Source organism: Rhizobium sp. FKL33 (genome assembly GCF_005222915.1).
Taxonomy (GTDB): Bacteria; Pseudomonadota; Alphaproteobacteria; order Rhizobiales; family Rhizobiaceae; genus Rhizobium_E.
In genome coordinates, this window is sequence record NZ_STFX01000024.1 from 1 (window position 1) to 110665 (window position 110665).

Consider the following 110665-nt stretch of genomic DNA (forward strand, 5'->3'; position numbering starts at 1 on the left):
GAATCCGGCCAATTTCCTCGCCGCCGTCAAACTCATTGCTACTCGCATCTGGATAAAGGCGTTATGAGTCTACTGCCTAGTTCGGCGGCGGATGCGCCCTGAAAGGTGATGACGTCGCGCAGATTGGCGACTTCGCCATGGAAGATCTCGGCCTCCTCGTCGTAATCGACGGCAGCTTCATAGCCTTTGTATCGCATGATCGTCATGGTGTGATCTTCGCTTCCAGGAACAGGCGGAATTCCACCTTATGCGCCATCCCCTTCCGCCTTCATCAGCGCCGCGCGACCGGCGCGGAGATCTTCGAAGACCTGCCGCACCGGTATGCTCGGGCGCGGATCGTCCAGCGACTGGCGGATCATCTTTCTCCAGGTGTTTTCAACCTCACGGCACTCGCCCGCAGCCGCCAGCATCCGTCGCGCCAACGCATAAGCGCGGGCGTCGCCGCGCTCCATCAGCGCCTCAGCGACGACGCGCGCTTTATCGGAGAGGTTGGTCAGTCTGCTCGGATCGACATTATCGAAGACTCTGAGGGCGTAGGTTTTCGCCGCGACGGCGAGAAGCTCGATGAGGTCGGCGTCGCGTTTTGAAGTTTGCAAGATCGCGGATTCTGAAGGCATCGGAAGTGAAGATGCAGCTACGCCCACGTCGCCGCCGCCCGGCGCGATGCCGCTTTGGCTCAAGATAGAATTTACGCTCTTTGCAGACATGATCGACTGCTCCCTGAGCTTGAAAGATAAGCTCGAATGCCGTGCAGCGCAACATCAGGCCAACCTGTTGCAGACAACGCCCGCATGACCATGCGGGCAACCGTCTTCCCCGTCGAAACGCCGGATTGCACCTGACCTTGCCCACCTCGATCCCGTTCCAGTTTTTCATCACATTGCTCGCCCGCGTTTTCAGTTTAGTGGCGACGTCCTGGTCGTGGTCGAAGAGATCGGCGCGCATGCGGGCGCATATGGCCTCGGCTGCACAACTCTCATGGCAGCGTCCGCCTCCATTGTCCCTCTCCCCCAAATGCGCTATATAGAAACACTCTATTTCTAGAGGAACGCGCGATGTCATCCACGATTTCAGCCAATGTCGACAGCGGGACCGCGACGAAACTGAAGGGGGTGGCGTCGATGGAGAACCGGTCGGTGTCGAACACGGTCGCCAGCGCCATCACCGTATTCGTCGGGCTTCCCAAGGATGTTCGGGATTTCATTCTCGAATTGAATGCTGAGGGCGACCAGGAGACGATCGACAAGCTCGGGCGGGCGATGATGGCGGCAGCGGCGCGGGTTCGGCTGGAGAAGGCGACATCGGACATTGCGGCAGAGCATGGTTTCGGCGGGCCGGAGGCCATCGGCGGAGAAATCGACATATTGGAAGAGGCGACCGCCCTCAGCCGCTCTGCTCGACGGGGATAACGCGTGAACCGCGCCCTTCGCATCGTTCTCGACGTCAATATCCTGGTCGGCAATCTCATTGCTTATGATCGAGGTCACAAAGGGACCGCCATGCAGACGCTGGTCTCCATGGTCAGCGGTCAGACCTGGGGTTTCGCCGACAGGGCGCAACTGGTGATCTCTTTCGAGATGATTGAAACGCTGGAGACGGTTCTCCGCCGCATGCAGGTGACGGAAGCGCGCATCAAGGCCTATTCGAACGCTCTTGTCGACGTGATGCGATACGGCCCGGATGGGCTCGATCCCTATTTGATCTTGGGAGGAGAAGAGCGGTTTGCCATGTCGGACGTCGAGGACGCCGGCGTTCTGGCCACGGCTGTCGGCGCGAAGGCCGATCTTCTCGTCACCGACAATCTACGTGATTTCGTGACGAAGGACGCCGCCGTCATCGACACGCAGATCGTGCAAACGGCCTCAGGATCAAGGCCTCTTCAGGCGCTCCGCTATCAGATCGGTGCAGCAGACGTCATCATCGGCCATCCCTTCGACGTGATGCGCTGGCTTCGCCTGGGTTATGACTTCACGCCCGGCATATTGTGGAGCGCGATCAGCGGACCTTTGATCGAGCCGGATCCCGCTCAATAGATCGTTTTGCTTCAAAACGCCGGATTATACCTGACCTTGCCCACCTCGATGCCGTTCCAGTTCTTCATCACATAGCTCGCCCGCGCTTTCAGTTTGGCGGCCACGTCCTGGTCGTGGTCGAAGAGTTTGGCGAGCACGCCGGCGATCATGGCCTCGGCTGCGCGGGTGGCGCCGTCTTCGCATTTCAGCGCCACGGCGAGGCCTTTCTCCGGAACGACGGCGCAGAAGACGCCTTCGGCGCCGGTTTTCGCGAAGATGCGGCCGGGCGCGAGCGCCATCAGGTCGGTGCAGGCGCGCTTGGTGCCGGCGACATAGAAGGGTTCCGCCATGCAGGCGTCGATGATGCGGCGGGCGGATCTTGCGCGGATGGGCTCAAGATCCTCGCCGGTCAGCATTTTGGCGAAGCCATGGGCGAGGCTCTTCAGCGGCACGGCGTAAGTGGGAATCGAGCAGCCGTCGACGCCGCAATTGTCATGCGCGAGCGCCGCCCCGGTCAGGCCTTCCATCACGCCGCGGATTTCGCCCTGCAGCGGATGCTCATAGGTCACGTAATCTCTGACCTCCATGCCGGTGTGGCAGGCGGCGCAGATGAAGCCGGCATGTTTGCCGGAGCAATTGTTGTGCAGCTGATTGGGCCGCTCCATGGCGCGGGCCTGAGCGATGGCGACCGGCTGGTCGAAGGCCCAGTGCGAGCCGCATTCGAGATCGGCTTCCGAGCGGCCGGCGGCGGCGAGCATGGAGGCTGCGAGCGCCGCATGTTCCGGTTCGCCGGAATGAGAAGACGCCGACAGCGCCAGCTCCTTGTTTCCGAAGCCGTAAGCGTCGGCGGCGCCGCTTTCCACCAAAGGCAGCGCCTGCATGGCCTTGCAGGCCGAGCGCGGAAACACCGGCCGATCGATTTCACCCAGCGAGAACACCACCTTGCCCTCGCCATCGACGACGGCGACCATGCCGCGATGCCGGCTTTCGACGAGATTGCCGCGCGTGACTTCCACCAGCACCGGATTGGTCATGATTCCACCCTCAGAAAGCCGAAATTCGTCTGGAAAACTAAACTCGCGTGAGGGCATGGCAAAATTTGAAGGGGAAATCAACGCACGTGAGACGTCTCAGGCATCTGTCGATCGCCATTGCCGCGCTTTATCTGCTGCCGAGCCTGGCGTCAGCCGGCTATTGGGCGGCGCAGGACCGGCCCGCCAACTGGCGTGCGGCCGATTGGAGCGCGAGCGGCGTTCTCCCCTCGCCCGCCAAGGACGCGCGAGCGCGCGTGGCGGTGCTCGCCGCCCGCACCGGCGGGCTCAAAGGCGCTTTCGCCGTGCATAGCTGGATCGTGATCAAGCGCGAGGGCGCGGACGCCTATGATCGCTACGACGTCGTCGGCTGGGGCAATCCGGTCCGCAAGAACGGCTACCCCGCCGATGGCCGCTGGTATTCGAATGCGCCCGACATCGTCTGGCAGGCCGAAGGCGATCGCGCCGAAACGCTGATCCCGAAGATCGAAGCGGCGATCGCCGCCTATCCGCATGCGGAAGCGGGAAGCTATCGGCTGTGGCCGGGGCCGAACTCCAACACTTTCGTGGCGGGGATCCTGCGCTCTGTGCCCGAGATCGACGCGGTGCTGCCGCCGAATGCCGTGGGCCGGGATTATCTGCCCGGCGGCGGCTTCCTCGCCTATGACCCCGCCGGCGACCTGCATCTGACGCTCTATGGGCTCGCGGGACTATCGGTTGGCGTCAAAAGCGGGCTGGAAGTCCATCTCCTCGGGCTGGTAGCCGGGATCGACGTGACGAGGCCGGGCGTGAAAATTCCGGCGCTGGGGCGAATTGGGGTTTGACGAGCTACCTGAAATTGCGCTTGATCAGCAATTATACCAGACACAAAATAATGCACATCGTGCACTAATTCTTGTCGGACGCGTCAAGTTCTGATAGGGTGCTCCATGCCGACGCTGATAAAACTTGGAGCGATTGCCATCCGCATGTTTGCGGATGATCACCATCCGCCCCATTTCCATATCGTGTCTCCGGATGGGCAGGCTCTGGTCGATCTCAAGACATTGTCCGTTCTGCGCGGCGACATCAGTCGGGGTGATCTCGAAACAGTTCTGCGCTGGGCCCGAGGAAACCGTGAGGCGTTGGAGAGAGAATGGAAGCGGCTTAATGAGCGATGACAGGGTCCGGAGAGGCGCGCCGTTGCCGCGCATCATCAAGGCGCATCCCATCGAAGGGCGTGAGGTTGAAATCACCTTCGACGGAGGCCGGTCCAAGCGCGTCGACCTCCGGCCAGTCCTGGAGAGCCGGAAGTCCTTCATTCCGCTCCGCAACGACGACGACGCCTTTCGACGTTTCAACGTTTCCGACTATGGCGATGCCCTGGAATGGCCCGATGGCGTCGAGCTCAGCGCGCTTTGGCTCGAGCGCCTGCCGGACATCGACTTCAGCAACGCCGATTTCCGCAACGCCATGCAGCGGCTCGGGCTAAGCCTCGACGGCATGGCGGCTGCCCTCGGTCTGTCTCGCCGTCAGATCGCCCATTATCGCGACGACAAGCCTATTCCGCGCCATGTCGCACTCGCGACACGCTATCTTGTCGACCGAGCCGGAGCCGACGCAGCGGAATGAACCGATTGCGAGCGGTCACGCCGCCGCAGCGTCGCCGATCTGGACGCGCCCTGTCGCGGCGCGGGCGCGGCTGGTGAGCGTCTTCAGCACCACGGCGCGCTCCAGGCCCTTGATCTCGTATTCGCCGCAATGGGCGGCTTCGGCGTGATCGGGCAAGGCCGCGAGCGCCAGGGCGTCCTCGGTGACGAAGATGCCCGGGCCGAGCGGCTTGATCTCGCCTTCGAGCTTGCCGACCATGTTGATCGTGTCGCCGAAATAGGAAATCTTGTGATGGTCGACGCCGATTTCGGCGCGGACCACGGCGCCGGCATGGATGAGAATGCGGACTTCCGGCGCCTGGCCGAAACGCCTGATCGTGTCGGGCGTGTGCTTGTCGAGCTTGCGGATCACATCGAAGGCGCATTGCAGGCAGCGTGCGCCGTTGAGCGGGTCGCGCAGCGGCCAGGACACCAGCGCGGCGTCGCCGATATAATCGTCGATCGCGCCGCCCCAATCCTGCACGGGCTCCGACATGATCTTGAAGATGCGGCCGATATAGCTCGCCGCCGCAGTCGGGCCGTTGCGCTGGGCGTAACTCGTCGACCCGGTGACGTCGAGATAGAGGAAGATGCGGTTTTCCTCCACCGGGCGGCGATAGCGGCCGAGCACGATGTCGGTGAAGATGCTGCGCCCCAGAAGTTCGCGCACGCGGAGCGCGGCCGACAGCAGAAGCGCCACCGCCATGCTGTAGAGCCAGGCCGTCCATGGCGGCGCATGCTGGCGGATGGTGATGCGCGGATCGGCGCCCTCGATCCACCAATGCAGGAGCGAGGCGAAACGCGAGCCGATGATGAACAAAGCGGTGAAAATCAGCACCTTGGCGAGAACATAGGCCGGCGTCGACAGGGACGCCGTCCATTGCCGGAGGCGATTGAGGAACATGCCGCGTTCAAAAAGTATGGTGGGCATGATGCTGAAGGGCGCATAAAGGGCGCCGAGCATGGCGGAATTGAACGCCACATAACTATAGAGCATGCCGGCGGCTGCGGTGCTCACCAGTCCGATCAGCCAGATCAGGGCTTCCCTGCGAAGTCGCTTCGGCGGCGTAATATCCATGTTCCCATGCGCCGGCCCCCACAGGCGGCGCTCTCCTTTCCATCGCGTCCCGCTCTCTACGCAGGAGCAGGCGTCCTCGGTGCATGAACGCCTCATGAAGCTTGTACGGAAAACAGAAACCGCGTCAACTCGGCGACTTGATCAGAACCGCTCGGCCCGATCGCTTTACGGCATCAATTGACCGCCATTGACGTCGATCGTCTGGCCCGTGACATAGCCCGACAACGCGGCCGAGGCGAGGAAGAGATAGGCGCCGACGCAATCCTCCGGCGCGCCCGGGCGGCCCAGCGGGATCGCGGCGGCGACTTTTTCCGCCTGTCCCGGCAGCGCGTATTTCTCCTGGAACGGCGTTTCGATGAAGCCGGGCGCCACCGCGTTGACGCGGACGCCGTATTTGCCGAATTCCAGCGCCAATCCCTTGGTGACGGCGCCGACAAAGGCTTTGGAGGAGCCGTAGACGCCGGACCCCGCGGTGCCGCCGGTGCGCGCCGCCACCGACGTGGTGTTGACGATGAAGCCGCCCTGCTTCTTGAGATGGGCGATGGCCGCACGGGAAGCGACGACCACGGAGCGGGCGTTGAGATCCATCACCGCATCGTAATAGTCGTCGGTCATGTCTTCATAGAGCGTGCGGGCGACCATGGCGCCGGCATTGTTGATCAAACCATCCAGACGGCCGAAGGCGTTTGCGGCCTCGTCCACGACGCGGGCGATTTCCGCTGATTTCGAGGCGTCCCCGCGCGCCAGCGCCGCCTCGCCGCCTGCCGCCCTGATATCGGCGGCCACGCGTTCGGCGGCCTCGGCGCTCGAATTGTAATGCACGATGACCTTTGCGCCCTGCGCGCCGAAAGCGCGGGCGAGCGCAGCGCCGATGCCGGTCGACGCGCCGGTGATCAAGACCGCCTTGCCGGCGAGATCGGGTATTGCGAGCATCACGTCCTCCCTGAGCGGCATGTGCCGCAGAACTGAAATGCATAGGTAGGCGAGGCGCCGGGGACTGTCCAGACTGGATGAGGAGCGTTCCTCACCGGGTAATACCAGGTGTCGATGATAGGGACCTATAGGACCGGCTCGATCGGATGTTCTGGCTAGGAGAGGTCCGCAGCGCAATGCTCACGCATCGGGCAAGGACATCGACAACGCCAGAACGCCCGAGAAGCCGGCCGAAGGTGACCTCAGGCTGGTCTCCGGCGTCGTTGCGCCGCTTGCCCGATGCGTAAGCATCGCGCTGCGCGACGCGCCTAGCCGGCGACCAGCCTGAGGTCATCCTATAGGTCCCTATCATCGACACTTGGTATAAGCATGCGCGCAAGAGCGCCCGCCACCCAAGCCAGCCCCGAGACGAGAAAAGCGATGGCGATGATCGGCCAGATCGCAGCGAGCCCCGCCATGTAGATGAGCCTGTCGTCGTGCGATTTCGGGTCGTCGTAGAGGGTCATCAGCAGCGCGAGCGCGAAAGCCGCCACCATGACCCATGTGAATAGCAAATACAGAATCATCACCCGCCCCGCGCTGCAATCGGAAAACGCGGGATCTTCCCGCAAGTTCCGCCAAGGGGAACCCCACAAATGGGGGATGGCGAGGCTGAGGGGAACCTCTGCCGCCGCCAGGCGTTGGTCGCCATGGCCCCGCGCGGGATGTTCAAGCGACGGCTCGCGCGAGCCATGAAAGGAGAACCCGATGACCCTGTTTCTTGCAAGCCTCTATCTGGCCGGACTGATGATGATGCTGGTCGGGCTGGTCGCCTCTCCGGCGTCGGAACGGAATGAGGCGAAGCGCCTGCCCACCGTGCTCGCTTATCTGTTCTGGCCGCTGTCGCTGGCGGCTGTCGTCGCCGCCGTCGCCTATGCGCACTGGCTCGACGGCGCCGAAGCGCCGTCGGAACATGTCTACGGCTGAGCCGGCTTTGCGGGCTGCGCTTCGGATGTCTTGAGCAGCGGCTCGTAGCGCTTGTCGGTCAGTGTTTTCAGGAAGGCGACGAGCGCGTCGATGCGCTTGTCGTCGAGGCCGGGGCCGGTCTCCAGTTCCTTCGTCGCGAGATTGTCGGCGATTTCGGGAGCTGCCCAGCGCTGACCGGTCTCGGGATTGATCTGCCGGCTCTTCTTCTTGGAATTGTACTTGTTGTAGAACAGGATGACCGTGCGGAGATCCTTGAAGACGCCGTTGTGCATATAGGGGCCGGTGACCGCGATGTTGCGCAGCGTCGGAACCTTGAACTTGCCCTTCTCGGCCGGATCGCCGGCGACTTCAGGATTGGCGGCGAGGCCGATATCGACATAACCAGGCTTCACGCCATTTTTGGCGCGGGCCGTCTCATTGGCGGGCACGCCGATGTTGAAATATTTATGGCTCGAAAAGGTCGAGCTTTCATAGCGGCCATCGGCGCCCTTGATGTCGTGGCAGAGGCTGCAATTGGCGAATTGGGTGGAGAAGAACAGCGTGCGGCCGAGCTCTTCCTGCTCGGTGAACTTCTCTTCGCCGCGCAGATACCGGTCATAACGGGAATCGAAGGGCGACACCTCCTTGGTGCGCTCGAAGGCGGCGATGGCGCTGGTGACCGAGGCGAAGGCCTTGTCGTCGGTCGACAGCGCGTCCTTGCCGTACAAGCGCTGGAACGCGTCGACATAGCCTGAATTTTCCTGGATGCGCGCGGCGACCGTCTTCTTGTCGGGCATGCCCATTTCGATCGGGTTGAGCGGCGGCCCGCCGGCCTGATCCTCGAGCTTGCCGGCGCGGCCATCCCAGAATTGGCCGCCCTGCCAAACGCCGGTCGCCTTGTCCTTGTGGAAGGCGGGGCTGAAGGCGGCATAGGCCACCGAAGGCGCATTGCGATCGCCGAAGGACTTGCTGTCGTCGCCGCGGGAAACGGCGGCGCCGCCCGGCTCGTTGTGATCTGTGAAGCCCATATCGGGCATATGACAGGTCGAACAGGCCTGCGTCCGATTGAACGACAGGTTCTTGTCGTGAAACAGCGCCGCGCCCAGGCTTTCCGGCGTCGGATAAGCATTGGCGCCGGCCATGCGCAACGCGACGCCGCCGACGGGCAGCGACAGCAGGAGAGCGACGGAAAGGATTTTGAGTTTACGCATGATGATCGAGCCGCAATGAGAAAGCGCCCGTCGTTACCGCCGACGGACGTCCCTGTCCCTGACATCGGTCAAAAAACAGAGAAGATGAGCGTCTTTCTCACATTTTTGCGGCGGCGCGAAGACCTCAGAGCGGATGATAGCAGAAAAACCGGTGCGACGCCTCGCCACTTTCGGCCGGGAAGGCTTGGCGGCATTCATCGGTGGCGCGCGGGCAGCGGGGATTGAACGGACAGCCCGGCGGCGGATTGAGGGGCGACGGCAATTCGCCGGTCAGCTGGATGCGGGTCTTCTTGCGGGTGGGATCGGCGATCGGCGTGGCCGACAGCAGCGCCGCCGTATAGGGATGGCGCGGATGAGCGAAGACATCCTCGACCTTGCCCATCTCCACCGGCTTGCCGAGATACATGACCATGACGTCGTCGGCGATGTGACGCACAACCGACAGGCCGTGCGAGATAAAGAGATAGGCGAGCCCCATCTCCTTCTGCAGGTCCATCAGCAGATTGAGCACCTGCGCCTGGATCGACAGATCGAGCGCCGAGACCGGCTCGTCGAGCACCAGCACCTTGGGCCTGAGCATCAGCGCCCGGGCGATGGCGATGCGCTGGCGCTGGCCGCCCGAGAACATATGCGGATAGCGGTCGTAATGCTCAGGGCGGAGACCAACGCGGGTCATCATGTCCACGGCCTTGGCCTTGCGGGTCGCCGCGTCGTCCGACGTGTTGATCTTGAGCGGCTCCTCGAGGATCGTTCCGATCTTCTGGCGCGGATTGAGCGAGGCGTAGGGGTTCTGGAAGACGATCTGCACCATGGCGCGCAATTCGCGATCGGCGGCGTTGGCCGGGCGGCCGGCGATGGTGAGTTCGCCTTCGGTCGGCGTCTCGATCATGGTCACGAGACGGGCGAGCGTGGACTTTCCGCAGCCGGATTCGCCGACGACGGCGAGCGTCTTGCCTTCCTCGAGCGAGAAGCTCAGGCCGTTCAGCGCCTTGACGGTGGCCGGCTTTCTGAATGCGCCGCCGCCGACTTCATAATAGCGCTTGAGATGGGTACCCTGGATGATGGTCATGCGAAGGCCTCCTCCTTGCTCGGATGGCCCTGGGGCATGCCGTGGATGAGCGGATAGTTGCACAGCGCCGAGCCGAGATCCGGCCCCTGGCGCTTTGCGGTCTGGCGACAGAGGTCAGTGGCAAACTTGCAGCGCGGCGAGAACAGACAGCCCGTGGGCCGATCATGCGCGCCGGGCACGACGCCCGCGATCGACGGCAGGCGGCCGCCGGCGACGGCGCGTTCCGGCAGCGCCGACAAAAGCGCCGCCGTATAGGGGTGATGCGGATCGGCGAAGAGATCGATCACCGGCTGCTCCTCGACCTTCTGGCCGGCATATTGCACCTGGACGCGATGGGCGGTTTCGGCGACCACGCCCATGTCATGGGTGATCAGCACCAGCGCCATGCCCTCTTCCTCCTGCAGGCGCACGAGAAGATCGAGGATCTGCGCCTGGATGGTGACGTCGAGCGCGGTGGTCGGCTCGTCGGCGATCAGCAGTTTCGGATTGCAGGCCAGCGCCATGGCGATCATCACGCGCTGGCTCATGCCGCCCGACATCTGATGCGGGAAATTGCCGAGCCGGCTTTCGGGCGCGGGAATGCCGACCTTCTTCAGGAGCTCGATCGAGCGGGCGCGGCGTTCGGACTTGGACAGGCCGAGATGCGTCTTCAGCGCCTCGTCGAGCTGGAAGCCGACGGTGAAGCAGGGGTTGAGCGAGGTCATCGGCTCCTGGAAGATCATGGCGATGTCCTTGCCGATGATCTTGCGGCGGTCCGCAGGCGTGAGCGAGCGCAGGTCCTTGCCGTCGAACAGCATGGCGTCGGCGGTGATCTTCGCCGTCCAGGGCAGAAGCCCCATCACCGCGAGCATGGCCACCGACTTGCCCGATCCGGACTCGCCGACCACCGCGAGGATCTCGCCGCGATCACAGGCGAGCGACACGCCGTCGACGGCGCGAAACAGGCCCGACGTCGTCTCAAACTCGACAGTGAGATTTCGTATGTCTAGCAAAGGCATTGTTTTCGCCTCTTTCTCAGAGAATAGTTCGGCCGAGCCGTGACGATGCGCGTTCCGCGCCGTCTCCGCCGGCGTCGCGCTCTGGGCGAGCCGGCGACGACAGCGTCGACGGCTCTCGCCCTTCAGACCGTCACGATCTCTTCAGCTTGGGATCCAGCGCATCGCGCAGGCCGTCGCCCATAAGGTTGATCGCCAGCACGGTGATCAGGATCGCCAGGCCCGGAAAGGTGACGACCCATGGGGCGCGCAGGATGAATTCACGGGCGGACGCCAGCATCGTGCCCCATTCCGGCGTCGGCGGCTGGGCGCCCAGGCCGAGAAAGCCAAGCGCCGCCGCCTCCAGAATGGCGTTGGAGAAGGACAGCGTGCCCTGCACGATCAGCGGCGCCAGACAGTTTGGCAGAATGGTGAGGAACATCAGCCGGAGCTTGCCGGCGCCCGCAACCCGCGAGGCGGTGACATAGTCGCGCGACTTTTCCACCATCACGGCCGCCCGCACCAGACGGGCGAAATGCGGCACCAGAACCAGTGCGATCGCCAGCATGGCGTTGAACAGGCTGGGACCGAGAATGGTCACCAGAACCAGCGCTAGAAGCAGCGAGGGAAAAGCCAGGATGATATCCATCACCCGCGAAGTCGCCACATCGACCCAGCCCCGGAAGAAGCCGGCGAGAAGGCCGAGCGCAATGCCGGCCACCAGCGAGATCGAGACGACGACGGCGCCGATCAGCAGCGAGAACTGCGCGCCATACATCAGGCGGGACAGCATGTCGCGGCCGACAGGATCGGTGCCCAGGATGAAACGCCAACTGCCGCCCTCATGCCAGACAGGCGGCGCGAGGAAAGCGTCTCGATATTGCATGTCGGGGGCGTGCGGCGCGAGCACGGGCGCAAGCACCGCCGAGGCGACCATCATCAGGAAGACGACGAGGCCGATGACGGCGCCGCGGTTCTTGGAAAAATAGAACCAGAATTCGGCAAGACGCGGATAGCGAGGCGTCTTGACGCTGGTTGCTGCGATGGGATCAAGTTCGGTCGACGCCATGGATCAGCCTCCCCGCATGCGTGGATTGACGAAGGCGTAGAGCAGATCGACGACGAGATTGACGACCATCACGATCAGCGCGATCAGCAGGAGACCACTCTGAACCACGACATAATCGCGCTTGAAGATGGAATCGACCATCCATTTGCCGATGCCGGGCCAGGAGAAGATCGTCTCGGTGAGGATGGCGCCGGCCAGCATGACGCCGACCTGCAGGCCGATGGTGGTGATAACAGGGATCAGCGCATTGCGCAGCGCATGCACGCCGATGACGCGCAGCGGCTCGAGTCCCTTGGCGCGGGCGGTGCGGATATAGTCTTCGCCCAGTACTTCGAGCATGGCCGAGCGCGTCTGGCGGGCGATCACCGCAAGCGGAATCGTGCCCAGAACCACAGCCGGCAGGATCAGATGCTGCAGCGCCGACACGAACGCCTTGTATTGGCCGAGGATCAGCGTGTCGATCAGCATGAAGCCGGTGATCGGGCGGAAGAAGAATTGCAAGCCGATGCGGCCCGAGACGGGCGTCCAGCCGAGATAGCCGGAGAAGAAGATGATCAGCAGCAGGCCCCACCAGAAGATCGGCATGGAATAGCCCACCAGAGCCGTGCCGGTGATCAGCTGATCGATCCAGGAGCCGCGACGCGATGCGGCGATAACGCCGGCGGGAATACCGAGCAGAACGGCGAGCACGATGGCGACGAAGGACAGCTCAAGCGTCGCCGGAAACAGCACCGAGAATTCCTGGATGACCGGCTTCTTCGTGGCGATCGAAACGCCGAAATCGCCCGAGAGCACGCCGCCGACATAATGGAGATATTGCTGCCAGATGGGCAGGTTGTAGCCAAACTGCTCCCTGAGGATCGCATAACGCTCAGGCGTGACGCCATGTTCGCCGGCCATGGCCAGAATGGGATCGCCCGGAAGCAGGCGCACGAAGGCGAAGGCGCAAATGGTTATGCCGACCAAAGTCGGCACGAACAGGAGCAGCTTGTGGAGGATGAAACGCAACATGGCAAAAACCGAAAACGGGCAGCGGCGTTTTGCGCCGCCGCCCGGGATCCCTGATTACTCCGCCTTGTCCACACCGTCGAAACGGTGGATACCGAGCGGGTCCATCGCGAAGCCGGTCACGCCCTTGCGCGCAACGGCATAGACCTGGGAATGGGCCAGCGTGAAGGCCGGAGCCTCGCGCTTGAACACAACCTGCGCCTCTTCATAGAGCTTCGTGCGCTCTGCCTGGTCGGAGGTGACCTTGGCCTTCTGGATCAGATCCTCGAATTCCTTGTTGCACCAGCTAGAGTAATTGGACACGCCAATCGCCGAGCAGGAGAACAGGGTGGCGAAGAAGTTGTCCGGATCGCCGTTGTCGCCGGTCCAGCCGATCTGGAAGGCGCCAGCGCGGTCCTTCTTCTTGCCTTCCTCGCGATACTTCGTCCATTCGAGCGTCTTGATGGTCGCCTTGACGCCGACAGCGGCCCAATCCTGCTGGATCAGTTCTGCGGCGCGCGAGAAGCTCGGATTGTAGGGACGGAAGCGGTCGGACGCCCAGAGGTCGATTTCCTTGACGCCATTGGCTTCCAGCACCTTCTTTGCGGCTTCCGGATCATACGGATCGTCCTTGACGTCCTTGTTATAGGACCACATCGTCGGCGGGATCAGGTTGGTTGCGGGCGTTGCGCCGGCATCGCCGAACAGCGACTTGATCAGGGCTTCCTTGTTGATCGCCATGTTGAGGGCCTTGCGGACCTCGACCTTGTCGAACGGAGCCTGGGTGGTGTTGTAGGACATGTAGCCGATGTTCAGGCCTGCCTGTTCCAGAAGCTCGAGATCGCCATTCGCCTTGATCGTGGCGAGGTCGGCCGGGTTCGGATAGGGCATGATATCGCATTCGCCGGCGGCGACCTTCTGCAGGCGCGCAGAGGCGTCCGGCGTGATCGCGAAGATCAGGTCGTCGATCTTTTCCTTGCCCTTGAAGTAGTCGGGAAAGGCGGCGTAGCGGATGACGGAGTCCAGCTGATAATCGACGAACTGGAACGGACCGGTGCCGATCGGCTCGCTGGCGAGCTTCTCAGGCGTGCCGGCTTCCATCAGCTTGTCGGCGTATTCCTTGGAGAGGATCGAGGCGAAGTCCATGCCCAGGTTGGCGAGCATCGGCGCATTCGGCTCGGTGAGCGTGATCTTGACGGTCAGGTCGTCAACCTTCTCTATCGACTTCAGATATTTCGGCATGTCCATGCCCTGGAAATAATCCCAGGTGATGTTGGGCATGTAGGCGTGCCACTTGTCGCCTTCCTTCCACTGACGCTCGAACGAGAAGATCACGTCGTCGGCGTTCAGCTCGCGGGTCGGGGTGAAATAGGAAGTGGTCTGGAACTTAACGCCCTTGCGCAGCTTGAAGGTGTAGACGAGGCCATCCGGAGAGATGGTCCAGCTTTCGGCGAGACCCGGTTCGATCTCGGTGGAGCCATGCTTGAACTCGACGAGGCGGCTGTAAATGGTGCGCGAAGAGGCGTCGAAATCATTGCCGCCGGTTGTGATGCCCGGATCGAAATTGGCCGGAGACGCTTCGGAGCAGTAGACGAGCGTCTTGGCCTGAGCCGCGAGAGCAAAAGTGGATACGAGAGCGGTCGCTGCAAGCAGCGTGGCGAGCTTCTTCATCTTGGTTTTCCCCTATGGTTTATCCACACCGACATCAACCGGCGTGGTTGCGGCAAAAATGAGCGTATCCTTTTCTAAAATGCAAGCGGTGGCCGGAAATAAATTTTCCAAAAGGTCAAAAAGCATACAAATTCGGCGCTGCTCGTGAAATTTCCAGAGACAAAGTCAAAAATCCCGTTCCGTTTTGCACAGGCTCGCGCTAGAGCGAAACCGCAGCAAAACAGCGCGCGCCGCGGGCTCCTCCCGATGCTTTTCCGCCCGCGCCGCCCAGTTCAAGGACATCGACCTCAATGACCCTCCGCCTCGCGTTTGCCGCCGTCGTCACGGCGCTTCTCGCATCCTGCACCACGACCGGCGTCGTCTCCTCCGATCCGCTTTCCCAACGGTGGGTCGGCAAGGAAGCCGGCAAATTCTTCGCCGCTTACGGCCCGCCCGCAGGCGACGAGGACAGCGGCTCGTCCTCGACCTATGTGTGGAAGGGCGGCTACAAGACCGTGCGCGTCGCGGCTCAGGGCCAGGGCAAAGGCAAGAAGAAGACCACCACCCGCTACCTGTCCTGCACGGTGAAGCTGACGGTCAACGACAGCTACAGGATCACCTCGATCAAGACGATCTCCGACCGCGCCGGTCTCGACGGCGAGCCGAGCTGGTGCGCGCAGTTCCTCGACGCCGCGCCCAAGAAGGCCTGATCGACATCGCGTCAATTTCCCTGCGAGCGCCCGCCCACCGGCGGGCGTTCCTGTTTTGGAACGAAATCGCCGCCCGCTGATTCTCCCTTCCGGAAACATCCGGGGCGCGCAGTGTCGCCATATTTCCCGGCTATTTTGCGCAAATCACAGCCAGGCCGCCTGCGGCGGCGCCGATATGGAGGGGCGGACATGCGGTATAGACTCGACGCGCAGGACATCGGCATGTTCGGACCCGAGGATCTCGACCGGCTGGCCACCGCTTATGCCAGCCTGTGCGGTGAACACGCGATCTCGGACAATGAAGAGGCCTGCCGCCGGCTGGCCCGCGCCTTGATCCAGCTTTACCGCCATGGCGTGCGCGAGCCGCAGCAGCTCGTCAGCGCGCTGCGCATGAGCCCGGCCGCCTGAGAGGCCGATCCCCTTTCCTTCTTCCTGCGTAGGAAGGAGAAAAGGAGACTGGCATGGCGCGATTTCTCATCATCGCCGCATCGAGCGGCATCGGACAGGCGACGGCGCGGCTGCTCAAGACAGCGGGGCATGAGGTTGTGACGACCGCCCGCGATGCGGCCAAGATCACCCCCGACATCACGCTGGACGCAACGGATTTCGACGCCGTCGACCGCGCCTTCCAGCAGGCGGGCGACATACAGGGCGTCGTCAATTTCTCGGGTTCGCTGCTTCTGAAGCCCGCGCATCTGACCACCCGCGAACAGTATGACGCGGTGATCTCCGCCTCGCTGACCACCGCTTTCGCCACCGTGCGGGCCGCCGGCAAGCATATGAAACAGGGCGGATCCGTGGTGCTGGTGTCCTCGGCGGCGGCCATGGAGGGGCTCGCCAATCACGAAGCGATCGCCGCCGCCAAGGCCGGCGTGATCGGGCTGACGCTCGCCGCCGCCGCAAGCTATGCCGGGCAGAAATTGCGGGTCAACGCGGTGGCCCCCGGCCTCACGGAAACGCCGCTGACGGCGGCCGTGACCGGCAACGAGCTGTCGCGCAAGGTGTCGGAAGCCATGCATGCGCTGGGTCGGATCGGGACACCCGACGACGTGGCGCGGGCAGCAGCCTTCCTGCTCGACCCCGCCAACGACTGGATCACCGGCCAGACGCTCGCCGTCGACGGCGGCCTTTCCCGCGTCCGGCCGAAGATGAAGGCATGAGCGCGCTGCGCCTGATCCTGGGCGACCAGCTCAGCCGTTCGATTTCCAGCCTCGTCGGCGCCGACAAGAGCGACGATGTGGTGCTGATGGCCGAGGTGATGGAGGAAGCCAGCTATGTGAAGCATCACAAGAAGAAGATCGCATTCCTCTTTTCCGCGATGCGCCATTTCGCCGAAAGCCTGAAAGCCGAGGGTTTTACGGTCCGCTATGTCAAGCTCGACGCCGCCGGCAACACGGGCAGCCTCGGCGGAGAGGTGGCGCGGGCGCTGGAGGAGACCGGGGCCGATCGGATCGTCGTCACCGAGCCCGGCGAATTGCGGCTGGGCCGCGAGATGCGGGGATGGAAGGATCGCTTCAACACCGCTCTCGAGATCCGCAGCGACGACCGCTTTCTCTGCGGGCATCGCGAATTCCGCGACTGGGCCGAGGGGCGCAAGCAATTGCGCATGGAATTCTTCTACCGCGACATCAGGCGCAAGACCGGCCTGTTGATGGAGGATGACGGGGAGCCGGCGGGCGGCCAGTGGAATTACGACAAGGACAACCGCAAACCGCCGAAGGAGGGTCTTCGCTTTCCCAAACGCATCGCGCATCAGACATCTCCGATCACCCGTGAGGTGCTGGATCTCGTGTCGGAGCGTTTTGCCGATCACTTCGGCGATCTCGAACCGTTTCACTACGCGGTCACGCACAATGAGGCGATGATCGAGCTCGATCATTTCATCGAGACCTGCCTGCCGCGCTTCGGCGACTATCAGGACGCGATGGTGGCGGGCGAGCCCTATCTCTATCACTCGCTGATCTCCTCCTATCTGAACGCCGGCCTCCTGACGCCGATGGAGATCTGCGAGAAGGCCGAAGCCGCCTATCGCAGGGGGCATGCGCCCTTGAATGCTGTGGAAGGCTTCATCCGCCAGATCATCGGCTGGCGGGAATATGTGCGCGGCATCTACTGGCTTCACATGCCCGATTATGCGACGCGCAACCATCTGGAGGCCCGCGAGCCGCTGCCGTGGTTCTACTGGTCGGGCAAGACGCGCATGCGCTGCATGGCCGAGGCGATCGGGCATACCCGCAAACACGCTTATTCGCACCATATCCAGCGGCTGATGATCACCGGCAATTTCGCCTTGCTGGCCGGACTTTTGCCGAGCGAGGTCTGCGACTGGTATCTCGCCGTCTATTCCGACGCCTATGAATGGGTGGAATTGCCCAACACGCTGGGCATGGCGCTTTATGGCGATGGCGGGCTTATGGCGAGCAAGCCCTATGCGGCCAGCGGCGCCTATATCAACCGGATGAGCGACTATTGCAGCGGCTGCGCTTACGATCCCAAGGAAGCGCTGGGCGACAAGGCCTGTCCCTTCAATGCCCTGTACTGGGATTTCCTCGCCCGCAACCAGGATCGTCTGAAAAACAATCCCCGCATGGCCATGCCCTACAAGAACTGGGAGCGCTTTGCCGACGACAAGCGCAAGGCGTTGCGCGGCAAGGCCAGGGAAACGCTGGACGCGATGCGCGAGGGGCGGCTCTGATGGCGAAGATGAAAAAGAAACAGGACCTGCCCACCAAGACCTGCCCTCGATGCCAGAAGCCTTTCACCTGGCGCAAGAAGTGGGAAAAGGTCTGGGACGAGGTCAAATATTGCTCGGAGCGCTGCCGGCGGGGGTAACGGGGTCGAGACTTGCTCCGATTGGTCTGACGCGTTACGCTGAATGCAACACTTGGAGGATGCCCGATGGCGGAGACGTCAACAGCTGACATGATCAGCGTAAACATTCCCGAGGATATGGCGGCATCGCTCGAGCGGATCGCTGCGGGCATGAATGTCGGGCGAGACGTGTTGGTCACAACCCTGCTCAAATCTTATCTCGAAACCGAAGGGCAAGAGGTACTTGATATTCTGGACGCCCAGCAGGATGTCGAGGACGGTAACACTGTTGATTTCGACGAGGTTCTCGAGAAAATGGACGCCATCGTCAAAGGGGCGGCGGCGTGAAAGTCGTCATGTCTCCGCGAGCGCAGTCCTATGTGCTCGCCGAGACGATATATTTGCGAGCCCGCAGCCTTCGCGCGGCTGAAGCCTTCACCGCAAGACTGAGACAATTGCGCCGTGACCTCCTCTCTTTTCCCGAGATGGGTGGCCTCACGGTTGCAACGGCCCCGTCCAACGTCCGGCGTTTTGTCCTGGGGGATTATCTTGTCGATTACCAAGTCGAAGCAGACCGGATCGTCATCCTCGTCATTCGCCACGGACGACAGAAACCACCGGAATTAGAGCGTGTCTCAGCTTATCCGCCTCATTCTGTTGGTCCAAACCGGGATGATCCGCAAGGAGAAGGGCGCAGGTCGTAGCTGATGCTACGGCCAAGCTCTTCAACGACGCGGGCGCCCGGTTTCGACCAACCCTTCGGGCCGGATGAATTTCGGCCACTATCTTCGGCTTTTGGCTCTGCCGTACATCTGGGTACGCCCTCGCCAAAAGCCTTGATCCTGACCGAAATTGATCCGGCAGAATGAGGCGGATAAGCTGAGACACGCTCTAGATATTCAGAAACCTGATGGTTGATGCGTCATCGGCATACCGAGCGCAATCACTCGGTCTCCTCCCCTCCGTCTCTTTTTGCTCGTTCTACGTTGAGAAGGCGTCGGGGAAGCGCCTGACACTGCCCTCTCTTCAACGCCGCGCCCCCTCCCCCAAAGCCGGCGCGACGCCCCGCATCAGGTCCCGGGCCATGGCGAGAACGGTGCGGCCGGTCCTGGTCATGGAAAAGGAATCGCGACGCCAGACGCCGGCGCTGAAGCTTGCGAGCGGCTCGACGCCATCCATGAAAGCGAGGCCGATCGACGGTATGAAATCGTGGATATGGGTAGGCAACGGCAAAAGCCCGTCTGTGCGCGAGGCGATCAGCAAGGCGTTCAGCCAGGAAGACGTTTTGACGATCTTGCCGCGCACGCGGCCACGGATATCGCCGCCGCCCCACGCCGCCTGATCGAGCGCATTGTGATAATCGATCCAGTCGCAGGCAAAACAATCCTCTATGTCGCAGGACGGCGGAGCCGCCAGGGGATGCTTTGTCCGGCCGGCCACGCGCACCTCGACCCGGACCAGCGGTTCACCCGACACACGGGGATGGCCGGGATCGATATCGGTGTTGCACAGGGCGATATCGATATCGCCATCCGCCAGAAGGCGCACGAGTTGCGCTTCCAGATCGACATGGATGGATACGGCGAGATCCATATCCGAGGCGGAAAGCTGCTTCACCAGTTCCGGAACGCAACCGACGCTCCAGGACGGGCTGGCTCCGATCCGGAGCGATCGTCGGCGGTTAAGAGCAACCCCGCGCGCATCCAGTTCGAGATGGCGCATTTCCACGTCGACGCGCCTGGCGTGGTTGAAAATGCTCCGCCCCTCCTCAGTCAGTTCGACGCCGCGCGGGCCGCGCTCGACGAGTTCGAAGCCGAGGTGATCCTCAAGACGCCGGAGGCTCTTGGTCAGGGCCGGCTGGGTTAAGCCCAGTCTTGTTGCCGCCTTCGTGACGCTGCCTTCCTCGATGAGGGCAATGAAGTGCTGAAGCTCGCGATACATCCGACTTTTCTCCGCGCGATATTCCTACGAGGAATGCCAAGTAAACCAGATGAATTTGTAGTTATGTTATCCGCTCATTACAACGATGCCCGACACCAATCGACGATCGGGAGGAACGACGTGGAGAACAGGGCTGACGTGGATGTGGCGATCATAGCCGCCGGAGCAGCGGGGCTGGCAGCGGCAATTGCCGCCGCGCAACTGGGGCTGACGGTCGCCGTTTTCGAAAAGAACGCGGTAACGGGCGGTACGGCCAATCGCGGCATGGGGCCATTGGGCATCGAAAGCCGGCACACGCGCGCCCGGCTTTTCCGGCCCACCAAAGATGAGGCGTTCGAAGCCTTCATGAACTACACGCATTGGCGCGTCGACGCCAATCTGGTCAGGGCCTTCCTCAACAAATCCGGCGACACGATCCATTGGCTGGAAAGTCTGGGCGTCACCTTCGCCGAACCCGCGACCTATTTCTCCGGCTCCTATCCCACCTGGCATCTGGTGCAGCCCGAGAACGGGCCTCCGGGGCCCGGGGGCGCCGCCACGATGATGAAAATCCTGACGCAGCGCGCATTGGAGTTGGGCGTCAAGATCCACCTGAACGCACCGGTTTCGCGCCTGATCACCGACAACGGCGCCGTCACAGGTGTTTTGACGGCAAGGGACGGCGGAACGACGGAAACCATTCGCGCCCGATCGGTGGTCATCGCCACCGGCGGCTTCGGCAATAGCGCAGAGATGATCCGCGACCATGCCGGCTTCGAACTCGACAAGGACATCTTTCCCTTCAAGATCCCCGGGGTCACGGGCGATGGAATCCGCATGGCCTGGGAGGCCGGCGCGCTGAAGACCGACATGGGCATGGAGCTGGTCTATGGCATGCCGGACCCGCTCACTGTGCCGCCCGCCCTTCACGAGGCCTGCCGGCAACCGCATGTGATGGTCAATCTGCTCGGCAAACGCTTCATGGACGAATCCGTGATGCCCAACGTCACCTTCACCGCCAACGCCATCGCCCAGCAGAAGGACAAAACGGCCTTTCTGCTGTTCGACAGCGGCATTCTGGAAGACATGAAGCGGGATTTCGATACGCGCAATCGTGTTTTCCCGAAGGAGCGCTTCGACGACGCCGAGGCGACGATCGAGACTTACCTCGCCAGCGGCAAGGGCAATTTCTATCGCGCCCCTACCCTCGCGGCGCTCTCGGCGCAAACCGGCATCGACGGCGAGACGCTGAGCAATGTCATTGAGACCTATAACGGCTATTGCGCCCAAGGTTATGACGCGCAGTTCAACAAGCCGCAGCGCTATCTCCGCCCACTGACCGGCGGCGTCTGGTATGCGGCGCGGCATTTCCCGAGCGCCTATGGCAGCGCCGGAGGCATCAAGATCAACGAGCATGCGGAAGTGCTCGGTCAGGACTGGCGTCCGATCCCCGGCCTCTATGCCGCAGGCACCGACGCCTGCTCCATCTATGGCGACAGCTATCCGTTCATTTTTCCCGGCACTTCGATGGGGTTTGCGCTCAACACCGGGCGCATCGCGGCGGAAACGATTTACGCCGCACTCAAAACATACGGCTGAAAAACGGCGCGTCGCGTGCACAGCGCGGCGCGCCTTCAAAGTCGGATCCTGCCGGAGGGCTTACTTCTTGCCCTTCTTCGCCGGCTTGTCGTCCTCCTCCTCATGCTCGTCATTCGCCTGGACCGGATCCAGCCGGTGCTTGATGGCGAGCGCGTAGATGGCTTCGAGGATGGCGGCGTCCTTGAGGTCGGGGTCGGAGAGAGCGAGCAGCGAGGCGCGGACGATTTTCTTGCTGGAGGCCTTGGAGCACTGGTCGACGACATAGGCGTATAGCGCCTGATCCTTGAGCCCGTCGCGCGCGCCCTCGAGCAGGGCCTCGTAGATTTTCTTGCGTCCGCTCATGCGTCCAATTTCCTTGCTTTACAGATTTTACACCACCCAAGGATTTGAGGTCGCTGGCGTTTTCCGCCGCGTTCACAGAGCCTCGGGTTCACGCAAGGGGAAGCGGAGCCTGATGTCACAATCAAGCGTCATATTATGACAATAAAAAAGCGCGGTTTGTGACAGGTCAGACGGGCATGTCGAGTTTCAAAGTGACGCGATCCGCCGCAAAACAGGTCACGGCGTATTGGATCGGCGCGCCGTCCGGCAAAGCGTTGACGGCGCGGGCCTCCATGACCACGGCGCCGGGCTTCAAGTCCAGCATCAGACGCTCGCGTTCATCGGCGAGGCGGGCGGTGAGATCGGTGGTCAGGCGGATATAGTCGGTGACCCCGAGCATGGCGTAGGCGCGGGTGATGGAGCCGGTTTCGCGCACCGCCGCCGCCATGCCGGAGAAACGCGCCGCGTCGAAATAATTGATCGAGGTGGAGACGGGCACGCCATCGGCGCGCGACACCAGCGTGAGCTTCAAAAGCTCTGCGCCCGGCTCCAGCGTGAGCGCCGCGGCGATGGCAGGATCGGCGGCTATCCGCTCCTCGGCGACCAGACGGATGTCGCGGTCGCGCGACTGGCCAGCCAAGCCTTCGGAAAAGCGCGTGCGGCGGGTGATCGGGAAGGTGAAACGGGTCTGGCGGCGGATCAGCGTGCCACGGCCCTGGACGCTTTCGAGAAGCCCCTCCTCGACCAGCGCGGCGATAGCGGCGCGCACCGTATGCCGGTTGACGCCGAAGCGGGCGGCGAGCGCGATCTCGCCCGGCATCATGCCCTCGAATTCGCCATCGGCGATGGATTGCCTGATGGCGTCGGCGATCTGCCGCCAGAGAGCGACGCCCGAGCGGCGCTCGACCGCGCCCGATGATTTTTCCCCGCTCACCCGTTCCCCCGTCACAAGCTTGTCATGCTGCAAGGATACACAGCGCTCATCGGACTTGTCTAGTTAAATAGACAAATGGAGAGCGATCCATGACACAATCCCCAGCCTCACCGGCCCATGAAGCCCAGACGGCGTCGCCGCGCAAGCGGCGAATGGAGGCGCTTGCCCGCGCCCGCCGCGACGAGCTCGAACAGTTTCTGGCGACGCATGCCGGCGATGTCACGGTCTCGCCGGTGCGCGGCCCTGAAACCGGGCTGGTGATGGTGCGCGGCAAGATCGGCGGCGGCGGCTCGCCGTTCAATCTCGGCGAAGTCAGCGTCAGCAGGGCGAGCGTCCGGCTGTCGACCGGCGAGATCGGCCATGGGCAACTGCTCGGCGGCGACAAGGCGCATGCGCGGCTGGCGGCTATTCTCGATGCGCTCGGACAGCGCGACGAGTTTTCCGCTGCGGTGGATGGGCTGGTCGCCACGATCGAGGCGCGAATTGCTGAAGAGGATGCGGCGCTTGCGGCCGAGACGGCGGCGACGAGAGTGGATTTCTTCACGTTGGTGCGCGGGGAGGATTGAGATGGGCCCGCGTTTCGATTTGCAGGTTGCGGGCTGGGGTGGCCGCACGCTCCCCGCATCACATTTTCAGGGAGCATGCGCATGACCGCCACAGACACCTATACCGGCGCCTTCACCGACCCCGTGCTCGACGCGCAATCGGCGTTTCGCGTGGTGATGGATTGCATGGCGCGGCCCGGAACGATCGGCTGGATCGAGGGCGAGGCCCGGGGGCCGAAGCCACTGGGGCGGGCCCAGAGCGCGATTGCGCTGACGCTTACGGATCAAGACACGCCCGTCTATCTCTCGCCCGCTCTCGTGAAAGCTGGCGCCGCAGCCTGGCTGGGCTTCCAGACCGGCGCCCCCGTGACCGACATCAAGAGCGAGGCGCGGTTTGCGCTGATCGAGGCCGGCGCGCCCTTCCCGGCGCTCGCCTCCTTCGCCCGCGGGAGCCAGGATTATCCCGACCGCTCGACCACGGTGATCGTGGAGCTGGAAAAGCTCGAAGGCGGCGAGGAGCTGACGCTGGTCGGCCCCGGCATCCGCGACCGCATCGCCATTTCGCCCAAGGGCTTGCCGGGACTGTTTCCGGCGCTCTGGGCCGAGAACCACGCGCTTTATCCGCGCGGCGTCGACCTGATTCTGACGGCGGGGCGCGCCTGCCTGTGCCTGCCGCGCTCCGCGCGCATCGTCGCCGCCACGCCCTTTACGAATGGGGAGAAAGCCTGATGTATGTCGCCGTCAAGGGCGGGGAAGCCGCCATCGCCAATGCCCATCGCCTGCTTGCCGACCGCCGCCGCGGCGACCGCGGCCTGCCGGGCGTGACGCTCGACCAGATCATCGCCCAGCTCGGCCTCGCCGTCGACCGGGTGATGGCCGAGGCCTCGCTGTATGACCGGACGCTCGCCGCGCTCGCCATCCGCCAATCGCGCGGCGACATGATCGAGGCGATCTTCCTGTTGCGCGCCTATCGCACCACGCTGCCGCGCTTCGCCTCCTCCGTTCCGGTCGACACCGGCGCGATGAAGATCGAACGGCGGGTGTCGGCGACTTACAAGGATCTGCCGGGCGGCCAGCTGCTCGGACCAACCTTCGACTACACTCACCGTCTGCTCGATCCCTCGCTCGCTGAGGACGGCGCGGTCGAGGCGCCGGCGCGGCGGGAAGCGTCGCCCGAACGGGTGATGCGCGTTTCCGACATTCTCGACGGCGAAGGGTTGATCGAGGGCGACGGCGATCTCGGCCCCGACCACGTTGCGGGCGACATCACCCGCGAGCCGCTGGAATTTCCGATGGCGCGCGATATCCGCCTGCAGGCGCTGGCGCGCGGCGACGAGGGCTTTCTGCTGGCGCTCGCTTATTCCACCCAGCGCGGCTACGCCCGCACCCATCCCTTCGTCGGCGAGATCCGCATCGGCTTGGTGGAGGTCGAGATCGACATGCCGGAACTGGGTTTTGCCGTCTCGCTCGGCCGCATCCGCGTCACCGAATGCCAGATGGTCAACCAGTTCAAGGGTTCGGCCAAGCAGCCGCCGCAATTCACCCGCGGCTACGGCCTCGTCTTCGGCCAGTCCGAGCGCAAGGCCATGGCCATGTCGTTGGTCGACCGGGCGCTTAGGGCCCAGGAATTCGGCGAGGACGTGGTCGCCCCCGCCCAGGATGAGGAATTCGTGATTTCCCATTCCGACAATGTCCAGGCGACCGGCTTCGTCGAGCATCTGAAACTGCCGCATTACGTGGATTTCCAGGCCGAACTCGGCCTCGTGCGCCAGATGCGCGCCGAATACGAGGCCCGCTCTGAGGACCAGACCGAGATGATGGAGGCCGCGCAATGATCGAGGGCCTGTCCCACATCACGCTGATCGTGCGCGATCCCGACGACATGGCGGAGATCCTCAAGACGGTGTTCGACGCCGAGGAAATCTACGACAGCGGGGCGCAGCAATTCTCGCTGTCGCGGGAAAAGTTCTTCCTCATCGGCGGCGTCTGGGTGGCGGTGATGCAGGGCGAGGCGCTCGGCGAGCGCAGCTACAATCACATCGCCTTCAATATCCCCGACGCAGAGTTCGACGCCTATGTCGAGCGCATCGCCTCGCTCGGTCTCGATATGCGCCCGCCGCGGCCGCGCATTCCGGGCGAAGGCCGGTCGATCTATTTCCACGACCGGGACAATCACCTGTTCGAACTCCATACCGGCACGCTCCAAGAGCGGCTCGCGCAGTACGCCCAGCACGGAAAGGCCGCGCCATGACGCCCGATATCGCCACGTATAATTTCGCCTATCTCGACGAGCAGACCAAGCGGATGATCCGCCGGGCGATCCTCAAGGCCATCGCCATTCCCGGCTATCAGGTTCCCTTCGCATCCCGCGAAATGCCGATGCCTTACGGCTGGGGCACCGGCGGCGTGCAGGTGACGGCGGCGATCATCGGGCCGGAGGACCGGCTCAAGGTCATCGACCAGGGCGCCGACGACACGACCAACGCCGTTTCCATCCGCGCCTTCTTCGAGAAGGTGGCGCGCGTGGCGGTGACCACCAGGACGCGCGAGGCGACGATCATCCAGACGCGGCATCGCATTCCCGAGGAGACGCTGCAAGCCGGCCAAATCCTCGTCTATCAGGTGCCGATCCCGGAACCCCTGCGCTTTCTCGAACCGCGCGAGACCGAGACGCGGATGATGCATGCGCTGGAAGAATACGGCCTCATGCATGTGAAGCTCTATGAGGACATCGCCAGGAACGGCCATATCGCCACGACCTACGCCTATCCGGTGAAAGTGGCAGGCCGCTATGTGATGGACCCCTCGCCCATTCCGAAATTCGACAATCCGAAAATCGACAATTCCGAAGCGTTGCAGTTGTTCGGCGCCGGGCGTGAGAAACGCATCTATGCGGTGCCGCCCTATACGCAGGCGACCAGCCTCGATTTCGAGGATCATCCCTTCGAGATCCAGCGGTTTGAAAGGCCCTGCGCGCTGTGCGGCTGCACCACGTCCTATCTCGACGAGGTGATCCTGGATGATCGCGGCGGCCGGATGTTCGTCTGCTCCGACACCGATTTCTGCGAGGAGCGCCGTGCAGCGGGTCATGTGGGGGATCAGAGTGAGTTGGAGGCGGCGGAATGAACTGGATGTCTTGCGGCAAGCGTGGTGCGCAGCCCCTCATCCCCCTGCCGGGACCTTCTCCCCGCATTGCGGGGAGAAGGAGGATGGAGCGCCGACGGGACCATATGGCCCTTCTCCCCGTTTTACGGGGAGAAGGTGGCGGCAGCCGGATGAGGGGCGACACGCAGGCGTTGCGGATGAAAAACACCCCCCTCTGCCCTGCCGGGCATCTCCCCCTCAAGGGGGGAGATTGGATGGGGTTTAGGCTTTCCGCCGCATTGAATGGCGTCGTTGCCGCGATGTCGCGCATCGAGAGAGGGCGGGGCCTTGCCGCCCGCCAATCTCCCCCCTTGAGGGGGAGATGTCCGGCAGGACAGAGGGGGGCAGCGGCACGCTCCAACCTAACCACCACACATTCAGGAGCCCTGGCATGACCGACCTCCCTCTCCTCAAAGTCCATGGCCTGTCGAAATTCTATGGCGGCCGTATCGGCTGTTTCGACGTCAATTTCGATCTCTGGCCGGGCGAAGTGCTCGCCATCGTCGGTGAATCCGGGTCGGGCAAGACCACGTTGCTCAATTGCGTCTCGACACGGCTGTCGGCGCAGGCCGGATCGGTGGAATACCGGATGCGCGACGGGCAGTTCCGCAATCTCGCCGATATGGGCGAGGCCGAGCGGCGGTTCCTGATGCGGACGGACTGGGGTTTCGTGCATCAGAACCCGGCCGATGGCTTGCGCATGACGGTGTCGGCCGGCGCCAATGTCGGCGAGCGGTTGATGGCGATCGGCAACCGGCATTACGGCAATATTCGCGAGACGGCGTTTGACTGGCTCTCCCGGGTGGAAATCGGCGCCGACCGCATCGACGATCAACCGCGCGCCTTCTCAGGCGGCATGCGGCAGCGGCTGCAGATCGCCCGCAATCTGGTGACGGCGCCGCGGCTCGTCTTCATGGACGAGCCGACCGGCGGGCTGGATGTGTCGGTGCAGGCGCGGCTGCTCGATCTCATTCGCGGCCTCGTCTCCGATCTCGGTCTGGCCGTCATCATCGTCACCCATGACCTAGCCGTGGCGCGCCTTCTGTCGCACCGGATGATGGTGATGAAGGATGGCCGCGTCATCGAACATGGGCTGACCGACCGGGTGCTGGATGATCCGCGCCAGCCCTATACCCAGCTTCTCGTCTCCTCGATCCTGCAGGTGTGACATGACCACTCCCCTCATCGTCCACGAGGTTCGCAAGAGCTTCACGATGCATCTGCGCGGCGGCATCGAGCTGCCCGTCGTCAACGATGTGCATTTCTCGCTGAAATCGGGGCAATGCGCCGTGCTGGGCGGCCCCTCGGGCGTCGGCAAGTCGTCGATCCTGAAGATGCTCTATGGCAATTACGGCGTCGATTTCGGCCAGATCCTGATCACCCATAAGGGCCGCACCGTCGATCTCGCCACGGCCAGCCCCCGCGAGATCCTCGACATCCGCCGCCATACGCTGGGCTATGTCAGCCAGTTCCTGCGCGCGGTGCCGCGCGTGGCGGCGATCGATGTGGTCGCCGAGCCGCTCGTCTCGCTCGGCGAAAGCCATGCGGCGGCGCGCGACAAGGCCGCCGGATTGCTGGCGAAACTCAACCTGCCCGAAGCATTGTGGAGCCTGCCGCCCGCCACCTTCTCCGGCGGCGAACAGCAGCGCGTCAACATCGCCCGCGGCTTCATCACCGATCATCCGGTGCTCTTGCTCGACGAGCCGACGGCGTCGCTCGACGCCACGAACCGCGCCGTGGTGGTGGGCATGATCCGCAGCAAAAAGGCCGAGGGCGTCGCTCTGCTCGGCATTTTCCACGATGAGGACGTGCGCGCCGAGGTGGCCGACGAGATCATCGACGTGTCGCATTTCTCCGCCCGAAAGGCCGCATGATGACCAAGCTTTCCGTTGAACCGCTGATCCATCCGACCGCGCGCGTGAGCGACTCCAGGCTCGGCCGCTACACTGAGATCGCCGAGGACTGCCGCATCTCCGAGCTCGAGATGGACGACTATTCCTATATCGAGCGCGGCGGCCAGGTGTGGTGCGCCACGATCGGCAAATTCGCCAATATCGCCGCCTCCGTGCGCATCAACGCCACCAACCACCCAACCTGGCGGCCAACGCTGCATCATTTCACCTATCGCGCCGGCGACTACTGGCCGGACGCCGAGGACGAGACCGAATTTTTCGAATGGCGGCGCGGCAACCGCGTGGTCATCGGCCATGACGTGTGGCTCGGCCATGGCGTCACTGTGCTTCCGGGCGTGACGATCGGCAATGGCGCGGTGGTCGGCGCGGGCGCGGTGGTCAGCCGCGACGTCGCGCCCTACACGATCGTCGGCGGGGTGCCGGCGCGACTGATCCGCGAACGCTTCGATAAAACGCTCGCCGAACGCTATGAAAAGCTGGCCTGGTGGGACTGGGACCACGACCGGTTGCGCGATGCGCTCGATGATTTCAGATCCATGACAGCCGAAGAATTCGTCGCCCGCCACGCGGGCGTCTGATCGACCCCAAACGCCTGAAACTCTCGGGCTCGCAGATGTCAGAAAACTGTCATCCGACTGACATTCAGCAGTCAAGCAGCGGGCCTAGAGAAGGGGAAGATCTTAAAAAATCATAAAATGGGAAAGGCTGGCCGCATGTTCGAATTCAGGCATGTCACCAAGCAGTTTGGCGCAAAGACGGCGGTGCGTGACGTGACGCTCGATATACCGAGCGGGCAGATGGTGGGGATCATCGGCCGCTCCGGCGCCGGCAAATCGACCTTTCTCCGGATGATCAACCGGCTCGGACCGGTGAGCTCGGGCGAGATCCGCTTCGGCGGCCAGGAAGTTTCCAGCCTCAGAGGCGAGGCGCTGCGGCGCTGGCAGCGCGATTGCGCTATGATCTTCCAGCAGTTCAACCTGGTGCCCCGGCTCGACGTGCTGACCAATGTGCTGCTCGGCCGGCTGAACCATCGCTCGACGGTGATGTCGGTGCTCGGCCTGTTCTCCCGCGAGGAGCGGATCATGGCGATCGCCGCGCTCGAACGTCTCGGCATCGAGCAGACGGCGCTGCAGCCCGCCGGCACGCTGTCGGGCGGCCAGCAGCAACGCGTCGCCATCGCCCGCGCCCTGATGCAGGAGCCGAAAGTGCTGCTCGCCGACGAGCCGATCGCCTCGCTCGATCCGTTGAACGCCAAGATCGTCATGGACGCGCTGCGCGACATCAACGAGCAGGACGGCATCACGGTGATCACCAATCTGCACACGCTGGATACGGCGCGGCACTATTGCGAACGCATCATCGGCATGGCCGACGGCGCGGTCGTGTTCGACGGTCCGCCGGACGCGCTGACGCCGGAAGCCGTGAAGCTGATCTACAACACCGAGGACGGCATCGACGAGACGATGACCTCGACCGCCATTTCCAGACCCGCCCGTCACGAGCGCCCGCTCGAGCCCATCGCGCTCGCCGGCGTCTGAGGCGTCAACAGTTCGCCCGCCCGCGTCAAAGGCAAAAACCGCATCAACATGGCCGGATGATCCGGCTCAGGGAGACCATCAATGTTCAAGAAAGTCCTGTTCGCGTCCGTCGCGCTTCTGACTGTCGCCACCGGCGCCATGGCCGAAGATCTCAAGGAATTCCGCATCGGCATCCTCGGCGGCGAAAACGAAGCCGACCGCCTGAAGAGCTACCAGTGCATGGTCGACAAGCTGCCGGCCGCGCTCGGCGTCGAAAAGGTCTCGCTGTTCCCGGCGTCGGACTATGACGGCGTCGTGCAGGGCCTGCTCGGCGGCACGCTCGATTACGCCGAACTCGGCGCTTCGGCCTATGCCAAGGTCTATCTCGCCAACGCCAAGGCCGTCGAGCCGATCCTGACCACCGTGCAGACCGACGGTTCGATGGGCTATCATTCCGTGCTCGTCGCCCGCAAGGACAAGGGTTACAAGACCCTCCAGGACCTCAAGGGCAAGAAGCTCGGCTTCGCCGATCCGGACTCCACCTCGGGCTATCTCGTCCCGAACGTGACGCTGCCGGAAGCCATCGGCATGCCGGTCAAGGAATTCTTCGCCTCCACCGGCTTCGGCGGCGGTCATGAAAACCTCGTTCTCGAAGTGCTCAAGGGCAATTTTGACGCCGGCACGACCTGGGCTTCGGGCGTGGGCGAATTCAAGGACGGCTACACCTCGGGCAATCTGCGCAAGATGGTCGACAAGGGCATCCTGAACATGGACGACCTGGTGCAGCTGTGGGAATCCCCGCTGATCCCGAACGGCCCGATCGTCGTCCGCACCTCGATGAACCAGGACATGAAGGCCAAGTTCAAGGACTTCATGATGAACCTGCCGAAGTCCGACCCCGCCTGCTTCTCGGCCATCCAGGGCGGCGACTTCAAGAGCTACACCGAAGTCAATGTCGACTTCTACAAGCCGATCATCGACGCCCGCAAGGCCGTCATCGGCGGCTGATTGAAGCCTGATCCGCGCCGGTGGAGCTAGAGCGCGTTCGATGAACACGGTATCACCGAACGCGCTCTAGCCTTTTTTCTCGACGCATTTCCGGACGGAAAACCGCGATTGCACTTTTCCTGGAAATGCGTTGCGTCCGCCGGCGCATTCTTTTCTGACGACGGCTGCGGATGATCCGCGGACGCGATACGACATGCGGGAACAGGCGGACATGGCCCTCAGCAACACCCATCCGGTTCTGTCCGAAAACGGACGACTCGTCGAACAGCATTGGCGCGATCTCGCCGCCCGCCGCCGCCTCTATACGTTCATCGGGCTTGCCGCCTTTCTGATCGCCATGAGCGGCTCGCTGTGGTTCGCCAACGAGACCAATTCCGGCAAATTCTTCGACCGCCTGCCCTATTTCTTCGATTTTTTGCATGAGCTGCAGCCGCGCGATCCCTTCGAGATCCTCCGCGCACTGTTCGACCTGCCCTCGCCCTATGACGACGGAAGCCTGAAATACAATTATCCCGAAGGCCGCTATTACCTGACAGACAGCCTGTATCTGCCGGAATATATCTACAAGATGATCGAGACGATCAATATCGCGCTGATCTCGACCGTCATCGGCGTGGTGTTCGGCTTCATGCTGGCCTTTCTCGCCGCCAGAAACATGATGCCCAATCCGTGGATCCGGGCGTTCGCGCGGCGTTACATGGAAATCCTGCGCGCCTTTCCCGAAGTGGTGATCGCCGGCTTCTTCCTCGCCATCCTGTCGCTCGGTCCGGTGCCCGCCATCATCGCCGTCAGCCTGCACACGATCGGCGCGCTCGGCAAACTGTTCTACGAGGTGATCGAGAACGCCGACATGAAGCCCGACGAAGGCCTGCGGGCAGTGGGCGCCAACTGGTTCGAGCGGGTGCGCTTCGGCATGGTCCCGCAGGTGCTGCCGAATTTCATCAGCTACTTCTTGCTCAGGCTGGAAATCAATGTTCGCGCCTCGACCATCATCGGCGCCGTCGGCGGCGGCGGCATCGGCGAACTCCTGCGCCTGTCGATCAGCCAGAGCCATGCGGCGAAGACGATCGCCATCGTCGGCCTGCTGCTGGTGACGATCATCGCCGTCGACCAGTTCTCCGCCTGGCTGCGCAAGCGGCTGGTGGGCGAACAGGCTTTCACCCCGATCGGCTGAGGAGACAGACCATGACCCGCATCGCCCGCCCCGACATGGACGCCATCGTCGCCCGCCATCCGGAGATCTTCGAGCGCAGCGCCTGGCGTCGCCTGCGCGGCCCCGTCTTCACCGGCCTGTTCCTGCTCTATCTCGTGTTCTGCGCCTGGTTCTTCCATATCGGCGCGGTGCTTTCCAACGCCAATTGGGGCATCGCCGGCGCCTATCTCGCCGACTGGGTGTCCTATGAAAGCCGACCCGACATCGAGATCGGCAAGGACGGCAAATTGCGGGTGGTGTTCAACCGCGCCGACCCGGCCGGATTGAACGATCCCCGACCCGACTGGCTGGTCGCCGATTTCACCACCCAGGCGAAGGCTGCGCCGGAAACACCAGCCGCAACCGACGCCTCCGTCGCGCCGCAGAAAAAATCGACGATCAGCTTCATGGCGCCGCCGAAGGCGACCGAACCCGCGCCCGCGGCAACGCCCGATGTCGCAGCGGCGCCGGGCGAGACCGAACAGGTCGCCACGAAAGTCACCGTCAATTTCTCCTCCTCGACCTCGATCGAAACCACGCCCGGTCGCGTGCTGGTTAAACGCGGCTCCGAGACGCTGACCGTACTTCTCGACGGTTCCGGCGAAACGCGGCTGACCGAGCCCCTGCCCGCCTGGGCGGAGCAGCGGTCGCCGGGCGGCAAGATCACCGTGTCGCTGGGGTTATCAGGCTGGGCGGATATAGAGGACGACCGGGTGCGCATCCGCAACCGCTTCTTCGGCTGGCCGAATTTCTTCTTCGACACCAATTCCGCCTTTTTCGGCAAGAGCGTCCGTGAGGTCATCAGTCTGATCGCCTCAGGCCCCGAGCTGAAGCCGGGAACCAGCAATCTGTCGCTGGCGCTTGACGATTTCCTCTACAATCCGTCCTGGCAGCATCTCGATGTCTGGATCAAGCTGATGCAGACCATCGTAATGGCCTTTGTCGGCACGGTTCTGGCGACGCTGATCGCCTTTCCCCTGTCCTTCCTCGCCGCGCGCAACATCACCGGCAGCCGTCTCGCCAATCAGGGGATCAAGCGTTTCTTCGACTTCCTGCGCTCGGTGGACATGCTGATCTGGGCGCTGTTCTTCACCCGCGCCTTCGGCCCCGGACCGCTGGCCGGCATGTCGGCGATCTTCTTCACCGACACCGGCACGCTCGGCAAGCTCTATGCCGAGGCGCTGGAAAATGTCGACCAGAAGCAGCCTGAAGGCGTGCGCTCGGTGGGCGCCTCCCCCATCGCCGTCAACCGCTATGGCGTGCTGCCGCAGGTGATGCCGGTCTTCCTGTCGCAAGCCCTCTATTTCTGGGAATCCAACACGCGCTCGGCCACCATTCTCGGCGCGGTCGGCGCTGGCGGCATCGGGCTGAAACTCTGGGAAGCCATGCGCACCAACAGCGACTGGGAAAATGTCGCCTATATGGTGATCCTCATCCTTATTGTCGTCTTTGTCTTCGACCACATATCCAATGCGCTGCGCTCGCGCTTGATCGGTTCGGCCGGATCGACCATCATCCTGCCGCGCGCCGGCGCGCCCGCCTCTCCAAAGAAAGCAGTCTCCGCATGACCGAAGAGCTCATCCTCCGCAACGCCCGCATCGTCCTCGAAGACGAAATCGTCACCGGCTCGCTTGTCGCGCGCGACGGGATCATCGTCGACATCGACACCGGGCCGACGACGACAGGCGAGGATTTCGAGGGCGACTTCCTGATCCCCGGGCTGGTGGAACTGCATACCGACCATCTCGAAAGCCATTATTCGCCGCGGCCCGGCGTGCGCTGGCAGATGGTCTCGGCCATTCAGGCGCATGACGCGCAGGTGGCTTCGTCCGGCATCACCACCGTGTTCGACTGCCTGCGCATGGGCTCGGACGAAGACGGCGGCTTTGCGCCGGGCGAGATGCGCGAGATGGCGGATGCGCTGAAGCGCGCCCAGGAAGAAGGCCGGCTGCGCGCCGACCACCTCATCCATCTGCGCTGCGAAGTCTCTGCCGCCGACGTGCTCGATCATTTCGACGCCTTCACCGACGTCGCCGAAGTGCGGCTGGCGTCGCTGATGGACCATGCGCCGGGACAACGGCAGTTCCAGACGATGGATCAGTACACACTCTACTACAAGACCAAGCGCGGCCTCTCCGACGAGGCCTTCGCCCAGTTCGTGGCGCGCCGTCAGGAAGCCTCGGCGCTCTACGCCGACAAGCATCGCCGGGCGATCGTGGATCATTGCCACCAGCGCGGCGTGACGGTGGCCTCGCATGACGACGCCACGCTCGACCATGTCGAGGAAGCCAAGGGGTTCGGCGTCAGGCTGGCGGAGTTCCCGACCAGCCTCGAAGCCGCCCAGGCCTCGCATGAAGCCGGCATGAGCGTGCTGATGGGCGCGCCGAACATCGTGCGCGGCAAGTCGCATTCCGGCAATATCGCCGCCCGCGATCTCGCCGGCCATGGTGTGCTCGACGTGCTCTCCTCCGACTATGTGCCGCTCAGCCTGATCCATGCGCCTTTCGTGCTGGCCGATGAGGAGAATGGTATCGATCTGCCGCAAGCGATCCGCATGGTGACGGCGACGCCGGCGAAGACCGTGAGCCTCGACGATCGCGGCCGCATCGCCTCGGGCCTGCGCGCCGACCTCGTGCGCATCCGCCGCGACCATGGCGTTCCAGTGGTGCGTTCGGTCTGGCGGCAGGGACGACGGGTGGCGTGATGGATCTGGCGATCAAGCCTGCGCTTTCGACGCGCGGCCGGCTGGTGGTGATCGTCGGCCCCTCGGGCGCCGGCAAGGACACGCTGATCGACTATGCCCGCCGCGCGCTCGCCAACCGGGCCGATTTCGGCGTGGTGCAACGGGTGATCACCCGGCCCGAGGAGGCCGGCGGCGAAGCCCATTCCGCCTGCGGCCTCGACGATTTCGCCCGCTTGAAAGCTGAAGGCGCTTTCTGCGTCGACTGGGGCGCGCATGGCCTGTGCTACGGCGTGCCGGCGGAACTGCGGCAGGACCTCGCCTCGGGCGCGGTGCGACTGGTCAACGGCTCGCGCCGGGCGCTGCCCTTGTTTCGCGCAGCCTTTGGCCATGTCGAAACGGTGCTGGTGACGGCGGCGCCCGAGGTGCTGGCCCGGCGGTTGGCGGCGCGCGGCCGCGAAAGCCTCGAGGAGATCAAGGCGCGGCTGGCGCGGCAAGTCGAGGACCGCCCGGAGGATTACGACCTGGTGATTTCCAATGACGGAGCGGTGGAAGAGGCCGGGGAGCGGCTGGCGGCGTTTCTGAGGGGGTGTGAATAGCGTGGCAGCACGCATAGCCCTTGTAAGTTTATACAAAATTTTGTATACAGCCCCTCATGAAGATGCTGATCTTCCGCGGCAGCGCCTTGAACGATTTGCGCACCTTTCCAGAGACTGCGCGAAGAGATGCTGGCTATCAGCTCGATAGGGTGCAGAACGGGCTATCGCCACATGACTGGAAGCCAATGCCTGAAATCGGATCGGGCGGTCAGGAAATCAGGATTCGTGACGAGTCTGGCGCATTTCGGGTGATCTACGTGGCCAAGTTTGCCGGCACTGTCTATGTGCTGCCGTGTTTTCAGAAAAAGACGCAGAAGACCAACAAGACGGATCTTGACCTTGCCATAAAGCGCTACGGCGACCTCGTGAAGGAGATCAGGCCATGACCCAGCAGGCATTCACCAATGTTTGGGACGCGCTCGAGGACAGCCCGTCCGAAGCCGAAAATATGAAGCTGCGGGCAAAGCTGATGATGGCGCTCGAGACGCATATCCACGCCAAAGGCTGGACGCAATCCGAGGCGGCCGGACGGCTGGGCGTCAGCCAGCCGCGCATCTCCGATCTGCTGCGCGGCAAGATCTCGCTGTTCGCGCTCGATACGCTCGTCAACATGGCCGTGGTAGCCGGATTGAAGATCGAGATCACCGTAACCGAGGCGGCTTGAGCCCCCTCAATCCACCGCCTCCACCCGAGCCACCGTAAACTCGCCGCGATAGCTGTAGATCTCCCCGAACCAGGGATGCAGCAGGCGCATCTTCATGCGGAAGCGGTCCTGATCGATCGCCTCCTCCTCGGCCTCGCCCCGGCCGAAGAGAAAATCGAGCGGCAGGGGAAGCAGGCGACCGAAGAGCGGCAGGAGATAGCCGCGATGGGTTATGGCGATGCGGGCGCCGTCCCAGCGGTAGGTGGCGCGCCAGGCGAAGCCGGCCGGCATATATTCCACCATCTCGTCGCTGAAATAGGGCGTGAGCCGCGAGCGGAAGCGGTGCGTGCGTCCGTCGGGCCGCATGAAGGAGCGATCGAAATCGCAGGCTTCCACGCCCGCCTCGCCGCAGAAGCGGATGACGACGGGGATGTTCTCTCCTGTGAACGGCGCGAGCGTGCGCGAGAGTTTGATGAGCGGCGAAAGCCTTTCCAGCCAAGGCGCCATGGTGATGGTCAGCGCGCCCTTGAGCAGCACGAGATCGCGGGAGCCGGCGCGCGGCGCATAGCGCTGGCGCAGCACAGGCGGCAGCGCCTCCCAGTCCGGGCCAAAGACCTTCTCGAACAGCGACGGCCTGTCCATCAGCGCCCGCCGAGATTGTCGATCTTGCCCGCGCCGAGCAGGCGGATCAGAAGATTGCGGACCGCGCGCATGAGCGGATAGGTGACGCGGGCGAGCCCGGGCGAGCGGAACAAGAGCGCATTCATGCGATTGAACCAGCCACGGCCGGAGCCGAGGAGGCTCATCAGCGTCAGGGCTTCGGCGCCGTGATAGAGCCGGTCGCCATAGGCGAGCACCATGCCCTCGTCGAGATCGAGGCCGGCGGCGTTGATCTTCGCCATCAGTGGATGGTCCCGCTCCGTGCGCGCATCGACGAGATGCAGACGCCCGACAGACTGACGGATGCGCAGCGCCTGCGCCGCGACCCGGCACAGCGGGCACTCCCCATCATAGACGAACCAGACATCGCCCTGCATCAGACACTCCCGATTTCCCCCGCAGCATCGGTAGCATCGGGGCCGGACGGGCGCAAAAGGTCAAAGTGGCGCAGTTCCAAAGGCCGCGCCAGGCGGACTGGACTTTCTCGGGCGGCGCAGGTCACACCAAAACGTCTTCGCGGCCGATCTCCTTGATCGTCACGCCGAGGATCGTGGCTGTCTCGCCATTGCCGAAATCGATCACCACATTAGCGCCCTTCTGGGTCATGTGATTGTCGACGAGATCCTTGTAGTCGCCGATTTCGGGAATGCCGGCGAGCCCCAGACGGTCGTCGTCGTCCTTGACCTTGTTGAAATCGGTGACGATGTCGGAACTGTAGCGGTCGAAGATGAACTGGTCGTCACCCTCTCCGCCGGTCAGCCGGTCATCGCCCTTGCCGCCGATCAACTGGTCGTCGCCGCCGGCGCCATCCAGCGTGTCCTTGCCGTCCTTGCCGTTCATGCGGTCGCCGAGCGCGGTTCCGGTGACCGTATTGTCCTTGTCGTTGAGCTTTTCGGCGAAGACGGTGTTGAGCTTGATCTTGAAGGTGATGAAAATATAGCTGTACTGCGTGGTGGCAAGGCCGCCGAGATTGATGGCGAGCGCATCCTCGCCGGCTTCATCCTGGGAGGTCGCCCCGAAACGATGCGACAGGCGGACATCGTCCTTGGTGAGATTCGTAATATTCGTATTGAGGGTGAAACCCCGGATTTTTTCGATCTCGCCATATTTGTCGGCGAAGACGGGACCGTTGAACACCGTCTTGCTCCAGACGGCGGTTTTCTTGAAATCGATGAAAAAGCCCTTTTCATAGACATCGATCTGGAAGAGTTCGGCGTTCTTGCCGATCTCGACATCGGAACCAACTGTGATGTCGCCGCTATAGAGTGAGCTCTTATCGAGATCACCGACATAGCTGGTGCCCCTGTTCGGAAACAGATAGGAGTAAAAGAGTTTCCGGCCGGTCCAACTCATGGAATGCTCCGAAGTATCAGGCGGCTAACGCCGAATCAGGAAAAGCCCATAAGGCTCCGGAAAGCTTTCGCGGAGCGGGAGAGATCCCGCGTCATCGGTCCGACGCGGCTCACGCCGAAGCGCCAACTGCGATCCCGAGCCCCCGTCGGATATCCGCCTGGACGCAAACACAATAACTGCCGTTGCGTCCTAAGGCGGCCACAGCATCAGCGAACGAGACACCAGGGGCCAGAAATCTCCCCGGGCAGAAATCGGAAAAACTCGCACCCCAACGGATATAGATTAAATAAACATCGGCAGTCGAGCAGCCGTGTTGGCTCCGTCAATATTTCTGAACTCCCGTTCTTTACATGGTTTCTAAATTACTACATTGTTGATTTTATTATAATTTATCGGCGAACACACATAATTACACAATCTGGAGGGGAACCCGTTGGCCAGAATTACCGGAACAAAACGCTCGGAGACGCTTATTGGCTCCAATTCGAACGACGAGATTTTCGGACTGGAAGGCAATGACACTATATCGGGCCTTCTGGGCGCGGACAGCCTGTTCGGCGGCCTCGGCAGTGACATCTATGTAGTCGACAACCTCAATGACAAAATCGTCGAAAAGGCCAATGAGGGCATAGATCTCGTCCAGGCCTCCGTCAGCTTCACCCTTGCGGCCAATGTTGAGAACCTCACGCTGACCGGAAACAAGGCCATCAACGGCGTCGGCAACACCGTCGCCAATGTCCTTGCGGGAAACACGGCCGCCAACACGCTCGACGGCAAGGGTGGCGCCGACACGATGAGCGGCGGCAAGGGCGACGACACCTATATCGTCGACGATGCCGGCGACAAGGTGAATGAGAAGGCGGGCGAAGGTGTGGACCTCGTTCAGTCCTCGATCAGCATTTCGCTGGCCAACAATATCGAAAATCTCACCCTCACCGGCGGCAAGTCCATCAACGCCACAGGAAACAACGCCGCCAATATCCTGACCGGAAACACGGCCGCCAACACGCTTGACGGCAAGGGCGGCGGCGATGCGATGAGCGGCGGCAAAGGGAGCGACACCTATATCGTCGACAATGCCGGTGACACAGTCATCGAAAAGGCTGGCGAAGGCGCCGACACCGTCAACGCCTCGGTCAGCTTCATGCTCGGCGCCAATATCGAAAATCTCGTCCTGACCGGCGCCGCCGCGATCAATGCAACAGGCAATAGCGCCGCCAATTCGCTGACCGGCAACGCCGCCGACAATACGCTCGATGGCGGCGCGAACGCCGACACGATGGCCGGCGGCAACGGCAACGACACCTATATCGTCGACAATGCCGGCGACACCGTCACGGAGGCGGCAGATGCCGGCACGGATACGGTCCGGTCCTCGATCACCTTTGCGCTCGCCGTCAATATCGAAAACCTGGTTCTCACAGGCGGCGACGCTATCGACGCCACGGGCAACAGCGCCGGCAACAGCCTGACGGGCAACTCGGCCGCCAATATCCTCGATGGCGGTCTCGGACTGGACACGCTGATCGGTGGAGCGGGCGACGACACCTATGTGGTCGATCAAACGGGCGACATCACCACCGAACAGGCGGATGAGGGCGCCGATCTCGTCCGCGCTTCACTTTCCTGGATACTCGGCGCAAATATAGAGAACCTGACACTGACCGGCAGCGACGCGATCGACGGGACCGGCAACGAACTTGGCAATGTGCTGACCGGCAATGACGGCGACAACGCGCTCGCGGGCGAAGCGGGAGCGGATACGCTGATCGGCGGCCTTGGCGCCGACACGCTGATGGGCGGAGCCGATGACGATACTTATGTGCTGGGTGACGACAGCTCGGATACGGTGTCGGACACATCGGGCAATGACACTGTGACCTCAACCATCACTCGCAACCTCTCCCTTTTCTCCGGGATTGAGAATGTCGTGCTGCTGGGAACCGCCGATATCGACGCCACCGGCAATGACGCCGCCAACACGCTGACCGGCAATGCCGGAAACAATAGTCTCGACGGCGGCGCCGGCATCGACGCCCTCGTCGGCGGAGCGGGCGACGACACCTATGTGCTAGCCGATGCCGACGATGCGGTGACCGACACCTCAGGCTCAGACACCATCACCTCCACCGTGTCCCGCAGCCTGGCGGACTATTCCGGCATCGAGAATCTGACGTTGCTGGGCTCGGCCGATGCCAGCGCCACGGGCAACGATCTCGACAACATCCTGACCGGCAACAGCGGCGACAACACGCTCATGGGCGGTCTCGGGAATGATACGCTGAACGGCGGGGCCGGCGCCGATGCGATGGATGGCGATGACGGCGACGACGTCTATTATGTCGACGACGCTGGCGACACCATCAGCGAATTGTATGAATGGTATGGCGACGACACTGTCTATTCGACCATTTCCTATACGCTCGGGGCGGAGATGGAGCGGATCACCCTGCTCGGATCGTCCGACATCAATGCGACCGGCAATTCGAGAGCCAACTGGCTGGTGGGCAATAGCGGCGACAACGTGCTCGACGGCGGCGGGAATGGAGTCGACCGAATGGCCGGGGGCGACGGCGACGACACCTATATTGTCGTCGGAAGCACCTATGAAATCACCGAATATGCAAACGAGGGCAACGACACTATCGTCGACTCCATGGGCACCATCGACCTGAACAGGCTCAGCGATGGCAATTTCGAAAACGGCACCCTTACAGGAAGCCTCAAATCGGGTTTCTTTGGCACGAGCGGCGACAACATCCTCACGGGCAATTCCGGAATCAACATGCTCGCCGGTCGAGGCGGCAACGACACCCTGACCGGCGGCGACGGCGACGACGAGTTTGTGTTCGCCACCCGGGAGAATGTATTCGTCTCCAACTTCGGCGTCGACACGATCACCGATTTTGTGGCCGGCAACGGTTCGGGCGATGTTCTGAAAGTCGGAACCCAGTTTCAAAGCCTTGCGGCGTTCCTGGCTGACGACCGCATTGTCGACGACGGGCAGGGCAATTGCACCATCATCTTCGATATTCTCGGAACCAATACAAGCTCGATCAAGCTGATGGGGGTTTTGAAGAGCCAGTTGACCGAGAGTGATTTCAATTTCAGTTGACGGGCCGAAGAACCCCGCGGTTCGCGGGCGGAATCCGTCAGCGCGGAATTAACAGAAGCCCTTCCGCGGCCTGCGCGGAAGGGCGTCGCATTTGAAGGTCAGCTGCTCTTGCCCATGGCGGCGGCGAGCTGATCGACATTGTAGCGGAACATCGTCTCATAGGTCGGCGCCACGCCGTCCTTGTCCGACAGCGATTCCACATAGAGTTCGCCGCCAGCGCTCGCGCCGGTCGCCTTGGCGATCTGCTTGACGAGGCGCGGATCGTTGGAGTTCTCGAAGAAATAGGTCTTCACATGCTCGGCCTTGATCTGGTTGATCAGTCTGGCGACGTCGCCGGCCGAGGCCTCCGTTTCGGTCGAGACGCCGATGGGGGCGAGGAAGCGCACCTTGTATTCGCGGCCGAAATAACCAAAGGCGTCGTGGCTGGTCAGCACCTTGCGCGCGCTTTCCGGAATGGGATCGATGCGGGAATGGGCGTAGGCGTTCAGAGCGTCGAGCTTGGCGAGATAGGCTTTGGCGTTGGCCCTGTAGGCCTCGGCGTCGGCGGGATCGGCCTTGATCAGCGCCGCCTCGATATTCTTCACCCAGACTTTGACATTGACCGGGCTGTTCCAGACATGCGGATCGGTGATGGTTTTGCCGTCCTCTTCCATCTTGCGCGTCTTGACGCCATGGGAGGCGGTGACCGGCTTGCCCTGATAGCCCGAGGCGGTGATCAGCCTATCCATCCAGCCTTCAAGCCCCTCGCCCGAGACGAAGACCACCTTGGCCGATTTCAGCGCCTTGGCGTCGGCGGGCGACGGTTCGAATTCATGGGGATCGCCATTGGGGCCGACAAGGCTTTTGACCGTGACATGGTCGCCGCCGACCTGTTTGGCGACATCGGCGAGCACGGTGAAGGAGGCGACGACGGGGATCTCATCGGCAAAGGCCGGGGCGGCGAAAGCGAGGATTACAGGCAGGGCAGACGCGTAGAGCAGGGTTTTCTTCATGGCAGGCTTCCTTTCGGGATGATCGAGGGGTTCAGCCCTCGAGATGCGGACGGGGAAAGAGTTTCGGCAACCAGCCCGACGGGGCGACGGCCAAGGAGACGACGAAGAACAGCGCCGCCGCCATGATGATGGTCGGGCCGGAGGCGAGTTCGAGATGATAGGAGGCGATCAGGCCGAGATAGCTGGCGGCGGCCGCCGACACCGCCGAGATCAACATCATCGCCGGCAGGCGGTCGGTCCAGAGCCGGGCTATGGCCGCCGGCAGCATCATCAACCCCACCGCCATCAGCGTGCCCAAAGCCTGGAAACTGGCGACCAGATTGAGCGCGACGAGAAACAAAAACAGCGCGTGATGGATGGGGCCGCGCCCGCCGACGGCGCGGAGAAAGCCGGGATCGAAACATTCCGCCACCAGCGGCCGGTAGATGACGGCGAGCGCCAGAAGCGTGAAGGAGGCGATGGCCGCGATCTGCGTCAAGGCTTCGGCGTCGATGGCGAGGATCGTTCCGAACAGCACATGCAGGAGATCGATATTGGAGCCCTTGAGCGAGACGATCAGCACGCCGAGCGCCAGGGACGCCAGATAGAAGCTCGCGAAACTCGCATCCTCCGGCAGCGTCTTGCCGCGGCTGACGAGACCTGCGAGCAGCGCCACAGACAGGCCGGCGACGAGGCCGCCGAGGCTCATGGCCGAGACCGACAGCGTTCCCGCCGCGAGATAGCCGATCGCCGCGCCCGGCAGCACGGCATGGCTCATGGCGTCGCCCATCAGGCTCATGCGCCGGAGCATCAGGAAGACGCCGATGGGGCCGGAGCCGACCGCAAGACACAGCGAGGCGACCAGCGCCCGACGCATGAAGCCGAAATCGGCGAACGGCGCGAGGAAGAAATCATAGGCCGTCATGCCGCGACCTCCGGGCGAACGCAGACGCCCGCCGTCTCATCCCAGCTTTCCGACATGGCCCGGGCTTTCAGGAGATTGGCCGGCGACAGCGCCGACGCTGTCGGGCCCCATGCGACCTGTTCGCGGGCGATCAGCAGCGTCTCATGAAAATGGGCGCGGATCTGTTCGACGTCATGGAGAACCGCCACCACCGTGCGGCCTTCGCCATGCCAGCCGGCCACCAGCGCCAGGAGATCGGCGGTGGTGCGGGCGTCGATGGCGGTGAAGGGCTCGTCGAGCAGGATGACAGGCGCATCCTGCAGCAGCAGCCGGGCGAACAGCGCCCGCTGGAACTGGCCGGCCGAGAGCTGGCCGATCGGGCGGCGTTCGAAGCCCATGAGGCCGACGGCGGCGAGCGCCTCCTCGGCCTTGGCGAGATCGGCGCGCGTCATGCGCCCGAAGGCCCCTGCCCGGCCCCAGGCGCCGAGCATCACCGTCTCGATCACCGAAATGGGAAAGCGCCGGTCGATCTCGGCGGCCTGCGGCAGATAGCCGAAATCATGGCGCGACAGCCGATGCTCGATGCGCCCCTCGACCGGCCGGATCTCGCCCATCAGCGCCTTGAGAAGCGTCGATTTGCCCGCCCCATTCGGCCCGGCGATGGCGGTGAGGCTGCCCGCGCCGAACTCGCCCGAGACATGGTGCACCGCCGGATGCCGGCGATAGGCAAGCGTGAGATTGGAGATGCGGATCGCGGCGCTCATGGCAGGGCGACCGCCCAGACCACGGCCGCCCAGAGCCCGGCGATAACGACGAGCGCGAAGGCGACGCGCAGGAGAGAAGACTGGCCGAGAAGGCCGGGAGAAAGGGAAAAACTGCGCCGCATCGGGTTTCCGAAAGTTAATGTAATAACATTACATAACTGAAGACCGAGATTGCGGCAAGAGGATGGCGGGGAGACGAAATGCTATTCCGCTCCCGGCCATGCATGCGCCGGCAGAACAAGCACGACGGAGTTGATTTCCAAGACGCCATTGCCCTGCTCCTCAGCCGGTTTGGGCTGACGACATCCGGATGACAAAGGTAATATTCGCGCTTTTCCGCGCCCGCTCGACGCGTGTAGTCGCAGAGCGGAAAATCGCCGTCCCGACAATCAATTCAAGCGAGGATATCGCTGCAATCGGCGAGATCTTCGAAATCACGGAAGGCCGCAAGCACCCTGGCCCGGTTTGCGCCCTTGATCTTCTCCCCGCGCCCAGCAACGCCCTTGTTGAAATGGATGGCGGCGAGTTTTGGCTGATGATCGAGCGTCGCCCTCAAAGCAGTTTTGCCGTCGGCGTCGCGCCCCAACCATTCCCCGAGGCGGGCGGCGAGATGCGCCTTGTCTCCCAAGACATCCCTTTCGTAGGAGATCCATAACGGCCTGACCCACTTTGTCTGTTCGAGAAATATCCAGGAAACATAATAGTGCACGTAGAATGGCAAAAATCGGTCCAACAGTTTCTCGATGCGCGTGTGCTCGTCGAGCTTCGACCAGTCCATCGGCAGGCCGCGCCGGAGATAATCGCCGCCGAACATATCGTCGGACGATGCCCCTTTCAGGCAAAACTCGTCGAGACTGACGATGGAATCGAACACATTCCGCTTCATGAGAATGAATTTCAGATTGTAGACGGCGGCCTGGCGGGCCAGATAAGGGCTGCATGTCATGTGATGATGGGCGACAAATCCGCCCGGCAGCAAGCAGGCGCTGAGCAGCGCCAGTTCATCGATTTCATGCGTTCGGTTGCCCGCTCCCAGCGCCACATAATCATAGGGCCGCGCCATCATCAGCAGCAGGCTCGTCTTTTGCAGATCGAGGCCTTTGGCGATCGCATCCGAGACGAATGTCGACCCTGACTTCATCGGAGCGCAGACGAGGATGCGGTCGGTCTTTCCGTTGGCGGCCGCCATGCGCGCCTGACTGATGAAATAGTTGAGCTGGACTGCATTGATTGGGGTTGCGGGCGTTGCGCGCGGGATGAACAGGGGATTCGCCTGAGATGCCAGCAAAAACGCCTCGCGCTGATCGCCCGTGTTGGCATGGCGAAGCGCATCATCAGCCAGATCCCGCAACTCGCTCAGACTGTTCGTCGTAGTGATACGATTCAGGAAAGCCTGTTTATCGTCAGGAACCAAGCGCGCCTCCATGAACAGCACAGACCTCGTTCATGAACGAGGGCACCCAAGTAATGACGAAGGAGCTCTACCAAAGATAGTGTTTATTCAAGCTTATCCAAATAAACGATCAGCCAGCAGGCGGAAAGACAACCGGCTGATTTGGCCTCACAATTCATGCACCCTCACCCCCGGGCATACCTGCATGGCCATGTCGCGGATATGCTGGTGGTGGGTGAGGTAGATGACCTGGCCGGAGCGGGCCATGGCCGAAAGCTGGGTGAGCGCTTCTTCGGCGCGCATGTCGTCGAAGCTTTCCATGATGTCGTCGGCGATGAAGGGCGCAGGCATGCGGGCGGCGGCGTATTCGCCGTAGCCGGCGATGCGCAGCGCGAGATAGAGCTGATATTGCGCGCCCTTGGAGAGGTCGCCCGCCTGTTTCGAAGCGCCGTCGGCGGAGAGCGCGATCAGCGTTTCCTGCTGGCCGTCGCGCTGGGCGGCGAGGCCGCGATAGGCGCCGCGGGTCAGTTGCGCAAAAGCGTCGGAGGCGCGGGCCATCATTGAGGAGCGGTGGCGGTCGCGATAGAGCCTCAGCGCCTGTTCGGCGGCGAGCGCGCCGAGCCGGAGTTCGAGCGTGCGGCGCGCGCCCTCCTCGATGTCGAGCAGCACGGTGCGGCGGGCCGAGATCAGCCGGGCGACGCGGTCGTCGCCATCAATTTCCTTGAGCTTGGCTTCCGCCGCGCTGGCGGCGGCGTAGAGGCGCTGGGTTTCGAGATCGAGCGCTTCTGCGGCAGGTCTGGTCTCCTCGATCTCGGCGAGCAGTGTATCGCGGTCGAGGCCGGAGAGTTCCTGTTCGGCGGCGGCGATATCCGGGGCTGCGAGACTGTCGCGCAGATCGGCGGCGAGTTCGGCGATAGCGCGATCGAGCTCCGCGCCGCGGCGGATGAGCGCCAGCGCCGCCTCGACGCCATCGAGACCTTCGACGCCGAAATGATCGGCGAGACGGGCGGTCTCAGCGGCAAGCGCATCGCGCGCCGCCTCGATCTCGGCCCGCTCCTCGATGAGCTTCGCCAGGCGCGTCTCGGCGTCGCGGCGGCGGGCGAAATCCTCACGGGCGTCGCGCAGGCGGCGTTCGAAATCGCGATGGATCTGCAAGGGCGCTTGCGTGTCGTCGAAACCATAGTCGTCGGCGAGGCTGCGCATGGCATCGGTGAAGAGGTCGATGTCGCGGTTCATCTTGTCGATGCGGTCAGCGGTGACGGCGCGGGCCGAGAGCGCGCTGTCGAGCGCCTGCAACTGGTCGCTCAGTTCGCCGGCGACCGAGGGCGTCGGGGGCTCTACCCCCTCCCCCGCCTCCATCAGCCAGGAGCCGGCCAGCGCCTCGCGCCAGGTGGCGCCCCAGGCGGCGAGTTCGGATTTGGCCTCTGCCTCGGCCTTGCGGCGGCGGACGAGATCGGCTTCGCGGGCCGTGTAGGCGTCGGTCAGCGCGGCGCGGCGGGTTTCCGTGTCGAGAAAACGGCGGCCGGTGAAGGTGAGCGCATCGAGTTCGGCGGAGGCGTCGACGCGCAGACCGCAGGCGGCGAGCGCATGGGCCAGCCGCTCGCGGGCATGATCGAGCGCGGCGGCCGCCTCGTCGCGGGCGCGCTCGGCGTCGTCGAGGGCGGTGAGCGCTTCGAGCGCCGCGTCGGCGTCCTGTCGCCAGGCTTCGAGGCGGGCGATTTCGGGCTCAACGCCCGGAGCGATCTCGTCGACATAGGCGGCGAAGGCGTCGCGGAGCGCGGCGAGCACTGTTGAGGCGTCGTCGCGCTGGCGCGACAGCGCTTCGGTCTGGGCGTCCAGACGGGCGAGCGACTGGTCGAGACCGGCGAGCCGCGCGGCTTCGGCGGCCTGGGTCATGCGGCGGGCGCGATAGGCGTCATCCGCGTCTAGCGCGGCGCGGAAAGCGTCGGCGGTCTCTATGGAGAGGCTGGCGCGATGGGTGGACCAGGCGGCCTCGCGGGCGGCGCGGGCCTCCGTGAGCACAGCGTCGGAGACGACGCCCTGCTGATCGGCGAGGCTCGCGCGTTCTGCGAGCAGTCCGGCGCGTTCGGGGTGGAGGCGGCGAAGATCGGCCTCGAGGCCGGACAGCGTCTTGTCCGCCTCTTCGAGGCGCTTGCGCCAATCGGCGAGTTCGCGGACCGGCGGCAGGCGGAGATCGACGAGATCGTCGCGGCGGCCGCGCCAGGGGCGGAGTGCGGCAAGCCGGCGGTCGAACTGGAGTTTGGCGGCCTCGACATCGCGCTCCAGCCGCTGGATGCGGCCGGTGAGATCGACGCCCCGGCTTTCGGCGAGGCAATCGGAGAGCCAGGCGAGCGCTGCGGCGTCCGCTCCTGCCCCGGCCTCGCGATCAATGGCTTCCTGGGCGGCGTCCAAGGCTTCGGCGGCGGCGCGGGCTTCGCGGGCGGCGGCGGCGGCGCGCTCCGTGAGCGGGCCATGCGCCTTGATCAGCGGCCTGATCGCGCCGAGACGGGCGGCGGGCAGCAGTAGGCGCGAGGGATCCTCTTCATCGGCGCGACCGAGACGGGCGAGGCTGTCGGCGACGCGGCGGTCGGCCTCGCGCAATTCATTTTCCCGGCGCGGCAGATCCTGGGCTTCGGCGCGGGCGCGGGCGGCGAGATCGGCGAGAGCCTCGAAACGGCTTTCGGCGTTCAGGATGGGATCGACGGGCTGTTCGTCCTCGCCGCCCGAGAGCGCCTGTTGCTCGCGGATCAGCCGCGCAAGTGCGGTATCGGTTTCGAGCGCGCGGCGGCGGAGCGCGGCGACATCGCGATCCCAGCCTTCGGGCGGCGCGGGCGGCAGGGAGAGTACGGCGCGCTCCGTGCGCAGCGCGGCGAGACGGGCGGCCTGCGGCAGGGCGCTCAGCCGCTTTTCGGCGCGGTCGAGCCTGACGCGGAGTGCGGCGCGGTCGCGATTGGCGGTCTCATAGGCCGTGCGGGCGCGGTCGCGCTCAGTGGTCAGCCTGCCGTGTTCGCTGGCGGCGATGTCGATGCGGTCGCGCTCGGCCTTCAACTCCTCCAGCCGCCGCTTGAGATCGGCAAGTTCGGTCTTTGAGGCGCGGGGTTTGTGGAAGCCGTCAGTTTCAGTGCGGATCGCTTCCAGCTTTTGCGCCAGTTCCGACAGACCGGCGCTGGCCGAAAACAGCAGTTGCCCGAGATCGCCCTTGCTGTCGAGAATGGCGCGACCGCCCTCTTCCAGCGTCGTCTCGTCGAGCGAGAACATGGTGCGGTAGGCGTCGCGATCGAGCCCGCCGAGATCGCCGAGCAACAGGTGATCGCCGACCGGCTGGTCGGCCTCATCAAGCAGGCTCGCTTGCGGCTTCTTGATGCGGGTCAGCAGGCGCAGGCCGGCTGCCGTTTCCAGCCGCGCCGAGACCCGCATGGATTTGTAATCATGCAGGAAGGCGTAGGGCGTGCGGTTGTCGATGCCGTAGAGAAAGTCGAGCCAGGCGGAGAACAGCGTCGATTTGCCGGCCTCGTTGGGACCGTGGATGATGTGGAAATCCGGGCCATGTTCGGGCCTGTCGCCGAAATCCAGACTGCGATCGGTGAATTTTCCGTAGCGGATGAGATCGAGCGAGCGGATGCGCATCAGGCCTCTCCTCCCTCGCGCAGCCGCGCCAGGACGGTATCGACGCCGTCGCGGGCGAGCGCATCGAGCCTTTGGGCGAATTCCGCCTCATCCTGGCCGAACAGACCACGCAGTTCCGGCGGCAGGCCCTTGATCAGCTCATTGGCGGCTTCGTGGGCGAGATCGCGGAAGGCGGGACCGGAGAGCACGTCGGCCGCGATCAGGCCGGCGAGCTCGGCGACCGGATCGCCCGAGGCCTCGGTCTTGGTTTCCAGCGGACGGCAGGCGCTTTCGACCTGCTCGACGAACAGGCGGCCCAGCCGGCCGGCGGTGAGTTCGGCCTCGGCCTTGACCAGATCCAGTTCGCGGCGCAGGCGCCAGGCGAGCGGCGTGGAACCCGTCAGTTTCAGCCTGACGACGCCGTGATGATCGCCCGCCGTCTGCGCCTCTAGAGAACGCGCGATGCGGGCGACGGCGTCGGACCAGTCGAAGACGCCGGCGAGATCGACCTCGATGCGGTCGAAGCGGGCGCTGGCGACGCTGCGCTCCTGAACGGTAATCTCTCCGTTGTCGGAGACGGTGACGAGGCTCACGGATTTCGCGCCGGCCTCGTTGATGTCGCGGCCCTGCGGGATGCCGGGCATGACCACAGTGGCGGCGCCCGCATATTCGGCGCGCTGGTGGATATGGCCGAGCGCCCAATAGCGGAAGCCCGAGGCCTGCAGCTCCGGCAGGCTGACGGGGGCGTAGGGGTCATGGCTCAGGGAACCGCCGAGGCTGGTATGCATGAGGCCGATATTGACGGCGCCCTCCACCGGCGGCTTGTAGCTGGGCAGCAGGCAATCGGGCGCGCGGGGTTCGCGGAAGCTCAGGCCATGGATGACGATGTCGGGACCAGATGCGCGGGCGAGCGGCACGGCCTCGGCGCGGCCGCCGAACAGCTTGACGCTGTCGGGCAGCACGAGTTCGCGGGTAATCTTCGACAGCGCGTCGTGATTGCCGCGGATGATGTAAGTGGGGATGCCGGCCTCGTGCAGGCGACCGAGTTCGCGGGCGAGAAACAGCGCCGTCTTCATCGAGGTCTGGTCGCCGTCATAGAGATCGCCGGCGATCAGCAGCGCATCGACCTGCTCCGCAAGGCAGAGATCGACGATGCGGGTGAGCGCCGAGCGGCTGGCGGCGCCGATCACGTCTGCGAGCTCCTCGTTCTTCAGCGCCAGCGAGCGCAGAGGAGAATCGAGATGAATGTCGGCGGTGTGGACGAAGCGGAAGGGCAAGCGAACATCCGTTGTCTGGGAGGGGCAGGCTTCTGTGCCCAGAGCATATGGACCGGCAGGCGTGAAAATACAACCTTCGGGCGGGCGCGGCTGGCCGGGGAAAAGCCGCCATGGCGGTTTCCCCGGCCCGGCGGATCAGATAGAGCCGAGGGCGCGACAGAATGGGCGGGACCGGGATGATGGACAGAGGCGACAAGCCGGAAAAAAGCGCCGAAGAGCGCCTCGCCAAGCTCATGAAGGCCTGGAACAAGGCGCCGGATGAGGCGCGGCAGGCTTTTCTCACCGCGATCGCCGGCGACATCGCCCCTCAGCCGGAGCCGATCGCCGATGGGCGCTACCTCACCCGAAGCGGCATCGCCCGCATCGAGGCGGAGCTGAAACGCCGGGGCCTGCGCCCCGATCAGGCGATGGCCGAGATGGGTTTCGGGCCGCGCGACAAGGCGCTCACGCGCGCGCTCGCCTCCGGCTATGGGCTCAGATTGTCGGTGATTTCGGCGCTCGCGGACTGGCTCGACAGGCGGGACTGATCCCACCTTGCCGCCTTGAGGGCCACCGCAAGCCGAGCGCCCATGCCTGCGGCCGGTCATTGACGTCTTGCCATGTCAAGCCAACAGCGCCGAGCCGCTGCGATAGAGCACATAGAGCGCGACGACTGCGACGATGGCCGCAAACAGCCGGTTGAGCAGCGTCTTGCCGGCCGAGAGTTTTGTCGCCAGCGCCATGCCGGCAACGCCGCCCAGCACGCCGCCGGCGATGAAGTTGAGCGCCACGGGCCAGTCGACCAGGCCGGACCAGGCGTAACTCAGCGCGGTGGCGAGCCCGAAGGTTCCGACCGACAGCAGCGACGTGCCGACCGCCTTGATCATCGGCATACGGGTGGCGGCCATCAGCGCCGGCACAATCAGAAAACCACCGCCGATGCCGAAAAAGCCGGACGCGGCGCCGGCCAGCATTGCGATGGCGGCGGTGCGCAGGCAGGTGGAGCGGTCGGCGGGGCGCTCCAGATCCGCCTCCTGCCCGCGCGGCCTGAGCATCAAAGCCGCAACCGCCAGCATCAGCAGACCGAACAGAAACAGCAGCGACTGGCCGTCGACCGCCTTGCCGATCAGCGAGCCCAAAAGCGCGCCCGCCACGCCGACGGCGGCGAAGACTGCGCCGCAGCGCCAGCGGACATTGCCCTTCATCGCATGGCCGGCGAGATTGGCGTAGGCGTTGACCGCCACGGCCACCGCGCTGGCGCCGATGGCCATATGCGGATCGCGCACGCCCACGACATAGAGCAACAAAGGAGTGGCGAGAATGGAGCCGCCGCCGCCGATCAGGCCGAGCGTGAAGCCGACCGCGCCGCCGGAGACGAGCGCCAGGAACGTCATTTGCCGCCGACCGCCTGATAGGCCGCCGCGCAACGTCCGCCGGAGGCGCAATAGGCCAGGATGCGCCCCTCGGCGCCCTGAAGGACCGACTTCAGCTCTGCGCCCTGCTCCGGCGTCATGCGGCCGGGAATGACGGGGATGTAGTGAATGTCGAGGCCTGCGGCGTCAGCCGCCTTGGCTATATCGGCGAAGAGAGGCTGGCCGAAACCTTCATTGTCGGGGCGCATGCAGACCACCGTCTTGTAGCCGAGGCCGGCGATGTCCTGCAGATGGTCCGGCGACAATTGCCCGGTGACATGGAAATGGTCGTCGATGGCGCGAATGCTCATGGGTTTCTCCTGTGTCGCCGGTTCCTGCCGGCTTTGTTCGATGCGGGGTCAGAAGGCGTCGAGCGGCACTTTCAGATAGCGCTTGCCGTCGTCCTCGGGCGCCGGCAGTTCGCCGGCCTTCATGTTCACCTGGATCGAGGGAATGATCAGCCGGGGCATGGCCAGCGTCTCGTCGCGGGCGGTGCGCAGGGCGACGAAGTCGTCCTCGCCGACGCCGTCGCGAACATGGATGTTATGAGCCCGCTCTTCGGCCACCGTGGTCTCCCAGCGGATCTCGCGGCCATTGGGGCCGTAGTCATGGCACATGAACAGCCGCGTCTCGGGCGGCAGCGCCAGCACCTTGCGAATGGATCGGAACAGGATACGGGCGTCGCCGCCGGGAAAATCGGCGCGCGCCGTGCCGCCATCCGGCATGAACAGCGTGTCGCCGACAAAGGCGGCGTCGCCGATCACATGCGTCATACAGGCCGGCGTGTGGCCGGGCGTATGGATGGCGCGCGCTTCGAGCCCGCCGATCGTATAGGCGTCGCCATCGGCGAACAGCCGGTCGAACTGGCTGCCGTCGCGTTCAAACTCCGTGCCTTCGTTGAAGATCTTGCCGAAGGTGTGCTGGACCTGAATGATCTTGTCGCCGATGCCGATCCTGCCGCCGAGTTTCGACTGGATATAGGGCGCTGCGGAGAGATGATCGGCGTGAACATGGGTTTCGATCAGCCATTCCAGCGTCAATCCATGAGCGCGGATGTGATCGATGACGCGGTCGGCGGAGGCATGGGAAATCCGGCCCGCCGCATAATCGAAATCGAGCACGCTGTCGATCACGGCGCAGGCTTGGGAGTCGGGATCCCTGACGACATAGCTGACAGTGTTGGTGTCGGCGTCGAAAAAGGCCGTGACATCGGGATGGGATTGCTGGGCGGTCATGCGCGCCTCCAATAACTACGTTATTTCGTATATATGTATGTTTATGTGATCGTCAAGGGTTACGGGAACCCGGAAATGGCCTGATCAATATCATCCCCTGGCGGATCGTCGCCGCGGCGCTCCAAATCATGCCGGTCACCGGACGGAAAACAGGGCGCCCCATATCGACGGCCCGGCGGTCACCGGCGCGATCTCTCTGGCGCTATCGGCCGTGGCGACCGATCACACGCTGAAATTCGTGTTTTTATGCATGGCGGCGGCGGGCATCGCCGCCATCAACTCCGTCGGCAATCTCGGCGGCTTCGTCGCCCAGAATGTCGCGCCCTGGATCAAGGACGAAACCGGCAGCACGATTGCGCCGATCTCTTCCTCGCCGCCTGCCTCGGTGAGGCCGGGTTGCTGGTGATCGTGGTCTGATGACATGCGCGGAGCCGGCAGGCCGACGCATGCGCGAACCGCGACTGCCGACGCAAAGTCAAACTCAACCCAAAGCTTTCGCCAGGATTATTTCAGGACGCATCCCGCGATATCATCAAACAATGCGCCGATGGACGAGGTCGCCGCAGCGGCGAACTCACGAACCTTGCTCTTTTCCGCTTGCGAATACGGCTCAATCTCAAGCGGTCCGCCGAAATCAAATTCCTTGTTCGCAAGTCCGATTTCATCGAACATAGAGTCTGTCTTATGGCTGTTGCTGGGCGTGTACACGACGGAGCAACCCGACAGCAGAGCGAGACACGCGCCGTGAAAGCGACCGGTGACAACGGCTCTATAGTCGCCGAATTCCTGACCCGTTGTTGCTATCAATGGTAACCGACGATCGGCTTTCAGCAGCGCGAATGTGTTTTTGAAATAGGCTCCCATGGCCCAGAAATCCTTGCCATGCGTGATCGCCAACTTCATCAAATTCCCGCTCATTTCCTCGTAAATGCTGTCAATGACAGCAACATCCCTGGTCGGCTCCGCGCTTGGCCCGAAAGAACAAGACCAAGTCAAATCCGGATTATAGAGAACATGGCTCTTGCGCCCTATTTCCGACAAGCTCCTACGATCGCGAACGGATACTACGTCAAATTTCTCCAGAACATCGGTCATAAACGCGCCGTTATTTTGCCAGACGCCATTTATGAACATGACCTTCTTCTTGAAGGCCGTTCTGATGTTGTCACACAGCAACAGCAGATTGATGGCGCGGGGGGCGTTGTCATGAAACGTGCCCTCGCCGTTGATCAGAATGGCGTCAATGCCATCCAAATTCGGATCCACCTCCAGTAGTGAATTGAAGCCAGCGGTTTCGTTAATCCAGCCTACGACCTGCATTCCGCGTTGCGCGAGATGAGAATTGATCTGCGACATGACCAACTTGCATCCGGCATGGTGCTTGTTCAGCTCCATTTTCTCGGTGTTGTTGACGATTAAGATCCGACCTCGACCTTCCTTGCGGGAATATTCGAATGTGGGTCCGGAATACTGGTAAACCGCCGCCTCGGAACGAACGCCGCGGCTGTTTTTCAGATGCTGCTTTGCCAGTGACTTTGAAAACAACCGCTCCTTGAGAGCCAATTCTTCGAGCGCCGCTGAATCGTTGATCGTCCATAATATGTTCGGATTTCGAAACTGGGCATTCTCGATAAATCGATTGGCCAGCGCATATTCGCCCGAGCGCGAAAACGCTTTGCCGATATCAATCATCTGCCGCGGAGCCGGGGTGGAAAAATCATATGTGTCGTTGAATATTCGTCCAAAGGATGCGGCGACGGATAGATTGGGCTCCGGGTCCACATCCAAAAACGTGATATTTTGTTGTTTTTTCAGCAACAACTGCTCCAGATCGAAGTTATGTCCGATCCATCCGCCCCCAGGGAAATTGCCCGAAAAACCGACCAGCGTCACATCATGCCCCTGAAGAGCGGCATACATGGCGACTTGGTATCCGATAGAGGGCGCAAAGCCGATCTTCTTCAGATCGAATGGGCCCAGAGCATCGGAGAAGCACATCACCTCTCCGCCGAAACGGTCCTGAACCTGTCGGACATAGGGATTGTCATGATGTTCATTGACCGCAAAAAACAGCTTCCCCCGCGAAACATCGCAGGGCGCCTCGTTTACGCGGGTGAAGCCGTGGGGCATCCCCTCGGTGGGAACATTGAAAACGAACCACCGCTCAACGTTGAGCGGTTCAACGAGATGATTGTTCAAGCATTTATTGAACTGGACGAGAACCGTGTCTTGATCCTTGGATACCGGCAACGCATCAATGTTCAAGTTCGCGTTTGCCAATAGAATAAAATGCATCGACCGTCCCTTTTGATCTGCTTCTCACCGTTTCGACCACATAGCGCGAACGCCGCACAGGGGATAGAGGCAAGTCGTCTGGCCGTTGGCGAACGCCCGGTTTAGCAAAGGCCCGCCCCCAATATAATTTCAGGGGCATGGCAGGAGGCGATGGCCGCAGCGAAAGCGCCGGATCACATTGTCTCGATGCGGAGACCGGCGGCGCGATAGTCCGTGAGGTCTGGCGTCCCGGCGTCTTCCACACCGACATACGCCCCGGTCAAGGCTTCAAGCGGCAGCACCTGAAAGGGCGAGACGGCGTCGAGCTTGGCGGCGGTGACGAGCGTCCAGGTCTCCGCCGATTGTCCGGCGATGCGGCGCTTGATTGCAGCTTCCTCGGCGTCGCCCGTTGTCAGGCCATGGCGCGGATGGAGGCCGGTGACGCCGAGGAAGAACAGGTCGGGTCGCAAGCCTCCGATCTGCTCGGCGGCGAGCGCGCCCGTGGTGACCATCGAATGTTTGTAGAGACGGCCGCCGATCAGGATGACGTCTGCTGTCGGATGATCCTCCAATTCCGCGGCGATGGTGGGGCTGTGGGTGGCGACGGTGAAGGCGAAATTGCGAGGCAGCGCGCGGGCGAGCACGGCATTGGTGCTGCCGCCATCGAGAAAGATCAGTTGGCCCGGCTTCACCAGCGTCGCCGCCTTCTCGGCCAGCCGCGCCTTGACATCCGCAGCAATCGCCCGGCGGGCGCCGAGATCCGGCAGATCGGGCGTCACGGGCAAAGCGCCGCCATGGACGCGGCGCAACAGGCCTTCGGCGGCGAGTTCGCGCAGGTCGCGGCGGATCGTATCTTCCGAGAGCTGGAATTCCTCGGCGAAGGCCTTGGCCACGATGCGGCCCTCGGCTTTCAGCCTGTTGATGAGCACAGCCTTGCGCTCCGTCGTCATCATCCGCCGTTCCCCCGCTCGATCATTGCGAGCGCCTTATCGCATGAGGACGTCTCGCGCGAAAGCCGTCAGACATGGCCCGCCAGCCGCTCCACCGAGATGCTGTGGGTCGCAGACCCCGTATCGCGGAAGGAGACGATGTTGCCGAGCGTGGTCTCGGCGATGGCGTCGAGCGCTTCGCGAGTGAAGAAGGCCTGATGGCCGGTGATCAGCACATTCGGGAAGGTCAGCAAGCGAGCGAAGACGTCGTCGCGCAGCACCTGGCTCGAGAGATCCTCGAAGAACAGATCGGCCTCCTCCTCATAGACATCGAGGCCCAATGCGCCGATGCGGCCCGATTTCAGCCCGTCGATCACCGCGCGGGTGTCGATGACGCCGCCGCGGCCGGTGTTGATGAGCATGACGCCGGGCTTCAGCAGCGGCAGGGTCTCATCGCGGATCATGTGACGCGTCTCGGGCGTCAGCGGGCAATTGAGGCTCAGGACGTCAGACTGGGAAAACACGTCCTCCAGCGACCCATAGCGCATGCCCAGCGCCTCGCAAGCAGGATTGGGCTGGGGATCGAAACCGAGGAGACGGCAGCCGAAACCCGAGAGAATGCGCGTCAGCACTTCGCCGATCTTTCCGGTGCCGACCACGCCCACCGTCTTGCCGTGGAGATCGAAACCGAGCAGGCCATCGAGAGCGAAATTGCCTTCGCGCACCCGGTTGTAGGCGCGGTGGATCTTGCGGTTGAGGCAGAGAATGATCGCCATCGTGTGTTCGGCCACCGCATAGGGCGAATAGGCCGGCACGCGCGCCACCGTCAGTCCGTATTCGCGGGCGGCGGCGAGATCGACATTGTTGAAGCCGGCGCAGCGCAGGGCCACCAGCCTGACGCCGAGCGCATCGAGCCGCGCCAGAACAGGAGCCGAGAGATCGTCATTGACGAAAGCGCAGACGGCGCCGGAGCCATCGGCGAGCCCTGCCGTCTCCAGCGACAGATGCGCCTCGGTGTAACGCAGCGACAGACCGAACGCCGAGCCGCGATCGAGGAAATGCCGGTCATAGGGTTTCGCGCTGAACACCGTCACCTGCATGCGTTTCACTCCGTAGTTGCTGATCGTCGCGACGATGACATGGCGGAGGCGGCCGGTCCACGCCGATCCGCATATCCGCATTGCGGCGAAGTATGAATGATTGACATGACAGGATCGTGCTATACATCGACCTGGAACGGCGAAGGCAAAGGCGGGGCATCCTGCCGATTACCGAGGTCCAGCACCCCCGATACGAGAGAGATTCCCTGAGGCGCAGGCCGATGGAAGACGATACGCCATGAAACCCCTGCCCGCCTGCCAGGCCAAACCCATACTCCGCGCCTATGAAAGCCTGACAGGCGAAAGCTGGTTCAACCGCAATGCGGTGACCGAGCGCGAATTGCTGAAAATGCTGTTTGCGCTGCGCGGCGACGGATCGGGGCCGGAAGACGCCTTCTACAAAGCCGCCGAAGACGAGGCGAGACGGCGGTTTTCGAAGATCAGGTAAGGCGCAACAGCCTTTTCATACCGCCCGTGGAACGCTATAGGAGGTCGGCGAGGACGACCTCGCTCGATGACGACAGAACGGGACGGCCCGACATAAAGGAGGCCGTCATGGCGTGGCTCTATCTCATCTCGGCTGGACTACTCGAGGTTGTATGGGCCTATTTCCTCAAACAATCCGATGGTTTCACCCGGCCGCTGCCGACGCTGATCACCGTGGTTGCGCTCGGCGCCAGCCTCGGATTGCTGGCGCTGTCGCTGCGCAGCCTGCCGCTCGGACCGGCTTACGCGATCTGGACCGGCATCGGCGCGGTGGGCGCCTATGGCGTGGGCGTCCTGCTGCTCGGCGACGCGTTGACGCCGATGCGGGCCTGCGCGGCGTTGATGATCCTCGGCGGCATCGTGCTGATGAAACTGTCGACCGAGGCGTGAGGCGTCACGGCGAATAGACTGCGAGCGCGGCGATCACCGCGTTCCAGCAGGCCGGCTTGTGGAAAACCGGCCGCTCTCGCTCGGAAACGGGAATTTCGTCCGCGCCATAACCTGTGATGAACACATAGGGGACACCGCGATCGGCCAAGGCTTCGGCGAGCGGGAAGACCGTCTCGTCGTCCAGCCGGATGTCGCGCAGCGCCGCAGACGGCGATGGGCGGCCCTCCAGGAGCGCGAGCGCAAAAACGACGGAGGCAGAGGGGCCGAGCACGTCGGCGCCGCCGTCGCGCAACTGCGCTTCGGCCTCGGCGGCGACGAAATAATCGTCCTCGACCAGCAGGATCGACGCGCCTGCAAGCGGCAGCCGGCCGGCGAATTTCCGCCGGGCGGCGACCAGAGCGAAGGCGGATAGTTTCTCCGGCTCGACCAAGCCCCGCCGGTAGCGGGCGATGACATAGGCCGCGAATTCGCGCTGCATCTCCTCATCGCTCGGAAACCAGCGCTCGGCGCTGATGTCATCGAAAATTTTCTGCAACAGGGCGACGTCCGCAGGCGAAAATACGCCGGCGGTCAAATGCCGAAGAATGCGTTGCATTTGACCAGCTTTCATGACCGCGAAAGAACATAAATGACAAGCGCCTGTCGAAGTTCCATTGCAGCGATAAAGCCGCGCAGGCCGGTTTGCGCGTTGAAGCCTTCGGCGAGAACAGGTTAACTCCGCTCGACAGACCGATCGTATCGGCCATTCAGTTGTAGGAGGAATTCCGCCCATGCCCCATTTCCACGCCAAGGACGGCGCAAGACTGGCCTATGCTGACGAAGGCGACGGCCTGCCGGTGCTGGCGCTGGCGGGCCTGACGCGCGACGGCCGCGATTTCGATTACCTCGCGCCGCATCTGAGCGGCGTCCGGCTGATCCGGCTCGACAGCCGCGGGCGCGGCGGCTCGGACTGGACGGGGCACGCCACCTACACGGTGCCGCAGGAGGCGGCCGATGCGCTGGCGCTTCTCGACCATCTCGGCCTCGACAAAGCGGCGGTGATCGGCAGTTCGCGCGGCGGGCTGATCGGCAAGTTCCTCGCCGCCACCGCCAAGCACCGGCTGACCGGCCTCTGCATGAACGATGTCGGCCCCGTCCTAGAAAAGGCGGGGCTCGACCGCATCGTCGGCTATCTCGGCGTCAGACCTCAGGCGAAGACGCTGAGCGAGATCGCCGCCGCGCTGCCGCTCGCCAATCCCGGCTTCGTCAACGTGCCGGCCTCGCGCTGGCGCGAAGAGGCGGAGCGGCATTTCCGCGAGACGGAGACGGGCGTCGATCTGACCTATGATCCTGAATTGAGACAAAGCTTCGAGACGGCGGTGTCGGGTCCGCCGGTCGATCTCTGGCCGCTGTTCGATGCGCTGAAAGACCTGCCGGTCGCGCTGATCCGGGCTGAGAACTCCGATCTCCTGAGCCGGGACGCCGCCCGGGAGATGCAGGCGCGACGGCCGGACATGATCTATGCCGAAACGGCCGATCGCGCCCATATTCCCTTCCTCGACGAGCCGGAAGCGCTCGCCGCGATCAGGACCTGGCTGGAATGGGTAAAAAAGGCGATGTGAGTGTTATTGCGGCGCCTGCGCGCTCTGGCTCTCGTTCTCGTAGAGACGGGTGAGCATGAAGAAGACGGCGCTCTGGAAATCGGCGACTTCGTGGGAAACTTCGTCCTCATCGACGCCCGCGGCGCGCAATTCGGCGGCCATGCGACGGGCGCGGCTCTTCCACCACGCCTCGGCCTCGCCCGAGGAAAGACGCTTGATGACCTGCGCCGCCTCCTGAACCTCGGAGGCGCGGGCTGCGGCGGGAAACGCGACGATCTGACACGATGAAGCACTCATGTCCCCTTGTGTAGCCGAACATGCCTAATGCGGAGTTAATGAAAACGAGGCGTCCGGGTCGTTATGGAACGGCAGGCGTCTCGCACACCCGCCTTTCTGAGAAGAAGCTCACCCCAGCGCCAGCCGGTTTTTCAGCCGCTGCGTCGCAAAATCCGTAAATGCTCGGAGTTTCAAGGGCATGATCGCCTGTCCCGTGTGCACGAGATGCACGGGAAACGGTTCCGGCTCGAAGTCCCGCAACACCGCAATGAGCCGCCCGTCGGCAATTTCGGCGGCGACCTGATAAGACAAGATGCGAGCGATGCCCGCTCCCGCGAGCGCCGCATTGATCGCCCCATCCGCAGTGTTGATGGCGAAGCGCGGGCGGATCGGCACGGCCACGGTGTCCTGCCCCTTGCGGAATGTCCAGACATCGGTGCTGTTGAGCCGTTCGAAGGCGATGCAGTCATGCGCCGCGAGATGCTCGAGACTGGTCGGCGTCCCGCGTTCGGCGAGATAGGCCGAGCTGGCGCAGACGACCCAGCGCACCGCGCCGAGCCGGGTCGCAACGAGGCTGCTATCCGGAAGCGGGCCGATGCGCACGGCGAGGTCCACGTGATTTTCGACGAGATCGACGACATGGTCGGCCAGAACCATGCGCACATTGATGTCGGGATAGGCCTTGAGAAAATCGAGCACGACGGGCTCGACATGCATGCGCCCGAACATGATCGGCGCGGTGATCAACATGTCGCCGCGCGGCAGGCGGTACTCGCCTGTCGCCGCCCGCTCCGCCTCGTCCAGCTCATCCAGGATGCGCCTGCAGGTTGCGACGAAGGCTTGCCCCGCGTCGGTCAGCAACAGTTTCCGGCTCGTCCGCACCACCAGTTGCGCGCTGAGATGCGCTTCCAGATCGGAAACCCGGCGGCTGACGGTTGGCAAGGGCACCCCGAGCGCGCGCGACGCTGCCGACAGGCTGCCGCCGTCTATTGCGGCGATCAGGGTGCGCATGGCTTCAAAACGGTCCATCGGACATTCCATAAAACGGAAGGATGAGTTGCCAAATCGATGGATACTGCAGTTTGGCGGAATATTCTACCCAATAGGCGCCGGCCGAGAACGGCCCCTCACACAAAGGACACCTACGATGACCCGTATTGCCCTCCCCGCCACAATCGCCGATGCCCCTCAGGCTGCGCAGCCTCTGCTGCAGGCCGTCGAGAAGCAGCTCGGCTCCGTCCCCAATCTCTTCCGCCTCGTGGCCACCAGCCCGCAGGCGCTCGAAGGCTATCTCGGCCTGTCCGGCGCGCTCGGCAAGGGCGTGCTGCCGGCGGCGACGCGCGAGCGCATCGCGCTGGCTGTCGCGGAAGTGAATGGCTGCGATTATTGCCTGTCGGCGCACAGCTATCTCGGCAAGAACCTTGCCCGGCTGGATGACGCGGAGATCGCCGCCAACCGCAAGGGCGGTTCGAACGACGCCAAGGCGGACGCCGCCGTACGCTTTGCAGCCAAAGTGGCGGCGGCGCGGGGCCATATCTCGGACGTCGATTTCGCCGCCGTCAAGAGCGCCGGCTACAGCGACGCGCAGATTATCGAGATCGTCCAGCATGTCGCGCTCAACAGCTGGACCAATTTTGTCAACAACGTCTTCCAGACCGAGATCGACTTCCCCGTCGTCACAAGCAGCGCCGCCGCCTGACCCCGGCGCCCGGGCGCGTCTCGAAATGTCGGCGCGCCCGACGCCCCTCGTCCTCACGCCGAAAGGAAAAGCCATGCCCCCGTCGAGCGACATTGCATTTACGCCCGCCGTCAAGGCGCTTCAGACAGAACACGGGTCACGCCAGACCTATGCGCGGATGGAGGAAATGGGCGGTTTCCAGACCGAAATCACGTCCGGCCTCACCGACTTCCTGTCGAGCGTCGACACCGCCTATCTCGCCACCGCCAGCGCCTCGGGCCAGCCTTACGCCCAGCACCGGGGCGGCCCGAAAGGCTTTATCCGCCATCTCGGCGGCTCAAGGCTGGGCTTCGCCGACTATGCCGGAAACCGGCAATATGTCACCACGGGCAATCTGTCGGAGAACGACAAGGCGTTCCTCTTCCTAATGGACTACGCAAACCGCCGCAGGATCAAGCTCTGGGGACGGGCGCGGGTTGTCGCCGATGATCCGGCGCTGCTCGCCGAACTCATGCCGGAGGGCTATCGCGCCAGACCGGAGCAGGCCATCCTGTTCGACGTCGAGGCCTGGGATGTGAACTGCCCGCAGTATATTCCGCAGAAAATCGACGCCGCCGATGTCGCTGCGGCGCTGAAGCGGCTCGAAAGCCGCATCAGCGAGCTCGAAACCGAAAACGCCTCTTTGAAACATGCGCTCGAAAGGAGCCAGACATGACCCGTCCCCCGCTTCCGCCCTTCACCCGTGACAGCGCCGCAGAGAAAGTCCGATTGGCCGAAGACGCCTGGAACAGCCGCGATCCCCACCGCGTCGCCCCGGCCTACACGCCTCAGAGCCAATGGCGCAATCGCGCCGAATTCATCACCGGACACGAGGCCATCATCGCCTTTCTCAGCCGCAAATGGGCGCGCGAACTGGACTACAGACTGATCAAGGAATTATGGGCGCATGCGGAGGCGCGGATCGCGGTGCGCTTCGCTTATGAATATCGTGACGACAGCGGCCACTGGTTTCGCGCCTATGGCAACGAAAACTGGCAGTTCGACGCCGACGGCCTGATGGAGCGTCGCATCGCCAGCATCAACGAACAGCCGATCGCCGAAACGAACCGGCTGTTTCGCTGGGCGCTCGGCCGGCGACCCGACGATCACCCCGGACTGTCCGACTTGGGTCTGTGAGATCTTGGGCCTGTGAGATGCGGCTATTGTTCTGACGAAGCGTGGGACGCCACGTTCATCTTTCCAGTCACGCCGTATTCGCTTCCCTGAAGGCAAAGAACGAAGCGAGCTTAAACAAGGATCATTTGACTGCTCCAGTCTTGACAGGCCACCCTGTAACGATCAGTTTCTCGCGCAAGCCCGGAAAAAGGTCAGCGGATTGTCCCCTAACCCGATCAGCGTGCGGAAAATCAGGTTCAGGAGTTTGAGATGAAAATACGCGCGTTTTTGGCGATTTGCGCCGTTGTCGGGGCGGCTTCGGCGGCGCAGGCCGATCAGGCTGAAGATTTCAATGCGTTCGTTCAGGTGCTGGCGATCCCGGTCTACGCGCATAGCTGCGGGATCATGATGGACAAGGACGTGATGGACACGATCAACGCCGACGTCGTCAGCAAGATGAACACGGCCGGCGTGTCCGAGGAAAAAGGCGTCGAGATTCAGGGGCAGATGGTCGAACAGTTCAAAGCCAATGCCGATTGCACGGAAGGCTCCGACGACCGAAACAATTTCGAAGCCGCGCTTAAGGCTTACGAGGGGAATTAGTCTCGTTCATCGAACGCGAACCAGAGCCACTTTATGAAAATGTAGAGGCCGCTATACTGTAGCGCTATAGCATTCTTGCGACCAAGCACCTCGGTTATAACAAAGCCGATAAAAACAACGGATGAAATGAACAATCCGTAGGGCCTCGTCGCCTCGAAATATAAACTGGAGGCAAAAAGCAAAAAAATCGTCGCGCGAACAGATATGAGAGCGATGAATTTCATGACTAATCACTATATCACAGATTACTTCGCCACCAATAGAGATCTCATAAAATAAAAAAGCTGATTTAAAAATCACGTTGAAATTATATTTTCAACGAGCGATCAAATCATTTTATGATAATACATTCGCTACCAACGATCCCAAACATTATAGACTTCTCGGAACAATCAATCTTTCGCCCGAAGCCTGTATGAACCTAGGCACCTTCAGAGGCACGAATCCTCGATTACGTCAGCGAATTTAAAAAACACAGTTGGCTGGGGCGCCAGGATTCGAACCTGGGAATGCCGGTACCAAAAACCGGTGCCTTACCGCTTGGCGACGCCCCAACTGAGCCGGCCCATCTGTCGGGGCCGGCGAAGCGAGGCCTGATTAGCAAAGCGCAGGCCGCGCCGCAATCGGGTCCAGCGGATTTTTTCGGGGAGTTTTCCGGGGCGACGCGTGGCGAGGTTTGGAGGGCGCGCGCGGATTTCTCAGCTTTTTGCGGAACGAAGCGGCGTCTGGCGACTTCTTCAAAGGCGAAGCCAAGGATGGCGTCGGCGGGCGTGACGTGCCCCGAGCAATCCTCGAGGCGGTTCCGAATCGGTCTGCCGGCTTTGCAGTTCATGGCGCCGAACAGCGCGCCGGGCGTCGAGATCGACGCCCTCGGATCAGACAGGTTTCAAGGAAAGGAAACAGCCCATGGCTTCGATCAATTCCGCACGCATTCTCATTCTCGCCACCCATGGCTATGAGCGCTCCGAGCTGCGCACGCCGCTCGAACAGCTGAAGGCCCGGGGCGCCGACGTCAAGATCGCCTCGCTCGAGAAGGAGCCGATCAAGAGCTGGGACGACAAGAACTGGGGCGACACCGTCGATGTCGATCTCACGGTTTCGGAAGCCCGTGTCGAGGATTTCGACGCGCTCGTCATTCCCGGCGGCCAGATCAATCCGGATATCCTGCGCGCCGACGAAAAGTCGGTGAGACTGGTGAAAGACTTCGTCGCCTCCGGCAAGGTGGTCGCCGCCGTCTGCCACGGTCCCTGGCTGCTGGTCGAGGCCGATGCGGTCGAAGGCCGTCGCGTGACCTCCTACCAGTCGATCAAGACCGATGTGATCAATGCCGGCGGCCGATGGGAAGACAGCCAGGTCGTCACCGACCAGGGCATCATCACCTCGCGCAATCCCGGCGATCTCGACGCTTTCGTGGCCAAGATCGTCGAGGAAGTCGAGGAAGGCAAGCATCAGCGCCGTGCGGCGTGAGGGAAGAGGCGGTAGGCAGTAGCCAATAGCCAATAGCCAATAGCCAATAGCCAATAGCGACTAGGCCGGCAGGCGATGGGGAGGCAATCTCCATCGCCTGCTTTTTTGTGTGTCTTGCCTCTTGCCTATTGGCTACTGCCTATTGCCTATTGCCTACTTGCTATTCGCCTCATCCCTTCAGGAGCCACAGATGTCGACCTTCAGAGCCCGTCCGCCCGCCGAACCCACCGTGCTGCTCGACGACGCGGTGGTTCGCGTGACGCGCTGGGATTTCGTGCCCGGCGCAGACACCGGCCATCATGTGCACGGCATGGGCTATGTGGTGGTGCCGATGACCGACTGCCATTTCCTGATCGAGGACAAGGACGGCGCCCGCGAGGTCGACGCCGCCAGGGGGCAGGTCTATCGCCGCGAGGCCGGCGTCGAGCACAATGTCGTCAATCGCGGCGACAGTTTCATGAGCTTCATCGAAATCGAGTATAAGTGACGATGGACACGGCGGAATTCGACCGCGCTTTCGAGCCGCGCCACGGCGAAGCCGTGGCTGTCGCGCCCGGCGTCGAGCGGGTGACGGTCAACAATCCCTCGCCCTTCACCTTCCATGGCACCAACAGCTATATCGTCGGCGACAGGTCGGTGGCGGTCGTGGATCCCGGCCCGGAGAACGAAGCGCATTTTCAGGCCTTGATGACGGCGCTCCGGGGCCGCGAGGTCAGCCATATCCTGTGCACGCATACGCATCGCGATCATTCGCCTCTCGCCCGGCGGCTGAAAGAGGCGACCGGGGCGCTGATCGTGGCGGAAGGACCGCATCGGCCGGCGCGGCCGCTGCATGACGGCGAGACCAATCCGTTCGCCGAAAGCTCGGACGTGGATTTCGCGCCCGACATCGCGCTCGGTGATGGCGAGACGATCGAGGGCGACGGATGGCGGCTCAGCGGCGTCCTGACGCCGGGGCATACCGCCAACCACATGGCGTTTGCGCTGGAGAATGAAGGCGTCCTTTTCTCCGGCGATCACGTGATGGCCTGGGCGACCTCCATCGTCGCGCCGCCGGATGGGGCCATGGCCGATTACATGGCCTCGCTCGACCGGCTGCTCATGCGCGACGACCGGATCTATCTGCCCGGCCATGGCGGGCCCGTGCGCGATCCCCTCGCCTTCTGCCGCGGCCTTCGCACCCACCGGCGCATGCGCGAACGGGCGGTGCTGGAGCGCATTCGCGCCGGCGACCGGCTGATCCCCGACATGGTGACGGCGATCTATCGCGACACCGATCCGCGCCTGCATGGGGCGGCGGCGCTGTCGGTGCTCGCCCATATCGAGGATCTCGTCGAAAAGGGCGCCGTCGTCACCGATGGGCCGCCGCTGTTGAGGGGCGCCTATCGCCCCGCCTGACGGCATCAAGGCTCGGGAAAGGCCTGCGGGCTAGACCCGGGCGGAAGACCGGATCCGGAGCCAGGCTTGCCCACGCCCTATTTGTCCATCTGCGTTCCCTCGCGGAACCGGCAGCGCTATTTCAAGGAGTTGATCGCTTCGCTCCTCGCCTCTCCGCGCGCCGATGTGCACTTCGTGTTCGCCGACAATTCCGACGACGCCGGCGAGATGGCGGGGTTTCTGGCGGCAAGGCCCGATCCGCGCGTGACCTTTCTGCCCTCGCAGCCGCGCGTGCTCTCCATGCAGGAAAACTGGGAGCGGGCAGTGGATGCCGCTTCGGGCGACTGGGTCAGCGTCATCGGCGACGACGACCAGATCGACCCCGAACTCGTCGAGGCTTTGAGGCTCGCCGAGGCCCTGAAGCCGGGACTGGACGCCTTCGCCTGGAGCAATCTGCATTACGGCTGGCGGACGGCGGAGACGCCGCGGCGCAATGTGCGGCTGCCGGTCAAGGCGACGTTTCACGACATGCCCGCCTGGTTCGTGCGTCGGCGCGCCTTTGGCTGGGCCGACGCTTCGGCCACCATCGTCAGCGGCTTTTCGATCTATCACGCGGCGCTGTCGCGGCGGCTGCTGCGGCGCATCCGCAAACGGTTCGGCGACGTCTGGTTCGGCCATCCGATCGTCGATTACGACGCGGCGCTGAAAACGGCGGCCGAAGGCGAGGCCTTTGTCTATTGCACGCGGCCCTTCTCCACTTTCGGCGCCTGTCCCGAGGCCAATTCGGCGGCGCTCTACGATCTCAAACGGCTGCGCGAGGCGCATGACCGCTTCGACCGCGAGACCGGTCGCGAGACCGACCGCGACCCCTGGCTCGCCGACTTTCCCTTTCCCACCACGCTCGGCCTGCCGGCGGCGGTGGGCCAGGTGCAGATGTGGCTTGTCCATACGCATGGCGTGGCGATGGAGCCGGGCTGGGAGGCCAATTTCGCCCGCGCCTCAGCCGCCTATTGCCGGGGCTTTACCGACAAGGCGGATTTCGAGACGATTTCGACGGAATTGCGCAAGGTGTTTTCGCGCTGGCGCGGCGGCGCCTTCGCCTCCGCCTTCCAGCCGGAGTTCCAGCCGCCGCTCAAGGGTGACATCTTCACCGGGTTGAGCGGCGACGGGCTCTATGTGGCGGACGATATCGGCGGCGCGAGGTCGCCGACGGAGTTCTACGCAGTAATGAACGGTCTGCTCGAACGTCCCGCGGAACTGAAGCCGGAACTGCGTTCGGCCGGCAAGGAATTCGCGCTTCTCAACGCGCTCTGACACGTGCGCGTCAGCCGCCGGCGAGGCCGAGCAGCGCGGCGTCGAGCGCCTTGAGATAGGCGGCGATCAGCGCGGCGCCGCCGCCGAGATCGTGGCGGCCGTAACGGGCGGCGACGCGGACATCGACCAGCGTCGTCTCTTCTTCCTCATGCAGTCGGATGACGATGTCCTGGCGGAAGCCGAACACGAGGGTGCGATGGGCGCCCTGGATGAAGGCGTCCTGCGGCTGGGCGGCGGCGAGGAAGGCCTCGATGTCGGGCCGAGGCTCCGGCACGGGCACGACATCGGGAGCGTCGGCGGCGGGCCCGCTGGTCTGGCCCGAGGGCAAGGCCCGGAGGTCGTCGCTCGGCCCGCCTCTTTCGGCGGTGATCCGGACGCCCATATCGAGCGCCACCTGCCGGGCGGCGGCATAGACGCGGTCGAGGCCGCCCTCGTAGCGCCGGCCGGTGAGGCCCGGATAGGCCGCCTGCTGCAGCAGCCGGTCCGCTTCGCCCGGCGGCAGGCGCGGCCCGAGCCAGGATTGATCGACCTTGCTTTCTTCCAGCCATTGCGGCGGCCGCGCCAGATCGGTGGCGACGTCATAGATCGGCGGCGTTTCCAGATAGTCCCGCGCCATCCAGCCGGTTGCGCCCAAGATGGGCAGCGACACGAGAATGGCCTGGGCCGAGGCCGCCCCGCCCCGCGCGCCATAGCGCCAGAGCATGGAGAGGCCGACACAGGCCATCAGCGTCGCCACCACTGTGACGGCGGCGGCGACAGCGGCAACGGCCAGAAACAGCGGCGTCTCGAAACTGCCGAACCGGTGCAGCACCGACGCGACGACGAAAAACAGCAGGGAATAGAGGGCGAGACGGCGAGACGAATAGGCCGATTGGGAAACAGGGCGTTCATACCGGACCGGCATTCGGGCTCCTCGACAGCAATGTGCAAGCCGACATTTCAGACCTCCGACATAGGCCGTTTCACGCAACGGAGCAATGGCGACGCCCAAGCGCTCCCCATGTTCTGGCGGGGCGCCGCCTCAAATCCGCCCAGCTTTGCCGGGAGTGTGGCGAATGGCGGGGACGACGAACAGGAGATCATCATGCAAACCTCTTCCCAGGCCGCCCTGCCGGCGCCCTTGTCGATCAATGGTCCGAGCTCGCGGACGCCCGAACCGATCGAATTCACCGAACTCTCGCTGACCGTCGACCTCCTGCTCGAAAGCCATCCGGTGTTCGCAGACGCGGTCAAGGCGGCGCTCTTGCCGCTCGATGGGGAATTCCTGTTCGATCTGCCGCATGCGGGCAAGCCCGGCGGCAAGGGCCGCGTGGCTGCGGTGCGCATCCGCTATGCCGGCTCCTACGAGGCCAAGCTCGCCTTCGTCTTTCTCTCCGACGACGCCATGGACGCCCGCGTCGCGCCGCCCGACAGCGAACTCGCGCATCTCAAGAGCTTCGCTGAGAGTTTCGTCGGCGTTCTGGAGAAATTCGCCGACTGATCCGCGCTTGCGCCCCGGGCTGCGTCGCGATAGAGGCTGGCCATTCCCGCCCTCTCGCGCCAGAAGCGATGCCCGATGACCTCGATTTCCGCTGATCCCAACCGCCGCCGCGCGGATTTTTCCATCGGCCTCACCGCCATGATCGCCGCGGCGCTCGCCATGAGCATTTCGCCGAGCCTGGTGCGCTTTGCCGATGTCGGGCCGCTCGCCAGCGCCTTCTGGCGCGTCTTCCTGGCGCTGCCGGTGCTCTATGCCTGGATGAAGGCCGAGGAAAGAAGCGCTCCGGGCGGCAAAGGCAAGAGCTGGTCGCTGCCGATCCTGCTGTCGGGCCTGGCTTTCGCCGGCGATCTCCTGATGTGGCATCTCGCCATCATGAAGACCACCATCGCCAACGCCACCTTCTTCGCCACGATGGCGCCGCTCTGGGTGGTGATCTTCGGCTGGCTGCTGTTCCGCCACCGGGCGGAGAAGACGACGCTGATCGGGCTGGCGCTCTGCCTGTTCGGCGGCGGGGCGCTGGTCTATCAGAGCCTGTCGATCAATCCCGCCCATATGCTGGGCGATGCGCTGGGCATCGGCACCGGCGTGTTTTTCGGCCTCTATTTCCTCGCCGTCGGCGCGGCCCGCAAAGGGTCCGGCGCGGCGCGGGTGACGTTCGAGATGAGCATCGTCACCATCGTGGTGCTGCTCGCCGCGGCGCTTGTTATCGAAGGCGACATTCTTCCGAAGACCGGCTTCGGCTGGGGCGTGCTGTTGGCGCTCGCCTTTGTGAGCCATGCCGGCGGCCAGGGATTGCTATCGGTGGCGCTGGGGCGTCTGCCGACCGTGTTTTCCTCGCTGGTGATCCTGCTCGAAGCCGTGGTGGCGGCGGGCTTCGCCTGGCTGTTGCAGGGCGAGCCGGTCTCGCCGCTGCAAGCGGTGGGCGGCGCGATCATCCTCGCCGGCATCTGGGTGGCGCGTCCGCGAGGATAACGCCCTGCCATTCGGCTCCGCTCAGGCCGCCAGTCTTGCGGCTGCGGCGCCCTCTTCCACCTGGAAATGGGCGAGAAGTTCGCTCAGACGGGCGCTTTCGAGCGCAAGCGCCGTGCCCGCCTCACGCATCTGCTCGACCATGGCGGCGTTCTGCTGCGTGCCCTGATCCATGTGATTGACCGCCTCATTGACTTCCGACACGCCGGTCGACTGTTCCCGCGACGCAACCGCGATCGCTTCCATATGGCCATTGGCGGAGATGACGAGATCGGCGATTTCTGCCAGGCAGCCGCCGGTGTCGCCCACCAGCTTGACGCCTTCCTCGACCGCAGACGCCGACTGCGCGACGAGCGCGCGGATTTCGCGCGCGGCTTCCGATGAACGCTGGGCGAGGCCGCGCACTTCCTGGGCGACGACGGCGAAGCCCTTGCCGGCATCGCCCGCCCGCGCCGCCTCGACGCCGGCGTTCAGCGCCAGCAGATTGGTCTGGAAGGAGATGTCGCCGATCACGTCGATGATCTGGCCGATCTGCTGCGAGGAGTTTTCGATGCGCTCCATGGCGCGGATCGTGTCGTCGACGACCTTGCAGGACTGATCGGCCTTGGCGCGCGCGCCATGCACGGTGCCGCGAGCCTCGCCGGTGCGCTCGGCCGTGGATTTGACATTGGCGGTGATCTCTTCGAGCGCGGCTGCGGTTTCTTCGAGCGAGGCGGCCTGCTGTTCGGTGCGACGGGCGAGATCGTCGGACGCAGCCGACACTTCGCGCGCGCCGCGGGTGACGATGCCGACAGACGTTGCGACATTCGCGAGCACGCCGCGCAACTGCCGGACCGAACTGTTGAAATCCTGCCGCAGGGGTTCGAGCTGCGACGAAAACGGCGTGGCGATCTCGCAGAGCATGTCGCCCGACGACAGGCGTCGCAAACCGTGGCCGAGCGCCGCCGTCGCCTGGTTCAGCCGCTCCTCCGCCTGCGCTTCGGCGAGGCGCTGGAGGTCGAGCCGCTCCCTCTCGGCGCGTTCGCGGCTCGCCGCAGCGTCCTCTTCGAGGTCGCGATTGCGGATGGCGGCCTTGCGGAAAACTTCGACCGAGCGCGCCATGCCGCCGATCTCGTCGCGTCTGCCCACGAAGGGAACGGTGATGGCGAAATCGCTGTCGGCGAGGCGGCGCATGACGGCGGTGATCTGTTCGATGGGCCGCACGAACCGGGTCGCGGCGACGAAGGCGGCGACCAGCGCGACCGCCAGAATGCCGAAGGCGATCAGCAGCATCTGATTGCGGGCCGAGGTAGCCCCTTCCACCATGGCGCTTTCCGGCGCGGAGAGAACGAGAAGCCAGGTTTCCTTGACGCCCGGAAACACCACGGGGATGGCGGCCTGATAAAGGCCATTGTCGAGCACGCGTTCGGCGAGGCCGTTCCGCCGGGCGACCTCGCCCAACTGGACCACGGAGGGATCGTCGGCCTTCTTGCCCAGAAGCGCTTTGTCGGGATTGGCGAGCCACTGGCCGCTGCCATCGATCAGCGACACCGCGCCTGTTTCGAAGGGCTTCAGCGCGCCGATCATCGAGGAAATATGGGCGAGCGCGAAATCGACGCCGGTCGCGCCGATGACTTTGCCGTCGCGCTTGATCGGAGTGGCGACAGTGGTCAGCAACGTGTCGACCCCGCCGACATTGTCGCTGTAGGACGGGGTCAGCAGCGTGCGGGCGGCGTCACGCGGGCCGACATACCAGACCTGGGCCGCCGGATCGGTCATGTCAAGCTTTTCGACGGCGATGTCATGCTTGTCGTCGCGATAGACATAGGTGGCGAAGCGGCCGCTATTGGCTTCCGCATAGGGGTGGCCGACGAAATCCGCGTCGCGACCGTCCAGCGCATCGGGCTCGAACACGAGCGTGATGCCGAGGAGATCGGGATTGTCGTTCACCAGGCCCGTCACCACGCCGCCGAGATCGTCGCGGCTCTTCGTCTTGGACGCGGCGAGCGCTTGCGCCGTGGTCGCCAATTGTTTGGCCAGCCCTGCAGCGCGGATGATGTCGCCTCGAATGGCGTTGGCGTATTCCCGCAACAAGCCCTGCGCGGCGGCGGCCGCGTCGGCCCGGCTCGACGCCGCCATCAACGCGGAACCAGTCAACGTGACCGCGACGAGACCGACGGTGAAGCCGACCGCCGTGAGAATGAGCAGGCGGCTGCGCAGGGAATGGAACAGGGTCATGAAATCTACCAGGGGAAACGCCGGACGTCAGACGAACTTCGGGCCGGCAAGGGATAATGAAAAAGGGATTTGGCGTATGGGGCGGATCAGAAAATCAGCAATGCGACGACATCAGGCGACTCCAGGGGATGCCGAGGGTAGACGCCCTTCGCATCCATCACACACCGCCCGGCGTCATCCCGAGCGCGCAACGACCGTCACAAGCGTTAACGCGTCACGCTAACACTTTGAGGTTAAAGCGGTTAATTTTCCGGAAAAATGCGGGCGGGTCGGAGATTTTCTGAATCATCGGCTGGGAACGCCGGACGCCCAAGACGTCGCTTAACACGTCAGCCGTGTGCTGATCGAGAGCGATCCCGACGGAATGGCGCGCGCTGGAGAATCTGCACTCGTGACGTTTCGCGCGGCCTACCTTCGGCGAGGAGCGCACGCGACGCCGGATCTGAGTTTATGCCACCGCGCTGACATCGGCAGTCGGTTTTTCAATCTTCTCCTCCACCGCCGTCTGAATCCATCCGTTCAAGGACAGACCGTTCTCAGCCGCTCGCATCGCCGCCTTTCGATGAAGCTCCGGCGGTATGCGGACATTGAAACTTCCCTTGAAGGGCTTGGACGGCTCGCGGCCAGCCTTGGCGCAATCGGCCAGATAGGCTTCCACCAGATCATCGAACACTTTCGGCGCATCGCTGGCGGCGTCGCATTCGCCGATCAGGAGGTCGTCAAGATGCAGGATCTTGACGAACAGCGTCCCGTCGTCGAATTCGACCGAGGCCTGATATTCCTTGTAGCTCAAAGTGTTCACAGCATGCCTCTTTCCAGGAGGATGGCGCGGATCTTTCGCAGGAGTGCAGTCATCCTGTCGTGAGCTTGCAGTGTAGCCTCAAATTTCAGTCGCGCCTACCGCTTCTTCCCGTTCCTGATCGTCGCCTGCGCCGCCGCAAGCTTGGCGATCGGCACGCGGAAGGGGGAGCAGGAGACGTAGTCCAGGCCCCATTGCTCGCAGAAATTGATCGAGACGGGGTCGCCGCCATGTTCGCCGCAGATGCCGAGTTTCAGGCCCGGTCGGGTGCGGCGGCCGCGTTCGGCGGCGATCTGGATCAGTTCGCCGACGCCGTCGAAATCCAGATTGACGAAGGGGTCGCGCTCGATGATGCCCTTCTGCATATAGGTCGGCAAAAAGGAAGAGGCGTCGTCGCGCGACATGCCGAAGGTGGTCTGGGTCAGGTCGTTGGTGCCGTAGGAGAAGAACTCCGCCACCTCCGCGATGACATGGGCGCGGAGTGCAGCGCGCGGCAATTCGATCATCGTGCCGACGAGATAGGCGATTTTGAGGCCGCTTTCGGCGATCACCGAGCGGGCCACCTCGTCGATGCGGGCCTTGACGTAATCGAGCTCCGATTTCAGCCCCACCACGGGGACCATGATCTCGGGCTCGACGGCTTCGCCGGTCTTACGGGCGGCCTCGACGGCGGCCTCGAAAATGGCGCGGGCCTGCATTTCGACGATTTCCGGATGCGAGATGTGCAGCCGGCAGCCGCGATGGCCGAGCATGGGATTGAATTCGTGCAGCGCCTCGATGCGCTCGCGGAAATGGATCGGCTCCATGCCGAGCGTGGCTGCGACTTCGTCGATCTCCTCCTCGCTTTTCGGCAGGAATTCATGCAGTGGCGGATCGAGCAGGCGGATGGTGACCGGCAGACCATGCATGATCTCGAACAGCTCGACGAAATCGGCCTTCTGCATCGGCAGAAGCTTGTTGAGCGCGGCGCGGCGCTTGTCGACCGTCTCGGCGATGATCATTTCGCGCATGGCGGCGATGCGGTCGCCTTCGAAGAACATGTGCTCGGTGCGGCAGAGACCGATGCCTTCGGCGCCGAAGGCGCGGGCAGCCCGGGCGTCGGCGGGCGTCTCCGCGTTGGTGCGCACCCGCATACGCCTGATACGATCGGCCCATGCCATGATGCGCTCGAAATCGCCGGAGAGTTCCGGCTGCAGCATGGGCTGATAGCCCTTGAGCACATGGCCCGAGGAGCCGTCGATGGAGATGATATCGCCTTCGCGGAGCTTGACGCCGGGCGCGATCAGCTCGCGATTGCGCATATCGACACGCAACGAACCAACGCCGCAGACGCAGGGCAGGCCCATGCCGCGCGCCACCACCGCCGCATGGCTGGTCATGCCGCCGCGGGTGGTGAGAATGCCCTGGGCGGCATGCATGCCGTGAATATCCTCGGGGCTGGTTTCGGTGCGCACCAGGATGACCTTGCGGCCTTCCTTCTCGGCGGCGACCGCGCCTTCGGAGGTGAAGACGATTTCGCCGGAGGCCGCGCCCGGCGAGGCCGGCAGGCCCGAGCCGATGACGTCGCGGCGAGCGGCAGGATCGATGGTCGGATGGAGAAGCTGATCGAGGCTGGCGGGATCGATGCGGTCGACCGCGTCTTCGGCGGAGATCAGCCCCTCCTCCACCATATCGACGGCGATCTTCAGCGCGGCCTTGGCCGTGCGCTTGCCCGAGCGGACCTGCAGCATCCACAATTTGCCGCGCTCGATGGTGAATTCGAGATCGAGCATGTCGCGGTAATGCGCTTCCAGCCGGTGGCAGACCGAGACGAAGTCGCGATAGGCCTCCGGCATCAGCTTTTCGAGCGACGGCTTTTCCGAGCCGGTGTCGATGCGGGATTTTTCGGTGATCGATTGCGGCGTGCGGATGCCCGCCACCACATCCTCTCCCTGGGCATTGACCAGGAATTCGCCATACAGCGCGTTCTCGCCGGTGGAAGGATTGCGGGTGAAGGCGACGCCGGTGGCCGAGGAATTGCCGAGATTGCCGAACACCATGGCCTGGATATTGACGGCCGTGCCCCAATCGGAAGGAATATTGTGCATCAGCCGGTAGGTGATGGCGCGCGGATTCATCCAGCTCGAAAAGATCGCGCCGATCGCGCCCCAGAGCTGGGCCATCGGATCTTCCGGAAAGCTTTCGCCGAGTTCCTCGTCCATCATCTCCTTGTAGCGGGCGACCACGCCGCGCCATTCCGGGGCCGTGACGTCGGTGTCGAGCGCGCGGCCGAGCCGGGCCTTTTCGTCTTCGAGGATCTCTTCGAAAATGTCGTGCCCCAGCCCCAGGACGACGCCGCCATACATTTCGATGAAGCGGCGATAGCTGTCCCAGGCGAAGCGCGGATCGCCGGAGTCCTCGGCCAGCGCCTCGACGGTTTCATCATTGAGGCCGAGATTGAGCACGGTGTCCATCATGCCCGGCATGGAGACGCGGCTGCCGGAACGCACGGCGAGCAAGAGCGGGCGCTTGGCGGCGGCGAACTTACGGTCCGTCAGTCGCTCGACGACCTGCAAGCCTTCGACCACTGCGGCCTTGAGGCCATCAGGAAAAGCGCGTCCGTTGGAATAGTAAAAGGCGCAGGCTTCCGACACGATCGTCAGCCCCGGCGGCACAGGCAGGCCGATGGCGCTCATCTCCGCGAGATTGGCGCCCTTGCCGCCGAGTTTCTCCACCATGTCGGCGCGGCCATCGGCACGGCCGCCGCCAAACGCATAGACCCATCTGGTCATTCCGACCCCTCCCGGCGGAATTCACAATCTTGTTATGGTGATAGCTATCTCATTCGAACCGCTTTGGAAATGGGGGCGGAGGAGATTGCTGCTGCAACGCAGCATGCGGTGACGCGGCTTTGCGACGGGGGATAGCGGTGTCGCCCCTCATCCCCCTGACGGGACCTTCTCTCCGCAGGCGGGGAGAAGGCGGATGCGGCACGGACGACGCTCCATCATTCTTTGCCCCGCAGGCGCGGGGAGAAGATGGCGACAGCCGGATGAGGGGCCGTGCACGCCGTCACCCGCAAAAGCGTCAGGTTTCGGCTCACGCCACATCCACCAGCCGTTCGGCCGTCTGCAAGTCGACGCTGACCAACTGGCTGACGCCCTGTTCGGCCATGGTGACGCCGTAGAGGCGGTTCATGCGGGCCATGGTGATGGGATTGTGGGTGATGACCAGGAAGCGGGTCTTGGTGGTCTTGGTCATCTCGTCGAGCAGGTTGCAATAGCGCTCGACATTGTGGTCGTCGAGGGGCGCGTCGACTTCGTCCAGCACGCAGATCGGCGCCGGATTGGTGAGGAAGACCGCGAAGATCAGCGCCATCGCCGTCAGAGCCTGTTCGCCGCCCGACAGAAGCGTCATGGTCTGCGGCTTCTTGCCCGGCGGTCGCGCCAGGATTTCGAGGCCGGCTTCGAGCGGATCGTCGCTTTCGATCAGCTGCAATTCCGCCTCGCCGCCATTGAAGAGATGGGTGAAGAGCCGCTTGAACTGCTGATTGACCGCGTCGAAGGCCACCATCAGCCGGTCGCGGCCCTCGCGATTGAGGTTCTGGATCGCCGAGCGCAATTTGCGGATGGCGTCGATGACGTCGTCGCGTTCGCGGATCAGGTTGGTGAGCTTTTCGGTCAGTTCGGCCTGTTCTTCCTCGGCGCGCAGATTGACGGCGCCCAGCCGCTCGCGCTCCATCTTCAGCCGCTCGACCTCGATTTCGATGCCGCGGATCTCGGGCAGCTTGTCGCCGCTCGCAAGCCCGGTCAGCCGGAAGACCTCATGCGGGGCGACGTTCAGCGTTTCGCGGATGCGGGTCTCCTGCGCGATCCGCATCTCGCGGGTCGACAGCAGTCGTTCCTCGGCGCGGCCGCGCTTTTCGCGCGCTTCGGCGAGGGCCGCGAGCGCCTGGCTTGCGGCGCGGTCGGCGTCGCGTTCGCGGTTTTCCTGCGCCTGAAGCTGATCGGCGGCGGCCTTGCGCGCGCCTTCGGCCTTCTGCAATTCGCTGAGCAGCGCCCGCCGGCGATCCTCGAATTCCTCGGGCGCCTGCAAGAGATCCTCGAGCTCGATCCGCGCCTCCTCTTCGCGCGTCTCCAGCGTCTCGATCTGGGCGGCGGCGCTCTGTTCGCGGTCGCGCCACAGGCGGCGCTCGCCTGATATGGCAGTCAGACGGCGGGCGCGGGCCTCGTTGTCGCGGGCTTCGCCGTCATGGGCGGCGCGGGCCTCCGCGAGCCGGGCGCGATGTTCGGCAACGAGGGCGGTCTGTTCGCGGAGCGCGAGATCGAGCGCGGAAAGGTCAGGCGTTTCGGCGAGCGTCAGTCGCGCCTCTTCCTCCTGGACGGCGAGATCCTCGATCTGGGTCTCGTAGCCGGCGATCTGTTCGGCGCCGAGATCGCGGAGGCGGGCGAGATCGGCGCTGGCCTTTTCCGCCGCCATCAGCGCATCCCGGGCCTCGGTCAGCTTACGGGCGAGAAGGCGAGCCATGTCGCGGGCCTGCTGCAGGCGTGTTTCGGCCGTTTGCAAAGCCTCGCGCGCCGCCTCATGCGCCGCCTCGCAATCGTCCAGCCGGAAGCGGGCTTCCTCGATTTCGTTCTCGATGGCAGCGAGCCGGTTCTTCTGGGTCAGGCGCAGCGCCGCCGCACTCGGCGCGCCGGCTTCCGTCACATGCCCGTCCCAGCGCCAGAGCGCGCCCGAGCGCGAGACCAGCCGCTGGCCGGCGGCGAGCGACGGCATCAGCCTGGGGCCATCGGCATCGGACACGACGCCGATCTGGGCGAGGCGACGGGCGAGTTCCGCCGGCGCAGTGACATGCCGCGACAAGGGCTCGACGCCGGGGGGAAGTATTGGATCGCCCTGGCCGGGATTGAGCCGCCAGTATTTGGCCGCTGCCGCATCGAGCGGGGAATCGAGATCGTCGCCGAGGGCTGCACCCAGCGCAGTTTCCCAGCCCGAGGCGGCTTCGATCAGTTCGGACACTGGCGTGGCGGCGCTTTCGCCGCCGGCGGCCAGCATCTTGCGGATGGTGCGCGCCTCGGTCTCCAGCATTTGCAGCGCCGAGCGCGCCTCTTCGAGCGGCCGGCGGCTGGCGCTTTCCTGCAGACGCGCGTCGGCGAGACGTTTCTCAGCCGTCACAGCCGCCTGCTCGCCATCCTCATGGGCGATTTCCGCCGCCTCGAGCGCCTCGCGCTTTTCATCGGGATCGGGGAGTGCGGCGAGTTTGGCTTCGATGGTTTCGAGATCGCGTCGGGCGTCCGCCGCCTGACGTTCGAGCCTCAGACGGCGCTGGGCGATATCGGCGAGGAATCGCTCGGTCTGCTGGCGGCCGGCGGCGGCCTCGGCGCGTTCGGCGGTCAGCGCCTGCATGCGCCGCTCGGCGTCGGCGACGTTTTCCGCAGCTTCCGCCAACTGCTCTTTCAGCTCCTGGGCGCGGATCGCAGCGTCCTCGGCATGAGCCCGCAACTCTTCTTCTTCCTCGTCGAGACGACCGAGGATTTCGGCATTGCCGGCGATCATCTGCTTTTCGCGGGCGATGTCTGCGGAAAGCTGGGCGATGCGGCGTTCGAGCTCCTGCCGGCGCTGGTCGAGCCGGCGGAAATCCTCGTCGAGCTGGCTGCGGGCGATGGTGAGACGCTGCAGCGCCGCCGCCGCCTGCGCTTCGGCCTCACGCAGTTCCGGCATGCGCAGACCTTCGATCGCATGGGTCTTGGCCGCTTCCATCTGCGCCTGCGCGCGTTCGGCGACCAGATTGGTGGTCTGGTTGAGCTGGCTATCGGCCTCGGCCTCCGCCGCCTTGGCTTCGGCCCAGCGGATATGCAGGAGCTTGGCCTCTTCGGCGCGGATCGAGGCCGAGAGCTGCTTGAAGCGATTGGCCTGGCGCGCCTGGCGCTTGAGGCTTTCGATCTGGCTGGTCAGCTGGGCGGTCACATCCTCCAGCCGTTCGAGATTGGTCTCGGCGGCCTTGAGCCTGAGTTCGGCCTCGTGGCGGCGCGAATGCAGGCCGGAAATGCCGGCCGCCTCTTCGAGCAATTGCCGGCGCGCCTGGGGTTTCGCCTGGATGAGTTCGCCGATACGGCCCTGGCCGACCATGGCGGGTGAACGCGCGCCGGTCGAGGCGTCGGCGAACAAAAGCTGCACGTCGCGGGCGCGGGCTTCCTTGCCGTTGATGCGGTAGACCGAGCCCTGTTCGCGCTCGATGCGGCGGCTGACCTGCAATTCGTCGGCGTCGTTGAAGGCGGCCGGCGCGGTGCGATCTGTATTGTCGATGAACAGGCCGACTTCGGCGGAGTTGCGCGCTGGGCGCTGGCCGGACCCCGAGAAGATCACGTCGTCCATGCCCGAAGCGCGCATGTTCTTATAGGAGTTCTCGCCCATCACCCAGCGGAGAGATTCCACCAGATTGGACTTGCCGCAGCCATTGGGCCCGACAACGCCGGTGAGCCCCGGCTCGATGAGAAACTCCGAAGGCTCGACGAAGGATTTGAAGCCGGTGATGCGCAGCTTGGTGAATTTCATCGCGCGGTCCCCAGCGCCGACGACAGGACGCCAAACGCCGAAACGGGCGGCAGCGCGAAGCTGTCGCCCGTTTCGATGAACGGTCGTGTCTGGTTATTCAGCGGCGTCAATGAGAGCCGACATTTCCGCAACGCTCATTTCCCCGGCGTAACGCTTGCCATTGATGAAGAAGGTCGGGGTGGAATCCACGCCGAAATCCTTGGACGCCTTTTCGCGCGTGGCGTTCACTTCATCCAGAAGTTTCTGGTTCGTCAAGCAGGCTTCGAAGCTCTGCTCGGAGAAACCGGCGAGTTTCGCCATCTGCAGGAGCGCCGCGCGGCCGTCTTCGGCGGTCGCCCAGGTCATCTGGCTCTTGAACAGCGCCGACACCATCGGGAAATACTGTTCCTTCGGCGCGCAGCGCGCCAGCATGATGGCGGCGGCGGCGCGGTTGTCGAGCGGGAATTCGCGCAGCACGAAGCGCGCCTTGCCGCTGTCGATATATTTCTGCTTGATCTCTTCGAAGACCGAATTGTGGAAGCGGGCGCAATGCGGGCAGGTCATCGACATATATTCGACGATCGTCACCTTGGCGTCGTCCTTGCCGAGCGACACATCCGGCAGCGGACCGGGCGCCATCAGCGCGGCGACATCGACTTCGCCTTCGGGCTGGGGCAGTTCGACCGGCGTCGTGGACGCCGTGGTTTCCGTGCTCACGGCGGGCGTCGCCGGGGTCGTCGCGGCGGGCTGAGACTGCGCGGTCTCCGTCTTGGCGGCAGGCGCGGCCGTCTCGGCCTTCTTCTCGTCGCTGCAGGCGGCGAGCGCCAGGCTCACGGCGGTCAGAAGCGCGACGGACATCAAGCGCGGCGACGCGCTCTTGAACAGGTAGGACATGAGTGCTCCTCGAAAAGGCCAATGTGGTATTGTCGATATACCGCAGCCTCTTACGCCGCAAGTATGACGGAGGGTCCGGCGTTCAAACAAATGTGAGGCGCGGAATAGCCGTAACGCCGCCTCAAGAAGGGTTTGAAAGGCCTTGGGCGCTCGCGGGGAGAATGGTATAAGGCTGTTAGCACGAGGACAGATCCCATGGCAGCCAGACAATCGCTTACTGTTAGTCTCCCCGCCGGCATGGCGGAAATGATCCGCGAGAAAGTCGCCTCTGGTGAATACGACAGTGAGAGCGCCGTGGTCGAAGAGGGACTTTTGACCTTGAGTGAACGCGACGCTGAGCTTGAGACATGGCTGCAGGAGGAAGTCGCGCCGACAATCAGGGCGCTCGATGAAGGCGAAATCGGCACGATGACGCTGGAGGAAGCAAGTCGGCGACTTCACGCTCACCTCGACGCCATGAGCAAAAAGCTACCCACGCGGTCATGAGCAACCCTGTCCTTTTCAGTGATACGGCGGAAAGGGACATGCGCGACCTACTGGATTATCTCGCGCCTCGGGCTGGCCTACCCGTTGCGCGGGCTTACGTCGACAGGCTGATTGCTTTCTGCGCTTCACTCGCGACATTTCCAAAACGTGGCAAAAGCCGTGACGACATCAGCGTAGGCCTTCGCCTTGTTGGATACAGACGCAAGGCGACTATCATCTTCCGCGTTCGCGATAACGTGGTGATCATCCTGCGGGTTTATCATGGCGGCAAGAATGTGAACGTCGAGGATTTCATCGACACCTGAAGAACACGTCGAATGCTCACGGCTTCAGTGTGTTGGACGCTCTTTGGCTCCGTTACTCACTTCTCCTTCCTTCCCATCACGCCGCGCCCCAGACGCTCCAGCGCCGCCTTGAGCTTCTCATTGTCGATGTCGGCGGTCATGTCGGTCAGTTTGGCCTGCTGGTCGCGGGTCAGCGGCCGGGGTTTGGGGCGATGCTTGTGGCCCATATTCACCGGCTTCTGGACGATGCGCACCTGGCGGATGGCGGGGTAGCCGAAGAAGCCATTGATGCGCTGGATGAGTTCGCCCTGGACATGGGCGAGGAACAGCGCGCGCGCTCCTTCGCAGGCGATGGTCAGCACGCCGGGCTCGACCCCGCCGGCGTCGCCATAGCGATCGGCATTGGCGCGCGGCCAGGTGATCTTTTCCGGCCGGGTGCATTCGGCGAAATCGGCGCCGACGATTTCGTCCCACGAGCCGATCAAAGCCGTGTTGATACCCGCCTTGCGGGCGAGCACCGGGTCGATCAGCCGGTTGGCGGCTTCGGCGATCTGAAGCGCGCCTTTTCTCTGGAAGGAAGACATCGTCTCTTCGGGCCCGTGCGAATAAGTGTTAGAGAATCATAGCTTTCATCGGCCGCGGCGGCAACCGCCGGGGTCCGTGTATAACGGCTGGCGCGGCAAAGCGTTGCCGCCGCGACAATGGGATCGACAGACACACATGCCGGAACAGCCTGACGCGGCAAGCCTTCTCGCCTGGTATGACCGGCATCATCGCGATCTGCCCTGGCGGGTCTCGCCGCCGATGCGACAAAGGGGCGTGATGCCCGATCCCTACCGGATCTGGCTGTCCGAGGTGATGCTGCAGCAGACCACGGTGCAGGCCGTGCGCGCCTATTTCCTGAAATTCCTCGACTTATGGCCCACGGTGAGTAATCTCGCCCGCGCCGACAATGAGGATGTGATGAAAGCCTGGGCGGGGCTCGGCTATTACGCCCGCGCCCGCAATCTCAAGAAATGCGCCGAGGCGGTGGCGTTCGAGCATGGCGGCGTGTTTCCCGATACGGTGGACGGCCTGCGCGCGCTGCCGGGCATCGGCGATTACACTTCCGCCGCCGTCGCGGCCATCGCCTTTGACAGGCGCGCTTTGGTGATGGACGGCAATGTCGAGCGGGTGCTGACCCGCCTCTTTACGGTGGAGGATCCGCTGCCGGGGGCGAAGCCGAAACTCAAAGCGCTGCTCGACACGCTGACGCCGAATGAGAGACCCGGCGATTTCGCCCAGGCGATGATGGATCTCGGCGCCACCATCTGCACGCCGCGCCGGCCGGCCTGTTCGCTCTGTCCCTGGCGCGACGCCTGCCGCGCCTTCGAAAGCCACGATCCCGAGACCTTCCCTGTCAAAGCCGCCAAGAAGGCCAAGCCGGCGCGCAAGGGCGCGGCCTTCGTGGCCGTGGATCCCGAGGGGCGCGTGCTGCTGCGCAAGCGGGTCGACAGCGGCCTGCTCGGCGGCATGAGCGAGCCGCCCGGCACCGGCTGGACCGCATCTCGCGACGGCGAGGATACGCCTGAGGCCGCGCCTTTCGCCGCCGACTGGCGTCTCTCAGGCGTCGTCACCCATGTCTTCACCCATTTCGAATTGCGGCTCAGCGTCTACAGGGCCGATCTCGACGCCGCGCCTGATACGGCCGAAGGCTGGTGGGAGCCGATCGAGACGCTTGCCGATCAAGCCTTGCCGACTGTCATGAAAAAGGCGATCGCCGCCGCTATACCGGACGCCTTCAAGCCCAAGAGGAAACCGCATGCCCGCTGAAACCGCCACGCCCGAGATCCGCCACATCGTCTTCGACATCGGCAAGGTGCTGATCCATTACGATCCCAACCTGCCCTATGCGCGGCTGATCCCGGACGAGGAAGAGCGCAAATGGTTCTTCGAGCATGTCTGCACCCATGACTGGAATGTCGAGCAGGATCGCGGCCGCACCTGGCTGGAGGCGGAGGAACTGCTTCTGGAGAAATTTCCCGATCGCGAAGAGCATATCCGCGCCTTCCGCCAATACTGGCATGAAATGGTTCCGCACGCCTATGAGCGCTCCGTCGCCCATCTCGAGCGCTTCATCGCCGAGGGCCGCGACGTGACGCTGCTCACCAATTTCTCCGACGACACATTCGATCAGGCGCAGGAGATTTTCCCCTTCCTCAAGGCCCCGCGCGGCGTCACCGTGTCGGCGCGGGTGAAACTGATCAAGCCCGATCCGCGGATTTATGAAAGCCACACCAGAACCTTCAACCTTGATCCCGCCGCGACGCTGTTCATCGACGACGCGCTTGCCAATGTGGAAGCCGCCCGCGCCTATGGCTGGAACGCGATCCACTATGTGGGGGCTGATGAGCTGGATGCGGAACTCGGGCGCTACGGATTGATGAACTGAACAAAAAGCAGGACTGTCTTTACGAATACCCCCTATACTTCCCGCCGAAATGTATAGGGGTAATTGATGGATTTTTCTTCACGAACGACTCCGAAGGCGTCATCCGTAGCAAGATTTTCATTGGAGACCTGCCTTTCTGGTGCGAAAAGTCTCGCGAAAGATGAAAATTTTGTCGCCGTCATGACGTTTTCGCTGGCCGCGCTTCTATGGAATCCTTCCACCTATTTGCAACTTGCCGCTCATTACCTGAAGGTTTTTCCGGCGCTAAACCTTCTCGTCCTTTTCATCCTGATCATCAGAGGTGTCCTGCTGTTCCCCCGCGCCCCGCTCGCTGGTCTGGTGGATGGCGCGCGGCGGCTCAGGTTCAAACATTTCGGGATGATGGCGCTGATCATTGGCTTTCTCTCCGCTTTCACCACGTTCAAATTGAGCATTCCCAGCGTCGCACCATTTTTTGCGGACCCATACATTGCCGCCTTCGATCTGTGGTTGCACGGAGACGACCCGTGGAAATACGCCAGAATGTTGCCTGCGGGGACAAGCATTATTATGGACTTCATCTACTCGAAGCTTTGGTTCGGCGTCGCGCTTTGTTCACTCATTCACGCCGCCCTCCTGCGCCCTGCACCTGAGTTCAAACGTCTGATCATGGCCACCCTTCTCACCTATATTGTGCTGGGGGTCATTCTTGCGACAGCGTTCTCTTCCGTTGGCCCGATATTCTACGACCGCTTTTACGCCGAGCCCCGCTTCGCGGAATTCACCGCAATGCTTGCGGCAGATCCCTATGCGACGCAGCAGAAGTTCTACATGGAGTATCTCTATTCGGCGGCAACGACCAATACGGCTTTGATTGGCTCGGGCATTTCGGCGATGCCGAGCATCCATGTGGGCGTGGCGGTGACCGTCGCATGGTATATGACGTCACAGGGCCGCCTGAGCATGATCGCCGGTTGGACTTTTGCCGGAACAATCTTGTTTGGTTCAGTCTATACCGGATGGCATTACGCCGCCGATGGATATCTGTCTGCGATTGCGGCGACGCTGTTCTGGTGGATCGCTTCGCGTCGATACACTCTGGGATTGATGCTCTGGAGGCGAGGACCGAAGCAGATCGGTGACGGGGTGAAAATCGACGCTGCAATCCATCGCGGTCGTACGGCGTAACGGCTACAAGGTTTCCATCACGCCAAGAAAGCCGCACAGCCTTTCCACCAACACAGCTTTGTCCTTCAACTCGCATTCCCAGACGGTCAACACCTGCCATCCGGCTGATGTCAGGGCATCCAGATTCGCCGCGTCGCGGGCGCGGTTGCGGGCAATCTTTGCTTGCCAGTAGTCGGCATTGCTCTTGGGCGCGCGGGCGCCGCGGGGGCAGTCATGGCCGTGCCAGAAGCAGCCATGGACGAAGATCAGCTTGCGGCGGCCGGGAAAGACGAGATCGGGCTTGCCGGGCAGGTCGGCGCGGTGGAGGCGGTAGCGATAGCCGAGGGATGTCAGGAGCTTGCGCAGCTTGAGTTCGGGCGCGGTGTTCTTGGATTTCACCCGCCGCATCACCGCGCTGCGCTGTTCCGGCGTCTCCGTCACGCCGCCCGTCTCCCGATCTTGGAGGCAGCCAGCAGCGGCTCGAAGAGATGCCGGGCGAGATGGCCGACCACAGGCGTGGCGACGCCGTCGCCGGTCAGATGATAGGCTTCAGTATAGGAGCCGGGCAGGAGATAACTGTCGGGCAGGCCCATTAGTCGCGCCGTTTCGCGGGCTGTCAGGAGGCGGGCGGCGAGTTTTCCGCCCTCGACGATCAGGATCGATTGCCGGCTGGAGCCGCCGGCGGGCGTACGCAGGCAACCGGCGAGGCCGTCGAAACGGATTTCGGCCCGCTGGATCTTGCCGCCCTGGCCATCAGGCCGCGTACGCTTGTAGAGCGCCCCGACCCGGGGCTGGCCATCGGCTCTGGCGGCATCGAGTTTGGCGCGGTTGTTGGCGTCCATCATCGCGATGAGTGCGTCGAGCCGGTCGTCTGACAGCCAGCGGACGCCGGCGGGATCGGTTTCGACGATGTCGATCAGCGCGACGTTGCGCCGGGCGGGGGCCGGCAAGCGCCACCAGAGCCAATCCTCTGCGGCCATGTCAGAAAGGCGGGCATGAGCCGCGATCAAAGCGGGCGGATGCCAGTCTGCGGACGGTTCGGACGAAACGCAGTCTTCAGGCAGGTGGCGATCCTTGCTGACGGCGACGATGAACAGGCGCGGCCGCGATTGCGGCAGGAAGCGCGCCGCATCGATGACCATGGCGCCGAAGCGATAGCCGCCGGACGACAGGGCTTCGCCGATGGCGGCGAAATCGCGGCCGCCATGCGAGGTGAGCGCGCCGCAGACATTTTCGAGCGCGATGATCGCGGGCGCCCGCCCCTCGGCCTTCAATGCCTGCATCAGCCGCCAGAAAGTCCAGAACGTGCCCGAGCGCGCGCCGCCGAGACCGGCGCCCGCGCCGGCCAGCGACAGGTCCTGGCAGGGAAAGGAGGCCCAGGCGAGATCGGCGCGTCCGGGGATATCGGCTGCTGCAAGGCGACCGATATCTTCCAGCTTCAGCCAGTCGCCGCCCCAATTGGCGCGGTAGGCGCGGGCCTTGCCGGCGTCGAGATCATTGGCGAACAGGCAGGACCAGCTTTCGCCCAGTCCGGCGCGGACCATGCCGCCGCCGGCGAAGAATTCATAATAGCCAGGTGATTCCGTCTTCTGCATGCGCCATCCTAATCCATGTCGCGGCGGATGCGCAGCGCTTTCGGGCGAAGAGAGCGTGCGGCCATCTATACGGAAACTATACGCGACTTTATGCGGATTTTACGCCGGCCTTATGCGCCCTGGCCTATAGGCTTCAGGCCGCCTTGTGCGGCCAGAACCAGCAAAGGCGCCCGCATCATGCATGCTCCCCAATCTCAAACCGGTCCGAAAACCTCGGTGGGCCGGCTTCTCGCCCTCTCCCTCGGCTCGATCGGCGTGGTCTATGGCGATATCGGCACATCGCCCCTTTATGCGTTTCGTGAAGCGCTGCGCCCCGTGGCGAAGGACGGCGTCACGCCCGACGAGGTGATCGGCATCATCTCGCTGATGCTGTGGACGCTCACCATCATCGTCACCGTCAAATATGTTGTCTTCCTGCTGCGCGCCGACAACAAGGGCGAAGGCGGCACGCTGTCCCTGCTCGCGCTGCTGTCGAGCAAACTCGAGGGCCGGCATGGCCGCGTTCTGGTGCTGCTCGGGCTGATCGGCGCGGCGCTGTTCATCGGCGACGCCATGATCACGCCGGCGCTGTCGGTGATGTCGGCGGTCGAGGGCATGAAATTCGTTGCCCCCGATCTCACCCGCTTCGTGCTGCCGGTCAGCGTGGTGATCCTGATCGCGCTGTTTGCGGTGCAATCGCGTGGCACCGGCGCGGTGTCCAAGGCTTTCGGCCCGATCACGCTGGTGTGGTTTGCGGCGCTTGCCGCAGCCGGCATTGCGCATATCGCCGACGACCCGCGCATCTTTGCAGCGCTCAATCCGCTGAACGCCGTGACATTTCTCGTCCATGGCGGTTTTTCGGCGCTGATCGTGCTTGGCGCGGTGTTCCTTACCGTCACGGGCGCGGAAGCGCTTTACGCCGATCTCGGACATTTCGGCCGCAAACCGATCCAGCTCGCCTGGCTGGCGGTGGTCTATCCGGCGCTGACGCTGAATTATCTCGGCCAAGGCGCCTTCGTGCTGAGCGATGCGCGCGCCATTGAGGATCCGTTCTATCTGATGTTTCCGGAATGGTCGCTGATCCCGGTGATCCTGCTCGCCACCGCCGCCACCATCATCGCCAGCCAGGCTGTCATCACCGGCGCCTTTTCGCTGGTCAGCCAGGCGATCCATCTCGGCTTCCTGCCGCGCATGGACATCCACCACACCTCGCATACCGACACCGGCCAGATCTATCTGCCGATGGTCAACACCTTCCTGTTGTTCGGCGTGATGATGCTGGTGCTGATCTTCCAGACCTCGGAATCGCTCGCCACCGCCTATGGCATTTCGGTGACAGGAGCGATGGTGGTGACCACGATCATGTTCTTCGACTTCCTGCGCATCGAATGGAAATGGTCGCTCGCCGCGGCGCTGTCGCTGATCCTGCCGCTCGCCACGCTCGAACTGGTGTTTCTGGGCGCCAATCTGATCAAGATCCATGACGGCGGCTATGTGCCGATCGGCATTGCGGGTCTGGTCGTGCTGGTGATGTGGACCTGGCGGCGCGGCGCGGCGATCGTGTCGGAAAAATCCCGCCGCAGCCATGTCGCGCTCCGGGCCTTCGTGAAATCGATCGAAAAGGAAAGCGCGCATGGGCCGCATCCCATTCCCGGCTGCGGCATCTTCCTGACCTCGGAGCCGGACGCGACGCCATCGGCGCTGCTGCACAACATCAAGCATAACCGTGTGCTGCATCAGCAGAACATCATCCTGACCATCCGCACGGACGCCGCGCCGACGGTGCCGCCCGCCGAGCGGGGCAAGATCGAGCGGATCTCGGACCGCTTCTCGCTGTTGACGCTGACCTTTGGCTTCATGGATACGCCGAATGTCTCGCAGGCGCTGGCGCAGATGCGCAAGGAAGGGCTGAAATTCGACATCATGTCGACCACTTTCTTCGTCGGCCGCCGCAAGCTGGTCTCCGATCCCAATTCCGGCATGCCCGCCTGGCAGGACCGGCTGTTCATCGGGCTCGCCAGCATGGGCACCGATCCATCGGACTACTTCCGTCTGCCGGCGAACCGGGTTATCGAACTGGGATCGCATGTCAGCGTGTGAGTCATGACCGAAAGCAACCGTCGCATCATCGCCGCGAAGACCGGCCGCCCCGAAACATCGGGGCGGGCCATGGTCTGGGCGATGGCGATGGTGGCAGGGGCGACGCTGATCGCCCTGCCCTTCCGGTCGCTGACCGATCCCGACACGCTGACGCTGGTCTATATGACGGCTGTGGTGGCGACCGCGCTCCGGCACGGGTTCGGGCCGTCAATCGTCGCTTCCGTTCTGTCGGTGGCGGCGTTCAACTTCGTTTTCGTCGAGCCCTATTACACGTTCGACGCCTTCAGCGCGGAGGCCTATTTCACCTTCGCGATCATGTTCGCGACCTCATTGATCGTGGCGGGCATGACATCCGGACTGTCGCGGCGCATGTCGCATGCCGGGCGCGAACAGGCGCGCACGCGCAGGCTGCTCGACTTCTCCCGCGATCTGTCGCGCGCCACGAGCCCGGCGGAAATTCACGCCGCGGCGGTGGCGCATCTCGCCCCAGTTTATGAGGGAAACGTCAGCCTGCATCTCGCCGACGCGCAGGAGACGCGCTTCTGGCAGGGGCCGGAGCGCGACAGGGCGCGCATCATCGAAGCGATCCGCATGAACGCGGCCGCAAATCTCGCCGTCGAGGAGGAGATCTGGATCGCCAGGCTGGAAGCGGCGGGGGAAACCGCCGGATGGCTGGCGCTGGTGCGGATGGAGCCGGGTTCGCCATCTGGCGAAGCGTCACTGGAACTCGAGACGCTGGCCGCGCTGCTGGCGGGCGCGGTGGCGCGGGCGGAAAAGACCGAAGAAGCAGCCCGTGCGGAGGCCGCGCGCGAGGCAGAAACACTGCGCAATGTGCTGCTGTCGTCATTGTCGCATGATCTGAGGACGCCGCTCACCGTGCTCGGCGGGACAATCGCGGCGCTCGTGCGCATGCGGCGCAAGCTGCCGCGCGAGGCGATGGATGAAGTCCAGAGCCTGTCGCGCCAGATCGCCTATCTGCAGAAATTCACCGGCAATCTCCTGAAGATCTCGGCGATATCCTCCGGCGATCTCAAGCTCAACCGGCAGGTCTATACGATCCAGGAAATTGTCGGGGCGGCGCTGGCGCGCATGTCCGAGCGCAAGGGCGGGCGCAGGATCCGCACCGCCATTTCCGGCGACATACCGCTGGTGGAGATCGACGGCGCGCTGATCGAACAGGTGGTCGCCAATCTCGTGGAAAACGCCATCGAACACACCGGCGACGAGGGCGAGATCGCGGTCGAGCTTGCCACGCGCGGCGCCTTCGTTCAGATCTCGATCTCCGACAACGGACCGGGCCTTTCGCCAGGAGACGAAGAATTGGTGTTCGAACGCTTCCGCACCGGCAGCCATATCGGTTCAGACCGCAAGTCGCCGGGCGCATCGGGCCTCGGCCTCGCCATCTGCCGGGGCGTGGTGGAGGCGCATGGCGGCCGCATCGACGCGGGCAACAATCCCGGCGGCGGGGCGCGATTCTATTTCACCCTGCCCGCGCTTGCACAGGAGACGGCGTGATGGGCGCTTCGGTGCTGATCGTGGAGGACGAACGCGAGATTCGCCGGCTGGTGGCGACGGCGCTGACGCTCGCGGATTTCGAGGCGATCGAAGCCGAAACCGGCAAGGCCGGCCAGCAGGCGCTGATCGGTCGGCGGCCTGATCTCGTGCTCCTCGATCTCGGCCTGCCCGACATGGACGGCCAGGACTGGATCCTGAGCGTCCGCGAATGGTCGAAAACGCCGATCATCGTGCTTTCGGCCCGCGACCAGGAGGCGGAGAAGATCGAGGCGCTGGAAAACGGCGCTGATGATTACCTCACCAAGCCCTTTTCATCAGGCGAACTCATCGCCCGCATCCGGGTGGCGCTCCGGCATGCGCATGCGACAGAAGGCGCGATCGAGCCGACCTTGCGCTTCGAGGATTTGGAAATCGACCTCGCCGCCCGTCGTGTCCTTCTCGGCGAAGACGAGGTGCGGCTGACGCCGATCGAATACAAGCTGCTGGTCACGCTTGCGCGGCACGCCGGCAAGGTGCTGACCCATGGGCAATTGATGAAGGAAATCTGGGGCAAGCGGGCCGCCGACAATAATCAGGGGCTCCGCATCCATACCCAGCATCTGCGCGAAAAGCTGAAGGACGACCCGCTTTCGCCGCGCTTCATCATCACCGAACCGGGGATCGGCTACCGGTTCAAGGGATGACGGCTACTTCCTGGGATGCAGGATGCCGGCGCTGTGAATGGAGCGGTTGAGCGCCGCTTCCAGCATCATCAGTTTGGCGACCTGATAGCTGAGATATTCGTCGAAAAAATTCTGCGAGATCCACAAGGGCGAGCGGCCAGGGCGGCCGGTCCAGCCGATGCTCTCCATGCGCATGGCCTGAGCGAATTTGCGGCTCAAATGGGTGACCGACAGACCGGCGAGCTTGGCGAGGCTGGCGATGGAATGACCGCCGCTGGTGCGCCAGCGCGAATCGGCGGCGTCCGGCGGAACGATTTCGGAGAATATCCGGTCGAGAATAACGCTGCCGTCGTCGATCCAGACGAAGAGCGAGAAGGTGGGCGCGGCCTGGCTGATCCCAATCGACTTCATCAGCGTTTCGCAGACCAGAGGCTGCACCTCGTCGAACAGGCGGGGATCGGCGCGGAAACGGGCGGCGCGCTCACCTCCATCCAGAGCATCCAGCGTCTCCAAATGCACGGTGTGCCAGTAGCAGGCGAGATCCATCGTCTCCTGGGTCGGCGCAACAGGCTTCAGGCGCTTGTCGGTGGGCGACACCCTGCGCTCGATGATGCGATAATGCTCCATCTCCTTCAGGAAGGCGTCGGCGGTATTGCGCGAAACGATGCCGTGCTGCTCGACCGCGTCGAGAAAGGCGGCGACATGGATGCCGGTGCGTCCGGAGCGAACATACATCGTCAGGGCCAGATGGGCCATCAGATAGCGCTGATGCGTCGCCATGATCGACGCGGCGCGCGGGGACGCCTCCGCGACGGCGAGCAGCTTGCCGGCTTGCGCGCGCAAAGCGTCGATCAGCCCGGGATGGCTGGCCAGGTTGGAAAACAGTGTGTTCTTGGCGAAATCCGCCTCATGTGCGGAAACAATCTTGTGCACGGCGACGATCCCGGTTTTCCCGCGCGAAGCGGTTCGATCACAAGCCACATGGCTCATGGTCACAACGGGCGTAGTTTAGAAAATATTCTCAGCTTTTACAACAAATCGAAAGGCGGGCGCTCACGCGCCCGCCGGCAACTTTGCGGGGAGAAGATGGAGGCGCGGTCGGCTGCTGGAGGTCAGCCGGCCGCGTCCCCCATTCCTTTGCGGACGACAGCCCGGAGATCATCGATCGGGCGCAGGGTGGAGCCCTCCTCGAAGTGCCAGAACGTCCATCCGTTGCACGCATCCAGTCCCTGGACCTTGGCGCCCAAGCGATGGATGGATCCTGCTTCACCACCTGAGGCCAGCGTGCCATCGGCGCGGACAATGGCGGCATGGCGGCGCTTGGCGTCGGTCAGCACCGCGCCTGGTTTGATCAGGCCGCTTTCGACCAGCGTGTTGAAGGCGACGCGCGGCTCCTGCTTCTTGCCAGTCATCACCGTCAGTTCAGCCGAGCCGAGCGGCTCGACGGCGGCAATGCGTGCTGCGGCGGCGTCGATGTAATCCTGCTCGCGCTCGATGCCGACGAAGTTGCGGCCGAGACGCTTGGCGACGGCGCCGGTGGTGCCGGAGCCGAAGAAGGGATCGAGGATCACGTCGCCGGGCTTGGACGAGGCCATGATCACGCGCGCCAGCAGCGCTTCCGGCTTCTGGGTCGGATGCACCTTCTTGCCGTCGTCGCCCTTCAGGCGTTCGCCGCCGGAGCAGATCGGGAACAGCCAGTCCGAGCGCATCTGCACATCGTCATTGGCGGCCTTCATGGCGTCGTAATTGAAGGTGTAGCTCTTGGCGTTCTGGTCGCGCGAAGCCCAGATCATCGTCTCATGCGCGTTCTGGAACCGGCGGCCCTTGAAATTCGGCATGGGATTGGTCTTGCGCCAGACGATGTCGTTGAGGATCCAGAAATTCATGTCCTGCAACGTCGCGCCGACGCGGAAGATGTTGTGGTAGGAGCCGATCACCCAGATCGTGCCATGGGGTTTCAGCACGCGGCGGCAGGCGAGAAGCCAGGCGCGGGTGAAGGCGTCATAGGCCTCGAAGGAGGCGAACTGGTCCCATTCGTCGTCGCAGGCGTCGACGAGGCTCTGGTCGGGACGATGCAGCGCGCCGCCGAGCTGGAGATTGTAGGGCGGGTCGGCGAAAATCACGTCGACCGACTTGTCCGGCAGCGCCTCGAGCGCGGCCACGCAATCGCCCTTGATGATGGAATTGAGCCAGGAATTCGACTGGACGCCCGAACGGGCTTCCCGGAGCGACAGGACTGATGCCATTTTTCAAACTCACCAATACGCGTTACGCATTTAACTGTCCGTTATGGTTACCGAGTTTGGTTACCAAATGCTGAAACCTATGCGGAAAATTGGAGATTTTTCATCACGAGGCCGGCGATCGCTCCCTGCCCCGAGCGCCCGATCCGGCCAAACACCGGCAATTTCAGGCTTTTTGCGCCGTGCTCGGAATCGGACGACATTTTGCGCTGAAACTGCGCCCTGAAAGGGCTGGTTCATTTCCAGACGGAGCAATTTCGCGACCTTAACAGCAAATAGTGCGATTTCTTACGGTCGCTTTCGCATTTCTTTAATCAATCATAACTAGTATTAATGGCCGTCTCTTGCACTTATAAATCGCTGTGCGGGGGCATTTCGCCATTGCTTTCGGAGGGAAAAGCGCATGTGCCTGGATTGTCTGCCGACGCGGCTGAGCCGCCGCAACATGATGAAATTCGCGGGCCTCAGCCTCGCCGCAGCCAGCATGCCGATCACCGCTTCCGCGTCGGAAAGCAAACATGCCGCCCCGAACGAGGAGAAACCGGCGGATGCGCATAAAGCCGAAGCCGCGCCGGCAATCTCGCCCGAAGAAGCTCTCGCCCGGCTCAAAGAGGGCAATGCCCGTTTCGTGAACGACGCCGACGCCTGCGCCGCCAATCTCGCCAGCCGCCGCGAGGAACTGGTCGCCGGCCAGCACCCCTGGGCGATCATCCTCACCTGTTCCGACAGCCGCGTGACGCCCGAACTGGTGTTCGGCGGCGTAACGCTCGGCGAACTTTTCGTGATCCGCAACGCGGGCAATGTGCTGGACACCAGCGCGCTCGGCACGATCGAATATGGCGCGGAACATCTGCATGCGCCGTTGATCGTGGTGATGGGCCACAAGAAATGCGGCGCGGTGGCGGCGGCCTGCGACGTGGTGCAAAAGGGAACACAGCTCGAAGGTTCGATCGGCAAGATGGTGCAGCCGATCCTTCCTGTTGCGCTTCACACGCTGTTCAAGTCGCCTGATTTCGTCGCTGAGACCGTGGCCAACAACGCCATCAGCGGCGCTCACCGGATTCCGGACGAAAGCCATATCGTGTCCCATCTGGTCGAATCGGGCAAAGTGAAAATCGTGTCGGCGGTCTATGACATCGAAAGCGGCAAGGTGGATTTCCTCGAAGGCGCCTGAGGCCTTTTTCGGGAAACATTTCGCCGTCGATCAAAAAGGCTGATGTCGGACTTCGCCGTTTTTCATTGGACCCATCCTGTCGCGCCGTGCTGAATGGCGCGACATAGGGAGTCCGACCGCATGCTGACGATCTACGGCGTCTATCAATCCCGCGCATCGCGCGTCTACTGGACCGCGCTCGAACTCGGGCTCGAATTCGAGAGCGTGCCGGTGCTTCAGGGCTGGCGCGTTCCGGAGCCGACGGCGGCGGACGCGCCGGTCAACACCCAATCCGCCGACTTCCTCGCCATCCATCCCAACGGCCATATCCCGAGCATCGTCGATGACGGCCTGGCGATCGACGAATCCCTCGCCATCACCCTCTATCTCGCCCGCAAGCATGGCGGGCCGCTCTCGGCGCAGACGGTGACGGAGGAGGGCGAAATCCTGTCCTGGAGCTTCTGGGGCGCAACTGAAGTCGAGCCGCATACGGTGAAGGTCGTGCTGACCTACGACAACGGACTGGAAGCGACCGACGGCGGCCGCGAGACGATCACGGTGGCTCGGCGCATGCTCCGGCGCCCGCTGAAGCGGCTGAACGAGCATCTCGGAAAACAGGACTATCTCGTCGGCGACCGTTTCACCGTGGCCGATCTCAACGTGGTGGAGATCATCCGCTATGTGCTGAGCGAAACCGACTTCATGGCCGATAATCCCCACATCCTCGCCTGGGTCGACCGCTGCCACGACCGGCCGGCCTTCCGCGAGATGATGGCGCGGCGCAAGGCCGAGGGCTGAGACCACGGCAAACCTGGGAGCCCGGGCCGGTCCGCCCCCTGCCCGCTTTCAGAAAAACGGCCGCGCGGCGCCTCGCCCGCGGCCGTTTGTATTTCCGATCAGAGAGCGACGATCGCCGTCATCTCGACCTTGTAGTTCGGGGTCGCCAGACGGGCTTCGACCGTGGCGCGGGCCGGCGGATTGGCCTTGTCGACCCACTGGTCATAGACGCTGTTCATGGCGGCGAAATCGCCGATCGAGGCGAGATAGACGTTGATCGACAGGATCTTGGCCTTTTCCGTGCCGGCTTCGGCGAGAATGGCGTCGATGGCCGACAGCACTTCCTTGGTCTGCTGCTCGATCGAGCCCTTCTCGTCGTCGGCGACCTGGCCTGCGACATAGAGGACGCCATTGTGGGCGACGGCGGCGCTCATGCGCGGGCCGGGCTGGTAACGCTTGATCATGGGGGTCTCCTTCAGAACATCTTGGCGAATGGGCCGGGTGTTTTCGTAGAGATTTGGGCGGGGGGAGCAAGCAGATTCGCAGCTTTCTTCGCCCTCCCGCGCCGGTTTTCCCCGCTTCGCGCCGGCTCAGGCGACGCCGGGAACCTCCTTGAGGTCGAACCAGACCGGAATGCCGCGTTCGCGGGCGATCCGCACGTCATTGTCTGCGCCCTTGGAAGCGCCGGGCAGCCGAAGAACGCCGTCGCACAGCGCGAGCAGGCGATGGGCGACGGGATGGAAAATCTCCTCATAGAGATCGTCGCCGACCGTCCCTCCCCCGGCCGCCGCCCAGACCGGCAGGGCCACCCATTCGCCGATCATCGGCACATGGCCGGCCTTGAACAGCGCATAGGACGGCGCTTCGAGCGCCCTGAGATTGGCCGCCATTTTCGCGGGGTCGTCGTTTGTGCCGGAGCGATAGGGGCCGGCGATCAGGATGAGCATGCAATGTCCTCTCGATGCGAACTTTCGCCACTCAGGCGATGTCGTGCAATATCGTGCATTTTCTCGCAGAGTCAAGTGAGAACGAAAGGGATCAGCTCTGATCGCTCGCGACCAACAAAGACAAACAAGTATGACTGGCGCGCGCCAAACCGCGCTGTTATGGAAAGGCGAGACCGAAACCAACTGCGAGAATGACATGGCGACGCGCGATTTCCGGCCCTTTTCCCCGAGAGCCGTCATTGTCTTTGCGTTCGCCGCGCTGGCGCTGACGGGATGCGGATCGCGCCCCTCGCCGGAAACGCTGGCGGATGTGGATACGCGCGGCCTGCCCCAACTCGCCACTGAACAGGTTTTCGCAGTGACGACGCGCGGCCGCATCAAGCCCGACGTCAATATGTTCGACAATTCCAAGGCTAAAGAAGCCTCCTACGCCGAGTTCACGGTGTCGATCCCTCCCAATCACAAGATGTCGAACGTGGAATGGCCGGGCGCGAAGGCGGATCCGAAAAAGACATTCGCCGTGGTGGGCCAGAAGAGCCTGGACCAGAAGGAATTCATCGACGCGATCGATCACGCCGATCCCAAAAGCCGCGATATCGGCATTTTCGTGCACGGCTATAACAACAGCTATCAGGAAGCGCTGTTCCGGATGGCGCAGATGGCGCATGACGCCAACATTCCCGGCGCCAAGATCGTCTTCTCCTGGCCCTCGCAGGCGGAACTGGCCGGCTATGTGGCCGACAAGGAGGGCGCAACCTATTCCCGCGATTATCTCGCCCAACTGCTGATCGAGGCGACCAAGCGGCGCAAGACCGGCGAAGTCTATGTCTTCGCTCATTCCATGGGCGGCTGGCTGACGGTGGAAACACTGCGGCAATTGAGGCTCGCCGGCCGCGACGACGTGCTCGACCGGCTGAAAGTGGTGCTGGCCTCTCCCGACATCGACGCCGACGTCTTCCGCACGCAGATGCTGGTGATCGGTCGGATGAAACTGCCGATGACGATCCTGGTCTCTCCGGACGACCGGGCGCTGGAAGTGTCAAAATTCCTCTCCGCCAGCAGCCAGCGGGTTGGCGCGCTCGACGTCAAGAACCCGCAGATCATGGCCGCCGCCCAGAAGGTGGGTATCCAGTTCATCGACATTTCCAGCGTCGAACCGCTCGATTCCACCAATCACAACCGCTTCGCCGATGTGGCGGTGCTGGCTCCGGCCCTGCGCGACGAGAAGAAAGCCGGCATCAAGGACGCCGGCGCCTTCGTCTTCAACGCCGCCGCCGCAACGGTGTCGAGCCCGTTCCGGATCGTGTCGGGGGCGTTGAGCCAGTGAGGGGTTAGAGGGAACCGAGACCGAAGCGATACCGCTTCGGCCCGAGCGCTCCCTATGCGCCGGCGGTTTCAGGTTACAGCTCGCCGCCGCCCTTGAGGTAGAGCTTGATGAAGGCTTTGCGCGTCGGCAAGAGCGGACGCCCGTCCGCAGGACCGTCATACAGGCCGCGACGAGCAAGCGCTTCCTGCAATTGCTTCCATACGGGGCTCGGCCAGAGCCTGGCGTCATTCGTCAGCGATTTGAAGGCTCGCGAACTACCTCCTTCGAGAGCGGCGATCAGATGCTGCGCCGCCTTGCTGGGACTGGGCTCGACGCCTGCCCCATCTCGATAGACCTCGGCGATGTTGAAATGCGCGAGCGGAGAACCATTCGCCTGTATGGCCTTCGCATACCACTCAATCCCGACCCGCGGATTTTTCGGCACGCCTTCACCGGTGACATACATGACGCCGAGATTGTTCATCGCGTTGGCATCTCCCTTCAAGGCGGCTTCCCGATACCAGGAGAACGCCTTGCTTTTGTCGGATGGCACTCCGAGGCCGACGTCATAGGCCCAGCCGAGATTGACCATGCCGTCCTTGTTGCCGGCCTCGGCGGCGCGTCGGTTCCAAAGGAACGCAAGAGCGACATCAGAATAGCCGTACTCGTCATTGAGGTAGATCTGGCCCAGCCGAGCCATGGCGGCGACGTTACCCGCAAAAGCGGCGCGCTGATACCACAGCACGATCTTGTGCGGCTCATGCGGCGCGACGGCCTCGTCTTCGAGCCGGGCGCCGAGATTCAGCATCGAGACCTCATTGCCGAGAGCGGCGGCCCGCTCATACAGAGGCAGACCCATTTCCCGATTTGAGGTCTTTCCATCCGGACTCAGCGCTCCTTCCAGATAGAGCACACCGAGATTGTTCATCGCCTGAGGATTGTTGTTGGCGATGGCGCGCTCGAACCAATCCTTGGCGAGACGCGCGTCCTTCGGCACGCCGCGCCCTTCGCTATAGGCGTTTCCAAGTCCCAATTGCCCGGCGTCCAGCGACGCCTCGGCTGCAGCCCGATAGTTTCGAACGGCTTCCGTGGCGTCGTCCTCGCCGCCGTTGGACATCAGCAAATTGGCGAGATGCAGGCGCCCCCAAGCGCTGCCCAGCTTGGCGGCGCGTTCATACCATTTTCTGGCTTCCTTCAGGTCCGCGTCGACGCCCCATCCGTTCTCATAGGCGAGACCAACGCCGTCAGCGCCGTCCGCTTCGCCCGCAGCGTCCGCTTCGCGAAAGAATTCAAGCGCCTTGACGGGATCACGACGCACGCCATACCCCATGGCGTAGGCGTCGCCGAGTTGAACCGTCGCCTCGGCGACGCCGCCGGCCCGGGCTTTCTCGAAGGCTTTTGCCGACGCCTCGTAATCTTCATCGGGGCCGTCATCCAGCCGAAAGAGATAGCCCAGACCCAGATCTCCCTTGGGATCGCCGAGACGGCTCGCTTCCTGCAGGAGTTCGTAAGCGCGCTGGCGGTCCTTCCGCACGCCGTCTCCGCGTCGATAGGCTTCGCCAAGGGCCGCAAAGGCGGCGACGTATTTTTCCTCGACGAGTTTTTCGAGCAGCGGCGCGGCCTCTGCACTCTGCCGGGCCCAGATCAGAACCCGAGCATATTGGAAGCGATATCGGGCAATGCGGGGTTCATGGGCCTGCGCCTTGCGACAGGCGTCGAGCGCGGCGAAGCCTTCGATGTCGCCGCCGGTGACGACGCCCGGAAAAATGGGAGACCGGGCGGGATCATTGGGCGCGCCCGCGAGCCGATCGCAGATCGCGCCGGCATCCCCACCATCGCCGACCGGCGGAAACTGGCCGGACGTGGAGGCGATAACAACGGAGGCTAACAGAGCAAGGATCGACACACCGCACCAAAATCGTTTCGAGGCAACATCAAGACCTGGACCGATCTATTCTTGATTGCGTTTCCGGCCGGCACAAGCGGAAAATCATCATGAGCGCGCTTTTCTAGCACTGTTTCCCGCGAGCGGAGATGTGCGGACGGGAGGCCCGAACGACTTGCGATTTTTGATTGAAGCACTAAGATTTCCGACATTAAGCATTTGATTTCGAGTTTTGAGATGCCGCCCAGCTTTCGCCGACGCTCTGCCGCTCTTTCATTCGCCGGCCTGATCGCAATCCTTTCTTCGACTGCCGCCAGCGCGGACGCCGACGGCATCGAGCGCCATATGGCGCAGTTGTTGAACGCCACAGACCGCTCCGCCGTTTCCGTCATCCAGACGAAGCGGAACGCCTACCGGATGCAAGTCGACAGCCGGCTGCTTCTCGACGCCTTCCACATGCAGACGCTCGGCGCGATCAATCCTCCTCAAAGCGTCTTCAACCTCGTCCGCGACCCCAATGGTTCCTGGAGTTTCGACGCGAACCAGTCCTTCGCCGCGAAATACTGGGAGAAAATCGACGGCGAGGGCCTGAGCAACGAGATCGAAGTCGGGCACAGCGCGATCATTGGCCATGTCGATCCTGTCGGCGAGAGCAGGATTTCAGTCTCGCTCTTGGACGGGAAGCTGACGACGGACAATCATGGCAAAAAATCACGACAAAACTGGGCCAACAGAGAATTTGAACTGATCGACAGACCGGAGGCGCGCAGCTTATCGACCAACCAACTGACCGAGAGGCTCGACAATTTTCGGCTCGAAGAGGATGTCTCTCTGACGGAGCGCCTGGTGATGGCGATCAGGTCGCTGGAGACGTCAACCCGTTTGAACGGGGTGCACTCCGCCCCGCTGAAAACAATCCTGGCGATGGGCGATCCGCTCACCATCCCGCTGGACCAGAACGACGCCGCATTTCCCGACAATACGGTGATCGGGGCCACGCGAATCGACATGGCGTTCAGGGCCGATGGCCTCGCCCTTCGATCTCATGGCGACCATGCCTCCTGGAGTGTCTGGGTCAAATCCTGGGCCGGGCGGCTAAAAGCCGAAGCCCCGGATGAGAAGGCGGAAAACCGCATCACCACGACGATCGACGGCATGACTTTCGCGACAAACGCCGCCTGGCGCGAGTTGGCTTCGCTCTTCCCCTCGACATTGTCTTTCACGGGATCGGTCGCAGGCATAGACGGACGATTGATCTATCTGCTTCAGAACCCAGCGGCGCGTCTGGGCGCAGACAACACGCTGAACTACTTTTCCTATCAATTGTCGCCGAACAACAGGTTGAAGATCACCGACATGGACCTGCAAGTCGCCGCGAGGGACTACAGCGTCGAGGCAACCGGGTCGATGGATCTGGACCTGCTGCAGCAGAATCGGAGCGAGGCGTCCCTTACGTTTCGCAGCAAGGATCTCGACCGCCTGATCGCTGCATTCGGTCCGGCGGGATCATTGTCGCGCGAGACCAGTTCCCTGCTGTTTCTGTTCTATTTTCTCAAAGGCGCGGGACAGGAGACCGACGACGGCGCACTGCAATGGGCGCTTGTGGTGAGGAACGGCAAAGCGGAAGTCAACGGCACGCCGTTTCCTCTTTTCAGGAAGCCCCTCTAGAAAAAGCGGGGCCCGGCGAGAGCATCCGCACTATCGCCATGATTTCGAAAGCCGCCGACTATCTTTTCCGATCTCCTCACCGATCGCTGACTTCCCAGCGCGGATTGATCCACGGCTCCTGGTTGGAGCGGGCGAGCGGCTGCTTTCCGAGGATATGGTCGGCGGCCTTTTCGCCAGTCATGATCGACGGCGCGTTGAGATTGCCGTTGGTGATGTGCGGGAAGATCGAGCTATCGACCACGCGCAGCGCGTCGACGCCGATGACGCGGGTTTCGGGGTCGACCACCGCCATCGGATCATTCTTGTCGCCCATCTTGCAGGTGCCGCAGGGGTGATAAGCGCTTTCGAGATGTTCGCGCAGGAACTCGTCGATCTCGGCGTCGGTCTGGGCTGAGGGGCCCGGCTGGATCTCGCGGCCGCGGAATTTGTCGAACGCCTGCTGGCCGACGATCTCGCGGGTGATGCGCACGCAATGGCGGAACTTCACCCAGTCTTCTTCGTGGCTCATATAGTTGAAGCGGATCACCGGATCGGCCTTGGGATCGGACGAGCGCAACGTCACCGCCCCGCGCGACTTCGAAAGGTTGTAGCCGACATGGCACTGGAAGCTGTGGCTGGGAACCGCCGACTTGCCGTCGTAACGCACCGCCACCGGCAGGAAGTGATACTGGATGTCGGGCTGCTTGACGCCGGGCGCCGAGCGGATGAAGGCGCAGGATTCGAATTGGTTGGACGTGCCCAGGCCCTTCTTGAAGAACAGCCATTGCGCGCCGGCAAGGCCCTGCATGTACCAGGGCAGCCAGCTGTAGAGCGACACCGGCTGCTTGCATTCCTGCTGGAAATAGAACTCCATATGGTCCTGCAGGTTCTGGCCTACGCCGGGACGGTCGACCTTCACCTCGACGCCGAGCTGGCGCAGATGCTCGGCCGGGCCGACGCCCGAGAGCATCAAGAGTTTCGGCGAATTGAAGGACGAGGCGGAGACGATGACTTCGCGATTGGCCCTGACGACCTCGATCTGGCCGTTGCGCTCGATCTCGACGCCCACGGCGCGGCCATTCTCGATCACGATCCTGCGGGCGAGGCAGCGGATCAACTCGACATTCGGGCGCTTCAGCGCCGGCTTCAGATAGGCGGTGGCGGCGGACCAGCGGCGGCCCTGCCAGCTCGTCTGCTCCATCTCGCCGAAGCCTTCCTGCTTCTCGCCGTTGTAATCCTTGGTCACCTCGAAACCCGCCTCGCGGCCGGCGTCGATAAAGGCCTTGTAGAGCGGATTGGGCGAGCCGCCGCGACGGACATGCAGGGGGCCATCGGTTCCGCGCCAGCCCTCTTCGCCGCCATGGGAATTTTCCTGGCGCTTGAAATAGGGCAGCACGTCGGCATAGGCCCAGCCGCGCGCGCCGAGCGCTTCCCAGCGGTTGAAGTCTTCGGAATGGCCGCGCACATAGACCATGCCGTTGATGGACGAGGAGCCGCCGATGACCTTGCCGCGCGGGGCGGTGATGCGGCGATTGTTGAGGTTCGGCTCGGGCTCCGAGAGATAGCCCCAGTTATACTGCTTCATATTGAGCGGCCAGGCGAGCGCGGCCGGCATCTGGATGAAGGGGCCGATATCGGTGCCGCCGAATTCCAGCACGATAACGCTGTTCTTGCCGTCTTCGGAGAGACGCGCAGTCAGCGCAGAGCCGGCCGATCCGGAACCGATAATGACGAAATCAGCTTGCATGGAAATCCCCTGATCGCTTGTGTTTAAAGACCCCTCCCAACCCTCCCCACAAGGGGGAGGGCTTAGTCTGTGGCGGCGTTTGCACTTCTTCCGCCACCGCCGCATCTGGCGCGCCGTCGCATTCGGACGGTGGCGGCGCGGCGGCTTAAGCCCCTCCCCCTTGTGGGGAGGGGTTTGGGGCGGGGTCTGCTCAATACGGCGCCTCGCATTTGCCCATCGCCACATAGACCGTCTTGAGTTCGGAATAGTGGTTGATGGCGGCGAGCGAATTTTCGCGACCGAAGCCGGATTGCTTGACGCCGCCGAAGGGGATTTCCACCGGGCAGAGATTATAGGTGTTGATCCAGAAGGTGCCGGCCTCGATCGTGTCGGCCATGCGGTGGGCGCGGGCCATATCGGCGGTGAAGACGCCACCGGCGAGGCCGAATTCGGAGGCGTTGGCGCGGGCCACAACCTCTTCCTCGCCGTCAAAATCCAGCACGCACATGACAGGACCGAAGATTTCCTCGCGGGCGATGGTCATGTCGTCGGTGACGTCGGCGAAGACGGTCGGCTGGATGTAGTTGCCTTCAGCCGGCACGTCGTTGGGGATCGCGCCGCCGGTGATCAGGCGGGCGCCCTCGGCCTTGCCCTTTTCGATATAGGACAGGATCTTCTCGCGCTGGGCGCGGTTGATGACCGGGCCCATCTGGGTCGCCTCATCCATGGGGTCGCCAAGCTGGATGGCTTCGGTGCGGGTCTTGAGGCGGGCGAGGAACTCGTCCTTCACGCCCTTCTGTACGAAGACGCGGGTGCCGTTGGAGCAGACCTGGCCGGTCGAGTAAAAATTGCCGAGCATGGCGCCTGAGATGGCGGAATCGATATCGGCGTCGTCGAAGACGATCATCGGCGACTTGCCGCCGAGTTCCATGGTCACATGCTTGAGATGGCCGGCGGCGGCTTCGGCCACCTTGCGGCCGGTCGGCACCGAACCGGTCAGCGAAACCTTGGCGACATCGGGATGATTGACGAGCTGCGGACCGGTGGCGCGATCGCCCTGGATGACATTGTAGAGGCCGGCGGGCAGACCGGCTTCGATCAGGATCTCGGCGATCTTCAGCGCGCCGAGCGGGGTGTTTTCCGACGGCTTGAACACCATGGCGTTGCCGCAGATCAGCGCCGGGGCGCCCTTCCAGCAGGCGATCTGCTGGGGATAGTTCCAGGCGCCGATGCCGACGCAGACGCCGAGCGGAATGCGCTTGGTGTAGGCCCAGTCGCCGCCCAGCGGAATATGCTCGCCGTTGAGCGCCGCGGCTGCGACGCCGCCGAAGAATTCAAACGCGTCGGCGCCCGAGGTCGAGTCGGCGACGATGGTTTCCTGGATCGGCTTGCCGGTATCGAGCGTTTCGAGCTCGGAGAGTTCGCGGTTTTTGGCGCGAATGATGTCGGCGGCGCGCTTCAGGATGCGGCCGCGCGCGGTCGGGCTCAGCTTGGCCCATTCCACCTGCGCCTTCTTGGCGGAAGCGATGGCGCGTTCGATGATGGCGGGCGTGGCGGCATGCAGCCGGGCGATCACTTCGCCGGTGGCCGGATAGACGCAGTCGAAGGCCGCGCCGGCCGGATCCTCGATATATTCGCCGTCGATGAAATGGCTGGCGGGCGGTTGTGCGCGCATGATTTTCCCCTTGCCGGCAGAAGCCCCGGACATGCTGTAATTACACAAGCATATAACGGGCCTGCGACAAAGCGACCTTGCTGGCGTCTCCTATTTTTATCCCGATTGCGACATTTCCACTTCGCAGGCGCGCCGTTCCGGACCAAAACGAAAAAGGCGTCCGGTGGTGCGGACGCCAAAGGAGCGGCGAAAACGTCCAAAACGCGATTGGCCGGCGCTGCTGGAGAGGGGGGTGGGCGCGCCGGCCGATGGCAGGTCAGGTCAATCCTCGACCGTGACCATTTCAGCTTCGAGCTTCTTGCCCGCCTTCTGGTAGGAAACCTTCACCTTGGCGCCGACCTTGATGTCTTTGGCGTTGAAATTCTTGGGGAGCATGAACGTGTCGCCATTGGCGAGCGTCAGTTCATGATGTGACGCGTTGATGGCCTTGACCGTGCCGGTCACGGTTTCGCTTGCGGCGAAAGCGAGCGGCGCCATGGCGATCGAGGAAGCAACGAGAGCAGAAGCGAACAGAATACGCATTGTATAACCTCCATGTAAAACGGGCATATCCATCTCTTGACGCCCGACTTACCAACGGATCGTCCGGATTTGTCGCGTCGCGCTTTCCGTTTTATTGAAGCGCCGGCAAATTCCCGATCCGCGAGGCCAATTAATATTCCGATCCCGCAGAAACTCAAATTAAATGAAGGACATGATTTCCAACATCACCGTGTCGCGAATTTAATCCGGCTTGTAAGGATGAAGCCACGATTCTGCCCGGATTGGGGGCGGCTGCGCCGAAGCAGCCGCCCCCGGTTTCGTTATTCCCCGCGCGGATAGCGCTTGTCGCCTTCGAGATTGTCGAGGTTCATGTGGTTGCGCATATAGCGCTCCGAGGCCTTCTGCAGCGGCTGGTGATCCCAGGGATAATAGGCGCCGTTGCGCAGCGCCTCATAGACCACCCAGCGCCGCGCCTGGCTTTCGCGCACCTCCTTGTCGAAAGCGTCCATATCCCAGCGGGCGGCGACGCGGGCGCGGAAATCGGCGACGACATCGGCGTAAGCGGGATCGGCGGCGAGGTTGCGGAGCTCCTTTGGATCGGCGTCGAGATCATAGAGCTGGTCAGGATCGAGCGGGCAGTGGATGAACTTCCACTTGCCCTCACGGATGCCGACCAGCGGCGCATAAGAGGCTTCAGCGGCGTATTCCATCAGCACGGGGGAGACGCGCGGGGCGCCGTTGATCACGGGGACGAGGCTTTCGCCATCGGTCCAGGGCAGGATTTCCTCGATCGACAGACCGGCGAGATCGGCGATCGTCGGGGTGATGTCGAGGTTGGAGACCGGCGCATCGTGGCGGCCGGCGGAGACCCCGGGGCCGGCGATCATCAGCGGCACGCGGGCCGAACCTTCGAAGAAGTTCATCTTGAACCACAGACCGCGCTCGCCGAGCATGTCGCCGTGATCCGAGCAGAACAGGATCATGGTGTCATCGAGCTGGCGCGTCCGGGTCAGCGTGTCGATCAGTTCGCCGACTTTTTCATCGAGATAGGAGATGTTGGCGAAATAGGCGCGACGGGAACGGCGGACATTGTCCTCGGTCAAATCGAAATTGGTGTAGTCGCAGGACATCATGATGCGCTGGGAATGCGGATCCTGCTCGTCGAACGGAATGGGCGCGACTTCCGGCGCCAGATGGGCGCAATCCTCATAGAGATCCCAGAATTTGCGGCGCGCAACATAAGGATCATGCGGATGGGTGAAGGAGGCCGTGATGCACCAGGGACGGCGGTCGGCGTCGTCGTTCTCCCGCGCCAGCTGATAGATTTTCTGGTTGGCGAAGAAAGCGACTTCGTCGTCATATTCCATCTGGTTGGTGATTTCGGCCACGCCCGCGCCGGTGACAGAACCGAGATTGTGATACCACCAGTCGATGCGCTCGCCGGGTTTGCGGTAATCCGGCGTCCAGCCGAAATCGGCGGGATAGATATCGGTTGTCAGGCGCTCCTCGAAACCATGCAGCTGGTCGGGACCGACGAAATGCATCTTGCCCGACAGGCAGGTGTAATAGCCGGCTCGGCGGAGATGATGCGCGAAAGTGGGGATCGATGAGACGTATTCGGCGGCGTTGTCATAGACCCGGGTGCGGCGCGGCAGCTGCCCTGCCATGAACGAGGCGCGGGCCGGCGCGCAGAGCGGCGAAGACGTGTAGTTGTTGACGAAGCGGGCCGAGCGCGCGGCGAGCGCCTTCAGGTTCGGCGCATGGAGGAAATCCGCCGGGCCATCCGGGAAGAAGGTCCCGTTCAACTGGTCGACCATGATGATGAGGATATTGGGCTTCTTGGCGGACATGGACCCCTCTTGGGCGCTGGTTATTCGATGATCGCGAACGTTAAGACGAAGCATTGGAAACGAGCGGCGCAGGAACCGCGTTTTCTATTCAGGTTGCGACAGAAACGCGACGCGCCATGCATCGATCGCTCATGGCGGCAACCACGGATTTTATGAGGAAAATTTCATTCTCGACAGTCACAAAACTATCATTCTCGACAAAGGAATTCTTCAATAATTTCAGACAGCTTATGCACGACTTCAATTGCTGGAGCCGCGCATGGCCGCCCTGACCAAAGAGATTGCCGCCTTTCCGCAGACCTATGCGGGGGAAAAACTGCTATCGATCGCCAAACTCGTTCTCGATCCTGCGTTCCAGCCCGTGGTCGAGACTGCAACCGGCGCGGTGTTCGGCTACGAATCCCTGATGCGCGGCCATGATCAGATGGGCTTTTCCTCGCCGATCGACCTCATCGACCGTATGGCCGAAACCGGACAACTGAGCGCGCTCGACCAGATGATGGCGGGCCGGGCGCTGGCGAAGTTTTCGACGCTGCCCGATTTCCGCTCGTCGACGCTGTTCATCAATCTAGACTTCCGGCTGATCGCCGACAGCGGTCCAATGCTCGATGCGCTGATCCGCCATCTGAAGACGCATATGGTGCCGCCGTCGTCGATCTGCTTCGAATTGTCCGAACGCTTCGACAACACGACGGCTGCCGAATTCGGGCCGCTGATGGCGCGCCTGAGGCGGTCGGGCTTCAAGGTCGCCATCGACGATTTCGGCGTCGGGCGCGGTGAGTACAAACTGCTTGCCGACTATCCGATCGATTACCTCAAGATCGACCAGTATTTCATTCGCGGCGTCGGCGACAGCGCCAAGAAACAGCATCTCGTTCGCAACATCGTCGGCATGGCGCACACGCTCGGCACGCGCGTCATCGCCGAGGGCGTCGAGACCGAAGAGGAATTTCTCGCCTGTCGGGAGTTCGGGGTGGATATGGTGCAGGGCTATTACATCGCGCGTCCCTCGGTGAATGTGGACGACCAGAAACGCAGCTACCCGCATCTGCGCGACAAATCCAAAAGCCGCGCCGCCGGCCGCTCGCTCGACGAACTGCTGATCCGCAAGCAGGTCGAGAGCATTCCGACGGTCTACGAGAACGATTCGGTCGAAACCGTCTTCGAGATGTTCCGGCAGAACCCGGACCAGAGCTATTTCCCGGTGCTGAACGTCAACAACGAGCCGCGCGGCATCATCCAGGAAAAAGAGCTGAAGGAGTATATCTATCACCCCTTCGGCCGCGACCTGTTGAAAAACCGCGACTATCTCCGTTCGATCTCCTATTTCGCCAAGGCCGCGCCGATCGTCAGCCTCGATTCCGGCACCGACGATCTCGTCACCGCATTCGCCAATATGGAAGGCTGCCACTGCGTGCTGCTGACCGAAAACATGCGCTATTCCGGCGCGATCTCGGCGGCGTCGCTGATCAAGATCCTCAACGAGAAGCAGCTCAAGACCGCACAGGACCAGAACCCGCTGACCGGCCTGCCGGGCAATCTCGCCATTCTCGATTTCCTGCGCCACACCTCCAAGGACGGCGACGAGCGGCGCTATTACTGCTATTGCGACTTCGACAATTTCAAACCCTTCAACGACCGCTACGGCTTCCATGCCGGCGACCACGCCATCTCGCTGTTCGCCGCGCTGATGCGCCGCTACTTCTTCCATGAGAGCGAATTCATCGGCCATGTCGGCGGCGACGATTTCTTCATCGGGCTGACCGGCTATTCGGAAGAAGAAATGATCCATCCGCTCGGCCGTCTTCTCAATGACTTCGCCTCCGACGTCGCCGAACTCTATTCCGACGAGGAACGCGCCCAGGGCTATATCATGGGCCATGACCGCCAGGGACTCGAGCGCAAGATCGGGCTGATGCGCTGCTCGATCGGCGTGTTGGAAATCCCCGAAGGCGCCGTCATCAGCGATATCGACCGGATCAGCGCCGAGATCGCGCATGTGAAGGCCGGCGCCAAGATCAGCGACACCGGCCTGTGCATCGCCCGGCTCGGAGACATCGAGCGGGGGTGAACCGACTTTCCCCTGACGGCGTTCTCCGGTAACACTCGCCGCAAACACGGAGAACGCCGATGACCGCTTCCCTGCCCGCCTCCATGCGCTATGTCGACCTGCCTGCGCCCGGCGCGCCCGAGGCCATGACAATCGCCGAGGGGCCCCTGCCCCAGCTGCGCGACGGAGAAATTCTGATCCGCGTCGAAGCCGCCGGCGTCAACAGGCCGGATGTGGCGCAGCGTCAGGGCGCCTATCCGCCACCGCCTGGCGCCAGCCCGGTGTTGGGCCTGGAAGTCGCCGGCGAAGTCGCCGCAATCGGCCCGGGCGTCAGCGCATATTCGGTTGGGGACAAGGTGACCGCGCTTGCCAATGGCGGCGGCTATGCGGAATATTGCGCCGTTCCGGCCACGCAGGCGCTATCCTGGCCGCAAGGCTATGACGCGATCCGCGCCGCGGCGCTGCCCGAGACCTTCTTCACCGTCTGGGCCAACCTGTTCATGATGGCCGGCTTGAAGGCGGGCGAAAGCGTGCTCATCCATGGCGGTTCTTCGGGCATCGGCACCACGGCGATCCAGCTCGCCTCGGCGATCGGCGCGAAAGTGTTCGTGACGGTGGGCTCCGAAGACAAGGCCGAGGCCTGCGTGAAACTCGGCGCAGCCAGGGCCATCAACTACAAGAGCGAGGACTTCGCCGAGGTCATCCGCGCGGAAACCGGCAAGGCCGGGGTGGACGTGATCCTCGACATGATCGGCGCGGCCTATTTCGACAAAAACCTGCAGAGCCTCGCCAGGGACGGCCGCCTGTCGATCATCGCCTTTCTCGGCGGCGCGGTGGCGGAGAAAGCCAATCTCACCCCGATCATGATCAAGCGCCTGCGGGTGATGGGCTCCACGATGCGTCCACGCACAGCGGTGGAAAAAGCGGAGATCCGCGATCAGTTGCAGGCCCGCGTCTGGCCTCTGCTCGAAGCCGGCAAGGCCGCGCCCGTGATCCATGAAGTCTTCGACTTCGCCCAGGTCGTGGAAGCGCACCGGCTGATGGAATCGAGCGCGCATATCGGCAAGATCATGCTGAAGATGTGACAGCTGACGTGAGCCGCCGCATTTCCCGCAGCGAATGACTGGGCAAGGCAGCCATGCGCCTCCGCGCATTGCCTGACAAAGGCCAATCGTGTAGGCCGGGCCATCCCCAGACCAACATAGAGACCCCAAATGTCCGGCTTCGACCTCATCCTGTTTGACTGCGACGGCGTGCTCGTCGATTCCGAAATCATCGCGGCGGAAGTCGAGTCCAAGCTGTTGCGCGACCATGGTTTCGAGATCACCGCCGAAGAGATGTGCATCCGGTTTGCCGGTCTCGATTGGAAGAACATTCTGCTGACGGTGGAGAAGGAAGCGGACCTGCCGCTGTCGGCCTCGCTGATCGACAAGTCGGAAGCGCTGCTCGACCGCGCTTTGTCGATCCGGGTGAAGATGATCGACGGCGTGCGCACCGCGCTGTCGCGGCTGACCGAGCAGCGTTGCATCTGCTCGAATTCCTCGTCCAAGCGGCTCGATATGATGCTGACCAAGGTCGGGTTGAAGCCCTATTTCGAGGGCCATGTCTATTCTGCCAAGGATCTCGGCCCCGACCGCACCAAGCCGAAGCCCGACATCTATCTGCATGGCGCCAAACAGTTCAACGCCGATCCGGCGCGCTGCCTGGTGATCGAGGACTCCGTGCATGGCGTGCATGCCGCCCGCGCCGCCGGCATGCGGGTGATCGGCTTCACCGGCGGCTCGCACACCTATCCCACCCATGCCGACCGGCTGACCGACGCCGGCGCCGAAACGGTGATCTCCCGTATGACGGAACTGCCGCAGATGGTGGACGCGCTGAAGAACTGGTCGGAACTGGCTTGAGGGTTAAGGAGGCGTCTGTCGCCGCTCGGTGGGCTGTGGCGGTTATCTTCTGAGTTGACGGGTGTGCGCCGCCCCTCATCCGGCTGCCGCCACCTTTTCCCCGTAGAACGGGGAGAAGGGCGATTGGGGCAATGTCGCCACTCAACCCGCCTTCGCCCCGCAATGCGGGGAGAAGGTCTCGGCAGGGGGATGAGGGGCGCGCCGCGACGTCACATTATTGTGCAGTCAACAAGCCTTAGAGGCGGCGATACGAACACCACCCCCCCCAAAAATCTCACTTGGTATTATACGGACCTTCGTCGATGCCGGCGAACAGGCGGGTCAGGCCGGTGGCGCCCTGGCTGAGCACTACGTCTTCCTTGGTGAACAGGAACTGGGTGGCGCCGAGATTGTCGGGCACAGTCACCGGGAACTTGGTCAGCTCCGAATAGAGCGTCGCATCGCCATCGGTGGCGGCCACGCGGATCGGCAGCGTGTAGGTTCCCGCCTTGCCGGCCGGTCCGGGAATGATGCGGCCCTGGACAACGA

General features: G+C 63.3%; 113 protein-coding genes, 1 tRNA gene and 1 pseudogene (1 of these 115 cut by a window edge). 60 read left to right on the top strand and 55 right to left on the bottom strand.

The window, feature by feature from the left end; genetic code table 11:
• Positions 1 to 38 precede the first annotated feature (38 nt).
• Together E8Q41_RS15180 and E8Q41_RS15185 are read right to left on the bottom strand one after the other, a co-directional pair.
• Positions 39 to 206, bottom strand: a complete 168-nt coding sequence (locus E8Q41_RS15180; RefSeq protein WP_246660205.1) for a hypothetical protein — start codon at positions 204 to 206, stop codon at positions 39 to 41.
• Between the two features lie 39 nt (positions 207 to 245).
• On the bottom strand, positions 246 to 680 hold the full coding sequence (locus E8Q41_RS15185) for a hypothetical protein (protein ID WP_170976500.1): 435 nt from the start codon (positions 678 to 680) through the stop codon (positions 246 to 248).
• Positions 681 to 1055: 375 nt separating this feature from the next.
• On the opposite strand from E8Q41_RS15185, the gene E8Q41_RS15190 reads away from it, so the two are divergent.
• Positions 1056 to 1409 (top strand): hypothetical protein, encoded by a 354-nt coding sequence (locus E8Q41_RS15190; protein WP_137156400.1) that lies wholly within the window; start codon positions 1056 to 1058, stop codon positions 1407 to 1409.
• A gap of 3 nt (positions 1410 to 1412) precedes the next feature.
• Positions 1413 to 2033 (top strand): PIN domain-containing protein, encoded by a 621-nt coding sequence (locus E8Q41_RS15195; protein ID WP_137156401.1) that lies wholly within the window; start codon positions 1413 to 1415, stop codon positions 2031 to 2033.
• Positions 2034 to 2044: 11 nt separating this feature from the next.
• Here the strand turns inward: E8Q41_RS15195 and E8Q41_RS15200 are convergent, their stop codons facing one another.
• Positions 2045 to 3046: an asparaginase gene (locus E8Q41_RS15200; protein WP_137156402.1), complete on the bottom strand. Its 1002-nt coding sequence runs from the start codon at positions 3044 to 3046 to the stop codon at positions 2045 to 2047.
• An 86-nt stretch (positions 3047 to 3132) separates the two neighbouring features.
• Between E8Q41_RS15200 and E8Q41_RS15205 the strand changes: the two genes are divergently transcribed.
• From E8Q41_RS15205 to E8Q41_RS15215, 3 genes are all read left to right on the top strand, one after another.
• Positions 3133 to 3867 (top strand): DUF3750 domain-containing protein, encoded by a 735-nt coding sequence (locus E8Q41_RS15205; protein ID WP_137156403.1) that lies wholly within the window; start codon positions 3133 to 3135, stop codon positions 3865 to 3867.
• A 105-nt stretch (positions 3868 to 3972) separates the two neighbouring features.
• Positions 3973 to 4203, top strand: coding sequence for a DUF4160 domain-containing protein (locus E8Q41_RS15210; protein ID WP_205910393.1), 231 nt, complete (start codon positions 3973 to 3975; stop codon positions 4201 to 4203).
• Positions 4193 to 4654: a DUF2442 domain-containing protein gene (locus E8Q41_RS15215; protein WP_137156404.1), complete on the top strand. Its 462-nt coding sequence runs from the start codon at positions 4193 to 4195 to the stop codon at positions 4652 to 4654. The genes E8Q41_RS15210 and E8Q41_RS15215 overlap by 11 nt, the downstream gene beginning before the upstream one ends.
• A gap of 15 nt (positions 4655 to 4669) precedes the next feature.
• Here E8Q41_RS15215 and E8Q41_RS15220 read toward each other — a convergent pair whose 3' ends face one another.
• From E8Q41_RS15220 to E8Q41_RS15230, 3 genes are all read right to left on the bottom strand, one after another.
• On the bottom strand, positions 4670 to 5749 hold the full coding sequence (locus E8Q41_RS15220; RefSeq protein WP_170976501.1) for an adenylate/guanylate cyclase domain-containing protein: 1080 nt from the start codon (positions 5747 to 5749) through the stop codon (positions 4670 to 4672).
• A 165-nt stretch (positions 5750 to 5914) separates the two neighbouring features.
• Positions 5915 to 6682, bottom strand: coding sequence for an SDR family oxidoreductase (locus E8Q41_RS15225; RefSeq protein WP_246660206.1), 768 nt, complete (start codon positions 6680 to 6682; stop codon positions 5915 to 5917).
• A 335-nt stretch (positions 6683 to 7017) separates the two neighbouring features.
• Positions 7018 to 7248, bottom strand: coding sequence for a hypothetical protein (locus E8Q41_RS15230; protein ID WP_137156407.1), 231 nt, complete (start codon positions 7246 to 7248; stop codon positions 7018 to 7020).
• 181 nt (positions 7249 to 7429) lie between these two features.
• On the opposite strand from E8Q41_RS15230, the gene E8Q41_RS15235 reads away from it, so the two are divergent.
• Complete coding sequence (locus E8Q41_RS15235) at positions 7430 to 7648, top strand: hypothetical protein (protein WP_137156408.1); 219 nt, start codon at positions 7430 to 7432, stop codon at positions 7646 to 7648.
• On the opposite strand, the gene E8Q41_RS15240 is transcribed toward E8Q41_RS15235, so the two are convergent.
• The 6 genes from E8Q41_RS15240 to E8Q41_RS15265 form a co-directional block, all read right to left on the bottom strand.
• Complete coding sequence (locus E8Q41_RS15240) at positions 7639 to 8838, bottom strand: cytochrome-c peroxidase (protein ID WP_137156409.1); 1200 nt, start codon at positions 8836 to 8838, stop codon at positions 7639 to 7641. The two genes, E8Q41_RS15235 and E8Q41_RS15240, sit on opposite strands and share 10 nt — an antisense overlap.
• Positions 8839 to 8962: 124 nt before the next feature.
• Entirely contained in the window at positions 8963 to 9907 is a 945-nt protein-coding gene (locus E8Q41_RS15245) for a dipeptide ABC transporter ATP-binding protein (protein ID WP_137156410.1), read from the bottom strand.
• Positions 9904 to 10905, bottom strand: coding sequence for an ABC transporter ATP-binding protein (locus E8Q41_RS15250; RefSeq protein ID WP_137156411.1), 1002 nt, complete (start codon positions 10903 to 10905; stop codon positions 9904 to 9906). Before E8Q41_RS15250 ends, E8Q41_RS15245 begins: the two co-directional genes overlap by 4 nt.
• A gap of 130 nt (positions 10906 to 11035) precedes the next feature.
• Positions 11036 to 11950 (bottom strand): ABC transporter permease subunit, encoded by a 915-nt coding sequence (locus E8Q41_RS15255; RefSeq protein WP_137156412.1) that lies wholly within the window; start codon positions 11948 to 11950, stop codon positions 11036 to 11038.
• A 3-nt stretch (positions 11951 to 11953) separates the two neighbouring features.
• Positions 11954 to 12961, bottom strand: a complete 1008-nt coding sequence (locus E8Q41_RS15260) for an ABC transporter permease subunit (protein WP_137156413.1) — start codon at positions 12959 to 12961, stop codon at positions 11954 to 11956.
• Positions 12962 to 13015: 54 nt separating this feature from the next.
• The gene (locus tag E8Q41_RS15265) at positions 13016 to 14608 is read right to left on the bottom strand and encodes an ABC transporter substrate-binding protein (protein ID WP_137156414.1); all 1593 of its coding nucleotides are present in this window, start codon (positions 14606 to 14608) and stop codon (positions 13016 to 13018) included.
• Between the two features lie 290 nt (positions 14609 to 14898).
• On the opposite strand from E8Q41_RS15265, the gene E8Q41_RS15270 reads away from it, so the two are divergent.
• From E8Q41_RS15270 to E8Q41_RS15295, 6 genes are all read left to right on the top strand, one after another.
• The gene (locus tag E8Q41_RS15270) at positions 14899 to 15297 is read left to right on the top strand and encodes a hypothetical protein (protein WP_137156415.1); all 399 of its coding nucleotides are present in this window, start codon (positions 14899 to 14901) and stop codon (positions 15295 to 15297) included.
• Between the two features lie 189 nt (positions 15298 to 15486).
• Positions 15487 to 15705: a hypothetical protein gene (locus tag E8Q41_RS15275; protein WP_137156416.1), complete on the top strand. Its 219-nt coding sequence runs from the start codon at positions 15487 to 15489 to the stop codon at positions 15703 to 15705.
• A 53-nt stretch (positions 15706 to 15758) separates the two neighbouring features.
• A complete protein-coding gene (locus E8Q41_RS15280; protein WP_137156417.1) occupies positions 15759 to 16457 on the top strand; it encodes an SDR family oxidoreductase in 699 nt (232 codons plus the stop codon).
• Positions 16454 to 17992, top strand: coding sequence for a cryptochrome/photolyase family protein (locus tag E8Q41_RS15285; RefSeq protein WP_137156418.1), 1539 nt, complete (start codon positions 16454 to 16456; stop codon positions 17990 to 17992). The genes E8Q41_RS15280 and E8Q41_RS15285 overlap by 4 nt, the downstream gene beginning before the upstream one ends.
• Complete coding sequence (locus E8Q41_RS15290; RefSeq protein WP_137156419.1) at positions 17992 to 18129, top strand: DUF2256 domain-containing protein; 138 nt, start codon at positions 17992 to 17994, stop codon at positions 18127 to 18129. Before E8Q41_RS15285 ends, E8Q41_RS15290 begins: the two co-directional genes overlap by 1 nt.
• 66 nt (positions 18130 to 18195) lie before the next feature.
• Positions 18196 to 18456, top strand: coding sequence for a CopG family transcriptional regulator (locus E8Q41_RS15295; protein ID WP_137156420.1), 261 nt, complete (start codon positions 18196 to 18198; stop codon positions 18454 to 18456).
• 678 nt (positions 18457 to 19134) lie between these two features.
• Here E8Q41_RS15295 and E8Q41_RS15305 read toward each other — a convergent pair.
• Complete coding sequence (locus E8Q41_RS15305) at positions 19135 to 20049, bottom strand: LysR family transcriptional regulator (protein ID WP_137156422.1); 915 nt, start codon at positions 20047 to 20049, stop codon at positions 19135 to 19137.
• A 120-nt stretch (positions 20050 to 20169) separates the two neighbouring features.
• On the opposite strand from E8Q41_RS15305, the gene E8Q41_RS15310 reads away from it, so the two are divergent.
• Positions 20170 to 21627 carry an FAD-dependent oxidoreductase gene (locus tag E8Q41_RS15310; RefSeq protein WP_170976502.1) on the top strand — a complete coding sequence of 486 codons (1458 nt, stop codon included), beginning with the start codon at positions 20170 to 20172 and terminating at the stop codon, positions 21625 to 21627.
• A gap of 60 nt (positions 21628 to 21687) precedes the next feature.
• Here the strand turns inward: E8Q41_RS15310 and E8Q41_RS15315 are convergent, their stop codons facing one another.
• Both E8Q41_RS15315 and phnF read right to left on the bottom strand, forming a co-directional pair.
• Positions 21688 to 21969: a hypothetical protein gene (locus tag E8Q41_RS15315; RefSeq protein WP_137156424.1), complete on the bottom strand. Its 282-nt coding sequence runs from the start codon at positions 21967 to 21969 to the stop codon at positions 21688 to 21690.
• A gap of 166 nt (positions 21970 to 22135) precedes the next feature.
• On the bottom strand, positions 22136 to 22882 hold the full coding sequence (gene phnF, locus E8Q41_RS15320; protein ID WP_170976503.1) for a phosphonate metabolism transcriptional regulator PhnF: 747 nt from the start codon (positions 22880 to 22882) through the stop codon (positions 22136 to 22138).
• 89 nt (positions 22883 to 22971) lie between these two features.
• On the opposite strand from phnF, the gene phnG reads away from it, so the two are divergent.
• The 16 genes from phnG (at position 22972) to E8Q41_RS15405 (ending at position 36144) form a co-directional block, all read left to right on the top strand.
• Positions 22972 to 23448, top strand: coding sequence for a phosphonate C-P lyase system protein PhnG (phnG, locus tag E8Q41_RS15325; protein WP_170976504.1), 477 nt, complete (start codon positions 22972 to 22974; stop codon positions 23446 to 23448).
• A gap of 81 nt (positions 23449 to 23529) precedes the next feature.
• Positions 23530 to 24156 (top strand): phosphonate C-P lyase system protein PhnH, encoded by a 627-nt coding sequence (gene phnH, locus E8Q41_RS15330; RefSeq protein WP_137156425.1) that lies wholly within the window; start codon positions 23530 to 23532, stop codon positions 24154 to 24156.
• Positions 24156 to 25262, top strand: coding sequence for a carbon-phosphorus lyase complex subunit PhnI (locus E8Q41_RS15335; protein WP_137156426.1), 1107 nt, complete (start codon positions 24156 to 24158; stop codon positions 25260 to 25262). The genes phnH and E8Q41_RS15335 overlap by 1 nt, the downstream gene beginning before the upstream one ends.
• Entirely contained in the window at positions 25259 to 25678 is a 420-nt protein-coding gene (gene fosX / locus E8Q41_RS15340; RefSeq protein WP_137156427.1) for a FosX/FosE/FosI family fosfomycin resistance hydrolase, read from the top strand. The genes E8Q41_RS15335 and fosX overlap by 4 nt, the downstream gene beginning before the upstream one ends.
• Positions 25675 to 26553, top strand: a complete 879-nt coding sequence (locus tag E8Q41_RS15345) for an alpha-D-ribose 1-methylphosphonate 5-phosphate C-P-lyase PhnJ (protein ID WP_137156428.1) — start codon at positions 25675 to 25677, stop codon at positions 26551 to 26553. The genes fosX and E8Q41_RS15345 overlap by 4 nt, the downstream gene beginning before the upstream one ends.
• Positions 26554 to 26962: 409 nt before the next feature.
• Positions 26963 to 27739, top strand: coding sequence for a phosphonate C-P lyase system protein PhnK (phnK, locus tag E8Q41_RS15355; protein WP_137156429.1), 777 nt, complete (start codon positions 26963 to 26965; stop codon positions 27737 to 27739).
• Position 27740: 1 nt separating this feature from the next.
• A complete protein-coding gene (gene phnL / locus E8Q41_RS15360; protein ID WP_137156430.1) occupies positions 27741 to 28445 on the top strand; it encodes a phosphonate C-P lyase system protein PhnL in 705 nt (234 codons plus the stop codon).
• On the top strand, positions 28442 to 29062 hold the full coding sequence (locus tag E8Q41_RS15365) for a DapH/DapD/GlmU-related protein (protein WP_137156431.1): 621 nt from the start codon (positions 28442 to 28444) through the stop codon (positions 29060 to 29062). Before phnL ends, E8Q41_RS15365 begins: the two co-directional genes overlap by 4 nt.
• Before the next feature lie 135 nt (positions 29063 to 29197).
• Positions 29198 to 30022, top strand: a complete 825-nt coding sequence (gene phnC / locus E8Q41_RS15370) for a phosphonate ABC transporter ATP-binding protein (RefSeq protein ID WP_137156432.1) — start codon at positions 29198 to 29200, stop codon at positions 30020 to 30022.
• Between the two features lie 81 nt (positions 30023 to 30103).
• Entirely contained in the window at positions 30104 to 31009 is a 906-nt protein-coding gene (gene phnD / locus E8Q41_RS15375; RefSeq protein ID WP_137156433.1) for a phosphonate ABC transporter substrate-binding protein, read from the top strand.
• Positions 31010 to 31220: 211 nt separating this feature from the next.
• Positions 31221 to 32183, top strand: a complete 963-nt coding sequence (phnE, locus tag E8Q41_RS15380; protein ID WP_137156434.1) for a phosphonate ABC transporter, permease protein PhnE — start codon at positions 31221 to 31223, stop codon at positions 32181 to 32183.
• Positions 32184 to 32194: 11 nt separating this feature from the next.
• The gene (phnE, locus tag E8Q41_RS15385) at positions 32195 to 33769 is read left to right on the top strand and encodes a phosphonate ABC transporter, permease protein PhnE (RefSeq protein WP_137156435.1); all 1575 of its coding nucleotides are present in this window, start codon (positions 32195 to 32197) and stop codon (positions 33767 to 33769) included.
• Complete coding sequence (locus E8Q41_RS15390) at positions 33766 to 34905, top strand: alpha-D-ribose 1-methylphosphonate 5-triphosphate diphosphatase (protein WP_137156436.1); 1140 nt, start codon at positions 33766 to 33768, stop codon at positions 34903 to 34905. Before phnE (E8Q41_RS15385) ends, E8Q41_RS15390 begins: the two co-directional genes overlap by 4 nt.
• Entirely contained in the window at positions 34905 to 35480 is a 576-nt protein-coding gene (phnN, locus tag E8Q41_RS15395) for a phosphonate metabolism protein/1,5-bisphosphokinase (PRPP-forming) PhnN (RefSeq protein WP_137156437.1), read from the top strand. The genes E8Q41_RS15390 and phnN overlap by 1 nt, the downstream gene beginning before the upstream one ends.
• 56 nt (positions 35481 to 35536) lie before the next feature.
• Positions 35537 to 35866 (top strand): type II toxin-antitoxin system RelE/ParE family toxin, encoded by a 330-nt coding sequence (locus E8Q41_RS15400; protein ID WP_137156438.1) that lies wholly within the window; start codon positions 35537 to 35539, stop codon positions 35864 to 35866.
• A complete protein-coding gene (locus tag E8Q41_RS15405) occupies positions 35863 to 36144 on the top strand; it encodes an XRE family transcriptional regulator (protein WP_137156439.1) in 282 nt (93 codons plus the stop codon). The genes E8Q41_RS15400 and E8Q41_RS15405 overlap by 4 nt, the downstream gene beginning before the upstream one ends.
• Before the next feature lie 6 nt (positions 36145 to 36150).
• Here the strand turns inward: E8Q41_RS15405 and E8Q41_RS15410 are convergent, their stop codons facing one another.
• From E8Q41_RS15410 to E8Q41_RS26150, 3 genes are all read right to left on the bottom strand, one after another.
• A complete protein-coding gene (locus E8Q41_RS15410; RefSeq protein WP_137156440.1) occupies positions 36151 to 36765 on the bottom strand; it encodes a DUF4166 domain-containing protein in 615 nt (204 codons plus the stop codon).
• Positions 36765 to 37160 carry a DCC1-like thiol-disulfide oxidoreductase family protein gene (locus E8Q41_RS15415; protein WP_137156441.1) on the bottom strand — a complete coding sequence of 132 codons (396 nt, stop codon included), beginning with the start codon at positions 37158 to 37160 and terminating at the stop codon, positions 36765 to 36767. The genes E8Q41_RS15410 and E8Q41_RS15415 overlap by 1 nt, the downstream gene beginning before the upstream one ends.
• 121 nt (positions 37161 to 37281) lie before the next feature.
• A complete protein-coding gene (locus E8Q41_RS26150) occupies positions 37282 to 38136 on the bottom strand; it encodes a calcium-binding protein (protein WP_137156442.1) in 855 nt (284 codons plus the stop codon).
• 433 nt (positions 38137 to 38569) lie between these two features.
• Here E8Q41_RS26150 and E8Q41_RS15425 point away from each other — a divergent pair, with 433 nt between their 5' ends.
• On the top strand, positions 38570 to 41251 hold the full coding sequence (locus E8Q41_RS15425; RefSeq protein ID WP_137156443.1) for a calcium-binding protein: 2682 nt from the start codon (positions 38570 to 38572) through the stop codon (positions 41249 to 41251).
• A gap of 98 nt (positions 41252 to 41349) precedes the next feature.
• Here E8Q41_RS15425 and E8Q41_RS15430 read toward each other — a convergent pair whose 3' ends face one another.
• The 7 genes from E8Q41_RS15430 to E8Q41_RS15455 form a co-directional block, all read right to left on the bottom strand.
• Positions 41350 to 42243, bottom strand: coding sequence for a metal ABC transporter substrate-binding protein (locus E8Q41_RS15430; protein WP_137156444.1), 894 nt, complete (start codon positions 42241 to 42243; stop codon positions 41350 to 41352).
• 31 nt (positions 42244 to 42274) lie between these two features.
• Positions 42275 to 43147, bottom strand: a complete 873-nt coding sequence (locus E8Q41_RS15435; RefSeq protein WP_137156445.1) for a metal ABC transporter permease — start codon at positions 43145 to 43147, stop codon at positions 42275 to 42277.
• Entirely contained in the window at positions 43144 to 43890 is a 747-nt protein-coding gene (locus tag E8Q41_RS15440) for an ABC transporter ATP-binding protein (RefSeq protein WP_137156446.1), read from the bottom strand. The genes E8Q41_RS15435 and E8Q41_RS15440 overlap by 4 nt, the downstream gene beginning before the upstream one ends.
• Positions 43887 to 44012, bottom strand: coding sequence for a hypothetical protein (locus E8Q41_RS26155; protein ID WP_281405309.1), 126 nt, complete (start codon positions 44010 to 44012; stop codon positions 43887 to 43889). The genes E8Q41_RS15440 and E8Q41_RS26155 overlap by 4 nt, the downstream gene beginning before the upstream one ends.
• A 272-nt stretch (positions 44013 to 44284) precedes the next feature.
• Positions 44285 to 45079: a hypothetical protein gene (locus E8Q41_RS15445; protein WP_137156447.1), complete on the bottom strand. Its 795-nt coding sequence runs from the start codon at positions 45077 to 45079 to the stop codon at positions 44285 to 44287.
• 372 nt (positions 45080 to 45451) lie between these two features.
• Positions 45452 to 48910, bottom strand: a complete 3459-nt coding sequence (locus tag E8Q41_RS15450; protein ID WP_137156448.1) for an AAA family ATPase — start codon at positions 48908 to 48910, stop codon at positions 45452 to 45454.
• The gene (locus E8Q41_RS15455) at positions 48910 to 50166 is read right to left on the bottom strand and encodes a DNA repair exonuclease (RefSeq protein WP_137156449.1); all 1257 of its coding nucleotides are present in this window, start codon (positions 50164 to 50166) and stop codon (positions 48910 to 48912) included. The genes E8Q41_RS15450 and E8Q41_RS15455 overlap by 1 nt, the downstream gene beginning before the upstream one ends.
• Before the next feature lie 176 nt (positions 50167 to 50342).
• On the opposite strand from E8Q41_RS15455, the gene E8Q41_RS15460 reads away from it, so the two are divergent.
• On the top strand, positions 50343 to 50693 hold the full coding sequence (locus E8Q41_RS15460; protein ID WP_246660207.1) for a hypothetical protein: 351 nt from the start codon (positions 50343 to 50345) through the stop codon (positions 50691 to 50693).
• Positions 50694 to 50768: 75 nt separating this feature from the next.
• Here the strand turns inward: E8Q41_RS15460 and E8Q41_RS15465 are convergent, their stop codons facing one another.
• The 3 genes from E8Q41_RS15465 to E8Q41_RS15475 are packed head-to-tail and all read right to left on the bottom strand — an operon-like array spanning position 50769 to position 52792.
• Positions 50769 to 51539 (bottom strand): sulfite exporter TauE/SafE family protein, encoded by a 771-nt coding sequence (locus tag E8Q41_RS15465; protein WP_137156451.1) that lies wholly within the window; start codon positions 51537 to 51539, stop codon positions 50769 to 50771.
• Positions 51536 to 51868, bottom strand: coding sequence for a TIGR01244 family sulfur transferase (locus tag E8Q41_RS15470; RefSeq protein WP_137156452.1), 333 nt, complete (start codon positions 51866 to 51868; stop codon positions 51536 to 51538). Before E8Q41_RS15470 ends, E8Q41_RS15465 begins: the two co-directional genes overlap by 4 nt.
• 48 nt (positions 51869 to 51916) lie before the next feature.
• Positions 51917 to 52792: an MBL fold metallo-hydrolase gene (locus E8Q41_RS15475; protein WP_137156453.1), complete on the bottom strand. Its 876-nt coding sequence runs from the start codon at positions 52790 to 52792 to the stop codon at positions 51917 to 51919.
• A 74-nt stretch (positions 52793 to 52866) separates the two neighbouring features.
• Here E8Q41_RS15475 and E8Q41_RS25925 point away from each other — a divergent pair.
• Positions 52867 to 53209: pseudogene (locus E8Q41_RS25925) on the top strand (MFS transporter); the annotation flags it as partial.
• Positions 53210 to 53296: 87 nt separating this feature from the next.
• Here the strand turns inward: E8Q41_RS25925 and E8Q41_RS15485 are convergent.
• From E8Q41_RS15485 to E8Q41_RS15495, 3 genes are all read right to left on the bottom strand, one after another.
• Positions 53297 to 55087 (bottom strand): polysaccharide pyruvyl transferase family protein, encoded by a 1791-nt coding sequence (locus tag E8Q41_RS15485; protein ID WP_137156455.1) that lies wholly within the window; start codon positions 55085 to 55087, stop codon positions 53297 to 53299.
• A gap of 173 nt (positions 55088 to 55260) precedes the next feature.
• Complete coding sequence (locus tag E8Q41_RS15490) at positions 55261 to 56019, bottom strand: DeoR/GlpR family DNA-binding transcription regulator (RefSeq protein ID WP_137156456.1); 759 nt, start codon at positions 56017 to 56019, stop codon at positions 55261 to 55263.
• Between the two features lie 65 nt (positions 56020 to 56084).
• A complete protein-coding gene (locus E8Q41_RS15495; protein ID WP_137156457.1) occupies positions 56085 to 57095 on the bottom strand; it encodes a 2-hydroxyacid dehydrogenase in 1011 nt (336 codons plus the stop codon).
• 238 nt (positions 57096 to 57333) lie between these two features.
• Between E8Q41_RS15495 and E8Q41_RS15500 the strand changes: the two genes are divergently transcribed.
• Both E8Q41_RS15500 and E8Q41_RS15505 read left to right on the top strand, forming a co-directional pair.
• Positions 57334 to 57543 carry a hypothetical protein gene (locus tag E8Q41_RS15500; RefSeq protein WP_137156458.1) on the top strand — a complete coding sequence of 70 codons (210 nt, stop codon included), beginning with the start codon at positions 57334 to 57336 and terminating at the stop codon, positions 57541 to 57543.
• A gap of 107 nt (positions 57544 to 57650) precedes the next feature.
• Positions 57651 to 57971, top strand: coding sequence for a multidrug efflux SMR transporter (locus E8Q41_RS15505; protein ID WP_137156459.1), 321 nt, complete (start codon positions 57651 to 57653; stop codon positions 57969 to 57971).
• Positions 57972 to 57975: 4 nt separating this feature from the next.
• Here E8Q41_RS15505 and E8Q41_RS15510 read toward each other — a convergent pair whose 3' ends face one another.
• Positions 57976 to 58506, bottom strand: a complete 531-nt coding sequence (locus E8Q41_RS15510) for a hypothetical protein (RefSeq protein WP_170976505.1) — start codon at positions 58504 to 58506, stop codon at positions 57976 to 57978.
• Positions 58487 to 58717, bottom strand: coding sequence for a hypothetical protein (locus E8Q41_RS25605; protein ID WP_170976506.1), 231 nt, complete (start codon positions 58715 to 58717; stop codon positions 58487 to 58489). The genes E8Q41_RS15510 and E8Q41_RS25605 overlap by 20 nt, the downstream gene beginning before the upstream one ends.
• 24 nt (positions 58718 to 58741) lie before the next feature.
• On the opposite strand from E8Q41_RS25605, the gene E8Q41_RS15515 reads away from it, so the two are divergent.
• Positions 58742 to 59572, top strand: a complete 831-nt coding sequence (locus E8Q41_RS15515; RefSeq protein ID WP_137156461.1) for an alpha/beta hydrolase — start codon at positions 58742 to 58744, stop codon at positions 59570 to 59572.
• 3 nt (positions 59573 to 59575) lie between these two features.
• Here E8Q41_RS15515 and E8Q41_RS15520 read toward each other — a convergent pair whose 3' ends face one another.
• Both E8Q41_RS15520 and E8Q41_RS15525 read right to left on the bottom strand, forming a co-directional pair.
• Positions 59576 to 59848, bottom strand: coding sequence for a DUF6074 family protein (locus E8Q41_RS15520; RefSeq protein ID WP_137156462.1), 273 nt, complete (start codon positions 59846 to 59848; stop codon positions 59576 to 59578).
• A 108-nt stretch (positions 59849 to 59956) separates the two neighbouring features.
• Positions 59957 to 60856 carry a LysR family transcriptional regulator gene (locus E8Q41_RS15525; protein ID WP_137156463.1) on the bottom strand — a complete coding sequence of 300 codons (900 nt, stop codon included), beginning with the start codon at positions 60854 to 60856 and terminating at the stop codon, positions 59957 to 59959.
• 118 nt (positions 60857 to 60974) lie between these two features.
• On the opposite strand from E8Q41_RS15525, the gene E8Q41_RS15530 reads away from it, so the two are divergent.
• From E8Q41_RS15530 to E8Q41_RS15545, 4 genes are all read left to right on the top strand, one after another.
• Entirely contained in the window at positions 60975 to 61526 is a 552-nt protein-coding gene (locus E8Q41_RS15530) for a peroxidase-related enzyme (RefSeq protein ID WP_137156464.1), read from the top strand.
• Between the two features lie 73 nt (positions 61527 to 61599).
• On the top strand, positions 61600 to 62220 hold the full coding sequence (locus E8Q41_RS15535) for a pyridoxamine 5'-phosphate oxidase family protein (protein WP_137156465.1): 621 nt from the start codon (positions 61600 to 61602) through the stop codon (positions 62218 to 62220).
• A complete protein-coding gene (locus E8Q41_RS15540; protein WP_137156466.1) occupies positions 62217 to 62681 on the top strand; it encodes a nuclear transport factor 2 family protein in 465 nt (154 codons plus the stop codon). Before E8Q41_RS15535 ends, E8Q41_RS15540 begins: the two co-directional genes overlap by 4 nt.
• A gap of 249 nt (positions 62682 to 62930) precedes the next feature.
• Positions 62931 to 63263 (top strand): hypothetical protein, encoded by a 333-nt coding sequence (locus E8Q41_RS15545; RefSeq protein WP_137156467.1) that lies wholly within the window; start codon positions 62931 to 62933, stop codon positions 63261 to 63263.
• Between the two features lie 479 nt (positions 63264 to 63742).
• On the opposite strand, the gene E8Q41_RS15550 is transcribed toward E8Q41_RS15545, so the two are convergent.
• A tRNA-Gln gene (locus tag E8Q41_RS15550) sits at positions 63743 to 63817 on the bottom strand.
• 352 nt (positions 63818 to 64169) lie between these two features.
• On the opposite strand from E8Q41_RS15550, the gene E8Q41_RS15555 reads away from it, so the two are divergent.
• The 4 genes from E8Q41_RS15555 to E8Q41_RS15570 all read left to right on the top strand — a co-directional run bounded on the left by E8Q41_RS15555 (position 64170) and on the right by E8Q41_RS15570 (position 67421).
• Positions 64170 to 64730, top strand: coding sequence for a type 1 glutamine amidotransferase domain-containing protein (locus tag E8Q41_RS15555; protein ID WP_137156468.1), 561 nt, complete (start codon positions 64170 to 64172; stop codon positions 64728 to 64730).
• 190 nt (positions 64731 to 64920) lie between these two features.
• Positions 64921 to 65217 (top strand): cupin, encoded by a 297-nt coding sequence (locus tag E8Q41_RS15560; protein ID WP_137156469.1) that lies wholly within the window; start codon positions 64921 to 64923, stop codon positions 65215 to 65217.
• 2 nt (positions 65218 to 65219) lie between these two features.
• The gene (locus E8Q41_RS15565) at positions 65220 to 66128 is read left to right on the top strand and encodes an MBL fold metallo-hydrolase (protein WP_137156642.1); all 909 of its coding nucleotides are present in this window, start codon (positions 65220 to 65222) and stop codon (positions 66126 to 66128) included.
• A gap of 66 nt (positions 66129 to 66194) precedes the next feature.
• Positions 66195 to 67421, top strand: a complete 1227-nt coding sequence (locus E8Q41_RS15570) for a glycosyltransferase family 2 protein (protein WP_137156470.1) — start codon at positions 66195 to 66197, stop codon at positions 67419 to 67421.
• Between the two features lie 10 nt (positions 67422 to 67431).
• Here E8Q41_RS15570 and E8Q41_RS15575 read toward each other — a convergent pair whose 3' ends face one another.
• Positions 67432 to 68325 carry a DUF1499 domain-containing protein gene (locus tag E8Q41_RS15575; protein WP_137156471.1) on the bottom strand — a complete coding sequence of 298 codons (894 nt, stop codon included), beginning with the start codon at positions 68323 to 68325 and terminating at the stop codon, positions 67432 to 67434.
• Positions 68326 to 68505: 180 nt separating this feature from the next.
• Between E8Q41_RS15575 and E8Q41_RS15580 the strand changes: the two genes are divergently transcribed.
• A complete protein-coding gene (locus E8Q41_RS15580) occupies positions 68506 to 68901 on the top strand; it encodes a hypothetical protein (RefSeq protein WP_137156472.1) in 396 nt (131 codons plus the stop codon).
• Positions 68902 to 68976: 75 nt separating this feature from the next.
• Positions 68977 to 69873, top strand: coding sequence for a DMT family transporter (locus E8Q41_RS15585; protein WP_137156473.1), 897 nt, complete (start codon positions 68977 to 68979; stop codon positions 69871 to 69873).
• Between the two features lie 21 nt (positions 69874 to 69894).
• On the opposite strand, the gene E8Q41_RS15590 is transcribed toward E8Q41_RS15585, so the two are convergent.
• From E8Q41_RS15590 to E8Q41_RS15610, 5 genes are all read right to left on the bottom strand, one after another.
• On the bottom strand, positions 69895 to 72087 hold the full coding sequence (locus tag E8Q41_RS15590) for a methyl-accepting chemotaxis protein (protein WP_246660208.1): 2193 nt from the start codon (positions 72085 to 72087) through the stop codon (positions 69895 to 69897).
• 448 nt (positions 72088 to 72535) lie between these two features.
• Entirely contained in the window at positions 72536 to 72889 is a 354-nt protein-coding gene (locus E8Q41_RS15595) for a type II toxin-antitoxin system HicB family antitoxin (RefSeq protein WP_137156474.1), read from the bottom strand.
• Positions 72890 to 72984: 95 nt separating this feature from the next.
• Positions 72985 to 75657 (bottom strand): pyruvate, phosphate dikinase, encoded by a 2673-nt coding sequence (ppdK, locus tag E8Q41_RS15600; RefSeq protein WP_137156475.1) that lies wholly within the window; start codon positions 75655 to 75657, stop codon positions 72985 to 72987.
• Between the two features lie 307 nt (positions 75658 to 75964).
• Positions 75965 to 79420, bottom strand: a complete 3456-nt coding sequence (locus E8Q41_RS15605; RefSeq protein ID WP_137156476.1) for a chromosome segregation SMC family protein — start codon at positions 79418 to 79420, stop codon at positions 75965 to 75967.
• 93 nt (positions 79421 to 79513) lie between these two features.
• On the bottom strand, positions 79514 to 80293 hold the full coding sequence (locus tag E8Q41_RS15610) for a DsbA family protein (RefSeq protein WP_137156477.1): 780 nt from the start codon (positions 80291 to 80293) through the stop codon (positions 79514 to 79516).
• Positions 80294 to 80488: 195 nt separating this feature from the next.
• On the opposite strand from E8Q41_RS15610, the gene E8Q41_RS15615 reads away from it, so the two are divergent.
• The gene (locus tag E8Q41_RS15615) at positions 80489 to 80779 is read left to right on the top strand and encodes a type II toxin-antitoxin system ParD family antitoxin (protein WP_137156478.1); all 291 of its coding nucleotides are present in this window, start codon (positions 80489 to 80491) and stop codon (positions 80777 to 80779) included.
• Complete coding sequence (locus E8Q41_RS15620) at positions 80776 to 81084, top strand: type II toxin-antitoxin system RelE/ParE family toxin (protein ID WP_137156479.1); 309 nt, start codon at positions 80776 to 80778, stop codon at positions 81082 to 81084. The genes E8Q41_RS15615 and E8Q41_RS15620 overlap by 4 nt, the downstream gene beginning before the upstream one ends.
• 56 nt (positions 81085 to 81140) lie before the next feature.
• Here the strand turns inward: E8Q41_RS15620 and E8Q41_RS15625 are convergent, their stop codons facing one another.
• Positions 81141 to 81647, bottom strand: a complete 507-nt coding sequence (locus E8Q41_RS15625) for a DciA family protein (protein ID WP_137156480.1) — start codon at positions 81645 to 81647, stop codon at positions 81141 to 81143.
• Positions 81648 to 81783: 136 nt separating this feature from the next.
• Here E8Q41_RS15625 and mutY point away from each other — a divergent pair, with 136 nt between their 5' ends.
• From mutY to E8Q41_RS15640, 3 genes are all read left to right on the top strand, one after another.
• Entirely contained in the window at positions 81784 to 82875 is a 1092-nt protein-coding gene (gene mutY / locus E8Q41_RS15630; protein WP_137156481.1) for an A/G-specific adenine glycosylase, read from the top strand.
• A complete protein-coding gene (locus E8Q41_RS15635) occupies positions 82865 to 83494 on the top strand; it encodes an HAD family phosphatase (protein WP_137156482.1) in 630 nt (209 codons plus the stop codon). The genes mutY and E8Q41_RS15635 overlap by 11 nt, the downstream gene beginning before the upstream one ends.
• 66 nt (positions 83495 to 83560) lie before the next feature.
• Complete coding sequence (locus E8Q41_RS15640; RefSeq protein ID WP_137156483.1) at positions 83561 to 84661, top strand: phosphatase PAP2 family protein; 1101 nt, start codon at positions 83561 to 83563, stop codon at positions 84659 to 84661.
• Between the two features lie 3 nt (positions 84662 to 84664).
• Here the strand turns inward: E8Q41_RS15640 and E8Q41_RS15645 are convergent, their stop codons facing one another.
• The gene (locus E8Q41_RS15645; protein WP_137156484.1) at positions 84665 to 85081 is read right to left on the bottom strand and encodes a very short patch repair endonuclease; all 417 of its coding nucleotides are present in this window, start codon (positions 85079 to 85081) and stop codon (positions 84665 to 84667) included.
• Positions 85078 to 86235 (bottom strand): DNA cytosine methyltransferase, encoded by a 1158-nt coding sequence (locus E8Q41_RS15650; protein ID WP_137156485.1) that lies wholly within the window; start codon positions 86233 to 86235, stop codon positions 85078 to 85080. The genes E8Q41_RS15645 and E8Q41_RS15650 overlap by 4 nt, the downstream gene beginning before the upstream one ends.
• Before the next feature lie 177 nt (positions 86236 to 86412).
• Between E8Q41_RS15650 and E8Q41_RS15655 the strand changes: the two genes are divergently transcribed.
• The 3 genes from E8Q41_RS15655 to E8Q41_RS15665 are packed head-to-tail and all read left to right on the top strand — an operon-like array spanning position 86413 to position 90512.
• Entirely contained in the window at positions 86413 to 88314 is a 1902-nt protein-coding gene (locus E8Q41_RS15655; protein ID WP_137156486.1) for a potassium transporter Kup, read from the top strand.
• Positions 88315 to 88317: 3 nt separating this feature from the next.
• Positions 88318 to 89829 carry an ATP-binding protein gene (locus E8Q41_RS15660; protein WP_137156487.1) on the top strand — a complete coding sequence of 504 codons (1512 nt, stop codon included), beginning with the start codon at positions 88318 to 88320 and terminating at the stop codon, positions 89827 to 89829.
• A complete protein-coding gene (locus E8Q41_RS15665; protein WP_137156488.1) occupies positions 89829 to 90512 on the top strand; it encodes a response regulator in 684 nt (227 codons plus the stop codon). Before E8Q41_RS15660 ends, E8Q41_RS15665 begins: the two co-directional genes overlap by 1 nt.
• Before the next feature lie 3 nt (positions 90513 to 90515).
• Here the strand turns inward: E8Q41_RS15665 and E8Q41_RS15670 are convergent, their stop codons facing one another.
• Both E8Q41_RS15670 and E8Q41_RS15675 read right to left on the bottom strand, forming a co-directional pair.
• A complete protein-coding gene (locus E8Q41_RS15670) occupies positions 90516 to 91424 on the bottom strand; it encodes a hypothetical protein (RefSeq protein ID WP_137156489.1) in 909 nt (302 codons plus the stop codon).
• Positions 91425 to 91603: 179 nt separating this feature from the next.
• The gene (locus E8Q41_RS15675; RefSeq protein WP_137156490.1) at positions 91604 to 92737 is read right to left on the bottom strand and encodes a site-specific DNA-methyltransferase; all 1134 of its coding nucleotides are present in this window, start codon (positions 92735 to 92737) and stop codon (positions 91604 to 91606) included.
• 400 nt (positions 92738 to 93137) lie between these two features.
• Here E8Q41_RS15675 and E8Q41_RS15680 point away from each other — a divergent pair, with 400 nt between their 5' ends.
• Positions 93138 to 93908 carry a carbonic anhydrase gene (locus tag E8Q41_RS15680; RefSeq protein ID WP_137156491.1) on the top strand — a complete coding sequence of 257 codons (771 nt, stop codon included), beginning with the start codon at positions 93138 to 93140 and terminating at the stop codon, positions 93906 to 93908.
• 120 nt (positions 93909 to 94028) lie between these two features.
• A complete protein-coding gene (locus E8Q41_RS15685; protein ID WP_137156492.1) occupies positions 94029 to 94685 on the top strand; it encodes a glutathione S-transferase family protein in 657 nt (218 codons plus the stop codon).
• Positions 94686 to 94783: 98 nt separating this feature from the next.
• On the opposite strand, the gene E8Q41_RS15690 is transcribed toward E8Q41_RS15685, so the two are convergent.
• Both E8Q41_RS15690 and E8Q41_RS15695 read right to left on the bottom strand, forming a co-directional pair.
• Positions 94784 to 95128, bottom strand: a complete 345-nt coding sequence (locus tag E8Q41_RS15690) for a RidA family protein (protein ID WP_137156493.1) — start codon at positions 95126 to 95128, stop codon at positions 94784 to 94786.
• A gap of 126 nt (positions 95129 to 95254) precedes the next feature.
• Positions 95255 to 95611 carry a DUF4406 domain-containing protein gene (locus E8Q41_RS15695; protein WP_137156494.1) on the bottom strand — a complete coding sequence of 119 codons (357 nt, stop codon included), beginning with the start codon at positions 95609 to 95611 and terminating at the stop codon, positions 95255 to 95257.
• A 196-nt stretch (positions 95612 to 95807) separates the two neighbouring features.
• On the opposite strand from E8Q41_RS15695, the gene E8Q41_RS15700 reads away from it, so the two are divergent.
• The gene (locus E8Q41_RS15700; protein WP_137156495.1) at positions 95808 to 96938 is read left to right on the top strand and encodes an alpha/beta hydrolase; all 1131 of its coding nucleotides are present in this window, start codon (positions 95808 to 95810) and stop codon (positions 96936 to 96938) included.
• Positions 96939 to 97011: 73 nt separating this feature from the next.
• Here the strand turns inward: E8Q41_RS15700 and E8Q41_RS15705 are convergent, their stop codons facing one another.
• Complete coding sequence (locus E8Q41_RS15705; RefSeq protein ID WP_137156496.1) at positions 97012 to 98823, bottom strand: tetratricopeptide repeat protein; 1812 nt, start codon at positions 98821 to 98823, stop codon at positions 97012 to 97014.
• 216 nt (positions 98824 to 99039) lie between these two features.
• Here E8Q41_RS15705 and E8Q41_RS15710 point away from each other — a divergent pair, with 216 nt between their 5' ends.
• Positions 99040 to 100470, top strand: a complete 1431-nt coding sequence (locus E8Q41_RS15710) for a DUF2125 domain-containing protein (protein ID WP_137156497.1) — start codon at positions 99040 to 99042, stop codon at positions 100468 to 100470.
• Positions 100471 to 100546: 76 nt separating this feature from the next.
• On the opposite strand, the gene betA is transcribed toward E8Q41_RS15710, so the two are convergent.
• From betA to betC, 4 genes are all read right to left on the bottom strand, one after another.
• The gene (gene betA / locus E8Q41_RS15715; protein WP_137156498.1) at positions 100547 to 102196 is read right to left on the bottom strand and encodes a choline dehydrogenase; all 1650 of its coding nucleotides are present in this window, start codon (positions 102194 to 102196) and stop codon (positions 100547 to 100549) included.
• 190 nt (positions 102197 to 102386) lie between these two features.
• Positions 102387 to 103850 (bottom strand): betaine-aldehyde dehydrogenase, encoded by a 1464-nt coding sequence (betB, locus tag E8Q41_RS15720; protein WP_137156499.1) that lies wholly within the window; start codon positions 103848 to 103850, stop codon positions 102387 to 102389.
• Positions 103851 to 104111: 261 nt separating this feature from the next.
• A complete protein-coding gene (locus E8Q41_RS15725; protein WP_170976507.1) occupies positions 104112 to 104372 on the bottom strand; it encodes a DUF1344 domain-containing protein in 261 nt (86 codons plus the stop codon).
• Between the two features lie 281 nt (positions 104373 to 104653).
• Positions 104654 to 106183: a choline-sulfatase gene (gene betC, locus E8Q41_RS15730; RefSeq protein WP_137156501.1), complete on the bottom strand. Its 1530-nt coding sequence runs from the start codon at positions 106181 to 106183 to the stop codon at positions 104654 to 104656.
• A gap of 259 nt (positions 106184 to 106442) precedes the next feature.
• On the opposite strand from betC, the gene E8Q41_RS15735 reads away from it, so the two are divergent.
• The 3 genes from E8Q41_RS15735 to E8Q41_RS15745 all read left to right on the top strand — a co-directional run bounded on the left by E8Q41_RS15735 (position 106443) and on the right by E8Q41_RS15745 (position 110137).
• The gene (locus E8Q41_RS15735) at positions 106443 to 108254 is read left to right on the top strand and encodes a bifunctional diguanylate cyclase/phosphodiesterase (RefSeq protein WP_137156502.1); all 1812 of its coding nucleotides are present in this window, start codon (positions 106443 to 106445) and stop codon (positions 108252 to 108254) included.
• 59 nt (positions 108255 to 108313) lie between these two features.
• Entirely contained in the window at positions 108314 to 109318 is a 1005-nt protein-coding gene (locus tag E8Q41_RS15740; protein ID WP_137156503.1) for an NAD(P)H-quinone oxidoreductase, read from the top strand.
• A 129-nt stretch (positions 109319 to 109447) separates the two neighbouring features.
• Complete coding sequence (locus E8Q41_RS15745) at positions 109448 to 110137, top strand: HAD family hydrolase (RefSeq protein WP_137156504.1); 690 nt, start codon at positions 109448 to 109450, stop codon at positions 110135 to 110137.
• Positions 110138 to 110411: 274 nt separating this feature from the next.
• Here E8Q41_RS15745 and E8Q41_RS15750 read toward each other — a convergent pair whose 3' ends face one another.
• Positions 110412 to 110665 carry the end of a hypothetical protein gene (locus E8Q41_RS15750; protein ID WP_246660210.1) on the bottom strand. It continues 337 nt past the right edge of the window, so 254 of the gene's 591 nt are visible here — the last part of the coding sequence; its start codon lies off the right edge, out of view; the stop codon is at positions 110412 to 110414.

What these genes read in the sequence shown, in the direction of transcription:
- E8Q41_RS15180 (WP_246660205.1), bottom strand. Translation starts at nt 206, where the DNA reads ATGACGATCATGCGATACAAAGGCTATGAAGCTGCCGTCGATTACGAC.
- E8Q41_RS15190 (WP_137156400.1), top strand. Translation starts at nt 1,056, where the DNA reads ATGTCATCCACGATTTCAGCCAATGTCGACAGCGGGACCGCGACGAAA.
- E8Q41_RS15200 (WP_137156402.1), bottom strand. Translation starts at nt 3,046, where the DNA reads ATGACCAATCCGGTGCTGGTGGAAGTCACGCGCGGCAATCTCGTCGAA.
- E8Q41_RS15210 (WP_205910393.1), top strand. Translation starts at nt 3,973, where the DNA reads ATGCCGACGCTGATAAAACTTGGAGCGATTGCCATCCGCATGTTTGCG.
- E8Q41_RS15215 (WP_137156404.1), top strand. Translation starts at nt 4,193, where the DNA reads ATGAGCGATGACAGGGTCCGGAGAGGCGCGCCGTTGCCGCGCATCATC.
- E8Q41_RS15220 (WP_170976501.1), bottom strand. Translation starts at nt 5,749, where the DNA reads ATGGATATTACGCCGCCGAAGCGACTTCGCAGGGAAGCCCTGATCTGG.
- E8Q41_RS15225 (WP_246660206.1), bottom strand. Translation starts at nt 6,682, where the DNA reads ATGCTCGCAATACCCGATCTCGCCGGCAAGGCGGTCTTGATCACCGGC.
- E8Q41_RS15230 (WP_137156407.1), bottom strand. Translation starts at nt 7,248, where the DNA reads ATGATTCTGTATTTGCTATTCACATGGGTCATGGTGGCGGCTTTCGCG.
- E8Q41_RS15235 (WP_137156408.1), top strand. Translation starts at nt 7,430, where the DNA reads ATGACCCTGTTTCTTGCAAGCCTCTATCTGGCCGGACTGATGATGATG.
- E8Q41_RS15240 (WP_137156409.1), bottom strand. Translation starts at nt 8,838, where the DNA reads ATGCGTAAACTCAAAATCCTTTCCGTCGCTCTCCTGCTGTCGCTGCCC.
- E8Q41_RS15245 (WP_137156410.1), bottom strand. Translation starts at nt 9,907, where the DNA reads ATGACCATCATCCAGGGTACCCATCTCAAGCGCTATTATGAAGTCGGC.
- E8Q41_RS15250 (WP_137156411.1), bottom strand. Translation starts at nt 10,905, where the DNA reads ATGCCTTTGCTAGACATACGAAATCTCACTGTCGAGTTTGAGACGACG.
- E8Q41_RS15255 (WP_137156412.1), bottom strand. Translation starts at nt 11,950, where the DNA reads ATGGCGTCGACCGAACTTGATCCCATCGCAGCAACCAGCGTCAAGACG.
- E8Q41_RS15260 (WP_137156413.1), bottom strand. Translation starts at nt 12,961, where the DNA reads ATGTTGCGTTTCATCCTCCACAAGCTGCTCCTGTTCGTGCCGACTTTG.
- E8Q41_RS15265 (WP_137156414.1), bottom strand. Translation starts at nt 14,608, where the DNA reads ATGAAGAAGCTCGCCACGCTGCTTGCAGCGACCGCTCTCGTATCCACT.
- E8Q41_RS15270 (WP_137156415.1), top strand. Translation starts at nt 14,899, where the DNA reads ATGACCCTCCGCCTCGCGTTTGCCGCCGTCGTCACGGCGCTTCTCGCA.
- E8Q41_RS15275 (WP_137156416.1), top strand. Translation starts at nt 15,487, where the DNA reads ATGCGGTATAGACTCGACGCGCAGGACATCGGCATGTTCGGACCCGAG.
- E8Q41_RS15280 (WP_137156417.1), top strand. Translation starts at nt 15,759, where the DNA reads ATGGCGCGATTTCTCATCATCGCCGCATCGAGCGGCATCGGACAGGCG.
- E8Q41_RS15285 (WP_137156418.1), top strand. Translation starts at nt 16,454, where the DNA reads ATGAGCGCGCTGCGCCTGATCCTGGGCGACCAGCTCAGCCGTTCGATT.
- E8Q41_RS15290 (WP_137156419.1), top strand. Translation starts at nt 17,992, where the DNA reads ATGGCGAAGATGAAAAAGAAACAGGACCTGCCCACCAAGACCTGCCCT.
- E8Q41_RS15295 (WP_137156420.1), top strand. Translation starts at nt 18,196, where the DNA reads ATGGCGGAGACGTCAACAGCTGACATGATCAGCGTAAACATTCCCGAG.
- E8Q41_RS15305 (WP_137156422.1), bottom strand. Translation starts at nt 20,049, where the DNA reads ATGTATCGCGAGCTTCAGCACTTCATTGCCCTCATCGAGGAAGGCAGC.
- E8Q41_RS15315 (WP_137156424.1), bottom strand. Translation starts at nt 21,969, where the DNA reads ATGAGCGGACGCAAGAAAATCTACGAGGCCCTGCTCGAGGGCGCGCGC.
- phnG (WP_170976504.1), top strand. Translation starts at nt 22,972, where the DNA reads ATGACACAATCCCCAGCCTCACCGGCCCATGAAGCCCAGACGGCGTCG.
- phnH (WP_137156425.1), top strand. Translation starts at nt 23,530, where the DNA reads ATGACCGCCACAGACACCTATACCGGCGCCTTCACCGACCCCGTGCTC.
- E8Q41_RS15335 (WP_137156426.1), top strand. Translation starts at nt 24,156, where the DNA reads ATGTATGTCGCCGTCAAGGGCGGGGAAGCCGCCATCGCCAATGCCCAT.
- fosX (WP_137156427.1), top strand. Translation starts at nt 25,259, where the DNA reads ATGATCGAGGGCCTGTCCCACATCACGCTGATCGTGCGCGATCCCGAC.
- E8Q41_RS15345 (WP_137156428.1), top strand. Translation starts at nt 25,675, where the DNA reads ATGACGCCCGATATCGCCACGTATAATTTCGCCTATCTCGACGAGCAG.
- phnK (WP_137156429.1), top strand. Translation starts at nt 26,963, where the DNA reads ATGACCGACCTCCCTCTCCTCAAAGTCCATGGCCTGTCGAAATTCTAT.
- phnL (WP_137156430.1), top strand. Translation starts at nt 27,741, where the DNA reads ATGACCACTCCCCTCATCGTCCACGAGGTTCGCAAGAGCTTCACGATG.
- E8Q41_RS15365 (WP_137156431.1), top strand. Translation starts at nt 28,442, where the DNA reads ATGATGACCAAGCTTTCCGTTGAACCGCTGATCCATCCGACCGCGCGC.
- phnC (WP_137156432.1), top strand. Translation starts at nt 29,198, where the DNA reads ATGTTCGAATTCAGGCATGTCACCAAGCAGTTTGGCGCAAAGACGGCG.
- phnD (WP_137156433.1), top strand. Translation starts at nt 30,104, where the DNA reads ATGTTCAAGAAAGTCCTGTTCGCGTCCGTCGCGCTTCTGACTGTCGCC.
- phnE (WP_137156434.1), top strand. Translation starts at nt 31,221, where the DNA reads ATGGCCCTCAGCAACACCCATCCGGTTCTGTCCGAAAACGGACGACTC.
- phnE (WP_137156435.1), top strand. Translation starts at nt 32,195, where the DNA reads ATGACCCGCATCGCCCGCCCCGACATGGACGCCATCGTCGCCCGCCAT.
- E8Q41_RS15390 (WP_137156436.1), top strand. Translation starts at nt 33,766, where the DNA reads ATGACCGAAGAGCTCATCCTCCGCAACGCCCGCATCGTCCTCGAAGAC.
- phnN (WP_137156437.1), top strand. Translation starts at nt 34,905, where the DNA reads ATGGATCTGGCGATCAAGCCTGCGCTTTCGACGCGCGGCCGGCTGGTG.
- E8Q41_RS15400 (WP_137156438.1), top strand. Translation starts at nt 35,537, where the DNA reads ATGAAGATGCTGATCTTCCGCGGCAGCGCCTTGAACGATTTGCGCACC.
- E8Q41_RS15405 (WP_137156439.1), top strand. Translation starts at nt 35,863, where the DNA reads ATGACCCAGCAGGCATTCACCAATGTTTGGGACGCGCTCGAGGACAGC.
- E8Q41_RS15410 (WP_137156440.1), bottom strand. Translation starts at nt 36,765, where the DNA reads ATGGACAGGCCGTCGCTGTTCGAGAAGGTCTTTGGCCCGGACTGGGAG.
- E8Q41_RS15415 (WP_137156441.1), bottom strand. Translation starts at nt 37,160, where the DNA reads ATGCAGGGCGATGTCTGGTTCGTCTATGATGGGGAGTGCCCGCTGTGC.
- E8Q41_RS26150 (WP_137156442.1), bottom strand. Translation starts at nt 38,136, where the DNA reads ATGAGTTGGACCGGCCGGAAACTCTTTTACTCCTATCTGTTTCCGAAC.
- E8Q41_RS15430 (WP_137156444.1), bottom strand. Translation starts at nt 42,243, where the DNA reads ATGAAGAAAACCCTGCTCTACGCGTCTGCCCTGCCTGTAATCCTCGCT.
- E8Q41_RS15435 (WP_137156445.1), bottom strand. Translation starts at nt 43,147, where the DNA reads ATGACGGCCTATGATTTCTTCCTCGCGCCGTTCGCCGATTTCGGCTTC.
- E8Q41_RS15440 (WP_137156446.1), bottom strand. Translation starts at nt 43,890, where the DNA reads ATGAGCGCCGCGATCCGCATCTCCAATCTCACGCTTGCCTATCGCCGG.
- E8Q41_RS26155 (WP_281405309.1), bottom strand. Translation starts at nt 44,012, where the DNA reads ATGCGGCGCAGTTTTTCCCTTTCTCCCGGCCTTCTCGGCCAGTCTTCT.
- E8Q41_RS15445 (WP_137156447.1), bottom strand. Translation starts at nt 45,079, where the DNA reads ATGGCGGCCGCCAACGGAAAGACCGACCGCATCCTCGTCTGCGCTCCG.
- E8Q41_RS15450 (WP_137156448.1), bottom strand. Translation starts at nt 48,910, where the DNA reads ATGCGCATCCGCTCGCTCGATCTCATCCGCTACGGAAAATTCACCGAT.
- E8Q41_RS15460 (WP_246660207.1), top strand. Translation starts at nt 50,343, where the DNA reads ATGATGGACAGAGGCGACAAGCCGGAAAAAAGCGCCGAAGAGCGCCTC.
- E8Q41_RS15465 (WP_137156451.1), bottom strand. Translation starts at nt 51,539, where the DNA reads ATGACGTTCCTGGCGCTCGTCTCCGGCGGCGCGGTCGGCTTCACGCTC.
- E8Q41_RS15470 (WP_137156452.1), bottom strand. Translation starts at nt 51,868, where the DNA reads ATGAGCATTCGCGCCATCGACGACCATTTCCATGTCACCGGGCAATTG.
- E8Q41_RS15475 (WP_137156453.1), bottom strand. Translation starts at nt 52,792, where the DNA reads ATGACCGCCCAGCAATCCCATCCCGATGTCACGGCCTTTTTCGACGCC.
- E8Q41_RS15485 (WP_137156455.1), bottom strand. Translation starts at nt 55,087, where the DNA reads ATGCATTTTATTCTATTGGCAAACGCGAACTTGAACATTGATGCGTTG.
- E8Q41_RS15490 (WP_137156456.1), bottom strand. Translation starts at nt 56,019, where the DNA reads ATGATGACGACGGAGCGCAAGGCTGTGCTCATCAACAGGCTGAAAGCC.
- E8Q41_RS15495 (WP_137156457.1), bottom strand. Translation starts at nt 57,095, where the DNA reads ATGCAGGTGACGGTGTTCAGCGCGAAACCCTATGACCGGCATTTCCTC.
- E8Q41_RS15500 (WP_137156458.1), top strand. Translation starts at nt 57,334, where the DNA reads ATGAAACCCCTGCCCGCCTGCCAGGCCAAACCCATACTCCGCGCCTAT.
- E8Q41_RS15505 (WP_137156459.1), top strand. Translation starts at nt 57,651, where the DNA reads ATGGCGTGGCTCTATCTCATCTCGGCTGGACTACTCGAGGTTGTATGG.
- E8Q41_RS25605 (WP_170976506.1), bottom strand. Translation starts at nt 58,717, where the DNA reads ATGGCCGATACGATCGGTCTGTCGAGCGGAGTTAACCTGTTCTCGCCG.
- E8Q41_RS15515 (WP_137156461.1), top strand. Translation starts at nt 58,742, where the DNA reads ATGCCCCATTTCCACGCCAAGGACGGCGCAAGACTGGCCTATGCTGAC.
- E8Q41_RS15520 (WP_137156462.1), bottom strand. Translation starts at nt 59,848, where the DNA reads ATGAGTGCTTCATCGTGTCAGATCGTCGCGTTTCCCGCCGCAGCCCGC.
- E8Q41_RS15525 (WP_137156463.1), bottom strand. Translation starts at nt 60,856, where the DNA reads ATGGACCGTTTTGAAGCCATGCGCACCCTGATCGCCGCAATAGACGGC.
- E8Q41_RS15530 (WP_137156464.1), top strand. Translation starts at nt 60,975, where the DNA reads ATGACCCGTATTGCCCTCCCCGCCACAATCGCCGATGCCCCTCAGGCT.
- E8Q41_RS15535 (WP_137156465.1), top strand. Translation starts at nt 61,600, where the DNA reads ATGCCCCCGTCGAGCGACATTGCATTTACGCCCGCCGTCAAGGCGCTT.
- E8Q41_RS15540 (WP_137156466.1), top strand. Translation starts at nt 62,217, where the DNA reads ATGACCCGTCCCCCGCTTCCGCCCTTCACCCGTGACAGCGCCGCAGAG.
- E8Q41_RS15545 (WP_137156467.1), top strand. Translation starts at nt 62,931, where the DNA reads ATGAAAATACGCGCGTTTTTGGCGATTTGCGCCGTTGTCGGGGCGGCT.
- E8Q41_RS15555 (WP_137156468.1), top strand. Translation starts at nt 64,170, where the DNA reads ATGGCTTCGATCAATTCCGCACGCATTCTCATTCTCGCCACCCATGGC.
- E8Q41_RS15560 (WP_137156469.1), top strand. Translation starts at nt 64,921, where the DNA reads ATGTCGACCTTCAGAGCCCGTCCGCCCGCCGAACCCACCGTGCTGCTC.
- E8Q41_RS15565 (WP_137156642.1), top strand. Translation starts at nt 65,220, where the DNA reads ATGGACACGGCGGAATTCGACCGCGCTTTCGAGCCGCGCCACGGCGAA.
- E8Q41_RS15575 (WP_137156471.1), bottom strand. Translation starts at nt 68,325, where the DNA reads ATGCCGGTCCGGTATGAACGCCCTGTTTCCCAATCGGCCTATTCGTCT.
- E8Q41_RS15580 (WP_137156472.1), top strand. Translation starts at nt 68,506, where the DNA reads ATGCAAACCTCTTCCCAGGCCGCCCTGCCGGCGCCCTTGTCGATCAAT.
- E8Q41_RS15585 (WP_137156473.1), top strand. Translation starts at nt 68,977, where the DNA reads ATGACCTCGATTTCCGCTGATCCCAACCGCCGCCGCGCGGATTTTTCC.
- E8Q41_RS15590 (WP_246660208.1), bottom strand. Translation starts at nt 72,087, where the DNA reads ATGACCCTGTTCCATTCCCTGCGCAGCCGCCTGCTCATTCTCACGGCG.
- ppdK (WP_137156475.1), bottom strand. Translation starts at nt 75,657, where the DNA reads ATGACCAGATGGGTCTATGCGTTTGGCGGCGGCCGTGCCGATGGCCGC.
- E8Q41_RS15605 (WP_137156476.1), bottom strand. Translation starts at nt 79,420, where the DNA reads ATGAAATTCACCAAGCTGCGCATCACCGGCTTCAAATCCTTCGTCGAG.
- E8Q41_RS15610 (WP_137156477.1), bottom strand. Translation starts at nt 80,293, where the DNA reads ATGTCCTACCTGTTCAAGAGCGCGTCGCCGCGCTTGATGTCCGTCGCG.
- E8Q41_RS15615 (WP_137156478.1), top strand. Translation starts at nt 80,489, where the DNA reads ATGGCAGCCAGACAATCGCTTACTGTTAGTCTCCCCGCCGGCATGGCG.
- E8Q41_RS15620 (WP_137156479.1), top strand. Translation starts at nt 80,776, where the DNA reads ATGAGCAACCCTGTCCTTTTCAGTGATACGGCGGAAAGGGACATGCGC.
- E8Q41_RS15625 (WP_137156480.1), bottom strand. Translation starts at nt 81,647, where the DNA reads ATGTCTTCCTTCCAGAGAAAAGGCGCGCTTCAGATCGCCGAAGCCGCC.
- mutY (WP_137156481.1), top strand. Translation starts at nt 81,784, where the DNA reads ATGCCGGAACAGCCTGACGCGGCAAGCCTTCTCGCCTGGTATGACCGG.
- E8Q41_RS15635 (WP_137156482.1), top strand. Translation starts at nt 82,865, where the DNA reads ATGCCCGCTGAAACCGCCACGCCCGAGATCCGCCACATCGTCTTCGAC.
- E8Q41_RS15640 (WP_137156483.1), top strand. Translation starts at nt 83,561, where the DNA reads ATGGATTTTTCTTCACGAACGACTCCGAAGGCGTCATCCGTAGCAAGA.
- E8Q41_RS15650 (WP_137156485.1), bottom strand. Translation starts at nt 86,235, where the DNA reads ATGCAGAAGACGGAATCACCTGGCTATTATGAATTCTTCGCCGGCGGC.
- E8Q41_RS15655 (WP_137156486.1), top strand. Translation starts at nt 86,413, where the DNA reads ATGCATGCTCCCCAATCTCAAACCGGTCCGAAAACCTCGGTGGGCCGG.
- E8Q41_RS15660 (WP_137156487.1), top strand. Translation starts at nt 88,318, where the DNA reads ATGACCGAAAGCAACCGTCGCATCATCGCCGCGAAGACCGGCCGCCCC.
- E8Q41_RS15665 (WP_137156488.1), top strand. Translation starts at nt 89,829, where the DNA reads ATGGGCGCTTCGGTGCTGATCGTGGAGGACGAACGCGAGATTCGCCGG.
- E8Q41_RS15675 (WP_137156490.1), bottom strand. Translation starts at nt 92,737, where the DNA reads ATGGCATCAGTCCTGTCGCTCCGGGAAGCCCGTTCGGGCGTCCAGTCG.
- E8Q41_RS15680 (WP_137156491.1), top strand. Translation starts at nt 93,138, where the DNA reads ATGTGCCTGGATTGTCTGCCGACGCGGCTGAGCCGCCGCAACATGATG.
- E8Q41_RS15685 (WP_137156492.1), top strand. Translation starts at nt 94,029, where the DNA reads ATGCTGACGATCTACGGCGTCTATCAATCCCGCGCATCGCGCGTCTAC.
- E8Q41_RS15690 (WP_137156493.1), bottom strand. Translation starts at nt 95,128, where the DNA reads ATGATCAAGCGTTACCAGCCCGGCCCGCGCATGAGCGCCGCCGTCGCC.
- E8Q41_RS15695 (WP_137156494.1), bottom strand. Translation starts at nt 95,611, where the DNA reads ATGCTCATCCTGATCGCCGGCCCCTATCGCTCCGGCACAAACGACGAC.
- E8Q41_RS15700 (WP_137156495.1), top strand. Translation starts at nt 95,808, where the DNA reads ATGGCGACGCGCGATTTCCGGCCCTTTTCCCCGAGAGCCGTCATTGTC.
- E8Q41_RS15710 (WP_137156497.1), top strand. Translation starts at nt 99,040, where the DNA reads ATGCCGCCCAGCTTTCGCCGACGCTCTGCCGCTCTTTCATTCGCCGGC.
- betA (WP_137156498.1), bottom strand. Translation starts at nt 102,196, where the DNA reads ATGCAAGCTGATTTCGTCATTATCGGTTCCGGATCGGCCGGCTCTGCG.
- betB (WP_137156499.1), bottom strand. Translation starts at nt 103,850, where the DNA reads ATGCGCGCACAACCGCCCGCCAGCCATTTCATCGACGGCGAATATATC.
- E8Q41_RS15725 (WP_170976507.1), bottom strand. Translation starts at nt 104,372, where the DNA reads ATGCGTATTCTGTTCGCTTCTGCTCTCGTTGCTTCCTCGATCGCCATG.
- betC (WP_137156501.1), bottom strand. Translation starts at nt 106,183, where the DNA reads ATGTCCGCCAAGAAGCCCAATATCCTCATCATCATGGTCGACCAGTTG.
- E8Q41_RS15735 (WP_137156502.1), top strand. Translation starts at nt 106,443, where the DNA reads ATGGCCGCCCTGACCAAAGAGATTGCCGCCTTTCCGCAGACCTATGCG.
- E8Q41_RS15740 (WP_137156503.1), top strand. Translation starts at nt 108,314, where the DNA reads ATGACCGCTTCCCTGCCCGCCTCCATGCGCTATGTCGACCTGCCTGCG.
- E8Q41_RS15745 (WP_137156504.1), top strand. Translation starts at nt 109,448, where the DNA reads ATGTCCGGCTTCGACCTCATCCTGTTTGACTGCGACGGCGTGCTCGTC.